This window comes from Facivitalis istanbulensis (assembly GCF_040560405.1).
Lineage (GTDB): Bacteria > Pseudomonadota > Alphaproteobacteria > Sphingomonadales > Sphingomonadaceae > Sphingomonas > Sphingomonas istanbulensis.
Genome location: NZ_JAVSCQ010000014.1, coordinates 1 through 89,636, shown reverse-complemented (window position 1 = coordinate 89,636; position 89,636 = coordinate 1). Strand labels below are relative to the sequence as shown.

The 89,636-nt window shown below is 67.0% G+C and carries 79 protein-coding genes and 5 pseudogenes; 54 read left to right on the top strand and 30 right to left on the bottom strand.

Translation table 11 applies throughout. The features are described 5' to 3' along the window. The 5 genes and pseudogenes from RN629_RS10470 to RN629_RS10450 form a co-directional block, all read left to right on the top strand. A pseudogene (locus RN629_RS10470) lies at positions 1-212 on the top strand (biotin synthase BioB); the annotation flags it as partial. Positions 213-392: 180 nt separating this feature from the next. Then, entirely contained in the window at positions 393-1,868 is a 1,476-nt protein-coding gene (locus tag RN629_RS10465; RefSeq protein ID WP_407035186.1) for an efflux transporter outer membrane subunit, read from the top strand. Further along, positions 1,868-3,238 carry an efflux RND transporter periplasmic adaptor subunit gene (locus RN629_RS10460; RefSeq protein WP_407035185.1) on the top strand — a complete coding sequence of 457 codons (1,371 nt, stop codon included), beginning with the start codon at positions 1,868-1,870 and terminating at the stop codon, positions 3,236-3,238. The genes RN629_RS10465 and RN629_RS10460 overlap by 1 nt, the downstream gene beginning before the upstream one ends. Before the next feature lie 15 nt (positions 3,239-3,253). After that, positions 3,254-3,997: an ABC transporter ATP-binding protein gene (locus RN629_RS10455; protein ID WP_407035191.1), complete on the top strand. Its 744-nt coding sequence runs from the start codon at positions 3,254-3,256 to the stop codon at positions 3,995-3,997. Then, positions 3,997-5,202 (top strand): ABC transporter permease, encoded by a 1,206-nt coding sequence (locus RN629_RS10450; protein ID WP_407035184.1) that lies wholly within the window; start codon positions 3,997-3,999, stop codon positions 5,200-5,202. Before RN629_RS10455 ends, RN629_RS10450 begins: the two co-directional genes overlap by 1 nt. On the opposite strand, the gene RN629_RS10445 is transcribed toward RN629_RS10450, so the two are convergent. After that, positions 5,171-5,794, bottom strand: a complete 624-nt coding sequence (locus RN629_RS10445) for a nucleotidyltransferase family protein (RefSeq protein WP_407035183.1) — start codon at positions 5,792-5,794, stop codon at positions 5,171-5,173. The genes RN629_RS10450 and RN629_RS10445 overlap by 32 nt on opposite strands. A gap of 333 nt (positions 5,795-6,127) precedes the next feature. Here RN629_RS10445 and RN629_RS10440 point away from each other — a divergent pair, with 333 nt between their 5' ends. Both RN629_RS10440 and RN629_RS10435 read left to right on the top strand, forming a co-directional pair. Continuing rightward, positions 6,128-7,126 carry a glycerophosphodiester phosphodiesterase gene (locus RN629_RS10440; protein WP_407035182.1) on the top strand — a complete coding sequence of 333 codons (999 nt, stop codon included), beginning with the start codon at positions 6,128-6,130 and terminating at the stop codon, positions 7,124-7,126. A gap of 14 nt (positions 7,127-7,140) precedes the next feature. After that, positions 7,141-7,473, top strand: a complete 333-nt coding sequence (locus tag RN629_RS10435) for a hypothetical protein (protein ID WP_407035181.1) — start codon at positions 7,141-7,143, stop codon at positions 7,471-7,473. A 55-nt stretch (positions 7,474-7,528) separates the two neighbouring features. Here RN629_RS10435 and RN629_RS10430 read toward each other — a convergent pair whose 3' ends face one another. Together RN629_RS10430 and RN629_RS10425 are read right to left on the bottom strand one after the other, a co-directional pair. Further along, positions 7,529-8,284 (bottom strand): esterase/lipase family protein, encoded by a 756-nt coding sequence (locus tag RN629_RS10430; protein ID WP_407035180.1) that lies wholly within the window; start codon positions 8,282-8,284, stop codon positions 7,529-7,531. Then, on the bottom strand, positions 8,275-8,970 hold the full coding sequence (locus tag RN629_RS10425; RefSeq protein WP_407035179.1) for a TIGR02117 family protein: 696 nt from the start codon (positions 8,968-8,970) through the stop codon (positions 8,275-8,277). Before RN629_RS10425 ends, RN629_RS10430 begins: the two co-directional genes overlap by 10 nt. 14 nt (positions 8,971-8,984) lie before the next feature. Between RN629_RS10425 and phhA the strand changes: the two genes are divergently transcribed. The 10 genes from phhA to lpdA all read left to right on the top strand — a co-directional run bounded on the left by phhA (position 8,985) and on the right by lpdA (position 20,960). After that, a complete protein-coding gene (gene phhA, locus RN629_RS10420) occupies positions 8,985-9,854 on the top strand; it encodes a phenylalanine 4-monooxygenase (protein WP_407035178.1) in 870 nt (289 codons plus the stop codon). Between the two features lie 88 nt (positions 9,855-9,942). Beyond that, positions 9,943-10,518, top strand: coding sequence for a ClpP family protease (locus RN629_RS10415; RefSeq protein WP_407035177.1), 576 nt, complete (start codon positions 9,943-9,945; stop codon positions 10,516-10,518). 110 nt (positions 10,519-10,628) lie between these two features. Continuing rightward, on the top strand, positions 10,629-11,408 hold the full coding sequence (locus RN629_RS10410) for a succinate dehydrogenase iron-sulfur subunit (RefSeq protein ID WP_407035176.1): 780 nt from the start codon (positions 10,629-10,631) through the stop codon (positions 11,406-11,408). Positions 11,409-11,516: 108 nt separating this feature from the next. Beyond that, the gene (gene zapE, locus RN629_RS10405; RefSeq protein ID WP_407035175.1) at positions 11,517-12,641 is read left to right on the top strand and encodes a cell division protein ZapE; all 1,125 of its coding nucleotides are present in this window, start codon (positions 11,517-11,519) and stop codon (positions 12,639-12,641) included. A 121-nt stretch (positions 12,642-12,762) separates the two neighbouring features. Further along, on the top strand, positions 12,763-13,725 hold the full coding sequence (gene mdh, locus RN629_RS10400; protein WP_407035174.1) for a malate dehydrogenase: 963 nt from the start codon (positions 12,763-12,765) through the stop codon (positions 13,723-13,725). A gap of 59 nt (positions 13,726-13,784) precedes the next feature. Continuing rightward, complete coding sequence (locus tag RN629_RS10395; protein WP_407035173.1) at positions 13,785-14,081, top strand: GIY-YIG nuclease family protein; 297 nt, start codon at positions 13,785-13,787, stop codon at positions 14,079-14,081. A gap of 53 nt (positions 14,082-14,134) precedes the next feature. Next, a complete protein-coding gene (gene sucD, locus RN629_RS10390; RefSeq protein WP_042484035.1) occupies positions 14,135-15,019 on the top strand; it encodes a succinate--CoA ligase subunit alpha in 885 nt (294 codons plus the stop codon). A gap of 131 nt (positions 15,020-15,150) precedes the next feature. Then, a complete protein-coding gene (locus tag RN629_RS10385; protein WP_407035172.1) occupies positions 15,151-18,129 on the top strand; it encodes a 2-oxoglutarate dehydrogenase E1 component in 2,979 nt (992 codons plus the stop codon). A gap of 114 nt (positions 18,130-18,243) precedes the next feature. Further along, entirely contained in the window at positions 18,244-19,455 is a 1,212-nt protein-coding gene (gene odhB / locus RN629_RS10380) for a 2-oxoglutarate dehydrogenase complex dihydrolipoyllysine-residue succinyltransferase (protein WP_407035171.1), read from the top strand. A gap of 110 nt (positions 19,456-19,565) precedes the next feature. Beyond that, a complete protein-coding gene (gene lpdA, locus RN629_RS10375) occupies positions 19,566-20,960 on the top strand; it encodes a dihydrolipoyl dehydrogenase (protein ID WP_407035170.1) in 1,395 nt (464 codons plus the stop codon). A gap of 92 nt (positions 20,961-21,052) precedes the next feature. Here the strand turns inward: lpdA and RN629_RS10370 are convergent, their stop codons facing one another. After that, positions 21,053-21,232, bottom strand: a complete 180-nt coding sequence (locus tag RN629_RS10370) for a hypothetical protein (protein WP_407035169.1) — start codon at positions 21,230-21,232, stop codon at positions 21,053-21,055. An 8-nt stretch (positions 21,233-21,240) separates the two neighbouring features. Continuing rightward, the gene (locus RN629_RS10365) at positions 21,241-21,717 is read right to left on the bottom strand and encodes a YaiI/YqxD family protein (RefSeq protein ID WP_407035190.1); all 477 of its coding nucleotides are present in this window, start codon (positions 21,715-21,717) and stop codon (positions 21,241-21,243) included. 217 nt (positions 21,718-21,934) lie between these two features. Between RN629_RS10365 and RN629_RS10360 the strand changes: the two genes are divergently transcribed. Then, positions 21,935-23,185 (top strand): arsenic transporter, encoded by a 1,251-nt coding sequence (locus RN629_RS10360; protein ID WP_407035168.1) that lies wholly within the window; start codon positions 21,935-21,937, stop codon positions 23,183-23,185. 33 nt (positions 23,186-23,218) lie between these two features. Here RN629_RS10360 and RN629_RS10355 read toward each other — a convergent pair whose 3' ends face one another. Further along, a complete protein-coding gene (locus RN629_RS10355) occupies positions 23,219-24,442 on the bottom strand; it encodes a threonine synthase (RefSeq protein WP_407035167.1) in 1,224 nt (407 codons plus the stop codon). A 72-nt stretch (positions 24,443-24,514) separates the two neighbouring features. Next, positions 24,515-25,150 (bottom strand): DUF2238 domain-containing protein, encoded by a 636-nt coding sequence (locus tag RN629_RS10350; RefSeq protein WP_407035166.1) that lies wholly within the window; start codon positions 25,148-25,150, stop codon positions 24,515-24,517. Between the two features lie 120 nt (positions 25,151-25,270). Here RN629_RS10350 and RN629_RS10345 point away from each other — a divergent pair, with 120 nt between their 5' ends. The 4 genes from RN629_RS10345 (at position 25,271) to RN629_RS10330 (ending at position 28,570) form a co-directional block, all read left to right on the top strand. Further along, positions 25,271-26,014, top strand: a complete 744-nt coding sequence (locus RN629_RS10345) for a dienelactone hydrolase family protein (RefSeq protein WP_407035165.1) — start codon at positions 25,271-25,273, stop codon at positions 26,012-26,014. A gap of 119 nt (positions 26,015-26,133) precedes the next feature. Next, a complete protein-coding gene (locus RN629_RS10340; protein WP_407035164.1) occupies positions 26,134-26,691 on the top strand; it encodes a TadE/TadG family type IV pilus assembly protein in 558 nt (185 codons plus the stop codon). Then, positions 26,691-27,245 carry a TadE/TadG family type IV pilus assembly protein gene (locus tag RN629_RS10335; RefSeq protein WP_407035163.1) on the top strand — a complete coding sequence of 185 codons (555 nt, stop codon included), beginning with the start codon at positions 26,691-26,693 and terminating at the stop codon, positions 27,243-27,245. Before RN629_RS10340 ends, RN629_RS10335 begins: the two co-directional genes overlap by 1 nt. Next, positions 27,245-28,570 carry a TadE/TadG family type IV pilus assembly protein gene (locus RN629_RS10330; protein WP_407035162.1) on the top strand — a complete coding sequence of 442 codons (1,326 nt, stop codon included), beginning with the start codon at positions 27,245-27,247 and terminating at the stop codon, positions 28,568-28,570. The genes RN629_RS10335 and RN629_RS10330 overlap by 1 nt, the downstream gene beginning before the upstream one ends. Positions 28,571-28,598: 28 nt before the next feature. Here the strand turns inward: RN629_RS10330 and RN629_RS10325 are convergent, their stop codons facing one another. Further along, positions 28,599-30,380 carry an ABC-F family ATP-binding cassette domain-containing protein gene (locus tag RN629_RS10325; protein ID WP_407035161.1) on the bottom strand — a complete coding sequence of 594 codons (1,782 nt, stop codon included), beginning with the start codon at positions 30,378-30,380 and terminating at the stop codon, positions 28,599-28,601. A 119-nt stretch (positions 30,381-30,499) separates the two neighbouring features. On the opposite strand from RN629_RS10325, the gene RN629_RS10320 reads away from it, so the two are divergent. The 3 genes from RN629_RS10320 to RN629_RS10310 are packed head-to-tail and all read left to right on the top strand — an operon-like array spanning position 30,500 to position 32,917. Continuing rightward, positions 30,500-30,799 carry a hypothetical protein gene (locus tag RN629_RS10320; protein ID WP_407035160.1) on the top strand — a complete coding sequence of 100 codons (300 nt, stop codon included), beginning with the start codon at positions 30,500-30,502 and terminating at the stop codon, positions 30,797-30,799. Between the two features lie 46 nt (positions 30,800-30,845). Beyond that, positions 30,846-31,523: a response regulator transcription factor gene (locus RN629_RS10315; protein ID WP_407035159.1), complete on the top strand. Its 678-nt coding sequence runs from the start codon at positions 30,846-30,848 to the stop codon at positions 31,521-31,523. 23 nt (positions 31,524-31,546) lie between these two features. Continuing rightward, entirely contained in the window at positions 31,547-32,917 is a 1,371-nt protein-coding gene (locus tag RN629_RS10310; RefSeq protein ID WP_407035158.1) for a sensor histidine kinase, read from the top strand. Positions 32,918-32,941: 24 nt separating this feature from the next. Here RN629_RS10310 and RN629_RS10305 read toward each other — a convergent pair whose 3' ends face one another. Beyond that, positions 32,942-33,943 carry an LLM class flavin-dependent oxidoreductase gene (locus tag RN629_RS10305; RefSeq protein ID WP_407035189.1) on the bottom strand — a complete coding sequence of 334 codons (1,002 nt, stop codon included), beginning with the start codon at positions 33,941-33,943 and terminating at the stop codon, positions 32,942-32,944. Between the two features lie 49 nt (positions 33,944-33,992). Next, positions 33,993-36,308, bottom strand: a complete 2,316-nt coding sequence (locus RN629_RS10300) for a S8 family peptidase (RefSeq protein ID WP_407035157.1) — start codon at positions 36,306-36,308, stop codon at positions 33,993-33,995. Between the two features lie 108 nt (positions 36,309-36,416). On the opposite strand from RN629_RS10300, the gene RN629_RS10295 reads away from it, so the two are divergent. Next, positions 36,417-37,079: a pyrimidine 5'-nucleotidase gene (locus tag RN629_RS10295; protein WP_407035156.1), complete on the top strand. Its 663-nt coding sequence runs from the start codon at positions 36,417-36,419 to the stop codon at positions 37,077-37,079. A gap of 2 nt (positions 37,080-37,081) precedes the next feature. Next, positions 37,082-37,909, top strand: coding sequence for a 2,3,4,5-tetrahydropyridine-2,6-dicarboxylate N-succinyltransferase (gene dapD / locus RN629_RS10290; RefSeq protein WP_407035155.1), 828 nt, complete (start codon positions 37,082-37,084; stop codon positions 37,907-37,909). A 42-nt stretch (positions 37,910-37,951) separates the two neighbouring features. Here the strand turns inward: dapD and RN629_RS10285 are convergent, their stop codons facing one another. Then, on the bottom strand, positions 37,952-39,493 hold the full coding sequence (locus RN629_RS10285) for an ABC transporter permease/substrate-binding protein (protein ID WP_407035154.1): 1,542 nt from the start codon (positions 39,491-39,493) through the stop codon (positions 37,952-37,954). Continuing rightward, positions 39,490-40,266, bottom strand: coding sequence for an ATP-binding cassette domain-containing protein (locus tag RN629_RS10280; RefSeq protein ID WP_407035153.1), 777 nt, complete (start codon positions 40,264-40,266; stop codon positions 39,490-39,492). The genes RN629_RS10285 and RN629_RS10280 overlap by 4 nt, the downstream gene beginning before the upstream one ends. Before the next feature lie 134 nt (positions 40,267-40,400). On the opposite strand from RN629_RS10280, the gene glpX reads away from it, so the two are divergent. After that, positions 40,401-41,363 carry a class II fructose-bisphosphatase gene (gene glpX, locus RN629_RS10275; protein WP_407035152.1) on the top strand — a complete coding sequence of 321 codons (963 nt, stop codon included), beginning with the start codon at positions 40,401-40,403 and terminating at the stop codon, positions 41,361-41,363. Further along, positions 41,360-42,088, top strand: coding sequence for a CPBP family intramembrane glutamic endopeptidase (locus RN629_RS10270; protein WP_407035151.1), 729 nt, complete (start codon positions 41,360-41,362; stop codon positions 42,086-42,088). Before glpX ends, RN629_RS10270 begins: the two co-directional genes overlap by 4 nt. Before the next feature lie 41 nt (positions 42,089-42,129). On the opposite strand, the gene RN629_RS10265 is transcribed toward RN629_RS10270, so the two are convergent. The 5 genes from RN629_RS10265 to RN629_RS10245 all read right to left on the bottom strand — a co-directional run bounded on the left by RN629_RS10265 (position 42,130) and on the right by RN629_RS10245 (position 46,904). Beyond that, positions 42,130-42,891 carry an ABC transporter permease gene (locus RN629_RS10265; protein WP_407035150.1) on the bottom strand — a complete coding sequence of 254 codons (762 nt, stop codon included), beginning with the start codon at positions 42,889-42,891 and terminating at the stop codon, positions 42,130-42,132. Continuing rightward, a complete protein-coding gene (locus tag RN629_RS10260) occupies positions 42,888-43,820 on the bottom strand; it encodes an ABC transporter ATP-binding protein (protein ID WP_407035149.1) in 933 nt (310 codons plus the stop codon). The genes RN629_RS10265 and RN629_RS10260 overlap by 4 nt, the downstream gene beginning before the upstream one ends. A 34-nt stretch (positions 43,821-43,854) precedes the next feature. Then, positions 43,855-44,562, bottom strand: coding sequence for a DsbA family protein (locus RN629_RS10255; protein ID WP_407035148.1), 708 nt, complete (start codon positions 44,560-44,562; stop codon positions 43,855-43,857). Next, a complete protein-coding gene (locus RN629_RS10250; RefSeq protein WP_407035147.1) occupies positions 44,559-45,908 on the bottom strand; it encodes a M48 family metalloprotease in 1,350 nt (449 codons plus the stop codon). The genes RN629_RS10255 and RN629_RS10250 overlap by 4 nt, the downstream gene beginning before the upstream one ends. 354 nt (positions 45,909-46,262) lie before the next feature. After that, a complete protein-coding gene (locus tag RN629_RS10245) occupies positions 46,263-46,904 on the bottom strand; it encodes a TetR family transcriptional regulator (protein WP_407035146.1) in 642 nt (213 codons plus the stop codon). 261 nt (positions 46,905-47,165) lie between these two features. On the opposite strand from RN629_RS10245, the gene RN629_RS10240 reads away from it, so the two are divergent. Continuing rightward, positions 47,166-48,359 carry an FAD-dependent monooxygenase gene (locus RN629_RS10240; RefSeq protein WP_407035145.1) on the top strand — a complete coding sequence of 398 codons (1,194 nt, stop codon included), beginning with the start codon at positions 47,166-47,168 and terminating at the stop codon, positions 48,357-48,359. Positions 48,360-48,417: 58 nt separating this feature from the next. Here RN629_RS10240 and RN629_RS10235 read toward each other — a convergent pair. Beyond that, a pseudogene (locus tag RN629_RS10235) lies at positions 48,418-48,558 on the bottom strand (IS481 family transposase); the annotation flags it as partial. A gap of 160 nt (positions 48,559-48,718) precedes the next feature. Continuing rightward, positions 48,719-50,974: a glycoside hydrolase family 3 N-terminal domain-containing protein gene (locus RN629_RS10230; RefSeq protein ID WP_407035144.1), complete on the bottom strand. Its 2,256-nt coding sequence runs from the start codon at positions 50,972-50,974 to the stop codon at positions 48,719-48,721. Between the two features lie 246 nt (positions 50,975-51,220). Between RN629_RS10230 and RN629_RS10225 the strand changes: the two genes are divergently transcribed. From RN629_RS10225 to RN629_RS10215, 3 genes are all read left to right on the top strand, one after another. Continuing rightward, a complete protein-coding gene (locus RN629_RS10225) occupies positions 51,221-52,285 on the top strand; it encodes a LacI family DNA-binding transcriptional regulator (RefSeq protein WP_407035143.1) in 1,065 nt (354 codons plus the stop codon). Positions 52,286-52,289: 4 nt separating this feature from the next. Further along, complete coding sequence (locus RN629_RS10220; RefSeq protein ID WP_407035142.1) at positions 52,290-55,373, top strand: TonB-dependent receptor; 3,084 nt, start codon at positions 52,290-52,292, stop codon at positions 55,371-55,373. A gap of 90 nt (positions 55,374-55,463) precedes the next feature. Next, positions 55,464-56,939 (top strand): glucoamylase family protein, encoded by a 1,476-nt coding sequence (locus RN629_RS10215; protein WP_407035141.1) that lies wholly within the window; start codon positions 55,464-55,466, stop codon positions 56,937-56,939. Between the two features lie 186 nt (positions 56,940-57,125). On the opposite strand, the gene RN629_RS10210 is transcribed toward RN629_RS10215, so the two are convergent. Further along, on the bottom strand, positions 57,126-58,589 hold the full coding sequence (locus RN629_RS10210; RefSeq protein ID WP_407035140.1) for a helicase HerA domain-containing protein: 1,464 nt from the start codon (positions 58,587-58,589) through the stop codon (positions 57,126-57,128). A gap of 71 nt (positions 58,590-58,660) precedes the next feature. On the opposite strand from RN629_RS10210, the gene RN629_RS10205 reads away from it, so the two are divergent. The 4 genes from RN629_RS10205 (at position 58,661) to ruvA (ending at position 61,285) form a co-directional block, all read left to right on the top strand. After that, positions 58,661-59,200: a DUF1003 domain-containing protein gene (locus RN629_RS10205; protein WP_407035139.1), complete on the top strand. Its 540-nt coding sequence runs from the start codon at positions 58,661-58,663 to the stop codon at positions 59,198-59,200. Positions 59,201-59,227: 27 nt separating this feature from the next. Then, positions 59,228-59,971, top strand: a complete 744-nt coding sequence (locus RN629_RS10200; RefSeq protein ID WP_407035138.1) for a YebC/PmpR family DNA-binding transcriptional regulator — start codon at positions 59,228-59,230, stop codon at positions 59,969-59,971. Positions 59,972-60,072: 101 nt separating this feature from the next. Next, positions 60,073-60,591: a crossover junction endodeoxyribonuclease RuvC gene (gene ruvC, locus RN629_RS10195; RefSeq protein WP_407035137.1), complete on the top strand. Its 519-nt coding sequence runs from the start codon at positions 60,073-60,075 to the stop codon at positions 60,589-60,591. 94 nt (positions 60,592-60,685) lie between these two features. Further along, positions 60,686-61,285, top strand: coding sequence for a Holliday junction branch migration protein RuvA (ruvA, locus tag RN629_RS10190; protein ID WP_407035136.1), 600 nt, complete (start codon positions 60,686-60,688; stop codon positions 61,283-61,285). Between the two features lie 27 nt (positions 61,286-61,312). On the opposite strand, the gene RN629_RS10185 is transcribed toward ruvA, so the two are convergent. Continuing rightward, positions 61,313-62,206, bottom strand: coding sequence for a 2-hydroxyacid dehydrogenase (locus RN629_RS10185; RefSeq protein WP_407035135.1), 894 nt, complete (start codon positions 62,204-62,206; stop codon positions 61,313-61,315). A gap of 189 nt (positions 62,207-62,395) precedes the next feature. Between RN629_RS10185 and ruvB the strand changes: the two genes are divergently transcribed. The 7 genes from ruvB to RN629_RS10150 all read left to right on the top strand — a co-directional run bounded on the left by ruvB (position 62,396) and on the right by RN629_RS10150 (position 70,288). After that, a complete protein-coding gene (ruvB, locus tag RN629_RS10180; RefSeq protein ID WP_407035134.1) occupies positions 62,396-63,421 on the top strand; it encodes a Holliday junction branch migration DNA helicase RuvB in 1,026 nt (341 codons plus the stop codon). A 75-nt stretch (positions 63,422-63,496) separates the two neighbouring features. After that, a complete protein-coding gene (gene trhO / locus RN629_RS10175; protein WP_407035133.1) occupies positions 63,497-64,462 on the top strand; it encodes an oxygen-dependent tRNA uridine(34) hydroxylase TrhO in 966 nt (321 codons plus the stop codon). Between the two features lie 65 nt (positions 64,463-64,527). After that, complete coding sequence (locus RN629_RS10170; RefSeq protein ID WP_407035132.1) at positions 64,528-67,029, top strand: penicillin-binding protein 1A; 2,502 nt, start codon at positions 64,528-64,530, stop codon at positions 67,027-67,029. Positions 67,030-67,096: 67 nt separating this feature from the next. Continuing rightward, entirely contained in the window at positions 67,097-68,224 is a 1,128-nt protein-coding gene (gene prfB, locus RN629_RS10165) for a peptide chain release factor 2 (RefSeq protein ID WP_407035131.1), read from the top strand. Next, a complete protein-coding gene (locus RN629_RS10160) occupies positions 68,214-68,975 on the top strand; it encodes a class I SAM-dependent methyltransferase (protein ID WP_407035130.1) in 762 nt (253 codons plus the stop codon). Before prfB ends, RN629_RS10160 begins: the two co-directional genes overlap by 11 nt. A gap of 117 nt (positions 68,976-69,092) precedes the next feature. Then, positions 69,093-69,539, top strand: a complete 447-nt coding sequence (locus RN629_RS10155; RefSeq protein WP_407035129.1) for a hypothetical protein — start codon at positions 69,093-69,095, stop codon at positions 69,537-69,539. A 29-nt stretch (positions 69,540-69,568) separates the two neighbouring features. After that, entirely contained in the window at positions 69,569-70,288 is a 720-nt protein-coding gene (locus RN629_RS10150) for a TorF family putative porin (protein ID WP_407035128.1), read from the top strand. Between the two features lie 48 nt (positions 70,289-70,336). On the opposite strand, the gene RN629_RS10145 is transcribed toward RN629_RS10150, so the two are convergent. Continuing rightward, positions 70,337-70,720, bottom strand: a complete 384-nt coding sequence (locus RN629_RS10145; protein WP_407035127.1) for a JAB domain-containing protein — start codon at positions 70,718-70,720, stop codon at positions 70,337-70,339. Between the two features lie 109 nt (positions 70,721-70,829). Here RN629_RS10145 and RN629_RS10140 point away from each other — a divergent pair, with 109 nt between their 5' ends. The 7 genes and pseudogenes from RN629_RS10140 to RN629_RS10110 all read left to right on the top strand — a co-directional run bounded on the left by RN629_RS10140 (position 70,830) and on the right by RN629_RS10110 (position 78,037). Next, the gene (locus tag RN629_RS10140) at positions 70,830-71,624 is read left to right on the top strand and encodes a thymidylate synthase (protein WP_407035188.1); all 795 of its coding nucleotides are present in this window, start codon (positions 70,830-70,832) and stop codon (positions 71,622-71,624) included. Beyond that, positions 71,621-72,091: pseudogene (locus tag RN629_RS10135) on the top strand (dihydrofolate reductase); the annotation flags it as partial. The gene RN629_RS10140 and the pseudogene RN629_RS10135, both read left to right, overlap by 4 nt. A gap of 175 nt (positions 72,092-72,266) precedes the next feature. Further along, positions 72,267-73,289, top strand: coding sequence for a GGDEF domain-containing protein (locus RN629_RS10130; RefSeq protein ID WP_407035126.1), 1,023 nt, complete (start codon positions 72,267-72,269; stop codon positions 73,287-73,289). Positions 73,290-73,320: 31 nt separating this feature from the next. Further along, positions 73,321-74,259: a bifunctional riboflavin kinase/FAD synthetase gene (locus tag RN629_RS10125; RefSeq protein WP_407035125.1), complete on the top strand. Its 939-nt coding sequence runs from the start codon at positions 73,321-73,323 to the stop codon at positions 74,257-74,259. A 35-nt stretch (positions 74,260-74,294) separates the two neighbouring features. Further along, positions 74,295-77,126 carry an isoleucine--tRNA ligase gene (gene ileS / locus RN629_RS10120; RefSeq protein ID WP_407035124.1) on the top strand — a complete coding sequence of 944 codons (2,832 nt, stop codon included), beginning with the start codon at positions 74,295-74,297 and terminating at the stop codon, positions 77,124-77,126. Then, positions 77,119-77,625: a signal peptidase II gene (lspA, locus tag RN629_RS10115; protein WP_407035123.1), complete on the top strand. Its 507-nt coding sequence runs from the start codon at positions 77,119-77,121 to the stop codon at positions 77,623-77,625. Before ileS ends, lspA begins: the two co-directional genes overlap by 8 nt. Further along, positions 77,618-78,037, top strand: coding sequence for a DUF3035 domain-containing protein (locus RN629_RS10110; protein WP_407035122.1), 420 nt, complete (start codon positions 77,618-77,620; stop codon positions 78,035-78,037). The genes lspA and RN629_RS10110 overlap by 8 nt, the downstream gene beginning before the upstream one ends. A gap of 149 nt (positions 78,038-78,186) precedes the next feature. Here RN629_RS10110 and RN629_RS10105 read toward each other — a convergent pair whose 3' ends face one another. The 5 genes from RN629_RS10105 to RN629_RS10085 all read right to left on the bottom strand — a co-directional run bounded on the left by RN629_RS10105 (position 78,187) and on the right by RN629_RS10085 (position 83,876). Continuing rightward, a complete protein-coding gene (locus tag RN629_RS10105; protein WP_407035121.1) occupies positions 78,187-79,323 on the bottom strand; it encodes a TonB family protein in 1,137 nt (378 codons plus the stop codon). 168 nt (positions 79,324-79,491) lie between these two features. Then, positions 79,492-80,328 carry a TorF family putative porin gene (locus RN629_RS10100; RefSeq protein WP_407035120.1) on the bottom strand — a complete coding sequence of 279 codons (837 nt, stop codon included), beginning with the start codon at positions 80,326-80,328 and terminating at the stop codon, positions 79,492-79,494. A 154-nt stretch (positions 80,329-80,482) separates the two neighbouring features. Next, positions 80,483-81,820: a mechanosensitive ion channel family protein gene (locus RN629_RS10095; protein WP_407035119.1), complete on the bottom strand. Its 1,338-nt coding sequence runs from the start codon at positions 81,818-81,820 to the stop codon at positions 80,483-80,485. Next, entirely contained in the window at positions 81,817-83,013 is a 1,197-nt protein-coding gene (gene metC / locus RN629_RS10090) for a cystathionine beta-lyase (RefSeq protein ID WP_407035187.1), read from the bottom strand. Before metC ends, RN629_RS10095 begins: the two co-directional genes overlap by 4 nt. Before the next feature lie 5 nt (positions 83,014-83,018). Next, positions 83,019-83,876 carry a sulfurtransferase gene (locus RN629_RS10085; protein WP_407035118.1) on the bottom strand — a complete coding sequence of 286 codons (858 nt, stop codon included), beginning with the start codon at positions 83,874-83,876 and terminating at the stop codon, positions 83,019-83,021. 201 nt (positions 83,877-84,077) lie between these two features. On the opposite strand from RN629_RS10085, the gene queF reads away from it, so the two are divergent. After that, positions 84,078-84,518 (top strand): preQ(1) synthase, encoded by a 441-nt coding sequence (gene queF / locus RN629_RS10080; protein ID WP_407035117.1) that lies wholly within the window; start codon positions 84,078-84,080, stop codon positions 84,516-84,518. A gap of 42 nt (positions 84,519-84,560) precedes the next feature. Here queF and RN629_RS10075 read toward each other — a convergent pair whose 3' ends face one another. Then, positions 84,561-85,124 carry a DUF1993 domain-containing protein gene (locus RN629_RS10075; protein ID WP_407035116.1) on the bottom strand — a complete coding sequence of 188 codons (564 nt, stop codon included), beginning with the start codon at positions 85,122-85,124 and terminating at the stop codon, positions 84,561-84,563. A 201-nt stretch (positions 85,125-85,325) separates the two neighbouring features. On the opposite strand from RN629_RS10075, the gene RN629_RS10070 reads away from it, so the two are divergent. Both RN629_RS10070 and RN629_RS10065 read left to right on the top strand, forming a co-directional pair. Further along, on the top strand, positions 85,326-87,596 hold the full coding sequence (locus RN629_RS10070; RefSeq protein ID WP_407035115.1) for a glycosyltransferase family 4 protein: 2,271 nt from the start codon (positions 85,326-85,328) through the stop codon (positions 87,594-87,596). Between the two features lie 64 nt (positions 87,597-87,660). After that, positions 87,661-87,903: pseudogene (locus RN629_RS10065) on the top strand (glycosidase); the annotation flags it as partial. Between the two features lie 59 nt (positions 87,904-87,962). Here the strand turns inward: RN629_RS10065 and RN629_RS10060 are convergent. Beyond that, positions 87,963-88,229 (bottom strand): annotated as a pseudogene (locus RN629_RS10060) (MerR family transcriptional regulator); the annotation flags it as partial. A 205-nt stretch (positions 88,230-88,434) separates the two neighbouring features. After that, positions 88,435-89,472 carry a zinc-dependent alcohol dehydrogenase family protein gene (locus tag RN629_RS10055; protein WP_113731489.1) on the bottom strand — a complete coding sequence of 346 codons (1,038 nt, stop codon included), beginning with the start codon at positions 89,470-89,472 and terminating at the stop codon, positions 88,435-88,437. Between the last annotated feature and the right edge of the window lie 164 nt (positions 89,473-89,636).

The window sequence follows — 89,636 nt, the reverse complement described above, 5'->3', positions numbered from 1 at the left end:
CGATGAGCATGGTCCGCCTGTCGGCGGGGCGCGAGAGCATGGCGGCGGCGACGCAGGCGCTGTGCTTCCTGGCGGGGGCGAACTCGATCTTCACCGGCGACAAGCTGCTGACGGCGGGCAATGCGGGGGAGGATGCCGATGCGGCGCTCTTCGCCAGGCTGGGCCTGAAGCCGATGGAGGGCGCCGAGCCCTTGCGCGTCGCCGCCGAATAAACCGGCGGCGACGCGGACCCGCGACGGCATCTCGGTGTTTCCGAAAGCCTTGACCGCCCGTTATGGCGAGATGGCGGGCCGAGTGCGTGCCGGGACGGGCGCGGCGTTCGGACTCTGCCATGCCGTGCCGCGACAGAAACAGGCTGGACGGGATCGCCCCCGCCGGGCAGGTTCGCGGCCATGAAGTCTCGCGCCCGCGTCCTTCTTCTGGGCCCAGCCGCCCTGGCCGGCTGTACGGTCGGCCCGGATTATCGTCCCGCCGCCCCGATCGCGCTGGGGGTGCCCCCGACATGGTCGGTGCCCGCCGCCAATGCGCAGGCACAGGATCTGGTGCGCTGGTGGCGGTCGTTCGATGATCCCTTGCTGGCCGAGTTGGTCGAGCAGGCGGTGGTCGCCAATACCGATGTCGCGCAGGCGGTCGCCCGGTTGCGCCAGGCGCGCGAAAGTCTGGTCCAGAGCCGGGCCGCGCTGCTGCCCACCGTGTCGGCTTCGCCCGGCTATCAGCGCAACGAGAATCTGCGCGGTGGCGGACGCAGCTTCACCCTGCCCGACGGCACCGTGGTCGATACCGGCGGGGGTGGCAGCAACAGCTTCACCGTCGGCCTGTCCGCAAGCTATCAGGCCGGGCTGTTCGGAGAGGTGCGCCGCACCGTCGAGGCGAGCCGGGCCACCTATGAAGGCGCGGGGTTCAGCTATGCCGCCACGCTGCTGACCGTCGAGAGCGAGCTGGCGCGCAATTATATGCTGGCCCGCGCCTATCAGGCACAACTCGCCAATGCGCGCGCCAGCCTGGCGTTGCAGGACGATAATCTGGAGATTGCGGGGTTCCGGGTGCGGGCGGGGCTGGTCTCCTCGCTCGACGTCGAACAGGCGCGCAGCCAGCGGGCCCAGACCGCAGCCAGCATCCCGACGATCGAACAGCAATATAACGCCGCCGTCTCGCGCCTGGGCGTCCTGACCGGGCAGGCGCCGGGCGCGCTCAAGACGCGGCTGGCGGCCGTGCGCCCGATCCCGCATGGCCCGGCGGTGATCGGCGTGGGCATTCCCGCCGACGTGCTGCGGCGTCGCCCCGATGTCCGCGCGGCCGAGCGCAACCTGGCCGCCGCGACCGCGCGGATCGGCGTGGCGCAGGCCGCGCTTTATCCCGCGCTGGCGATTTCGGGCAATATCAACACCGCCGCGACCAGCCTCGGTTCGCTGGGCGACGCGATCACCGGCAGTCTGTTCGCCGGGCTGACCCAGGCGATCTTCAACGGTGGCCGGCTCCGCTCCCAGGTGCGCAACGCGCGCGCGGTGGCCGAGCAGAGCTATGCCGCATATCAGGGCACGGTGCTGCTGGCGCTGGAGGATGTCGAGAATGCGATCGTCGCGCTCAACACCGCGCGCGAGCGGGCGCGGCAATTCACGATCCAGCTCGATGCCGCGCGCAACTCGGCGATCCTGGCGCGCAGCCAGTATCGGTCGGGCCTGACCGATTTCACCACCCTGTCGCAACACGAAGCCGCGTTGCTCAGCGCGCAGAACGGGTTGGTGCAGGCCCGGTCCGACGCGGCGACCGCGCAGGTGGCGCTGTTCGCCGCGCTGGGCGGCGGCTGGGACGCCGACACCATTCCGCAAGCCTCATCGCTTGGCCCCCCAACCCCGGACAAACGCTGATGGCCGACCAGACACTCGACGATTTCCTGGGCGTGAAGCCCCAGCCGCGCTGGCGCAAATGGGTGCAATGGGGCGTGGTGGCGGTCGGCGTGGTGGTGCTGCTGCTGCTGCTCAAAAGCTGTTTCGGCGGATCGGACAAGGCGGCCTATGCCACGGTGCCGGTGACGCGTGGCAATCTGACCGTGTCGGTGTCGGCGACGGGCAAGCTGGCCCCGACCAGCCAGGTCACGGTCGGCTCGCAATTGTCGGGGCTGGTGACCAAGGTGGTGGTCGATGTGAACGACCGGGTGACGGCGGGCCAGCCGCTGGCGCTGATCGACCCCGAACAGATTGACGACCAGATCCGCGCGGGTCAGGCGAGCTTGTCCGCCAGCGAGGCGCAAGTGACGCAGGCGCAGGCGACCGTGGCCGAAGCGCAGGCGCAGCTCGCGCGGCTGGAGGAAGTGCACAAGCTGTCGGGCGGCCGCGTACCCTCGGGCACCGAGCTTCAGACCGGACGCGCCAATGCCCAGCGCGCGGTCGCCGCCTTGCGCGTGGCCGAGGCCAATGTGGTTGCCGCGCGCGCGCAACTCGCCCAGTCGCAGACGCAGCGCCAGCGCGCGATCATCCGCTCGCCGGTTTCGGGCGTGGTGCTGGCGCGCCAGGTCGATCCGGGCCAGACGGTCGCGGCGTCGTTCAATACGCCGACGCTGTTCGTCATCGCCGAAGACCTGACCAAGATGAAGCTGGAGGTCGCGATCGACGAGGCCGATGTGGGCGAGGTGAAGGTGGGGCAGAAGGCGGACTTTACCGTCGATGCCTTTCCCGGCCGGACCTTTCCCGCGCGGATCACCCGGGTCGATCTGGGGTCGAACCTGACGGTCAGTGCGGCGACGGCGTCGTCCTCCTCGTCGGCCAGCGCGGCGTCGACCACCGGGCAGGTGGTCAGCTATGCCGCCGATCTGACGGTCGCCAATCCCGACCTGCAACTGCGCCCCGGCATGACCGCGACCGCCGATATCGTGACCTCGGACAAGCGGAATGTCCTGCTGATCCCCAACGCGGCGCTGCGCTTCAAGCCGTCGGACGGGGCGCAGGCAAATGGCGGCGGTATCACGGGATCGCTGACCTTCCGCCCGCGTCGCGGTGCGACCCGCACCGCGACGGTGCAGCGCGGCGCGACCCAGACCGTTTATGTGCGCGGTGAGGATGGGCAGCCCCGGCCGGTGCAGATCGTGACCGGCGACACCAACGGATCAATGACCGAAGTCCTGTCGGGCGGCCTGAAGCCTGGGATGCAGGTCATCACCGGCCAGTTGGCGGCGGGGCAGAGCGCGCCTGCGGGCGATGGAGCGCGTCGCGGCCAGGGGCGTCCCCAGGGGGGGCAGTAAGTGGTGGGCGAGCGGATGGGGGCGGACATCCCGGCGGACGCCCCCCTCATCCAGTTGCGGGGTGTCACCAAGACCTATGGGGCCGGCGCGACGCTGTTTCAGGCGCTGAAGGGCGTCGATCTGGACATTGCGGCGGGCGACTTCGTCGCGGTGATGGGCCCTTCGGGGTCTGGCAAGTCGACGACGATGAACATCCTGGGCTGTCTCGACGTGCCCAGCGTCGGCCATTTCCTGTTCCGGGGCCATCCTGTCGAGACGCTGGACCGGGACCAGCGCGCGATGCTGCGGCGGCGCTATCTGGGCTTCGTCTTCCAGGGGTTCAACCTGCTGTCGCGCACCACCGCGCTGGAGAATGTCGAACTGCCGCTTCTCTATCGCGGCGAGGATAAACGGACGCGGCGCGAACTGGGCATGGCGGCGCTGGAGAAAGTGGGGCTCGATGAATGGTGGGACCACACCCCCGCCGAATTGTCGGGCGGGCAGCAGCAGCGCGTGGCGATCGCGCGCGCCATCGTCACCAGCCCCGACGTGCTGCTGGCCGACGAGCCGACGGGCAATCTCGATTCCGAACGCTCGGTGGAGATCATGGAATTGCTGACCGGGCTGAACCGCGACAGCGGCATCACCGTGCTGATGGTCACGCATGAGCCCGACATGGCGGCGTTCGCGCGCACCGTGATCCATTTCAGGGACGGGCTGGTCGAACGGATCGAGGCGCAGCATCGCCCCGGCGCGATGCCCGCGATGGACCCGCACTGATGTTCGGCACCACGCTGCTCCTCGCGATCCGCTCGATCCGGCGACACCTGTTGCGGTCGTTCCTGACGACGCTGGGCATCGTGATCGGCGTCGGCGCGGTGGTGACGATGGTGACGCTGGGCAAGGCGACGACCGCCGCCGTGCAGCAGTCCATCTCGTCTCTGGGCACCAATATCCTCCAGGTCCGCCCGGGCCAGGGCTTCGGGCGCGGCGGCGGCGGTCCGCGCCCCCCCGATTTCAAGCCCAAGGATGTCGACGCCATCGCCGACCAGATCGCGGGCGTGACCGCGGTCGCCCCGCAGGCGCAGACCAGCGCGACCGCCATTTATGAGGGGGCGAACTGGTCCACGACCGTGACCGGCACCACGACGGCCTACTTTACCGTCCAGCCCTGGCCGCTCGCGTCGGGCCGGCTCTGGACGCCCGCCGAGGAAGCGGCGGGCAAGGCGGTGTGCATCATCGGCAATACCGTCCGCCAGAACCTGTTCCGCACCACCGATGCGGTCGGCAAGCGGTTCCGCATCGGCGCGATCAGCTGCGACGTGATCGGTGTGCTGACGACGCGCGGGCAGGGCGGGTTCGGCGATCAGGACGATGTGGTGCTGATGCCGATCAAGGCGGTCCAGCGGCGCTTCACCGGCAGCCGCGACATCCGCCTGATGCTGGTCGGCGTCGATCAGGCCTATCAGACGAGCACGGTCCAGTCCTCGTTGACCGACCTGCTACGCGAACGGCGCAATATCACGGGGGCGAAGGACGATGATTTCAATATCTTCGACACCAAGCAGATCAGCGACACGCTGACCAGCACGACCACCATGCTGACCCGTATCGTCGCGGCGGTGGCGGCGATCAGCCTGGTCGTGGGCGGGATCGGCATCATGAACATCATGCTGGTGTCGGTGACCGAGCGCACCCGCGAGATCGGCATCCGCCTGGCCATCGGCGCGGTCGCGCGCGAGGTGCTGATGCAGTTCCTGGTCGAGGCGGTGGTGCTGTCCTGCCTGGGCGGAATCGTCGGGCTGGTCCTGGCGCAGGCGATCATCGCGGCGCTCGTCCCCGTGATGCAGGTGCCGTGGACCTTCGATCTTCAGATCAACGTCATCGCCTTTGCGATCTCGGCGGTGATCGGCGTGGTGTTCGGGTATTTCCCGGCGCGCAGGGCGGCCGCGCTCAATCCGATCGACGCGCTTCGGCACGAGTGATCCTGCGCTCGGGCGCGCGGACGAGCTGGCGCAGCCGTTCCAGATCCTCGGGCGTGTCGATGTCGATCAACTCGGCGGGTGCCGTCACGACATGCCGACCGCCCGCGACCATATCGCGCGCGGCGCCGTCCCCCGCCAGCGCCAGCAGATCGTCGAAGCGCGCCGATCCGAACACGCCCGGCGGGGTCGGATGCTCGCCATTGCTCGACACCACCACCGATTTCTCGTCCTCATAGGCGTCGAACAGGCGATAGATATGGGCCGCCGTCACGCGCGGCATGTCGGCCATCGCGACAAGCACCGCCTGTGGGCGCGCCTTCATCGCCTCCCGCACGCCCAGATGCACCGAATGCGACAGGCCCTGGCCGATATCGGTGTTGTGGAGGACGGTGTAGCCGCGCGATGCGAAATCGAGCTGGCACCCGTCGGTCACCACGATCCGGTCCGCAAAGGGAATGCTTTCCAGCGCGGTGGTGACGTGAAACCCCACCGGCTTGCCGAGAAATTCGGCTTCCAGCTTGTTCTGCATGCCGAAACGGCTCGACTGACCCGCCGCCAGCAGGATCAGGATCACATGGTCAGCGTCGATCATGAAAGGCTCCTGTCATTGCCGCCGGTTCGCCACCGCGATCCCCGGCGGGCGATCGCACCGAAGTCCAGGCGGCGGGGGCCGCCGCTTCGATCGATCGCCCGCTGGTCAACGCCCGTCGCGACCAGACGCTCCCGCCGTCCGTCGATCGCACCATGGTGCGGGTGGCGCGGGGCCCTCCCTCCCGATGTCATGCAATTGACCATTGATTGTGAAATGCAGCGCGCCATCCCCCTTGGGACTATAGTTGGATGAACGAACGTCATGTTTCTCTCGCGCTTCCCGTTGCGATCTGTCCTGATTGCCGTCTCGCTCCTGGTCGGACACAGTGCCGCCATGTCCGCTGATCTCTCCAGGCCGCTCTCCCCGCCCATCGTCATCGCGCATCGCGGCGCGAGCGGCGAGCGGCCCGAACATACGTTGGCCGCCTATGACCTGGCGATCCACGAAGGGGCCGATGTGATCGAGCCCGATCTGGTTCCGACCAAGGACGGCCATCTGGTCGCGCGGCACGAGAATGAGATTTCTGGGACCACCGATGTGGCCGCGCATCCCGAATTCGCCGACCGCCGCACGACCAAGACGATCGACGGGCAGACCGAGACTGGATGGTTCACCGAGGATTTCACGCTCGCCGAGCTGAAGACACTGCGCGCGCGCGAACGCCTGCCGCAACTGCGCACCACCGATTATGACGGGCAATATCCGATCCCGACGCTGGAAGAGATCATCGCGCTCGCCAAGCAACGGTCGCGGGAAACTGGGCGGACCATCTCCATCTATCCCGAGACCAAGCACCCGACCTATTTCGCATCGATCGGGCTGGGCACCGATGCGCCGCTGGTCGCCGCGCTCGACAAGGCGGGATGGAAGACGGCGGACGCCCCGGTCTTCATCCAGTCGTTCGAGGTCAACAACCTCAAGCATCTGAAGACGATGACGGGGATTCGCCTGATCCAGCTGGTGGCCGGGGAGCAGGGCCCGGCGGACAAGGCCGCGCCCAGCTATGCCGCGATGATGACGCCCGACGGGCTGAAGCAGGTCGCGACCTATGCCTGGGGCATCGGGCCGGACAAGGCGATGCTGTGGAATGGCGATGCGCCGACGCCGCTGGTCGCGGATGCGCACCGTGCGGGGCTGCGCGTGCATCCCTGGACGTTCCGGGCGGAGAATTACTTCGTGCGCCCGGCCTTCCGCCGCGGCGCTGATCCCAAGGCGCATGGCGATGTGCGCGGTGAGATCGCGGCGGCGCTGCACCAGGGCATCGACGGATTCTTCACCGATTTCCCGCAAATTGGCGTAGAAACGCGCAACGCCGTCGTGCGCGCCCGCTGAAAGTCCTGGAATATATGCGTAACCTCGTCCTGAAACTCGCCGTCCTGACCGTGCCGCTCGCGACCGGGGGCTGTGTGAAGACCGTCACCGGCGTGGTGAAGGCTCCGTTTCAGGCTGCGGGGCAGGTCGTCGACTGGACGACGACCAGCCAGGACGAGGCGGACCGCAATTACGGTCGCAAGATGCGCAAGCGCGAGGCGCGCGAAGGGCGCGAGCGTGCGGCCTATGAAAAACAGTGCCGCCGCCATCCCGAAGAGTGCCAGCCCGGATCGGCGCCGTACGGATCGGCTCAGGCAGGACAGGGCCAGCCCCAGGGCTATGACGGCTATCGCGCGGGCAATGAATGAGCTGAAGCGGTAGCGGCGGCGCCGTGCACAGGCCGGGCACAGGCCCGGCGGAGCGTCATCCGCGCAATGCCATGGTCGGTGATGGCGCGGCCTGTTGCTGGCCCTGATCCGAACGGGGCATGGGCCATCCGGCCAGGATGGTTGCCACCGCCGCCAGCACTTGCGGGCGGTGCTGGACCCATAAATGGCTGGACCGGACCTCGATCGCCTGGGCCGCGTCATCGCGGCAGATGGTGCCGGCGACCAGCCCGTCGCTTCGGCTCCAGATCGCGGCGGTGCGACAGGGCAGCGGCCCGGCGATTGCGGCCGATCGGGCGATGATAGCGGGATCGTCGATCCGTTCGCCGGTCAGCCGCTCGAACACGCGCCAGACATTCGTCGCGCGCGCCGGGCCCGCATAGGGCGAGGCAATGGTGACGACGCCGGCGACCAGATCGGGACGGGCCTGCGCCACCATGCGCGCCATGATCCCGCCCAGGCTGACACCGACCAGCGTCACGGGGCCGTGGCTGGCGAGCGACTCGATCCGCGCGATGAGGCGCTCGGCGGCGGTCCCGACGCTGCGCACGCCAAGATTGCGCCCCTGCCCCCAGCCATGAACACGGTAGCCCTTGGCGGTCAGATAGCGGCGCAGCAGGATGTTCGACCGATCGCCGTTGAACAGGCCGGGCAGCAGCTTGACGGTTCGGCCGTCCCCCGATGGCGCGGCGGCCAAGGCTGCCCGGTGTCGCCACCATGTCGCCCCCATCCACAGCGCGCGGGGAAGCTCGGCGGCCCAGAGCGCCTTGGACGGCGGCGGGATCACAGCCATGCCATCACCGTCCAGGGAAAGGGCGTCCACCACCCCATCCGCACCCCCGCCGCGGCCAGCGCGTCGCCAGTCCAGCTGTTGCAGGTGTACAGCGCGCTATACCGTCCCGTCGCGTCGTAAAAGGCGTCATATCCGGCATAGCCCGGATCGCGCTGTCCGCCCGCGCGCCGACTCTGCCGGATGAAGGCGACCAGATCGCGATAGGCCGCAGGCGAGAGGCGAAGCGCGCGGACATCGTCGCGATTGGCGGCGGGGCGGGGCAGGTGATCGACATGGATCAGCGTTCGGTCGCTGCCTAGCACGGCGTGCAGGATCGGTCCCGGTCGCGCGTCGCGCCAGGTCGGCGTCTCGCGGAAGAAACGCGCCTCGCCCCAGCCGATGGCGAGATAGCGATGGCCCGCATAGCGCGGATCGCGCAGATCCTCCGGCGGTGCCCAGTCGCGCCAGTCCACTCCGGCGGCCTGTTTGGGCAGGATGATCGCGCTGTGGATCGCGCTCGACTCGACATAGATGGTGACCGCGTCCGCGCCGGGTGGGGAATGGGCGATGGTCGGCCGCGCGATCAGGCCCAGCGCGCTTCCCGCGATCAGATAGGCGAGCAGGATCAACGCGATCCCGGCCGCCATTCCCCTTGCAACCCGGCCGAGCCGTTGCCACGATATGGTTTCAACTGACACCATCTTCATGATAGGCTCCGCGCATGGCACAGGAAACCCATGTTCTCGCCGCGCCGCCCGAAGGGGCGGGGACGGACTGGACCATCCCGCAGGGGTGGGAGCATTATACCGCCGAAGACCATGCGACCTGGGATACGCTGTTCGCGCGCCAGTCCGCATTGCTGCCGGGCCGGGCGTCGGCGGCCTATCTGCGGGGTCTCGACGTGCTCAAGCTGTCGCGCCCGGGCATTCCCGATTTCGCGGAATTGTCGGAGCGTCTGATGGCGCTGACCGGATGGCAGGTGGTGGCCGTGCCGGGGCTGGTGCCCGATGATGTCTTTTTCGACCATATGGCCAATCGCCGCTTCGTCGCGGGCAATTTCATCCGGCGGCCCGACCAGCTCGATTATCTGCAGGAGCCGGACGTGTTTCACGACGTGTTCGGCCATGTACCGATGCTCGCCGATCCGGTGTTCGCCGATTATCTCGCCGCCTATGGCCGTGGCGGGCAGCGGGCGCTGGGCATGGATGCGCTGCAATATCTCGGGCGGCTCTACTGGTACACGGTCGAGTTCGGGCTCGTGCGCGAGGACGGCGATTTGCGCATTTACGGCGCGGGCATCGTGTCGAGCTATTCGGAAAGCCGTTTCGCGCTGGAGGATCCGAGCCCCAACCGGATCGGCTTCGACCTGAAGCGGGTCATGCGCACCCAATACCGGATCGATGATTTTCAGCAGAATTATTTCGTGATCCCAAGCTACGAGGCGCTGCTCAGGACGACGCTGGAAACCGATTTCGCGCCGCTCTACGCGGAGATCCGCGCGCTGCCCGATATCCCTGTGGCGGAGATTGTGGCGGGGGATGCGGTGATGACCCATGGCACCCAGGATTATGCGCGGAGGAAGGCGGGATAGGCTTTCTTCCATAGGGCGCCGATCCTGACCGGTTCGGACTCAGGAGACGTGACGCGGAACCTTCCGCCGGGCGCCCGGTTCGCCGGTCATGCCCGATACGCCCAATAATGCGGTGAATTACCCGCTGCTCGCCCGCCCGCATATCCAGCTTTACGGGCCGGTGAACGAGGCGATGTATGCCGCGTTCAAGGACCAGCTGGCTGCGGCACCCCCCGATGGGCCGCTGGTCCTGTCGATCACCACTCTGGGCGGCGATCCCGAAATGGCGCGGGCGATGGGCGACTCGATCCGGCTGCTGCGCAACTATACCGGACGCGCGGCGCTGTTCCTGGGCAAGGTCGCGGTCTATTCGGCGGGGGCGACGCTGATGTCGGCCTTTCCGGTCAAGCATCGTTTCCTGACACGCGGTACAAGGTTGATGCTTCACGAGCGACAGATGGATTCGACGCTCGACCTTTCCGGCCCGCTGACCGGCCTTTCGGTCCTTCTGAAGGCCAAGCTGCACGAGGTCGAGCATTCGATCCGCATCCAGGAAGAGGGATTCCGCGCCATCGTCGCGGAGTCGCGGGTGTCGTTCGACACGCTGTGCGAGAAGGCGCGCAGCAACTGGTATATCGATGCGGACGAGGCGCGGGACCTGGGCCTCGTCCTCGACGTGATCTGAGCGCGTCGGAAATTTCCCCCAAGACATTTGCGGCAAGCGCCCCTGTCATGTATCGGCTCGCCTGATCCTTTGCCGACATGCCTGTCGGCGCATCCAGCGGGTTTGTGACCATGGCCGAATTTGCCCTGCCGAAGAACAGCGTCATCAAGAAGGGCGAAACGCACAAGGCGACCACGTCGGGCCGCATCAAGAAGTTCAAGGTCTATCGCTACGATCCCGATTCGGGCGCCAACCCGCGCTACGACACGTTCGAGGTCGACCTGGACGAATGCGGTCCGATGGTGCTCGACGCGCTCATCAAGATGAAGGCGGAGCAGGACAGCTCGCTGACCTTCCGTCGCTCGTGCCGCGAGGGCATTTGCGGATCGTGCGCGATGAACATCGATGGCCGCAACGGTCTGGCCTGCACCACCGCGATCGAGGATGTGAAGGGCGAGATCCGCATCACCCCGCTGCCGCATATGGACGTGGTCAAGGATCTGGTCCCCGACTTCACCCATTTCTATGCGCAATATGCCTCGATCAAGCCGTGGCTGCAGACCGTGTCGCCCGCCCCCTCGGGCAAGGAGCGGCTCCAGTCGCCTGACGACCGCGCCAAGCTCGATGGTCTGTACGAGTGCATCCTGTGCGCCTGCTGCTCGACTTCGTGCCCCAGCTATTGGTGGAACAGCGACAAGTTCCTCGGCCCGGCGATCCTGCTCCAGGCCTATCGCTGGCTGGCCGACAGCCGTGACGAGATGACCGGCGAGCGTCTGGACGCGCTGGAAGATCCCTTCCGCCTGTATCGCTGCCACACGATCATGAATTGCGCCAATGTCTGCCCCAAGGGGCTGAATCCGGCCAAGGCGATCGCCGAAATCAAGAAGATGGAGGCCGAACGGGTCATCTGACCCGGCGGTTCTCGCCTTTGACGAACACGGGGAAGGGGGCTGGCGACGGCCCCCTTTTCCGCATCCGGGGTTGACGGACACGGATGCGAGGCAGACATCGCCCCGGCAATGCCCGATATCCTGAACGCCTATCGCCGCCTGGTCGAGGCCGGAGAGCTTCGCCCCGATCCCGAACAGGCCGCCGCCGCCGCACGACTCGAGGACCTGGCCACCGCGCTCGAATCGCCGCCCAGGGCCGGCTTGTTCGCGCGCCTGACAGGCAAGGGCAATCCGGCGCCCAGGGGGGTGTATCTCTGGGGCGATGTCGGGCGTGGCAAGTCGATGCTGATGGACCTGTTCTTTACCCAAGTTGCGGTCGAGGCCAAGCGTCGCGTTCATTTCGCCGAGTTCATGCTGGAGGTGCATGGCCGAATCGCCACAGAGCGCGCCAAACAGGCGGGCGACCCGATCGCGCCTGTCGCCGCCGCGCTGGCCGGGGAGACCCGGCTGCTGGCCTTTGACGAGATGATGGTGACGAACAGTCCCGACGCGATGATCCTGTCGCGGCTGTTTACCGCGCTGATCGAGGCGGGGGTGACGATCGTCACCACCTCCAACCGTCCGCCCAGGGACCTCTACAAGAACGGATTGAACCGCGAGCATTTCCTGCCGTTCATCGCGCTGATCGAGGCGCGTCTGGACGTACTGGCGCTCAACGGGCCGACCGATTACCGGCGTGATCGGCTGGGGCGGCTCGACACCTGGCTGGTGCCCAATGGGCCGAAGGCGACGATGACGCTGTCGGCGGCCTTCTTCCGGCTGACGGACTATCCGGTCGAGGACGCCGCGCATGTCCCTTCCGAGGACCTGAAGGTCGGCGGCCGGACGCTGCACGTCCCCAAGGCGCTGAAGGGCGTCGCGGTCTTCTCGTTCAAGCGCTTGTGCGGCGAGGCGCGGGGGGCGGCGGACTATCTGGCGATCGCACGGCGATTCCACACCGTCATCCTGGTCGGCATTCCCCGGCTGGGGCCGGAGAATCGTAACGAGGCGGCGCGCTTCGTCCAGCTCATCGACGCGCTCTACGAACACAAGGTCAAGCTGCTCGCCGCAGCGGATGCGCAGCCCGCCGAACTCTATGAAACGGGTGATGGCCGGTTCGAGTTCGAGCGCACGATCAGCCGGTTGGACGAGATGCGATCCGAAGACTATCTGACCCGGGGGCACGGGGCGGATGAGGTCTTGAACGATGCTTAATGCATTTGAGAAACATTATCATTTAAAATCTTAAACTCTGTGGATTAGCGGTTGCCCCGTCGCGCCGATAGGCGTAGTTCGCGTGACCAATCACGCACGTCCACTACGGAGTAGGATTGGAATGGCCCGCAAGAAGATTGCACTGATCGGCGCAGGGAATATCGGCGGCACGCTCGCCCACCTCGCCGCGCTCAAGGGGCTGGGCGATATCGTCCTGTTCGACGTCGTCGAGGGTGTGCCGCAGGGCAAGGCGCTCGACCTGTCGCAGTGCGGCCCGGTCGAAGGCTTCGATGCGAACATCAAGGGTTCCAACGATTACGCCGACATCGCGGGCGCCGATGTCATCATCGTCACCGCCGGCGTCGCGCGCAAGCCCGGCATGAGCCGTGACGACCTGCTCGGCATCAACCTGAAGGTGATGAAGGCGGTCGGCGAGGGCATCAGGAACAACGCCCCCGACGCGTTCGTCATCTGCATCACCAACCCGCTCGACGCGATGGTCTGGGCGCTGCGCGAATTCTCGGGGCTGCCGGCGAACAAGGTCGTCGGCATGGCCGGCGTGCTCGACTCGGCGCGCTTCTCGCACTTCCTCGCCGAGGAGTTCGGCGTGTCGGTGAAGGACGTGAACACCTTCGTGCTCGGCGGCCACGGCGACACGATGGTCCCGGTCCTCGAATATTCGACCGTCAGCGGCATTCCGGTCAGCGACCTGATCGAAATGGGCTTCTCGACCCGGGAAAAGGTCGATGAGATCATCAAGCGCACCCGTGGTGGCGGCGGCGAGATCGTCGCGCTGCTCAAGACCGGCTCGGCCTTCTACGCGCCCGCGACCAGCGGCATCGCGATGGCCGAGGCGTATCTCTACGACCAGAAGCGCATCCTGCCGGCCGCCGCGCACCTGTCGGGTGAATATGGCATCGACAATCTCTATGTCGGCGTCCCCGTCGTGATCGGGGCCGGTGGCGTCGAGAAGGTGGTCGAGGTCAAGCTGTCGGACGAGGCGAAGGCCAACCTCCAGGTCTCGGTCGACGCGGTCAAGGAACTGCTCGTCGCCTGCAAGGGCATCGACGAGACGCTGGCGTAATTCTGGCGTGAGCTACCACCCCGGCGAAGGCCGGGGCCCAGTGTGGGGTGCCCTGCGCGATGGATGGTTCGGCCTATGTGTACATCATGGCCAGCCGCCGGAACGGGACGATCTATATCGGGTCGACGATCAATCTGCCGAAGCGTGCCTGGGAGCATCGCAACGGCGTCGTCGAGGGGTTCACCAAACGATATGGCTGTCATCTGCTCGTCTGGTACGAGGCGCATGACAGTTGGGAATGTGCACGGCAGCGCGAGCTGCGAATGAAAGAATGGAGACGCAACTGGAAGTTGCAGAAGATCGAGAAGCTCAATCCCCGCTGGGATGACCTTTACGATCGGATCGCGCTTCCATGACCGTCTTCCCAACTGGACCCCGGCGTTCGCCGGGGTGGAAGGGCGATTAGCGAATGAGCATCCTCGTCAACAAGAACACCAAGGTCATCACCCAGGGCATGACGGGTGAGACCGGCACGTTCCACACCCAGCAGGCGCTGGCGTACGGCACGCAGATGGTCGGCGGCGTGACGCCGGGCAAGGGCGGCACCGAGCATATCGGCCTGCCGGTCTTCAACACCGTTGCCGAAGCCAAGTCGAAGACGGGCGCCGATGCGTCGGTCATCTATGTCCCGCCGCCCTTCGCGGCCGACTCGATCCTGGAAGCGATCGACGCGGAGATCCCGCTGATCGTCGCGATCACCGAGGGCATTCCGGTGCTCGACATGGTCAAGGTCAAGCGCGCTTTGTCGGGCTCCAAGTCGCGGCTGATCGGCCCGAACTGCCCGGGCGTGCTGACGCCGGGCGAGTGCAAGATCGGCATCATGCCCGGTTCGATCTTCAAGAAGGGTTCGGTCGGCGTCGTGTCGCGCTCGGGCACGCTGACCTATGAGGCGGTGTTCCAGACCTCGAACGCTGGCCTGGGTCAGACGACCGCGGTCGGCATCGGCGGCGACCCCGTCAACGGCACCAACTTCATCGACGTGCTGGAGCTGTTCCTGGCCGACGACGAGACTCAGTCGATCATCATGATCGGCGAGATCGGCGGCTCGGCGGAAGAAGAAGCCGCGCAGTTCCTGCGCGACGAAGCCAAGCGCGGTCGTTCGAAGCCGATGGCGGGCTTCATTGCGGGCCGCACCGCGCCTCCGGGTCGTCGCATGGGCCATGCCGGTGCGATCGTCTCGGGCGGCCAGGGCGGCGCCGAGGACAAGATCGCGGCGATGGAAGCGGCCGGGATCAAGGTCGCGGCCAGCCCGTCGGAACTCGGCTCGACGCTGTTGTCGGTGCTGAACAAGTAAGGCGTATCGCGTCACCCCGGCACACCCGCCGGGGTCCGTGGCGGCAGGCGGGCCGCTCGCGGCTGCGGACCCCAGGCGGATGTGCCGGGGTGGCGATGAGTTGATAAGACGGGCGGTCGAGGAAGCGTCTCATGGGCTACGAAGGCCAGGAATTCAGCGACATCGCGGCGGGCGTCAGCCCAGCCTTCATCGAAACGCTCTATGCCAAGTACCAGGCCGACCCGTCGTCGGTCGATGCCGGCTGGCGGACCTTTTTCGATGGTCTGGAGCAGGGTGTCAGCGCGCCGAGCTGGCAGAACAAGCGCTGGCCGCTGACCTCGACCGACGATCTGACGGCGGGTCTCGACCCGACCCAGATGGAACCCGCGCCGAAGCCCGCCAAGGGTGGCAAGCCGGCCGCCGGTGCTCCGGCCGCCGCGCCCTCGACCGCCGAGATCGTCAAGGCGGCGGGCGACGCGATCCGCGCGCAGATGCTGATCCGCACCTATCGTGTGCGCGGCCATCTTGCCGCCAATCTCGATCCGCTGGGCCTGTCGGGCCTGCGTGAACTGCCGGAAGATCTGAAGACCGAGTATCACGGCTTCACCGATGCCGATCTCGACCGCAAGGTGTATCTGGGCGGCTCGATGGGTTTTGAATGGGCAACCATTCGCGAGTTGGTCGAGACGCTGCGCAAGAATTACTGCGGCAATATCGGCCTGGAATATATGCACATCGCCGATGTCGAGGAGCGTCGCTTCCTCCAGGACCGGATGGAAGGCCAGGACAAGGCGATCGACTTCACCGTCGATGGCAAGAAGGCCATCCTGAACAAGGTCATCGAAGCCGAGCAGTGGGAAAAATTCCTCGGCAAGAAATATGTCGGCACCAAGCGCTTCGGCCTGGACGGTGGCGAGTCGATGATCCCCGCGCTCGAATCGGTCATCAAATATGGTGGCCAGATGGGCGTGCGCGAGATCGTGTTCGGCATGGCGCATCGCGGCCGCCTGAACGTGCTGGCCAATGTCATGGCCAAGCCGCTGCGCGTGATCTTCCACGAGTTCGCGGGCGGTTCGGCCAACCCCGATGACATCGGCGGTTCGGGCGACGTGAAATACCATCTCGGCACCTCGACCGATCGCGAGTTTGACGGCCAGAGGGTCCATATGTCGCTGGTCGCCAACCCCTCGCACCTGGAGGCGGTAAACCCCGTCGTGCTGGGCAAGACCCGCGCGATCCAGACGATCGCGGGCGATCTGGAGGACCACACGGCCTCGGTGCCGGTGCTGATCCATGGCGACGCGGCGTTCGCCGGCCAGGGCATCGTCTGGGAGTGCCTCGGCTTCTCGGGCATCCGTGGCTATAACACGGGCGGCTGCGTCCACTTCATCATCAACAACCAGGTGGGCTTCACCACCTCGCCGCAGTTCGCGCGGTCCTCGCCCTATCCGTCGGATGTGGCCAAGGGCGTTCAGGCGCCGGTCTTCCACGTCAATGGCGACGATCCCGAAGCGGTGACCTTCGCCACCAAGATGGCGATCGAGTTCCGCCAGAAGTTCCATCGCGACATCGTGATCGACATGTGGTGCTATCGCCGCTTCGGTCATAACGAGGGCGACGAGCCGGGCTTTACCCAGCCGCTGATGTACAACAAGATCCGCTCGCACCCCGGTGTCAGCGAAATCTATTCGAAGCGCCTCGTCGCCGAGGGTGTGGTCGACCAGGCCTGGGTCGACGAGAATATCAAGCAGTACACGACGCGCTGCGAGGGCGAGTTCGAGGCGGGGCAGGGCTACAAGCCCAACAAGGCCGACTGGTTCGCTGGTCGCTGGTCGGGCCTGTCCGCGCCGAAGGAAACCGATCAGGGTCGCCGTAACGTGGAGACCGGCCTCGACAAGAAGCTGTTCGACGCGATCGGCCGCACGCTGACCACCATCCCCGAGGGGTTGCAGGTCCACAAGACGCTGAACCGCGTGCTCGACGCCAAGCGCCAGATGTTCACGACCGGCGAGAATTTCGACTGGGCGACCGGCGAGGCTTTGGCTTTCGGTTCGCTGTTGTCGGAAGGCTATGGCGTCCGCCTGTCGGGTCAGGATTCGGGTCGCGGCACCTTCTCGCAGCGTCACGCGGTCTGGGTCGACCAGACCGATGAGCACAAGTACGTGCCGCTCAAGACCGTCGAGCATGGCAGCTTCGAGGTGCTGGACAGCCCGCTGTCCGAATATGGCGTGCTGGGCTTCGAATATGGCTATGCGCTCGCCGATCCGAAGACGCTGGTGCTGTGGGAGGCGCAGTTCGGCGATTTCGTCAACGGCGCGCAGATCATGATCGACCAGTTCATCACGTCGGGCGAGTCCAAGTGGCTGCGGGCCAACGGCCTCGTGATGCTGCTGCCGCACGGTTATGAAGGGCAGGGACCCGAGCACAGCTCGGCGCGTCCCGAACGCTTCCTCCAGTCCTGCGCGGGCGACAATATCCAGGTCGCGAACTGCACCACCCCGGCCAATTATTTCCACCTGTTGCGCCGCCAGATGCACCGCAATTTCCGCAAGCCTTTGGTCATCTTCACGCCCAAGTCGCTGCTGCGCCACAAGCTGGCGGTGTCGAAGGCCGAGGATTTCCAGGGCGAAAGCCACTTCCGCCGTCTGCTCTCGGATACCAACGGCGCGGCCGATGCGGACACGACGCGTCTGGTCCTGTGCACCGGCAAGGTCGCCTATGACCTGATCGAGGCGCGCGATGCGGCGGGCGACACCACGACCCAGATCGTGCGCGTCGAGCAGCTCTATCCGTTCCCGGGCGACGCGCTCGCCCAGCGGATCGCGCGGATGCCGAACTTGCAGGACGTTGTCTGGGCGCAGGAAGAGCCGAAGAACAACGGCTATTGGTTCTTCGTCGAGCCGTTGATCGAAGAGTCGCTGGCGGCCGCCGGGGCTTCGGTGAACCGCGCCCGCTATGCCGGGCGTGCGGCGGCGGCATCGCCCGCCACCGGCCTGATGAAGCGCCATACCGCCGAGCAGGGGGCGCTGGTCGCCGACGCGCTGGGCCACAATGTCCGCGAGGAAATCCGCCGGACGCGCGCCGAGGGCAGCAACACCACCGCCAAGCCGACCACGGCCGCAGCGGACTGATATACCGACGAGTGCCCCGGCTCTTTAGGGTCCGGGGCGGGATGAAATCTGGCGCGGGCGTTTTGCCCGCCCGCGTAAGAGCCCCGGCTGAGAGGCCGGGCGGAGGAAATGGGAATGGCGACTGAAGTTCTGGTGCCGGTGCTGGGCGAATCGATCTCCGAGGCGACGCTGGGCGAATGGCTGAAGCAGCCGGGTGACGCGGTGGCGGTCGACGAGCCGATCGCGAGCCTGGAGACCGACAAGGTCTCGGTCGAAGTGCCCTCGCCAGTGGCGGGCGTCATGGGCGAGCATGCCGTCAAGGTCGGCGACACGGTGCAGGTTGGCGCGCTGCTCGCGACCGTTAACGCCGGTGGTTCGGCCCCGGCGAAGACCGAGACGGCGGCCCCCGCCCCGGCGGCCCCTGCCGCTGCTTCGGCGACCGCTGACGAGCCGAGCGACTCGCCTGCCGCGCTGTCGCCGTCGGTTCGCCGTGCGGTTCTCGAGCATGGCCTCGATCCCGCGACGATCAAAGGTACCGGCAAGGACGGCCGCATCACCAAGGAAGACGTCGCTGCCGCCGCCGCCAGCAAGTCGAGCGCCCCGGCTCCGGCCGCCGCGCCGGCCGCTGCCGCGCCGGCCGGGTCGGCGCGCAAGGAAGAGCGCGTGAAGATGACGCGCCTGCGTCAGACGATCGCCAAGCGCCTGAAGGAAGCGCAGAACACCGCCGCGATGTTGACGACCTTCAACGACGTCGACATGAGCGCGGTGATCGAGGCGCGCGCCAAATATAAGGACCTGTTCGAGAAGAAGCACGGCGTCCGCCTGGGCTTCATGGGCTTCTTCGTGAAGGCCGCGACGATGGCGCTGAAGGATATTCCCGCCGTCAACGCCTCGCTCGAGGGCGATGAGATCATCTATCACGATTATGCCGATATCTCGGTCGCCGTCTCGGCCCCGAACGGTCTGGTCGTGCCGGTCATCCGCGATGCGCAGGACCTGTCGGTCGCGGGCATCGAGAAGACGATCGGCGATTTCGGCCGCCGCGCCAAGGATGGCACGCTCAAGATGGACGAGATGAAGGGCGGCACCTTCACCATCTCCAACGGCGGCGTGTTCGGTTCGCTGATGTCGACCCCGATCATCAACCCGCCCCAGTCGGCGGTGCTGGGCCTCCACCGTATCGAGGAGCGTCCGGTGGTGGTCAACGGCCAGGTCGTCGTCCGTCCGATGATGTACCTCGCGCTGTCCTATGACCATCGGATCATCGACGGTCGCGAGGCGGTGACCTTCCTCGTCGCGCTGAAGAACGCGATCGAGGATCCGACCCGTATCCTGATCGACCTCTGATCGTTGCGTGACCCCTGCGGACCCTTGCATCGGCAAGGGTCCGTTCGTGCTGTATCAAGGCGGGTGTGCCCGCAGGCTGGACCCCGAATGGCGGGGAACGGGAGAGACAAATGGCTGAGTATGACTATGACGTCCTGGTGATCGGCGCTGGCCCTGGCGGCTATGTCGCGGCGATCCGCGCGGCGCAACTGGGCCTGAAGACCGCGTGCGCCGAAGCGCGCGAGACGCTGGGCGGCACCTGCCTCAATGTCGGCTGCATCCCGTCAAAGGCGTTGCTCCACGCCTCCGAACTGTTCGAGGAAACCAGCCACGGCGCGTTCGCCAAGTTCGGCGTCGAGATCGCGGGTGCGACGCTCAACCTCGACCAGATGCATGCCGAGAAGGTCAAGGCGGTCGGCGAACTGACCGGCGGCATCGAATATCTGTTCAAGAAGAACAAGGTCACCTGGCTGAAGGGCAAGGCCGTGTTCCAGGACGCTGGCACCGTGAAGGTCGGCGATCAGACCGTCACCGCGCGCGACATCGTGATCGCGACCGGCTCGGTCGTCACGCCCTTGCCGGGTGTCACCATCGACCAGAAGGTGGTGGTCGACTCGACCGGCGCGCTGGCGCTGCCCAAGGTGCCGGAGCATCTGGTCGTCATCGGCGGCGGTGTGATCGGGCTGGAGCTGGGTTCGGTCTGGCGGCGTCTGGGCGCCAAGGTGACGGTCGTCGAGTATCTCGACCAGATCCTGCCGGGCTTCGATGGCGAGGTCCGCAAGGAATCGGCCAAGCTGTTCAAGAAGCAGGGCATGGAGCTGAAGACCTCGACCAAGGTGACCGGCGTCACCGTCGAGGGCGATCGCGCGACCGTAACGGTCGAACCGGCAGCAGGCGGTGCGGCGGAAACGCTGTCGGCCGATGCCGTGCTGGTCGCGATCGGCCGCAAGCCCAACACCGACGGGCTGAACCTGGACGCGGCGGGCGTGACGCTGAACCAGCGTGGCCAGATCGAGATCGATCATGACTTCGCGACCAATGTCGATGGCATCTGGGCGATCGGCGACGTGGTCCCCGGCCCGATGCTGGCGCACAAGGCCGAGGACGAAGGCGTCGCGGTGGCGGAGAATATCGCGGGCCAGACCGGCATCGTGAACCATGATGTCATTCCCAGCGTCGTCTACACCATGCCCGAGATCGCGGGTGTCGGCCTGTCGGAAGAAGCGGCGAAGGAAAAGGGCGAGATCAAGGTCGGCAAGTTCCCCTTCATGGCGAACAGCCGCGCCAAGACCAACCGCGATACCGACGGCTTCGTGAAGGTCATCGCCGACGCCAAGACCGATCGCGTGCTGGGCGTGTGGATCATCTCGTCGCTGGCCGGCACGATGATCGCGCAGGCCGCGCAGGCGATGGAGTTCGGCGCGACGTCGGAAGACATCGCCTATACCTGCCACGCGCACCCGACTCATTCGGAAGCGCTGAAGGAAGCCGCCATGGCGGTGCAGGGCAAGCCGATCCATATCTGATCGGCGCTTCCGATCCGGAATGAAAGGGGGCGGGGCATCATCGGATGCCTCGCCCCTTTTTCATTGTCGGGCTGGACGGGGAACGATCGCCGTCAGTGCAGCTTCGCGATCGAAAGCCCGTCTTCCTTGGCGCGCGCCTTCACCGACTCCTCGCTACGGGTCAGCGCCTTGGCGATGGCCTTTAGCGGCATGCCCTTTTTGGCGAGCGTGTGCAGTTTCTGGATCTCGTCGGGTCGCCACGGCTGGCGATGTCGTTCAAAGCGTTCGGCCATGCCGCATCCTAGCCGTGCGGGCGGGGACTGGCCATGGCCTTGGTGCGGATCAGGCGCACCAGCGCGGTATCGAGGGCTTGCAGGAATTGCGAGCGATCGGTGCGCGAAAAGGGCGGCGGGCCGCCCAGTTGCTCGCCGCCCGCGCGCAGGTCCGCCATGATCGCGCGGGTGGCGATCGCGCCGCCGATCGAATTGGCGGTGAAGGGCCTGCCATTCGGGGCGATCACCGTCGCGCCCGCCTTCAGACAGCGATCGGCGAGCAGGATATCGGTGGTGACGACGATCGCGTCCGCATCGGCGCGCTCGGCGATCCAGTCATCGGCGGCGTCGAACCCGCTATCGACCGTCACGCGGGACAGCAGCGGATGGACGGGGATGCGCAGCCAGGCATTGCTGACGATCGTGACGGGGACCGCGTGGCGGATCGCGACCTTGTAGATTTCGTCCTTCACCGGGCAGGCATCGGCATCGACCAGAATTGCCATCGTCATCCCGCGTCCTTTCGCGCCATCCATTCGCGCCTGATCCGGCAAGGGGATCATGCATCGGCCGACAGACGGAAGGCGGGGGCGGGTGTCAATCCTTTTGGCGCGCGCCGGGGGACGGGGCCGGGCGCGCCATTGCCGGGTTGGGTCGCGAAGAAACCTCGCCTATCGGGGGAGATGAGCCGCATGGTGCGGGATCGGGCATGAGGGGATGTGGGTGACGCTGGCGATCGGAACGACCTGGGCCATTGCGGGGCTGGCGACCGCGGGGGTGATCGCGCGGCCGATGCGCTGGCCCGAATGGATATGGGCGGTGGCGGGGGCGGCGCTGCTGATCCTGCTCGGCCTGATGCCGCTGGGGGAGGCCGGGCATGCGGTGGGCAAGGGCCTCGACGTCTATCTCTTCCTCATCGGCATGATGCTGCTGAGCGAGACGGCGCGCGAACATGGCGCGTTCGACTGGATCGCCGCCACCGCCGTCAACGCCGCCGGGCGGTCGCGCGCGCGGCTGTTCACGCTGGTCTATGCGACTGGGGTGGTGGTGACGACCTTCATGTCCAACGACGCGACCGCCGTGGTGCTGACCCCGGCGGTGTTCGTCGCGGCGAAGAAGGCGAAGGCCGATCCGCTGCCGCTGCTCTTCGCCTGTGCCCTGATCGCCAATGCGGCCAGCTTCGTGCTGCCCATCTCCAACCCCGCCAACCTTGTCCTGTATGGCGGGCATATGCCGCCGCTGGGCGCGTGGATGGCGGCCTTTGCGCTACCGTCGCTGGCGTCGATCCTCGTCACCTTCCTGGTGCTGCGCTGGGTCGAGCGCGCGCGGATCACGGGGGAATGCGAAAGCGGCGTGGTGCGCGAAACCCTGTCGGCGGGCGGCAGGCTGGCGATCGCGGGGATCGTGCTGACCGCGATCCTGTTGCTCGTGATCTCGGCGCGCGACCAGCCGCTCGGGCTGCCCACCGCGATCGCCGGGATCGCGACGGGGCTGATCGTGTCGCTGCTCGCGCGGCGATCGCCGGTGGTGCTGGTGCGCAGCGTCTCCTGGGGCGTGCTGCCGCTCGTCGCCGGGCTGTTCGTGCTGGTCGAGGCGCTGGACCGGACGGGGGTGATCGCCTGGATCGCGCGGGGCCTGCGATCCATGCTGGCCGATCCGGTCTGGGCCGCCGGCGTCTCGGGCACGCTGCTCGCCATCCTTTCCAACCTGATGAACAACCTGCCGGCGGGCCTGATCGCCAGCAGCGCGATCGCGCAGGCGCACCCGCCGCAGATCGTGACCGACGCGTTGCTGATCGGGGTCGATCTCGGGCCCAACCTGTCGGTGACGGGATCGCTGGCGACGATCCTGTGGCTTCAGGCGATCCGGCGCGAGGGCGAGGATGTCGGCTTCCTGGCGTTCCTGAAGATCGGCGCGGTCGCGATGCCGCTGGCGCTGATCGCGGCGTTGGGCGTGCGGTTGGCGATCGGCTGAGGCCGGAGAGGAGCCCTCGACGATCGGGGAGGGCTATAGCGTCGCCAGATCGATCGGCGCGTCCTTGTCCAGCCACTGGTCGGCGGGCGGCATCGGATATTTCAGCCCCGTCGCGCAATTGAACAGCACGACGCGTTCCTCCTCGTCGACCAGATTGTCGCGCACCGCCTGGGTATAGGCGGCCAGCGTCGCGCCGCCCTCGGGACAGAGGAGCAGTCCGTCCCGGCGGGCGCAGTCGTCGACCGCCTTCAGGATCGCCGGGTCGCCGACCGCCAGGGCGCGCCCGCCGGATGCGCGTACCGCGCGCAGGATCAGGAAATCGCCGACCGCGCGGGGAACGCGGATGCCCGCCGCCACCGTCGCGGCGTCTTCCCAGCGTTCGGCATGGTCCTGGCCCGCCTCGAAGGCGCGGACGATGGGCGCGCAGCCCGATGCCTGCACGGCATACATGCGCGGCCGCTTCGAACCGATCCAGCCGAGCCGTTCGAGTTCGTCAAAGGCCTTCCACATGCCGATCAGGCCGGTGCCGCCGCCGGTCGGATAGAAGATCGCATCGGGCAAGTCCCAGCCGAACTGCGCGGCCAGTTCCAGCCCCATCGTCTTCTTGCCCTCGATCCGATAGGGCTCCTTCAGCGTCGAGAGATCGAACCAGCGTCCCTCCGCCGCGCCGCGGGCGACGATCGCGCCGCATTCGTCGATCTGGCCATTGACCCGCCATACCCGTGCGCCCTGTTGCGCGATCTCGCGGACGTTCACGTCCGGCGTTTCCTCGGGGCATAATATGACCGTCTCGATCCCGCAGCGCGCGGCATAGGCGGCCAGCGCCGCGCCCGCATTGCCGTTGGTCGGCATGGCGATCCGCGTCACGCCCAGCTCGCGCGCCATCGCGACCGCCATCACCAGCCCGCGCGCCTTGAACGACCCGGTGGGCAGGCGCCCCTCATCCTTGACCAGCACCGACGCGCCGCCCGAACGGGGGATGGGGATCAAGGGCGTCTCGATCTCTCCCAGCGACACGATGCTCTCGGTCCGGCGCACGGGCAGCCATTCGCGCCAGCGCCACAGATCGGTGGCGCGGGCGGCGATCGTTTCACGCGACACCGCCGCCCCCAGCGCCTCCAGGTCATAGCGGACCAGCAGCGGACGGCCCGCGCGGGACAGGCCGTGGAGCTGGTCGGCCTCGTACCGCTCGCCGGTCAGCGAGCATTCCAGATGGGTGACGAAAGTGGGGCGAGGCTCGGTCAGGTTGCGGTTCATGGACCACAGCCTATCGGCGGTGCCCGTGCGACACCATAGCCGCGCGGGCAGGGTCGCCCGGGCGGATCGCCGTTACGCCATCCGCAATTCCCGCAACTGTCGATCATGCTCCCGCGACAGCGCCAGCAGCGCGACGACCGCGCCGATCAGGCAGGTCAACATATCCCATTGCGTGTCCCATGGATCGCCCTGCGCGCCCAGAAAGGCATCCGCGCCCTGTCCCAGCGCCTGCGCGGCGGCGAACTCGATCAGTTCATAGGCCGCGCTGACCGCAAGGCAGCAGGCGAGCACCAGCATCGCCAGCGTCGGCCCGCGCGGCAACGCCACCCGCCGGATCAACCATTCGCGAATCACGATGGCGGGCACGAAGCCCTGCGCGAAATGGCCCAGCCGGTCATAGGGATTGCGCGCCAGATGCAGCCAGTCCTGCACCCAGAACCCGGCCGGCACCCGCGCATAGCTATAGGCGCCGCCCAGTATCAGGATCAGCCCGTGAACCGCGATCAGCGCGAGCACCAGCCCGGTCGCCTCGAACCGCCGTCGCCACGCCCAGAGCAGCGGCAGCACGATCAGCACCGGCGCGATCTCCATCCACCATGTCGCGCGGTCATGGGGATGCCAGCCCGACAGGATCAGCCCCACCGCCCACAGCAGGGTCAGCGGGATCAGCCGCCGGGTCATGTCCGGCCGGTGCGGAACCATGGTCATGACGGACAGGATAGCGCGATGGCGCGCCGGGGCAATCGCACCGGCCTGGCGCGTTGCCGACCCGGTCCGGGCATGGCAGGACCGCGAAGGATAGCGATACCGGAACGGGAACAGAGACGGATGATCCTGCGCAGCGACGAATATCAGGATGTCGAGGTGCCCGGCCGGGGCATGATGCGGATACATTTGTTTCGCCCCGCGATCGACGGCCAGTTTCCCGGTATCCTGTTCTTTTCCGAAATCTATCAGGTCACGGCACCCATCCGGCGGCTGGCGGCGATGCTGGCGGGGCTGGGCCATGTCGTCGCCGTGCCCGAGGTCTATCACGACTATGAACCGGCGGGCACGGTGCTGGCCTATGACAAGTCGGGCACGGATCGGGGCAACGCGCTGAAATTCGCCAAGCCGATCGCGGGCTATGACGCCGATGCGGCGGCGGCGCTGGGCGCGCTGGCGGCGCATCCGGCGTGCAACGGGCGGCTGGGCACGTTCGGCGTCTGTCTGGGCGGGCATCTCGCCTATCGCGCCGCGCTCGACCCGCGCGTGTCGGCGGCGGCGTGTTTCTATGCGACCGACATCCATTCGGGCACGCTGGGCGAAGGCCGTCAGGATGACAGCCTGGCGCGGATGGATGACCTCAGGGCCGAGACGCTGTTCGTCTGGGGGCGGCAGGACCCGCATGTCCCCTATGCCGGGCGCGAGCGGATTCGCGCGCGGCTGGAGGAGGCCGGGGCCACCTATGAATGGCATGAGGTGAACGGCCAGCATGCGTTCCTGCGCGACGAGGGGCCGCGCTACGACCCTGCCCTGTTCCTTCAGGCGATGGGCTGGATACAGGCGTTCTACGCCCGCACGCTGCGGTAAAGGACGGATCTTGGGGTCTGCGTTGGTGAAACTTTAAGGGTTCGGGACCATGGCGAGTTGGAAAGAGGTTCCGTTCGTCCATGCTCCCGTTTCCATGTCGCCACCATCGCAGGGCCGCCTTGCGCAGGCCCGCCCGGCATCCGGTCCTCGCGGACCGGCGCGGTGCGGCGCTGGTCGAGTTCGCGCTCGTCGCGGCGCCCTTCATCGCGCTGATGCTCGCGATCATCCAGACCAGCCTGACCTATTTCGTGCAGGAGGCGCTGGAAAGCGCGGTCGAGGCGGCGGCACGCGGAATCGTCACCGGGCGCACCCAGGCGGCGGACCTGAGCGCGCAGACTGGCGGCATGACCCAGGCCCAGCTGGCCGAGCGGTTCCGCAAATCGGGATGCGGGGCATTGCCCGCCTTCCTGTCCTGCGACCGGCTCTATGTCGATGTGCGCAGCGCCGCGACCGGAAGCGACCTGACCAACGCGGTGGGCGACCTGACCTTCGACAAGGCGGGCGCGCTCACCACCAAGCTGTCCTATGACTATGGTGGGCAGGGGGCGATCGTCATGGTTCGCTTCATCTATCTCTGGCCGTTCCAGATCGCACCGCTGGCGGGTCTGGGGCCGAATGGGTCGGGCCCGATGGTGTTGATGGCGACATCGGTCGCCAAGTCGGAAGCGTTCGGATGATGGGCGGGGTTCGTTGGCCGGATGGTGCGCGCGCGTGCCTGCGCGACCGGCGTGGCGTCGCGCTGGTGGAATTCGCGCTCAGCCTGCCGGTGATGCTGCTCCTGTATCTGGGCGGGGTCCAGTTGCAGGACGGGATCGCCTGCGACCGCAAGGTGACGATCGCCACCCGCGCCGCCGCGGACCTGATCGCGCAGAATATGAGCGGATCTATGAGCGCGAGCGAGATCCAGGACAATCTGGCCGCCGCCACCCAGGTGCTGCGCCCCTATGCCGCGGCCAATGCCCGGCTGCGCATCACCGGGATCGCGATCGATGCGCAGCAGCAGGCGACGGTCCAATGGAGTCGGGGGCTCAACACCACGGGCTACGAAAGAGGTCGTGTCATCGATATCCCCGCCGGGATGCGCACGCCGGGTACCTATTATCTGCTGTCCGAGCTGGTCTACGCCTATAGCCCGCCGGTATCGTTTGGCAGCATCGGTGCGATCAACCTGAGCGACAGCCTGTTCATGGTGCCGCGCAACACCGACCAGATCGATTGTCCGGACTGCTGATGCCATATCTCCACGCCGCCTTCCGCCAGATCGGATGTCTGCTGCGCCAGCGGCGGGGCAATGTCATCATGCTGTTCTCGCTGGCGTTGCCGGTCATGCTGTTCGCGATCGGCATGGGCATCGATTACGCCCGCGCGATGCAGGCGCAGACCAAGCTGAACGCGATCGCCGACTCGGCGGCGCTGACCGCGGTCAGCAAGACGGTCATGGGCGCGTCCGACGCCATGGCGATAAGCTATGCGACGAACGTGTTTCAGGCACAGGCGCAGGGCGTGACCGGCACCGGCAATGTCCATATCACGCAATTGGTCGTCCAGGCGCCGACCGACGCATCGGGGCGCCGCAACGCGACGGTCCGCTACACGGGCGTTTCGGACAATGTCTTCGCGCGGATCCTGGGGGTGGATTCGCTCAGCATCGGGGGAGGCTCGGCGACGACCAACAGCATCGCGCCCAATATCGATTTCTACATGGTGCTCGACGTTTCCGCCTCCATGGCACTGCCGACGACCAGTGCCGGGCTGGCCAAGGTCGCGCAGAGCAACTCGAAGGGCTGCAAATTCGCCTGTCATTCGGTCAATGACGAGAAGGGGCGCGATGCGAATGGCCGGATGACCGACCTTTATGGCGTCGCCAAATCCTATGGCCTGAAGTTGCGCATCGACGAGGAGGGCGCCGCGGTGCAGCGGCTGACGACGAACATCGCCGCGGCCTCGAGCAAGACCGGGGCGCAGTATCGCGTGGCGCTGGTGACGTTTCGCGGGCGTGGGGGGCTGACGCGCCTGGTCGACCGCACCACCGACATGACGCTCGTCAGGAACAAGGCGGGGCAGTTGAAACCCCCTCTTTATTACTCCAACTCCTGCCCGACACAGGCCTGCGCGCGCAGCGAGGTGGGCTGGGGCGACCGGGACAGTGCGATGAGCGATGCGACCGGATGGATGCGCGATAATATGGACGCGCCCGGAACCGGCGCGACCGGACAGACGCCACAGGGCGTGATGTTCCTGGTCACTGACGGCATGCGGGACGAACTGCGCAACAACGGCCAGCCGGAAGTCGCGATCGACACCTCGATCTGTGACGCGATCAAGGCCAGGAATATCCGCATCGCGGTGCTGTATACCGCCTATCTGCCCGAAGCGATGGACAATGACGGGTGGTCGCAGACCAACGTCGTGCCCTATCTCTACAAGGTTGAACCCGCGCTGCAACGGTGCGCGTCGCCGGGCCTGTATACCAAGGTGACGACCGACGACGATATTTCCGCCGCCATGGGGGCGCTGTTCCAGACGGTCGTGGCGACCGCACGCATCACCCGCTGACGAAAGGGGCGCGGCGTGCGGTTCGGGTTTATCCGGCCAGCGCCTCGACCTGTTCGGCCAGGTCCAGCCAGCGCATCTCGGCGGCGTCCTTCTCCTCGCGCGCCTTTTCGATCGCCTTCATCAGCCGGTCGAACCCGGCCGGATCCTTGGCATAGAGATCGGGATCGGCAAGCCGTTCCTCGTCGCGCGCGATACCCGCTTCCAGTTCCTCGATCCGCTTGGGCAGCAACTCATAGTCGCGCTGGTCCTTGTAGCTGAGCTTGGTCTTGGCCTGTGCGGGGGCGGGGGGCGTCGGTGCGGTCCTGGCCGGGGCCTTCTTCTCGGGCACCGCCTTGCGCTTGGCGACCCAGTCGGCATAGCCGCCCGCCACCACATCGACCGTCCCCGACCCGTCCAGCCCCAGCGTGACCGTCACGGTGCGGTCGAGGAAGTCGCGGTCGTGGCTGACGATCAGGACGGTGCCGTCATAATCGCCGATCACCTCCTGCAACAGGTCGAGCGTTTCCAGGTCGAGGTCGTTGGTGGGCTCGTCGAGCACCAGCAGGTTGGATTCGCGCGCGAACTCGCGGGCGAGCAGCAGGCGCGAGCGTTCGCCGCCCGACAGCGTCCCGATCTTCGCCTCGGCCAGCGAGGGGTCGAACAGGAACTCCTTGAGATAGCCATGGATATGCTTGCGCACGCCGCGCACATCGATCCAGTCGCCGCCGTCCGCCAGCACCTCGCGCACCCGCTTTTCGGGGGCCATCAGCTTGCGCTGCTGGTCGATGATGACGCCGTCCAGCGTCTTGGCGAGGAAGACGGTGCCCTCATCGGGTTCGATCTCGCCGGTCAGTAGCTTGAGCAAAGTCGTCTTGCCCGCGCCGTTCGCGCCGACCAGACCGATCCGGTCGCCGCGCGTCACCTTCAGGCTGAGGTCCTTGATGATCGTGCGGTCGCCGTAACGCTTGGTGACATGCTCGGCCTTGATGACCTCCTTGGTCTTCACATCGTCCGACGCGATGCCCAGCTTGGCGGCGCCCTGCGGCCCGATCATCGCGGCGCGGGTGGCGCGCATCTGGTGCAGCTTTTCGAGGCGGCCCTGGTTGCGCTTGCGCCGCGCGGTGACGCCGCGATGCAGCCAATGCTCCTCGATCTTGAGCTTGGCGTCGAGCTTCTCGGCGGCGCGCTGTTCCTCGGCATAGACCTGTTCGGTCCAGGCGTCGAAGCCGCCGAAGCCGACCTCGTTGCGGCGCATCTGCCCGCGATCCAGCCACAGTGTCGATTTCGTCAGCCGGGTCAGGAAGGTGCGGTCATGGCTGATGACCACGAACGCGCCGGTGAAGCGCTTCAGCCAGTCCTCCAGCCATTCGATCGCGGCGAGGTCGAGATGGTTGGTCGGCTCGTCGAGCAGCAGCACGTCGGGGTTCATCGCCAGCGCGCGGACGATCGCGGCGCGCCGCTTCTCGCCACCGCTGGCGGTCGCGGCGTCGCGGGTCAGGTCGATGCCGAGCTGTCCGGCGATCGCCTCCGCCTCGTAGCTTTCCGGCGCGCCCTCGCCCGACAGGACATAGTCCATCAGCGTGGCGCAGCCGGTCAGGTCAGGGTCCTGCTCCAGATAGACGACGTGCGTGCCCGGCACGATCATCCGCCGCCCCTCGTCCGAATCGATGATCCCGGCGATCAGTTTCAGCAGCGTCGACTTGCCCGCGCCGTTGCGCCCGATCAGCGCCAGCCGGTCGCGCGGACCGATATGGATGTCGAGATGCCGGAAGAGCCAGCCCGAGCCTTGCACAAGGCCCAGGTCTTCGTAGGAAAGAACGGGTGCTGCCATGATGGGGATGCAGTTAGGGATATGGCGGGAACCCGGCAAGCGCCCCATGCGCTGTCGCGCGGCGGCATGATCTATTCAGAGGCTGTTCAACGGTTGTTCGCTATGCCAATTCGATGATGATGACCGTCCTTCTGGCTCTGCTCACCGCACCCATGGGTCCGCCGCCGATGGTGGAGTTCGCTCCCGATCAACGGCGCGGGGACCAGATGCGCGCGCTTCAGGCCCGCAAGGAAGGGAATTTGTCGCTGCGCGAGATTGAGGCCCGGGTGGTGCCCATGATGCGCGACGCGCAATATATCGGTTTCGACTATGATGCCGGTGCGGCCATTTACACGCTCAAATTCCTGCGCAATGGCACGGTGATCTGGGTGGAGGTGGACGGTCGCAACGGCCGCGTCATCGGCCGGACCGACGGATGAAGAGGCGGTCCGCCGGCGGCCCGATCGCAGTACAGGGAGTTTTACGATGCGCGTTCTGATCGTCGAGGACGAGCCCCATCTCGGCCAGCAGCTCAAATCCACGCTGGAGGGCGCGGGCTATGCCATCGATCTCGCCACCGACGGCGAAGAGGGGCATTTCCTCGGCTCGACCGAAAGCTATGACGCGATCGTGCTCGACCTCGGCCTGCCCGAGATTGACGGGCTGACCGTGCTGGACCGCTGGCGCAAGGAGGGCAAGACGACCCCGGTGCTGGTGCTGACCGCGCGCGACAGCTGGTCGGACAAGGTGGCGGGGCTGGACGCGGGCGCCGACGATTATGTCGCCAAGCCGTTCCAGACCGAGGAGTTGATCGCCCGCCTGCGCGCGCTGATCCGCCGCGCGAGCGGCAACGCCTCGTCCGAACTGACCGCGGGCGATGTCCGCCTCGACACCCGTTCGGGCAAGGTCACCCGCGCGGGTGAGCCGGTGAAGCTGACGGCGCAGGAATATAAGCTGCTGTCCTACCTGCTCCACCACAAGGGCAAGGTGGTCAGCCGCACCGAGTTGATCGAACATATCTACGACCAGGATTTCGACCGGGATTCGAACACGATCGAAGTGTTCGTGACGCGGATCCGCAAGAAGCTGGGCCAGGATGTCATCACGACCATCCGGGGGCTCGGCTACAGCCTGGACGATCCGGCGGCGGGCGCGGCCGCCTGACCGCTCCGCGGACCGCCAGTCCGATGAAGGACGGAGTGATCCTGCGCCCGACCCTGCGCACGGGCTCGTTGTCGCGCCGCATGATCCTGATCGCCGCGGGGTGGATCATGGTCCTGCTGGCGGGCGGTGGCTTCGCGCTCGACCGGGTGCTGGTCTCGGCGGTCACGCAGAATTTCGACGACCGGCTCGCCTATGTGCTGCGCTCGCTGCTGGTCTCGGCGGAGATCGTGCAGGGCGAGGTGTGGTTCAGCCGCGAGCCCGCCGACCAGGCCTTTCTGGAGCCCGGATCGGGCGTCTATTGGCAGGTGTCGGCACCGGGGCTGGAGCCCTATCCCTCGCGCTCATTGTGGGACCGGCATCTGGCCTATGGCGCCCGGCGCAATGACGACGCGGTCCATACCTATAACAGCAACCAGTTTCCCGACGAGAAGCTGCGCATCGTCGAACGCGATGTGAAGCTGCCCGGCTCCAATGTCCGCTGGCGGTTCCAGGTGGCGCAGAGCCGGCAGGGGCTCGACGCGCAGATCGCCGCCTTGCGCCGGACGCTGGTGCGCAGCTTTGCTCTGCTGGGGCTGGGCCTCATCATGCTGGCCGCGTTGCAGACCTTTTACGGGCTGTGGCCGCTGCGCCGCGTGCGCGAGGAGATCGCGGCGATGCGCGCGGGCAAGTCCGACCGCGTGTCCGACGCCATGCCCGACGAGGTCGCGCCGATGGTCGAGGAGCTGAACGCGCTCATCGAGCATAACGAGAAACAGGCGGAGGAAGCGCGCCGCCATGCGGGCAATCTCGCCCATGCGCTCAAGACGCCGCTGACGGTTATCATGAACGCCGCGACCGCGCATGCCGACGACCTGGCCGACACCGTGATCCGCGAGGCGCGGACGATGCGGCGGCAGGTCGACCATCATCTGGCGCGCGCCCGCGCGGTCGGGCGGCGGGGCTCGGCGCACAGCCGCGCCGATGTCTGGCCCAGCCTGCAATCGGTCGAGCGCGCGGTCGGCCGCCTGTACCGCCATGTCCGCATCGACACCGACGGGCCGCCCAATCTGGCGGTGCATGTCGAGCGGCAGGATCTCGACGAGATGCTGGGCAATCTGGTCGAGAACGCGGCCAAATATGGCGGCGGCAGCGTCTTCGTGACGGTCGGCGCGCAGGCCGGGTTCGTCGAGTTTCTGGTCGAGGACGACGGCACCGGCATCCCTGAGAGCGAACGCGTCCGCATCTTCGATCGCGGCGTGCGGCTGGACACGGGCAAGCCCGGCACGGGCCTTGGCCTCGCCATCGTGCGCGACGTGGCGGAGATTTACGGCGGCACCGTCGCGCTGGAGGAGAGCGAGGATCTGGGCGGGCTGCTCGTCCGGCTCCGGCTGCCGGCGGCGGTCGCGGTCGCCTGATTCCGGGGCCTGATCCCGGCTGGCTCAGGCGGTCCTTGCCGCCAGAGCCCGCATCGCCTGCGCCGCGATCCCGATCGACCGCTTGCGCGCCGCATGATCGAAGATCGCACTGACCACCATCACCTCATCGACCCCGGTCCGCTCGACAAAGGTGTCGAGTTGGCGTTCCACCGTCGCGGGTGAACCGACCGCCGAGCAGGACAGGACATGGTCGAGGATCGCCGCCCCCTGCGCGCCCAGGCTGTCGCGATAGTCGGGGACGGGCGGGGGCAGTTTCCCCGGGCGACCGGTGCGCAGCGCGACGAACGCCTGTTGCTGTGAACTGGCGAGCAGGTCAGCCTCCGCATCGGTGTCCGCGGCGAAGACGTTGAAGCCCGCCATCGCATAGGGCTTGTCCAGCACCGCCGAGGGACGGAAATCGCGGCGATACATGGCCAGCGCGTCGTCGAGCGCGTCCGGCGCAAAGTGTGAGGCGAAGGCGTAGGGCAGGCCCAGCGCAGCGGCGAGCTGCGCCCCGTAGAGGCTCGATCCCAGAATCCACATCTGCGGTCGCGCGCCCGCGCCCGGCGTCGCGGTGATGCCGTTCTGGCCATCATCGGCGAAATAGCCCTGCAACTCCATCACGTCGCGCGGAAAGGCATTGGGATCGCTGTCCAGCGTCCGGCGCAGCGCGCGGGCGACGCGCTGGTCCGATCCCGGCGCCCGGCCCAGCCCCAGATCGACCCGGCCGGGGAACAGCGCGTCGAGCGTTCCGAACTGTTCGGCGATGGTCAGCGGAGCGTGGTTGGGCAGCATGATCCCGCCCGCACCGATGCGGATCGTCTTCGTCGCCTGTCCGACATGCGCCAGCACCACGGCGGTCGCGGCCGATGCGATGCCTGTCATGCCGTGATGCTCGGCGGTCCAGTATCGGTGGAAACCGGCCGCTTCGGCATGGGCGGCGAGGTCGGCGGCGTTGGCCAGCGCCTGCGCCACGGTGCCGCCCTCGATGACGGGCACCAGATCGAGCAAGGAGTAGCGTGTCATGACTAAGAGATGGGGGTCGCGCATCGCCATCGCCAGCACAGGTCGGGTTTCAAAAGGCCAAGCCATATTTCATTGCCAGCCCGCGCTCGTCGGGCAGCGTCGCGACGTGCCCCGGATCGCGGCGCCAGAAGAGATGCGTCGACCATTCGCCCGGCCCGAGCGCCAGCGCATGGCGCAGCTCGAACCGCGTCTCGCGTCCCGACGGGCTGAGCGCCAGCCGCTGCACCGACCAGCCATCGACCTGTTCGCCCACATAGTCCCAATGGCTCGGCAATCGCAGGTCGAGGCCACCGCCCGAGACGCGCAGCGGCTGGGACAGGCGCAGGTCGATCCGGTCGCCGCCGAACAGGCCGCGCTTGCCTGCTTCGACCGACCAGGCGTCGCTGCGCATCAGGCCGCCGCCCAGCCCGCCCGTCGCGCGGGTCCAGCCTTGGCGCCAGCGGGCGGCCATCGACCAGCCCGCTTCGCCCTGCCAGCGTGCGGCTCCTTCGACAAAGCGGCTGGTGGCATGGGGCTGCCCCAGCGTGCCGCCGAACCAGCCGCCCAGCACCGTGCGACGCTCGATCAACTGGGTCAGTGCGACGCTGGTCGCCACGCGGCCGATCGGGCGATCGACGCGGAGGGCCATCTGGTCATAGCGGGGGCCGGATCGGTCCGGGCCGGATCGGTCCGGGGCGGTGCGGTGCGGGTCGAACGATGCGAGGAAGCGGCCGCTTTCCATCGTCAGCGTGAGGCCGATCCCGCCGACCGCATGGCGCAAGGCGGCGGCGGCCTGCGGGACCTGATCGATCCCCAATCCCGCCTCGGCCAGCAGGAAGCCCGGCCCGGCCTGCCCCGTCCAGCCTGCGACCAGCGTGTCGCCGCTGCTGGCAAAGCCGAATCCGGCGGCCATGTCGGGCGTCAGCTGTTGCGTGATGGTCCCCGCGACGATCCGGCTGGACGCCGGTTGCGAAGGGTCGCCCGGGTTGATCGCGCGCATCCGGGCTTCCCCCGGCTGGACCATGCGACGGGTCAGCGTCACCGAGCGCACCCCGTCCGCCATCGCCACGCCCTCCATGGAACCGAGCAGCGCGGGGGCGAGCAGTGCGCGCGGCCCCGTGCGGGCGACGGTGGCGGACAGGTCGACGGCGAAGGCGCGGCGATAGGAGTCGAGCGCGACGAGGTTCAGCCCGACCGCGCGCGCATCGCCCATGGCGGGGGACAGCGTCGCATTGACGTCCAGCCCGACCGGCCTGTCGCTGCCCGCCACCCGCATCGCGCCCACCGGCTGGAACGCGGCGGTCAGGTCGAGCGTGCCGCGGCCATAGACATTGTCGGTCCCGCTCGCCCCCGCGTCGTGCGCGGTGCGCAGCAGCAGGTCGGCGATCTGCGCGCCGCTCAGATTGGGAAAGGCCTGGGCCAGCAACGCCGCCGCGCCGGTGATCTGCGGCGCGGCCAGCGAGGTGCCCGACCACAGCCGGCGCGTGCCGGTCGCATCGGGGGCGTCGACCTGTTCGCCCAGCGCGGCCAGATAATGCGCGGCGGACAGTCCGGCACGGTTGCTGAAACGGGAGATCAGGCCGTTCTGCGCCACCGATCCCGCGATGATGACCTGGCCGCGCGCGACGGCATCGTTGTTCGCGATCTGCGCCAGCGCGCTGGGGTCGGATTCGCCGTCATTACCCGCCGCGATCACCACCACCATCCCCGCCGCCGTGGCGCGGGCGATCGCCCTGCTGACATCGTCGGGCACGTCCCTGGCCCCCAGCGAGATGTTGACCACGCGCGCGCGCGCCGTCCGCGCCAGATCGATGCCGCGCGCGATCGCGTCTGAGGGGTAGGAACAGCTGGTGCCCGTGGTGCCGGTCCCGCCGCAACTGCCCGGCTGGTCGGCGCGCAGGACGACCAGCGTGGCGCCGAACGCGACCCCTTGCGGCTGGCTGGCCTCGCGGCCCCCGGCGGCGGTGAAGGCGACGGCGGTGCCGTGGCCGTCGCTGTCGGCGATGCCGCGCGTGCCGATCAGATCGGTCGAACTGGCCGCGATCCGCCCGGTGAACCGCGCATTGCCGGTGTCGATCCCGGAATCGAGAATGGCGAGCGAGACGCCGGCGCCGGTCGCGCCGCGCTGATAGGCGGCCAGCGCGTTCATCGCGACCGCGCCCGCCGTCGCGCGATAGCCCGGCGTATCGAAATCCTCCGACGGCGTGGGGGCAGGCGTCGGCGTGGGGGAGGGGGCCGGGGTGGGGGTCGGTGTGGGCGTCGGGTTGGCGGCGGGCGGGGTGGGCGTGGACTGGACCCCGCCGCCCCCGCCACAGGCGGCCAGCATCGCACAGGCCCCGAGGCCCAGGCCGATGCGGCGATGGGCGCGAATTCCCCCCGAACCCATGTCACTGCCCCCCGGCCCGGCTGGGCCGTCCTGATATGCTGTCCTGTCATCCCTCTTACGCGCCCCGCGGGTTGCGGCAAAGCGGTGTCGCGCCTACACGCTGCGGCCATGCTGCCCGCCCTTGCCCATATCGACGCATGGATCTTCGATCTGGACAATACGCTCTATCCGGCGAGCGCGAATCTGTTCGCGCATATCGACCGGCGGATGACGGCGTTCATCGGCGACATGCTGCATGTCGATGCGAGCGAGGCGCACCGGATCCAGAAGGCCTATTTCCACGCCCACGGCACCACGCTGGCCGGGCTGATGGCCGAGCATCAGGTCGATCCCGCGACCTTCCTTGCCTATGTCCACGATATCGAGATGGACATATTGGAAGAGGATGCGCCGCTCGCCGCCGCGATCGCCCGGCTGCCGGGGCGCAAGCTGGTCTTCACCAATGGCGACAAGCCCTATGCGCTCAAGGTGCTCGACCGGCTGGGGCTGGGCGAGCATTTCGAGGCGGTGCATGACATCCACGCCATGGGCCTGGTGCCCAAGCCGCAGCCCTCGGCCTATGCGGGGTTGTGCCAGGCATTCGCCATCGATCCGGCGCGGGCGATCTTCTTCGAGGATATGGCGCGCAACCTGGCGCCGGCCAAGGCGATCGGGATGACCACCGTCTGGGTGAACAACGGCTCCGAACAGGGGCCGGAGGCCGAGCGCGATCATATCGACTATACCGTCCACGCGCTGACGCCGTGGCTGACCAGCATATTGGAGGACTGACCATGGCCCATGATTTGGCCGCCACCATCGACGCCGCCTGGGACAATCGCGCCGAGCTGGGCTTCGCCACGCAGGGCGAGGCGCGGATCGCCGTCGACCGCGCGCTGGCGCTGCTCGACCGGGGCGAGGCGCGGGTGGCCGAGCCCGATGGCCAGGGAGGCTGGACCGTCAACCAGTGGCTGAAAAAGGCGGTGCTGCTGTCCTTCCGCCTGAACGACAATGTCCTGATCGACAATGGCCCCGGCGCGGGCCACTGGTTCGACAAGGTGCCGTCGAAGTTCAGCGGCTGGTCGGAAGCGGATTTCCGCGCCGCCGGCTTCCGCGCGGTGCCGGGTTCGGTCGTGCGGCGCGGCGCGCATGTCGCCAAGGGCGCGATCCTGATGCCCAGCTTCGTCAATATCGGCGCCTATGTCGGGGAGGGCACGATGGTCGACACCTGGGCGACCGTGGGCAGCTGCGCGCAGATCGGCAGGAACGTTCACCTGTCCGGCGGCGCGGGCATCGGCGGCGTGCTGGAGCCGCTCCAGGCCGGTCCCGTCATCATCGAGGATGGCGCGTTCATCGGCGCGCGGGCCGAAGTGGCCGAGGGCGTGCGCGTCGGCGAGGGCGCGGTGCTGTCGATGGGTGTCTATCTGGGCGCCTCGACCAAGATCATCGACCGAGAGACGGGCGAAGTCTTCCGGGGGGCGGTGCCGCCCTATGCGGTGGTCGTGCCGGGCACCACGCCGTCGGTCGACGGCAAGCCGGGCCTGTATTGCGCGGTGATCGTCAAGCGCGTCGATGCGCAGACGCGCTCGAAGACCAGCATCAACGACCTGCTGCGCGACTGACGTGGTCGCCCTGCCTCGTCCCAAAAAGGGGGAGGCAGGGCGTCACAGTCCCACCCGCCTGGCCAGCCACCGGGCGGCCGCTTCCGGGCTTTCCTTCGCCGCATCGTCGCGATCGACCCGGTAATTCGCCTCGCGCATCGCCTCGACCGGGATCCGGTCGAGCATCGGCCGCAGCGCCGCGACGAATTTCGCATCGTCCGTCCGCACCTTCGCGACCAGCAGCACCGCGTCATAGCCGGGGATCGCCCGCTTCGGATCGCTCAGCACCGCCAGCCGCTGTGCCGCGATCCGGCCATCGGAGGAAAAGGCGGAGATGACATCGGTGCGCCCGCTTTCCAGCGCGCGGTACATGAAGGTCGGGCTATAGGGCGTCATGCCGGCGAAGCGCAGCGAATAGGCATCGCGCACCTCCGCCCATTCGGGGCGGTCGAGAAATTCCAGATCGCTGCCCAGCGTCAGGCGTGGTGCCACCCGCGCCAGATCGGCCAGCGACCGCACGCCAAACCGCCGCGCATCCGCGTCCTTCAGCGCGAAGGCATAGGCATTCTCGAACCCCAGCGGCCCCAGCATCGCCACGTCGCGGGTCGCGGCCCAGTCCCTGAGCGCGGCCAGCATCGCCGTGCGTGGTGGTGAATCATGCCGGTGCATCGCAGTCGTCCACAGCGTCCCCGCATAATCGACATAGACGTCCACCCGGCCCGCCGCCGTCGCCTCGAACGCGACGGTCGAACCCAGCCCGTCGCGATAGCTGACCCGGTAGCCCGCACGGGTCAGCCGGTCGCCGATCAGCCGCGCCAGGATATATTGTTCAGAGAAATTCTTGGTCCCGACCACCACCATGCGCCGCTGGTCGCCGCCGCCGGGGCAGAGGGGCTGGGTGGCGAGCGCGCAGCCCAGTGCCAGTGCGACCAGTCCCCCGATCCACAGGCGCCGGTTGCGCCGCGCCAGTCCATGCTCGACCAGCCCGATCAGCGCATCCACCGTCAGCGCCAGCGCGGCGGCGGCGGCGCATCCGGCCAGCACCAGCGCCCAGGCCTGGGTCTGGAGCCCGGCGAAGATCAGGTCGCCCAGCGACGGCTGGCCCACCGTCGTTGCCAGCGTCGCCGCGCCGATCGTCCACACCGCCGCGGTGCGAATGCCCGCCGCCAGCACCGGCGCGACCAGCGGCACCTCGACCAGCCGCAGCTTCTGCCCGCGGGTCATCCCGACCGCATCGGCGGCCTGCAGCACCGCCGGATCGAGTCCGGTCAGCCCCGCTACCCCGTTTCGCAGGATCGGCAGCAGCGCATACAGCGTCAGCGCCAGTAGCGAGGGGAGGAAGCCCAAAGCGGGTATCCCGCCGCCGACCAGCCCCGACAGGGTGAGCAGCAGCGGATAGAAGAGCGCGAGCAACGCCAGCGCCGGGATCGTCTGGACCAGACTCGCCAGCGCCAGCGCGATCCGCGCCAGCCCCGGTCGCCGGGCACAGGCAAAGGCCAGCGGCACCGCGATCACCATGCCCAGCCCCAGCGCGGCCATGCTGACCAGCACATGCTGCGCCAGCAGCGGCGGCACGCGGGCGAGCGCGTCGAGAAAGCCGTTCATCGGGCGAGCGCCGCCAGCCGTTCGGCCTGGTGGCGCGGGACGGCCATCAGGCCTTGGGCCACCTCGCCGCCTTCGCCCGCGACCAGTTGCGCCGGGGTCGCGTCGGCGACGATCCGCCCCTTGTCCATGACCAGCACGCGGGTTGCGGTCAGCAGCGCCTCCGCCATGTCATGCGTCACCAACAGGGTGGTGAGGCCTAGCCGCTGATGCAGGGCGACCAGTCGGCCCGCCACCGAGTCGCGCGTGACGGGATCAAGCGCGCCCAGCGCCTCGTCGAGCAGCAGGATCGGCGGTTCGGTCGCCAGTGCGCGGGCGATGGCGACACGCTGGCGTTGCCCGCCGGACAGCGCATCGGGCATTCGCCCGGCGATCGCGCGCGGCAGTTCGACCAAATCGAGCATTTCGCCGACCCGGTCGCCGACCGGCCGTCCTTCCAGTCGCAGGCCGATCGCGATATTGGCCGCGACGCTCATGTGCGGGAACAGGCCATGCTGCTGGAAAACATAGCCGATCCGTCGGCGCAGGCGGTGCGGCGCCTCGTCGCTCACGGCCCGGCCGTCGATGGTCACCCGCCCCGAATCGGGCGTCTCCAGCCGGTTCATCATCCGCAGCAGCGTCGACTTGCCCGAACCGGACGCCCCGACCAGCGCGACGAACGCGCCGCGTGCGACCGTCATCGAGATATTGTCGACGGCCGCGACCGCGCCGTAATGGCGCGAGACCCGGTCCAGTGCGATCAGGGGAGCATCAGGCGGGGGAGGATCAGGATTCACCCCCGCCCAACGCCGGACGGGCGCATTCCGCCTCACATGGCGCTTTTTCAGGGCTATGCCTTGTCCGAGTGCCGCGATAAAGCGTGTAAAACATGTTCAACACGGCGGATGATTCCTGCCGCCAGGAGAGTAAGATGACCCAGACGGCCAGCCAGGTTCTCGACCGGATCCTCGTCCTCGAAATGGTCCGCGTGACCGAGGCGGCGGCGATCGCGGCATCGACGCTGGTCGGGCGCGGCGATGAAAAGGCGGCGGATGCGGCGGCGGTCGAGGCGATGCGCGCCGCGCTCAACGAACTCGACATGAACGGCACGGTCGTGATCGGCGAGGGCGAGCGTGACGAGGCGCCGATGCTGTTCATCGGCGAGAAGGTCGGGACCGGGCGCGGTCCGGAGATCGACATCGCGCTCGATCCGCTGGAGGGTACGACCATCTGCGCCAAGGCGGGGCCCAACAGTCTTGCCGTGCTGGCGATCGCGGAGCGGGGGCATCTGCTCAACGCGCCCGATGTCTATATGGACAAGATCGCGGTCGGCCCCGGCTATCCGGCGGGCATCATCGATCTCGATCGCAGCCCCAGCGAGAATATCCGTGCCATTGCCGAGGCCAAGGGCGTGCGGGCCAGCGACATCACCGTCTGCGTGCTCGACCGACCGCGTCACGGGGCGCTGATCGCCGAGCTGCGCGCGCTGGGGTGCGGCGTGATGCTGATCGGCGACGGGGACGTGGCGGGGGTGATCGCGACGACCGATCCGGAGACGACGATCGACGTCTATATGGGATCGGGCGGCGCGCCGGAGGGGGTGCTGGCCTGCGCCGCGCTGCGCTGCGTCGGCGGGCAGTTCAAGGGGCGGCTGGTGTTCCGCAACGAGGCCGAGCGGGCGCGGGCGCGCAAATGGGGCGTGACCGATCTCGACCGGCAATATGACCTGACCGAACTGGCGCAGGGCGATTGCATCTTCGCGGCGACCGGGGTGACCGACGGGTCGTTGCTGGCGGGTGTGAAGCGCCATGCCAAGGTGATGACGACCGAGAGCGTGGTCATGCGCGCTTCGTCGGGCACGGTCCGCTGGGTGAAGGGGCAGCATCGGCTGTGATCCCCCCGCCGTTGCTTGCGGCCCTGCTGCTGCTCGCCGCGCTGGCGGGCGTGGCGTGGTTCCAGAAGGGCGATCTGGGCGGGTATCGGCGGTTCAAGACGCGCAATGACGGTCCTGCGCGACGGATGCGGTTCCGGCTGCTGCTGGCCCGCGCGGCGCTGGTCTTTGGGCTGCCGGTCGTGGTCGGGCTGGTCCTGCTGGACCGTTGGCAGGCGCTGGTGATGATGCCGGCCGAGTTCGCCGGCGCGGCGGCGGCGATGCCCGCGATCGTCGATGATGGCGGCGCGACGCGGGGCATGCTGCTCGGCGGTGCGGTCGGCGGCCTGATCGCGGGCGCGGTGCTGGCCCGGTGGCGGGGGAGACGGACGCTGGGGGACGTGTCGGCGCTGCTGCCCCGCGAACCGCGCGAGCTGAAATATGCCGCCGCGCTCAGCGTCATGGCGGGGGTGAGCGAGGAAGCGTTTTTCCGCCTGTACCTGCCGCTTCTGATCGCGATGCTGACCGGACAGGCGTGGATCGGCTTTGCCGCCTCGCTCGTGTTGTTCGGGGCGATGCACCGTTACCAGGGCTGGGCCGGGATCGCGGCGACCACCGCGCTGGGGGCGGTGATGAGCGGCCTCTATCTGGCCACCGGGACTTTGTGGGTGGCGATGCTGGTCCACGCGCTGGTGGACATTAACGGGCTGGTGGTGACGCCATTGGTGCGCGGCGCCGTGCGGGAATGAGCGTCCCGCCCCCCGCGCGAAAGGCGGGGGCGGGTGCCGGTTCAGTTCTTCAGCCGCCAGCCGGTGCGGAAAATCCATCCGATCCAGGCCAGGCACGCCAGCAGGAACAGCCCGGTCACCGCCAGGCTGGCCCCGACCGTGACGTCCGACGTGCCGAAGAAGGTCCAGCGGAACCCGTTGATGAGGTACACGACCGGGTTGAACAGCGTCACCGTCCGCCACGGTTCGGGCAGGATCGTCACCGAGTAGAAGGCACCGCCGAGGAATGTCAGCGGGGTGACGATCAGCAGCGGGATCACCTGCAACTGCTCGAACCCGCGCGCCCAGATGCCGATGGCGAAGCCGAACAGCGAGAAGGTCGTCGCCACGAGCAACAGGTAGAGCAGCATCGCCACCGGATGCAGGATGCTGAGGTCGACGAACAGATAGGCGGTGGCGAGGATCACCAGCCCGATCACCATCGACTTGCTGGCCGCCGCGCCGACATAGCCCAGCACCGTTTCGATCGGCGACAGCGGCGCGGACAGGATCTCGTACATCGTCCCGTTGAACTTGGGCATGTAGATGCCCAGGCTGGCATTCAGGATGCTTTCCGAAAAGATCGACAGCAGCATGAGGCCGGGCACGATGAACGCGCCATAGGGCACGCCCGAGACCTGGTTCATCGCCGATCCGATCGCGGTGCCGAACACCACGAAATACAGCGTCGTGGTGATGACCGGGACCATCAGGCTGGTCCACACGGTTCGCCGGAACCGCGCCATTTCGAAGCGATAGATCGACCAGATGCCATGCAGGTTCATGCGCGCGTCCCCTCGACCAGATCGACGAAGATATCCTCCAGCGAGGATTTGTAGGTTTCCAGATCGACGAAGCCGATCTCCATGTCGCCCAGCCTGCGCAGCAGCGAGGGGATGCCGGTCCGCTCCGCCCGCGCGTCGAAGGTGTAGCGCAGCCTCTTGCCCTCATCCTCCAGCGACAGCGTCCATTCGGCCAGGCCGGCGGGGATCATCGTCAGCGGTTCGGCCAGCGTCAGCACCATTTCGCGCTTGCCGAGCTTCTTCATCATCTCGGCCTTTTCCTCGACCAGCAGCAGGCGACCCTTGGCGATCACGCCTACCCGGTCGGCCATTTCCTCGGCCTCCTCGATATAATGGGTGGTCAGGATGATGGTGACGCCGCGTTCGCGCAGGCGATGGACCAGCTTCCACATGTCGCGGCGCAGCTCGACATCGACGCCCGCCGTGGGCTCGTCGAGGAACAGCAGGTCGGGTTCGTGGCTCAGCGCCTTGGCGATCAGCACCCGGCGCTTCATCCCGCCCGACAGCTCCATCAGCTTGGCATGACGCTTGTCCCAGAGCGACAGGTCGCGCAGCACCTGTTCGACATAGGCCGGGTTGGGCGCGCGGCCGAACAGGCCCCGGCTGAAATTGACCGTGTCGATGACCCGCTCGAACATGTCGACCGACAATTCCTGCGGCACCAGCCCGATCTTGCGGCGCGCGCTCTTGTAGTCGCGCAGCGCGTCATGCCCGTCGACGCGGATCGTACCCGCCGACGGGGTCACGATGCCGCACACGATCGAGATGAGCGTGGTCTTGCCCGCGCCGTTGGGGCCGAGCAGCGCGAAGATCTCGCCCCGCCGGATGCTCAGCTCGACCGGCTGGAGCGCGGTGACGCCGCTCTTATAGGTCTTGGTCACGCCCTCGACGGACAGGATCGGGTCGGTCATGCGGCAGTCCCCGTTGCAAGAGATCAGGGCTTTATCAACCGTTTCGCGCGTCGGCGATGGCCTTTTGCAGTTGCTCGAGCGGAAGCGCGCCCGACAGGATGCGGCGCCCTACGATCCAGCTCGGCGTGCCGGTCAGGCCCAGCCGCCCGGCCGCCTCCATGTTGCGGGCGATCTCCGTATCGGCCTGGGGCTGGAAGGCCGCCATCCCGCTCATGTCGACGCCCGCCGTCGCGGCGGCGGCCGTGATCGTCGCATCGCTGACCGGACCACCGGCATAGAGCGCGTCGTGGAACGCCTGGAACCTGCCCTGCGCGGCGGCGAGCAGGCTGGCCCGCGCCGCCGCCTTGCTCGACGGCGCCAGGATCGGCAGCTCGCGATAGACGATCCGCAGTTTCGGGTCGGCCTGGGTCAACTGCTTGAGCAGCGGCAGGCTGGCCCGGCAATAGCCGCAATTATAGTCGTAAAATTCGACCAGCGTCACATCGCCCTGCGGGTTGCCGCTGAACGCGCTGCCATACGGCTTGGTCAGGTCGCCGCCGATCGCGGCCACCGCCTTGCCCTGTTCGCGATCCTGGAGGCGTTGCATCGCCTCGGGAATGACCTCGGGATGGTCGAGCAGATAGGCGCGCACCGCGTCGCCCGAAGGCCCCTGCGGGGCGGCCAGATGCTGGAGGCCGATCGCCGCCCCGCCACCGGCCAGGCCGCCGATCACCGCGATCGCGGCCCATGTCCTGATGCTCATCTGCGGCGTTTCTTCTTCGTGCTGGCGGCGGCGTCGGCAGAGGTCATGGCGATATCCTGCGCCCGAATCCATTCGGACGTGTTGGGGGTGAGATTGGCCATCGCATAGCGCGCGCTCTGGATCGCGGTGCGATTGTCGCCCATCATGCTGGCCCGCTCGGCGGTGGCGAGCGCGGCGCGCGGTTCGTCGCCCATCTGTTCATAGGCGGTGCCCAGCTGGATCCAGGCAAAGGGATTGTCGTCGTCGCGCTGCACCGCGACCTTCAGCACCTTCACCGCCTCGGGCAGGTTGCGCTTGTCCTCGGTCGCGATCAGCGCATGGCCGAAGGTGGTGGCGATCAGCGCGTTCTGGCCCGATCCCATGGTCGCGGCGCGCAAGGGGGCAAGCGCCTCCTTCGGCTTGCCCGCCTCCAGCAGGATCTGGCCCTGGATTTCGAGGAAATAGGGATCGTGCGGATCCTTGGCGATCAGCGCGCGCGCCTCGGCATCCGCTTTGTCGGGATAGCCGGCCTTGTGATAGGCATAGGCGCGGGCGTAATGCGCATAGACCGACTGGTCGCTCTCGGGATATTTGTTGAGCGTCGTCTCGGGCGAGCCGACATAGCCCAGCAGCTTGGCCTTCACGCGCAGGAACCGTTCCTGCAATTTCGGATCGATCGGCTTGTTCCAGGACGGCGACGCCTGGAGATCGGCGGTCAGCGTCTGGATACGCTGGCCCGACAGCGGGTGGGTCTGCGCGAACGGATCGATATTGGTGTAGCCGTAGCGATATTCCTGGTTCTGCAGCTTCTTGAAAAAGCTCAGCATCCCCTTGCCGGTAATCCCGGCGGTGGTCAGATACTTGACGCCCGCCGCATCCGCGGTCGATTCCTGCGTCCGGCTGAACGACAGCACCTTGCCCATCGCGGCCTGTTGTCCGGCGGCCATGATGCCCGCCCCGGCCTCGCCCCCGCCCGCCGCCATCGCGGCCAGGCCCAGCACCATCGACAACAGGTACATGCCCATGGCGGGCTTCATCGCGGCATCGCCCAGCACGACATGGCCGTCGGCGATATGGCCCAGTTCGTGTGCGACGACGCCCTGCACTTCGTTCACATTGTCGGCCGCCTGGATCAGCCCGGAATGGACATAGACCACCTGGCCGCCCGCGACGAAGGCGTTGATCGAATCATCGTTGATCAGGACGATCCGCACGTCGCGCGGGCTAAGCCCGGCGGCCTTGATGAGCGGGGCCGCCATGTCGGCGAACAGCGTCTCGGTTTCCGCATCGCGCAGGATCGACTGCGCGACGGCCGGCTGGGCCCAGAGGAGGATCGTGAGGGCGAAGGCGGCGATCAGGCGCTTCATGAAACCTCTATCGTCGGGTCCGCGTCCATACACAACCGGCTTTGCAAACTAATGATTCGATCGACCGGCTTTGGCATGCGGCGGCTGAACGCCTGGCGAACGAAGGGGGACGGTCAGTACGACTGCCGCCTCGGATCCGCTCATCAGTGCCGGAGAACGGCGTTGCCGTTGGGAACGTCCCGTCAAAAAGGGCGCGGTGTCCATCTTTAGCCCGGGAGTGGTGCCCCGCACTGGATCAACATAACGAATATACCTCGCTCGTTAAACTAATATAGGAACGCCGCACACCGGTACGTGCCGCCGGATCCCGCCGCTACTCGCGCTTGGTTCTACGGTGGAGACGGATAACCGAAGCTATGCTCGCGCTCTTGCGTTTATCTGTACGAGATACGCACAGAACATGTCAGCCATGGCATCGGCAAACTTTATAATTTCGGCCGGTTCACGCGGAGTTTCCGAATAGGATTCGCCAACGCTCCAAATAGTCGACTCGATGAGCCTGATGGCTAACGCTCGCTGGTCGTCGTTGGACTCTGGCAATGCCTCACACATGAAGGCGTGCATGACCGCAGCGCCTGCTTTCAAGGCTTCATGCGCCTCCGGCGCGCCGCGATAGAGTGGCGCAGTATCATCAAGCGCCGTGCGGACGTTCGCCTCCTCACATTCAGAGCGGATGAATGCGTGAACTGCCGTACGAAGCCGTTCGAGGGGCGGCGTATCCTGCTGCTCTAGAATCCCTCGCAACATATCCGTTGTGCGCTTCCACTCGTCACTTTGTAGCCGAAACAGGATCGACGCTTTGTTGGGGAAGTATTGGTAGAGCGAGCCGACGCTAACCCCAGCCCGTTCCGCAACGCGGGCCATTGTGAAACGCTGCGCGCCCTCGGCCGTCAAAACCTGAATAGCCGCGTCCAGCACGGACTCAACCAGCTCTATCGAGCGGGCCTGCTGCGGCTGCTTTCTCGAAGAAATTTGCGCTTGGCGGTGTTCGGCCATGACGGCTCCCGAATGCGATTAGCGAACCTGAATGTTTCGTCGTATTTTCAGCACCAAGCATGAACTCAAGCAATACCGGAGTCGCTTCATGACCTCGCGCGCCATGTCGCTCGCGGCGCACACTTCATCCTGACGGGCAAGGCGCAGTCGATTCAGAGGATAAGCCAGGCGCTGAAGAAGAGCGGCATGGGATCATCGAGCGTAAAGGCGAAAGCCCATTGGTCGCCAGGAAAAACAGGTCTCGATTAGGAAAGCGTCATCATGAACGAAAGCAGGAAAGTACTGATCTCCGGCGCGAGCATCGCTGGTCCTGCTCTGGCCTATTGGCTGAGCAGATTTGGTGACAAGGTGACGGTCATCGAGCGGTCGAAGAACTTTCAGTCGGGCGGCCAGAACGTCGACATCGAGGGGCCGGGTCAGCAGGTCATCAAGATGATGGGCCTCGAAGAGAAGATCGAGGCGAAGAACACGCGTGAGAAGGGCGTGGAGTTTGTAGGTGGCTCGGGCAAGCCGTATGCGCGGCTACTAAAGGGGGCGGTCGGTTCGCTGACAAGCGCCTATGAAATCCTGCGCGGCGACCTTGCACGCATCCTCTATGACGAGACCAAGGATGACTGCGACTATCGGCTTGGTACGAGCATCGCGGCGCTGAGCCAACAGGACGATGGCGTTTCCGTGACCTTCAACGACGGATCGATCGAGAGGTTCGATCTCGTGGTCAGCGCCGAGGGTATCGGCTCTTCGACACGGCGGCTCGTCATGGAAGACGATATCCGCTTCCGGTATCTGGGCGTTTACGCCTCCTACTTCAGAATTCCCAAGCGTCCCGAAGACAAGGACTGGTCGCAAATCTACCACGGCAAGCACGGCTGCTTCATGGTGGTACGCCCGGGCAATGACACCGACATAACCGTTCTCGTCACCTTCCCGCGCAAACAATTCGATGCGCGCGAGGTGGTTGGCGTCGCGCAAAAAGCGATGCTGCGCGATGCGCTACAGGGCGCGGGAGGTCCGGCTGATCGCATCTTGGCGAATCTCGATCACGATCCCGATTTTTACCTCGGCCCGATGAGCCAGGTGATCGGCTCCACCTGGTCGAAGGGCCGCTTCGTGCTCACTGGAGACGCAGCCTGGTGCCCCTCAGCCTATACAGGACAGGGCACGCCGCTTGCGCTTATCGGGGCCTATATTCTCGCTGGCGAACTCAAGAAGCAGCCGACACACACGGTGGCCTTCGAGTCCTACGAGAGGCTGATGCGGCCCTACTTGTCGAGTGGCCGGACGATCAGTCCCGGTCTCATTCGTCTACTACATCCGAAGTCGCGTCTCGGCATCGGGATGGTTCGGACGGCCGAGAGGGCCCTGGCGAGCGGGTTTGCGCAGTTCGTCTTCCGGCGCTTTAGTAGCGACGTAGACCAGCCGTTTAATCTTACTGCGTCACAAAATGTTGGTTGAGTCTTGTACAGCAAGGACATCGCATGAGGTGACGCAGTAAGACTAGAGCCTCAACCGTTGTCTGTTTTCCCCATTTCGCCACCGTCTTCGGGTTGATTCCCAGCTCCCGGCTCAACGTCGCGAGCGAAGCTTGCGATCGCTGTATTGCTGCTCTGACGGAGTGCGTGGTCGTGGCGCTCCCGTGACGAACTTGTCCTATACCGCCTCCTTCCATTCCGACGAAAGGATCGCACCATCAATCGCCGGGACCAAACATCCAGCCGCAAGCTCAACCAACAGCTTCCACGGCAGACGAAGGCTCGGCCGGACGTCCGGATTGAGCCGGCCCACGCAGCCCTCTGACTTGACTTCGCTGGCGGTCAGGTCAGAGTGAACGTGCCCGCAAGTCCTTCGGCCTCAGCCGATGGTGCGACCCAAAGGCGAAAGGCGCCGGGTTCCGTGGTCGGCGCCAGCCCGCGGTCGATGAAGGACAGATCCGCGCGGGTGAGGGCGAAGGTCACCTCCTGACGCGCGCCTGGCGCAAGGGTGACGCGGGTGAAAGCCTTCAGCACCCGCACCGGTTGGGTGACGCTGGCGACGACGTCGTGGATATAGAGCTGGACCACCTCGGTCGCCGTCATGCGGCCCGTATTGGTGATCGTCGCGCGGATCGTCAGCGGCGTGTCGGCCAGCGTCTTGCTGCTCAGGCGAAGGTCCGAATAGACCATGTTGCCATAGGTCAGGCCGTGCCCGAACGCAAACAATGCACTGTTCGGATAGTCGCGAAAATGTGCCTTATAGGGCTGAAGCGTCCCCGGCGGGTTGGGCCGGCCGGTGTTGCGGTGCGCATAATAATAGGGCACCTGCCCGCTGGCGCGCGGGAAGGACACCGGTAGTCGCGCGGAAGGTGACACTATGCCGAACAATATGTCGGCGATGGCCGGGCCGTCCTGCGAGCCGAGGAACCATGTCACCAACAAGGCGGGTGCCTTCGCCACCGCGCCGCTCAGCGCGAGCGCCCGCCCGGTGCGCAGCAGCACGACATAGGGTTTGCCGGTCGCGGCGATCGCCTCGGCGAGGGCCTGTTGCTCTGCGGGCACGACGATCTCGGTGCGCGACTGTGCCTCGCCCGACATATTCTGGGTTTCGCCGATCGCGAGCACGACGATATCGGCGGCGCGCGCTGCGGCGACCGCGCGCGCCAAATTGCTACCGTCGTCCATGGTGGTGTCGGGCACGGTTTCACGCACTGCAGTGACCAAGTCCACCGCCTCGCGATCGGTGCCATAGACATTCCATGGCCCGATCAGATCATGGCCGCCGCCCGCGAACGGCCCGATCAGCGCGATCCTCTTTCCGGAGCGGGGCAGGGGGAGCACCTCGCCCTCGTTGCGGAGCATGACGATGCTGCGCGCGCCCGCCTCGCGCGCCAGCGCCAGCGTCTCGGGGGGCCGCAATCGTGCTTTTTCGCGCGCCGGGTCGATGCGGCGGAAGGGATCGTCGAACAGCCCCAACGCAACCTTGAACGCCAGCACGCGTCGCACGGCCTCGTCGAGCCGCGCCAGTGGCACCTCGCCCTTCTCGACCAGATCGGGAAGATATTTGAGATAAAGCCCGCTTTGCATCGACATGTCCACGCCTGCGAGAAAGGCAAGACGCGCCGCGTCACGGCCGTCTTTGGCGAACCCATGCGCGATCAGTTCCTCGTCGCCCGTATAATCGGAAACGACCAGCCCGCCAAAGCCCCACTCCTTGCGAAGAATCGTGTCGAGGAGCCACGAGTTGGCCGTCGCGGGAATCCCCGACAGATCATTGAACGATGCCATCACGGTCGGTGCGCCCGCCGCGAAGGCTGCCTGAAAAGGCGGGAAATAGATGTCGCGTAGGGTCCGTTCCGACACATCGACGCTGTTATAGTCCAGCCCGGCCTCGCCCGCGCCATAGGCGACGAAGTGCTTGGCGCAGGCCGCGACGGCGTCCGGTGCGGCAAGCCCGCTACCCTGAAAACCCTCGACGCGAGCGGCCGCCATCAGGCGGCTGAGCAGCACATCCTCACCTGATCCCTCGACGCCCCGGCCCCAGCGCGCGTCGCGGGCGATGTCGACCATCGGCGCGAAGGTCCAGTCGATCCCCGAGGCCGAAGCCTCGACCGCCGCCGCGCGCGCAGTGCGGCGCGCCAGATCGGGGTCGAAGCTCGCCGCTTCGGCGAGCGGGACCGGAAAAACGGTGCGCAGGCCATGGATGACGTCGGCGGCGAACAGCAGCGGAATTTTGAGCCGCGAGCGGTGCACCGCCTCGGTCTGCATCCGCCGCGCCATCTCCGCACCATTGCCGTTGAAGACGCCGGTCAGCTCGCCCCGGCGGACCATGCGCAATTGCGCATCGAAGCTCGACGCCGCGCCCGCCGGGTTGAGCGAGATAGCGGCGCCCCCCGCCCAAGCAGCGGCCAAAAGATTGAGTTGCCCAGCCTTTTCGACAAGCGTCATTTGCGAGATCAGCGCCTCGACGGATGCGGGAAGCGGGCGTGCGTCCATGATGGCGAACAGCGCCCGTGCCGGACTAGCCGACCATGCCAGCGCCGCACCAGCGCCCGCCAGCCATGCACGCCGCGATATCCGCCGATCCTGACCGTTCATCCTCCTCCCTTTCGTCTTCATTGACGCGTTATCTACGTCGCGGCCGGGGACTCGATCCGGGTTCCTGCTTTCTCTCCACCTCGGTCGCTGAGGTCAGCAAATACAGGGCCTTGGATCACATTGCCGGCGACGGTCGGGATAGCGCCCAGCTGAACAGTCAGCCAATTGATTGTCATTCCTGGGTCATGTAAGCGGTTTCTGTAAGCGGTTACAAGCCCGCGAAACAGAGAGGATGCTTCGTCGACCATGTCGTCCGACCGAACCGACTTGGTTCCTGCCGCTGTACCGGCGGCGCGTGGCGCGCACGCGACGATCCATGACGTGGCGCGGGTGGCAGGTGTCTCGGTCGCGTCGGTGTCGAGGGTGTTCAATGGGCGCGATCATGTTCGCGCGGCGATGTGCGCGCGCGTCGAAGAGGCTGCGGCGCAGCTCGGCTATGTCCCCCACGCAGGTGCACGCAGCCTCAGCATGGCGCGGACCGGCGCGATCGGGGTGGTGCTGCCCGATCTGCATGGCGAATTCTACTCGGAACTGCTGCGTGGCATGGACCGTGAGGCGAGCATGCGCGGACTGGGGCTGTTGCTGACCGTGCTCCACGAGGGGCGCGGGGTCGATACCCTGGCGGGGCTTCGCGGGCAGGTCGACGGGCTGGTGGTGATGGCGCCGGAACTCGATCCGGCAGTCCTCGCCCGGCATATGCCGCGCGGGCCAGCGGCCGTGTTCCTGGCGTGCGCCCCGCAGGATGGCAGCCTGAATCTGCGTATCGATAATCACGGTGGGGCCGCAGCCGCGGTTGCGCATCTGGCGGCTGGAGGGGCGAAGCGGATCGTCCATATCTCCGGCCCCGGGAACAATTTCGACGCGCAGGAGCGCCGCGCTGGCGCCGAGGCGGCCGCCTCGGCGGCGGGGGTGGCGCTGAGCGTGATCGAGGGTGATTTTCACGAGGCCAGCGGGACCAAGGTCGGCGACCGCGTCGCGGCGAGAACGCTGCAGGCTGATGCGATCTTTGCGGCAAACGACATGATGGCGATCGGCGCGCTGATGGCGTTGAAGCGCCACGGTATCGCCGTGCCGGAGCAGGTGGCGGTCGCCGGGTTCGACGACATCCCGCTGGCGCGGCTTGTGAACCCGGCGCTGACCAGCGTCGCGATCGATATCGCGGCGATGGGCGCGCGCGCGGTGGCGCATCTTGCCGAGCAGATCGCAGCGAAGCGCGAACGGCCTTTGGAAGGCCGAGTTACCACGGCGGACGAGGTGATCGTGCCGCATCTGATGGTGCGTGAGACAACAAGAGAAACGGGCAGGGGATAGAGATATGAAGAGGAACGCTTTCAGGCTGGCGCTCGCGGGCGCGACGATTCTGGCGGGGCTGGGAACCGCGACGATGTGGAGCGTGCCCGCTGCGGCGCAGGCCGGACAGGCCGCGTTGCGCGGCGTGATCCGCAGTGCACCCGACAATCCCGTGCAGGACGTGACCTTGATCGAGGCCGATACCGGTTTTCGCCGCACCGTCGTGCCCGGCGCGGACGGCAGCTACAACTTCCCGTCTCTGCGAGCAGGCGCGTACCGGCTGGAGATACGCCTCAAGCAGGGCACGCGCAATTCCGATCAGTTCACGCTGCGTGTCGGGCAGAATGCCGGGCTGGACCTTGACCTGACGACCGCGCCGGCGCCTGCGCAGCCCGCGCCCGGCGACAACACCGCTGGCGAAACCGCGCCGCCGCCTGCCGAGGCGCAGCAAGGCGACATCATCGTCACTGGTAGCCGCATCCGCTCGCTGTCCGGCGGCCAGGTCGGCATCAACATCACTCCAAGGCTGATCGAGCAGTTGCCGCAGAACAGCCGCAACTTCCTGGCCTTCGCCGATCTCGCGCCGGGCGTGCGCTTCCTCGAAAGCGCCGACGGCAGCTCGCGCATCCAGGGCGGGGCGCAAGGGAGCAACTCGGTCAACGTCTTCATCGACGGCGTCAGCCAGAAGGATTATGTGCTGCGCGGCGGCCTGACGGGGCAGGACAGCTCGCCCGGCAACCCGTTCCCGCAGCTCGCGATCGGCGAGTATCAGGTGCTGTCGTCGAACTACAAGGCGGAACTGGACCAGGTCAGCTCGGTCGCGATCATCGCGGGCACCAAGTCGGGCACCAACGAATTCCATGGCGAAGGCTTTTTCGACTTCACCAACCAGAATCTGCGCGACCGTCGCCCGACCGAGATCTTCCCCACCAAGATCGCCAAGATCCCCTCGGAGGACAAGCAGTTCGGCGTCGCGCTGGGCGGGCCGATCGTCAAGGACGTCGCGCATTTCTTCGTCAGCTATGAGGGCAAGCGGCGGCAGGTGCCGATCGACATCCTGCCGACCAACGGCGTCGCGGTGTCCAGCCTGCCCGCGCAGTATCGCGACATCTTCGGCTCGTTCAACTCGACATTCCGCCAGGATCTGTATTTCGGCAAGCTCGACCTCGAGCCGACCGACAAGGACCTGATCGAGCTGACCGGCAAATATCGCAACGAGACGGGCGTGCAGATCGGCAACGGCAATGCCGCCTTCTCGACCCGCACCCTGAGCAAGGTGAACGAGAAGCGCGGTATGCTGCGCTGGCAGCACACCGAGGACCAGTGGATCAACGACGTGCGCGTCTCCTATGAGGATGTCGCCTGGTCGCCGCAGCCCGCCGAGAGCGGCATCGGGCAGCAGTTCCGCACCACGACGCGCAACGGCGCCAGCGTGTCGACCTTCAACCTGTTCCGCACGGGCGCCGGGCTCGGCTTCCAGGACAAGGGGCAGAAGGGCTGGACCGTCCAGGACGACTTTACCTGGACCGGGGTGGAGAACCACACGTTCAAGGTCGGCGCGAAGGCGAAATGGGTGACGCTCAACTCGCTCGAACAGAACCTGATCAACCCGCTCTATCTCTATGACACCACCCTGCCGTCGGCGAGCGGGTTCAACGACCAGACCCCCTACAGCCTGCAATTCGGCGCAAATGGCAGCCTGGGCGATCCGCGCATCCGCTCCAAGAACTTCCAGCTCGGCCTGTATGCGCAGGACGATTGGGACGTGACCGACCGGCTGACGCTGAACCTCGGCCTCCGCTGGGATTATGAGCGGACCCCGGCGTTCCTGAACTATGTGACCCCCGCCGAGAACGTCAACGCGGTGTCCCCGGCGAACTATCCCAACCTCGTCAACGCCGATTACAAGATCAGCGATTATATCTCGACCGGCAACAACCGGAAGGCGTTCAAGGGTGCGTGGCAGCCGCGCGTCGGCTTCACCTATCGCCTGGACGAGCAGGGCCGGTTCGCGGTGTTCGGCGGCTATGGCCGATCCTATGACCGAAACCAGTTCGACTTCCTGCAGCAGGAACTGGCCAATGGCCGTTTCCAACGTCGCGAGTTCCTGTTCCAGGGGGCCGACACGATCAATCCGTGTACACCGGGACCCAACTGCATTCCCTGGAACCCGGTCTATCTGACCGAGGCTGGCCGCCAGCAGCTGATCGGCAATGGCGGCCCGGGCGGGCGCGAGTTCCGCTTCATCAACAACGACTTGAAGGTCCCCTATTCGGACCAGTTCAGCCTGGGCGTTCGCGGGCGGTTCAATCCGGTCGAGCTTGAGGTCGGCTATACGCGGATCGTCAGCAAGGACGGCTTCGTCTATCTGCTCGGCACGCGCCGCCCCGACGGGTCGTTCTTCGCGCCGTCGCCGACCACCGGCGCGCCGCAGGGGCCGAACACCAGCTTCGCCCCGAGCGGTTACGGCGCGATCATCCTGGGCGACAACGGGCTGGAGACGCGCGCGGACTCGGCCTATGCCAAGCTGACCAAGGCCTATTCGGCCGCTTCGCCGTGGAGCATCGACGCCACCTATACCTTCACGGCGGCGGTCGATAACCGACCCAACAACGACCAGTCCTCCTACTTCCTGCTCGATTTCCCCAAGGCCTCGGACTATCCGATGCTGCGTTCGGGCGTGGTGCCGCGTCACCGCTTCGTCGTGGCGGGCAGCGTCGACACGCCGCTGGGCGTCACCATGTCGGCGAAGTTCCAGATCGAGAGCCCGACCTTCCAGCGCGCGCTGCTCGACACGTCCAACCCCTATCAGCGGACGCTGGTGGGTTCTGAAGTGTTCGGGCTGGGCGATCGCTGGGGCCGTCGCCAGCTCGACCTGGCGTTCACCAAATATGTGCCGCTCAAGTTCATCAGCGACGCGACGCGCGTTCGCTTCCGCGTCGACATCATCAACGCGATGAACGACCGCAATTACGTCGACTATAACAACGACCCGAGCGACACGACGCGCACGCCCGGCTCGCCGAGCATCTACCGGGAAGTGTCGACCTACAGCATTGGTGGCAATCCGCCGCGCACGGTGAAGCTGTCGGCCGGTTTCAACTTCTGATGGCGGATCGTCATCCCGGCCTTGTGCCGGGGTGACGGCCTGACTGGCCGCAGGGACGGTTGAAAATGACAGGAGAGGACGCCTGATCGCATGACGTTCGACCGACGCGATATCCTGCGCGCCGCCGCGCTCGGCGGGGCGGGGTGGCTGGCGGGATGTACCGCCGGGCCGCTCGCGCCAAAACGCGCGCCGCAGATGGCCTTCCCCGGGGTGCTGCCGAAGATCGGCACTACTCCGGCGAGCGCCAGCGACCCGCTGATGGACGATATCCAGCGGCGTACCGTCAGCTATTTCTGGAACACCACCGATCAGGTGACGGGGCTCGCGCCCGATCGCTGGCCGACGCCCAGTTTCGCCTCGATCGCGGCGGTCGGCTTTGCCCTGACCACCTATCCGATCGCGGCGACGCGTGGTTGGATCACGCGGGCGGCTGCGGCGCAGCGTACGCTGGCGACGTTGCGCTTCTTCGCGAACGCGCCGCAGGGCCCCGACAAGGAGGGAATGAGCGGCTATAAGGGCTTTTTCTATCATTTCCTGGGCGTCACCAAGGGGTATCGCTTCGCCAAGACCGAGCTGTCGACGATCGATACCGCATTGTTGCTGGGCGGCGTTCTCTTTGCGCAGACATGGTTCGACGATGAAACCGAGCCCGCAGAGCGGGAAATCCGGGTGCTGGCCGACCAACTCTACCGCGCGGTCGAATGGGATTGGATCACGCCGCGCAAGCCGTTCATCTCGATGGGATGGCACCCTGAGAGCGGGTTTATCGGCTCGGACTGGAATATCTATAACGAGAGTCTCATCCTCTACGTTCTTGCGCTCGGCTCGCCGACGCATGCGCTGCCGCCCACGACATGGGACGCATGGACCGCCAAGTTCGACCCGTCCTGGGACGAGAAATATGATGACCCGTTCACCGCTTTCCCGCCCTTGTTCGGGCATCAATATAGCCAGGTGTGGATCGACTTTCGTGGCCTCATGGACACCTACTCTAAACGGCGCGGGTTCGGGTATTTCGAGAACAGCCGCCGCGCGACCTATGCGCAGCGCCGCTATGCGATCAACAATCCTGGGCGTTGGCGCGGCTATGGCGAGAATGTCTGGGGACTGACCGCATGCGACGGGCCGGGCGACTTCGTCCGCGAAATCGACGGTCGCAATCGTGAATTCTTCTCCTACTCTGCGCGGGGCCCTGGCGACCGCGACGACGGGACGCTCGCGCCGACCGCTGCACTCGGATCGGTGGCATTCGCACCGGAAATCGTGCTGCCTGCAGTGCGTGCGATGTATTCGACCTATGGCACCGCGATCTACGACCGCTACGGCTTTCGCGACAGCTTCAATCCGACGCTGACGCTGAGAGACGTCAAGCTTCAGCATGGCAAGGTGGTGCCCTATATCGGTTGGGTCGCAGACGATTATCTCGGCATCGACCAAGGGCCGATCGCGTGCATGATCGAAAACTGGCGCAGCGGAATGATCTGGAAGACGATGCAGAAGAACCCGTATATCCGCACCGGGCTTATGCGCGCCGGGTTCAAGGGCGGCTGGCTTTCAGCCGCATAGGTGATTGGCCTTTATGGTGGATTTTGTGGAGTCGCCGCGAACGCCGCGAATGGTCTTCGATGGCATCGATTTCGCCATTGCACCCTCGCGGGGCATATGCCCGTTTCGGGCCGACACGGGCATCGCCTCGTCTTCGCATTCGTCGCTGACCCACTACCCGGTTGGCCTTTCGTCCCGGGTCACCTGTCATCCCATCTCCGCTGGCTGGGTCGTCCAGCCCAGCCGCGGAATCGTGATCGACCGCTTGCCCGTCAGGTCGGTGCGGCACACGAACAGGTCACGGCTCTCGATATAGGCGATCAGCCGCTTCACCCGGCCCAGCGAGCTGGTGCCATAGGTCTCGGCGATCTTGGTGTCCGGCGGGCAGGGCAGCCCCTCGCGTGCCGCGCGTGCGACCAGCAGGAAAGCGCCCAGCATGTCGTCGGGCAGCATGCCCGCCAGCGCCAGCGCCTCCTGCCAGTCAGGGTCGCTGATGTCGAAAATCCCGGCCCGTGCACAGGATAGCCGCCGGGCAAAGCCGTTCAGGTCGAGCGGCGGGCGCGCGAGACCGGCCATCCGGCACCGCACCTGAAAATCCTGGAACAGGACCGAGGCGGGGCGGAAGGTCGATTCGGGATCCTCGACGATCGCGCGGAGCACCTGTTCATACACGGCCTCGACCTCGGCCTCGTCCATGTCGGGCGCGGGCGGCGCGGCGGTGGTCGGCAGCGGCGGGCGGCCCAGATCCGCCATCAGTTCCTCGGCGGGCACCCGCCGCGGGCGCGGGTCGAAGGTCATCGGCAGGGTCGGTGCTTCCTCGACCGGGGCGAAGAGCAGTTCCTGCAGATCGGGCGGCGGCGCGTCGGGCAGCGGGGTCAGCTTGGGGCTGCCCGAGCGGGCCGAGGTTTCGACCGCGCCGATCTTCACCGTGATCGGCCGCCGGGACACCGCCGGCCCCAGCGCCAGGAAGGTGCCGCGCGCCAGGTCGCGGATCGAATCGGCCTGCCGCCGCTCCATGCCGAGCAGATCGGCCGCGCGCGCCATGTCGATGTCGAGGAAGGTGCGGCCCATCAGGAAGTTGGACGCCTCGGCCGCGACATTCTTGGCGAGCTTGGCGAGCCGCTGTGTCGCGATCACGCCCGCCAGCCCGCGCTTGCGTCCGCGACACATCAGGTTGGTCATCGCGGAGAGCGAGGCACGGCGGACCTCCTCGGTCACTTCGCCGCCGGTCGTGGGGGCGAAGAGCTGGGCCTCGTCCACCACCACCAGCGCGGGATACCAATGTTCGCGTGGCGCGTCGAACAGCGCGTTGAGGAAGGTCGCGGCGCAGCGCATCTGCCCCTCGATCTCCAGTCCTTCCAGACTCAGCACCACCGAGGCGCGGTGTTCGCGGATCCGCGCGCCGAACCGGCCGACCTCGCGCTCGGCATAGTCGCCCGCCTCGATCACGACATGGCCATAGGCCTTGGACAAGGTGACGAAATCGCCCTCGGGGTCGATCACCACCTGCTGCACCTGGCCCGCCGATTTCTCCAGCAGGCGGCGCAGCAGATGCGACTTTCCCGACCCGGAATTCCCCTGCACGAGCAGGCGGGTCGCCAGAAGCTCCTCAAGATCGATCGGCACCGGCGAGCCTCGCTCGTCGGTTCCCATATCCACGCGTACCGTCATGACTCTGGCGTTTGGCCGATCAACGCCCCAAGGAGCAAGGCATTTGATTCCTGCTGACGGAACCCTGCTTCATGGCCCTTTCCAGCCCTACCGAAACCGCCCGCCGCGCGCTGGGCAAACCCCTTGCCGACCTGGATGAAGAAGAACGGCAGGTCCTGATCGACATCGAGTCGGGCAGCATCAGCACGCGGGACGTGGCCGATGCCGCGGACGAAACCGCGACACTGGGCGAAAAACTGGCCGACCGGGTGGCGGCGGTGGGCGGAAGCTGGGGCTTCATCATCGGGTTTTCGGTGATCCTGCTGGGCTGGATGCTGCTCAATTCCGATGTGCTGGGCTATTTCGGGCTGGCCTTCGATCCCTATCCCTACATCTTCCTCAACCTGATGCTGTCCACGCTGGCGGCGATCCAGGCGCCGGTCATCATGATGAGCCAGAATCGGCAGGCGTCGAAGGACCGGCTGGCCGCCAGCCTGGACTATCCCACCAATTTGCGCGCCGAGATCGACATATTGCGGCTGCACCACAAGCTCGACGTGACGGTCATCGAACGACTCGATAGTCTGGAGGCGAAGATCGACGGGTTGGCAAAGACCCTTGCGCGGTCGTAGAGAGCGCGATCATTTCAAGAGGCACCGATGGCAGGCCACAGCAAATTCAAGAACATCATGCATCGCAAGGGCGCGCAGGATAAGAAGCGCTCCGCGGCATTCTCCAAGCTTTCGCGCGAAATCACCGTCGCGGCGAAGATGGGCACGCCCGACCCGGACATGAATCCGCGTCTGCGCGCCGCCGTCAACGCGGCCAAGGCGGCCTCGATGCCCAAGGACAATATCGCACGCGCCATCGACAAGGCGACGCGCGGCGATGGCGAGAATTACGAGGAAATCCGCTATGAGGGCTTCGGCCCGGGCGGTGTCAGCCTGATCATCGAGGCGCTGACCGACAATCGCAACCGCACCGCGACCAATGTCCGCACCGCCGTATCGAAGAATGGCGGCAATCTGGGCACGGCGGGTTCGGTCAGCCACGGCTTCGACCGGATGGGCCTGATCAACTATCCGGCCAGCGCGGGCGATGCCGAAAAGGTGTTCGAGGCGGCGCTGGAAGCCGGGGCGGAAGACGTGACCTCGTCGGAGGACGGGCACGAAATCTGGACCGCGCAGGCCGACCTGCACGAAGTCGCCAAGGCGCTGGAGCCCGTGCTGGGCGAGGCGGAGGGCGCCAAGCTCGCCTGGCGGCCGCAGACGATCGTGGCGGTCGATGAAGCGGCGGCGGCGACGCTGTTCAAGCTGATCGACACGCTGGACGATGACGACGACGTCCAGACCGTCTGGGGCAATTACGAAGTCTCCGACGAAATCATGGAAAAGCTGGCCTGAATTCCACTTCTCCCCGGGCCGCGTCCGGGGAGGGGGGGCCGCCGGGCATCGCCCGGTGGTGACGGGGCCGCGCCGCAGCATCGCCCCTCCGAAAGATCGACATGCCCCTTGCGCCCGCCATCATCCTCGGCCTCGATCCCGGTCTCGGCACCACCGGCTGGGGGGTGATCGCCGCGGAGGGCAATCGCCTTCGCCATGTCGCCAACGGCCAGATCAAGACCGAGCCGTCGATGCCGCTGCCGCGTCGCCTCGCGAACCTGCACGCCGCGCTCTACGACGTGATCCGCCAGCAGCAGCCCGACGGCGCGGCGGTGGAAGAGGTGCTGGGCAACAGCAATGCGCAATCCACGCTGAAGCTTGGCCAGGCGCGCGGCATCGTCCTGCTCGCGGCAGCGCAGGCGGGGCTGATCGTTGGCGAATATCATCCCAGCATCGTGAAGAAGGCGACGGTGGGCACCGGCGGCGCGGACAAGAAGCAGGTGCAGGCGATGGTCGGGCATCTGCTGCCCGGCGTGAAGCTGACCGGGCCCGATGCCGCGGATGCGCTGGCGGTGGCGATCACCCATGCGCATCATCTGGCCAGCGCGCGGGCGATGCAGCGGCGCGCTTCGGCGGTCTGAACGGGACGCGCCCCGGCCTCGGGGTGATATTGCAAGGCGCGGGCGTGGTGGTCGGGGGAGTGACGAAATCCCCGCTTTGTTCTAATCGAGGCGCATGATCGCGCATCTCAAGGGACGTTTGGAAGCCACGGGCATCGACCATGCGGTGATCGATGTCGGGGGAGTCGGCTATCTGGTCGGCGCGTCGGCGCGCACGCTGTCGGCGATCGGGCCGGTGGGCGAGGCGGCGATGCTGCATACCGAGATGCTGGTGTCCGAGGATTCGATCCGGCTGGTCGGGTTCGCCAGCGCCGATGAGCGCGACTGGTTCCGCCTGTTGACCGGCGTGCAGGGCGTCGGTGCCCGGGTGGCGCTCGCCATCCTCTCCGCGCTGGAGCCCGCCGACCTGATGCGCGCGATCGCCAGCGGCGACAAGGCGATGGTCGCGCGCGCCAATGGCGTCGGGCCGAAACTGGCCCAGCGGATCGTCATGGAGTTGAAGGACAAGGTTGGCGGCATCGTGCTGGCCCCCGGATCGGGCGGCGGCCCGGCCACCCCCGTCGGGGCCGGAGCGGATGCGGTGTCCGCGCTGCTCAACCTGGGTTTCCGCCCGGCCGAGGCGAGCGCGGCAGTCGCGGCGGCCGAAGAGGAACTGGGCGCGACGGCGACGCTTGACGCGCTGGTGCGCCTGGCGCTGCGCAAGGCCGCGAAATAGGGCCGCGAATCGGGCGGGGCCGCTGGCCTAGGCCAACAATCCGGGCGGCACGTCCCCGGTGAAATGCGCATGCAGATTGGCCAGGACCATGTCCGCCATCGCGGCACGCGCCTCCCGCGTCGCGCTCCCCTGATGGGGGGCGAGCACCACATGGTTCATCCGGCGTAGCGCGGGCGGCACATCGGGTTCGTCGGCGAAGACGTCCAGCCCGGCCCCGGCGATGCGATGATGGTCGAGCGCGGCGACCAGCGCCGGTTCGTCGACCAGGCTGCCCCGCGCGATATTGACCAGGACGCCCTGCGGGCCCAGCCGTTCGAGGATCGCGGCATCGACCGCCCGCCGCGTCGCCGCGCCACCGGGGGCAGCGAGGATCAGCACATCGCTTTCGGTCGCCAGTTGCGCCAGATCGGGGACGAAGCGCCATGGCACCGGCTTGGCCGAGCGCGCGGTGTACAGGATCTCGGCGGCGAAGGGTTCGGCCCGCCGCGCAATGGCCTGGCCGATCCGGCCCATGCCGAACAGCCCCATGCGTCGGCCGCTCGCCCGTCGCCCCAGTGGCACCGTCCAGCCGCCCATGCGCACCACGCGGTCATTGGCCGCGATCCGGCGCTCGACCGCCAGCCACAGCGCCATCGCCTGGTCCGCGACATCCTCCGACAGGATATGCGGGGTCAGCGCGATCCGGATGCCGCGCGCCGCCGCCGCCTCGCCGTCGATGCCGTCATGGCCGACGCCGTGCACCGCGATGATCTCCAGCGCGGGCAGTCGCGCGATCAGCGCGGCATCGACCCGCATCATCCCGCCGCCGACGATCGCGCGGGTCGAGGGTGGCGGGGTATCGCGGTGCAACGCATAGCGATCGGCCAGCGCGCCTTCGAGCGCGGGCGGGATCGCGGTGGCAAGGAAGATATCGGGCTTCATGGGTTTCATTCTACTGCGATTCGCCGTGCGAGTCCGATCGGGAATCCTCCGTGGTATCCGCGCGGCTGCGGAGCGCAATTCGCAACTGTCCCCGATGGCCGGGCGATGCTATGTTCGTGCAATGTTCGCCCTTGCCACGATTATCGCCGCGCTCGACATCCGCGTCGCCCAGCCGCTAGGGGCGGCGGCGTGACCGACCAAGATCGCCTGTTGTCCGCCAGCCGCCGTCCCGAGGATGTCGATGCCGCGCTTCGCCCCAAGAGCCTCGACGAATTTGTCGGGCAGCAGGCGGCGCGCGACAATCTGCGCGTCTTCATCCAGGCGGCGCGGGGGCGCGGCGATGCGCTCGATCATGTGCTGTTCTTCGGCCCGCCGGGACTGGGCAAGACGACGCTGGCGCAGATCATCGCGCGCGAGATGGGCGTCGGCTTCCGCGCGACCTCGGGCCCGGTCATCGCCAAGTCGGGCGACCTCGCCGCGCTGCTGACCAATTTGGAGGACGGCGATGTCCTGTTCATCGACGAGATCCACCGCCTGCAACCCGCGGTCGAGGAAGTGCTGTATCCCGCCATGGAGGACCGCGTCCTCGACCTGATGATCGGCGAGGGGCCGTCGGCGCGGTCGGTGCGGATCGACCTGCCGCGCTTCACCCTGGTGGGGGCGACCACGCGGCAGGGGCTGTTGACCACGCCGCTGCGCGATCGGTTCGGTATTCCCGTGCGCCTGCAATTCTACACGGTCGAGGAACTGACCCGCGTCGTCACCCGCGCCGCCTATCTGCTGGACCTGCCGATCGCCGAGGACGGCGCGATCGAGATCGCGCGCCGCTCCCGCGGTACCCCGCGCATCGCCGGACGCCTGCTGCGCCGGGTCCGCGATTTCGCCAGCGTGGCGGGGCATGAGATCGTCCATGCGGCGGCGGCGGACCAGGCGCTCAACCGGCTGGAGGTCGACGCGATGGGCCTGGACGCGATGGACCGGCGCTATCTGACGATGATCGCCGACGTCTATCGTGGTGGCCCGGTGGGGGTGGAGACGCTCGCGGCTGGCCTGTCCGAACCGCGCGACACGATCGAGGAAGTGATCGAGCCCTTTCTGATCCAGCTTGGCCTGCTGGCGCGGACCGCGCGCGGACGGATCCTGAACGCCGGGGGATGGAAGCATCTCGGGCTGAACCCGCCGGTCGGGACTCAGGACGGGTTGTTCGATGGGTGATCGGTAGAGGCGCGCCGTTCGCGGCATGGGCGACGCATCTGGCCCCATGCCCGGCATCGGCGTAAGGGCCCCGTCATGATCCGCGTTTGTGCCCTTTACCGTTTCGCCAGTTTCCCCGATCCCGCCGCGCTTCGCGGGCCATTGCTCGCCATTGCCGAGGCGAACGGCATTCGCGGCACGCTTCTTCTCGCGCGTGAAGGAATCAACGGCACGATCGCGGGGACGCAGGCCGGGATCGAGGCGGTGCTGGATCATATCCGCACATTGCCCGGCTGCGCCGATCTGGATTTCAAGGACTCGACCGCCGAGACGATGCCGTTCCACCGGATGAAGGTGCGGTTGAAGCGCGAGATCGTGTCCATGGGGGTCGAGGGGATCGATCCCCGGCGCGAGGTCGGAACCTATGTCGCGCCGGACCAGTGGAACGCGCTGATCGCCGATCCGCGCACCGTCCTGATCGACACGCGCAACGATTATGAGGTCGCGATCGGTACCTTCAACGGTGCGGTCGACCCGGGGACCAGGAGCTTTCGGGATTTTCCGCGCTGGTTCCGCGAGAATCGCGAGGAACTGCTGGCGGGCAAGACCCAGGTCGCGATGTTCTGCACCGGCGGCATACGCTGCGAAAAGGCGACCGCGTTCCTGAAGGCGGAAGGGGTGGAGGACGTCTTCCACCTCGATGGCGGCATCCTGAAATATCTGGAAACGATGCCCGTCGCGGAGAGTCGCTGGCAGGGCGAGTGTTTCGTCTTCGACGCGCGCGTGGCGGTGGGCCATGGGCTGGAGCAGGGCCGCCACGCGCTGTGCCATGGTTGCCGGATGCCGGTCAGCCCGGCGGATCGCGCCTCGCCGCTCTATGTCGAGGGGGTGAGCTGCCCCGCCTGTCACGGCACGCGCGACGCCGCGCGGCTGGCCGCCTATGCCGAGCGGCACCGGCAGGAGCGGTTGGCGGCGGCGCGCGGACAGGCGCATGTGGGCGCGCGGTTCCTGCCGCACGACGCGGCGCAGACCGCGCCACGCGACGAACTGCCGACGCCCTGACGCCCAAGTGAAGGCAAGCGGGTGGCAAGAAAGGGCGAACCTGCTACACGGGCGGCGATATCATCATGCCCGCTTCGTCCTCCCACCCGTCCGAATCCCCCGAAACCGCGCTGCCGCGTCGGCGGCTCTGGAGTCGTTGGTGGGTGAAGCTGCTCGCCGCGCTGGCGGTGCTGGCGGCGATCGGCGCGGGGGTGTTCTGGCTGTTGTTCATGCGCGACCTGCCCTCGGTCGATGCGCTCAAGGCCTATGAGCCGCCGCTCCCCACCCATGTGCGCGGCGCCGATGGCACGCCGATCCAGTCCTATGCGCGCGAACGCCGGGTCGAGCTGTCGTTCAATGAATATCCGCCGCTCCTCGTCCGCGCCTTCCTGGCGGCCGAGGACAAGAACTTTTTCGAACATGGCGGCGTCGACTATCCCGGCCTGGCGGGCGCGGTGCTGGACTATGCGAAGAAATGGGGCACGGGGCGGCGCGCGCGCGGCGGCTCGACCATCACGCAGCAGGTCGCCAAGAACCTGCTGATCGGCAACGCCTATTCCCCGACGCGCAAGGTGCGCGAGGCGATCCTGGCGTATAAGATCGAGGATACGCTGACCAAGCCGCAGATCCTGGAACTGTATCTCAACCAGATCGCGCTGGGACGGAATGCCTTTGGCGTCGAGGCGGCGGCCCATGCCTATTTCGACAAGGAACTGAACGAGCTGACGCTCGGCCAGATGGCCTATCTGGCGGTGCTGCCCAAGGGGCCGTCCAATTACGATCCGATCCGCCATGCCGATCGCGCGCTGGAGCGGCGCGGCTATGTGCTGGGCGAGATGCTGCGCAACAATTTCATCACCCGCGCACAATATGACGCGGCGATGGCCGAGCCGCTGGGCACGGTGCTGCGCCGTACCCCCAAATACGCGCAGGTCGGCGGCTATTTCGTCGAGGAGGTGCGCCGCCAACTGATCAAGCAATTCGGCGAGACGTCCGAATCGGGGCCGCACAGCGTCTATTCGGGCGGCCTGTGGGTCCGCACCTCGCTCGACACGCGGTTGCAGGATCTGGCGACCGAGGCGTTGCGCGACGGGCTGGTTCGGTTCGAGGGCGGGCGCGGCTGGCCGGGGCCGATCCGCCATGTCGATCTGGACGGCGACAATTGGCAGCAGGCGCTGCTCAACACCAATATCGCGCTCGACTATCGCGACTGGCGCGCGGCCATCATTGTCGCGAGGAACAGTGGTGAGGCGACGATCGGCTTTGCCAATGGCCGTACCGGCACGCTGCCGCGCTCGGGGGCGCTGATGCCGCGCCGGGGGACGGCGGCGACCGCGTTCAGCGCGCTCAACCCCGGCGACATCATCGCGGTCGCGCCGGAGGGGGCCGGCTTCGGCCTGCGCTCGATCCCGCGCATCTCGGGCGGCTTCGTGGTCGAGGAGCCCGCGACGGGCCGCGTGCTGGCGATGCAGGGTGGCTTCGACGCGCGGCTCGGCGCGTTCAACCGCGCGACCCAGGCGCAGCGCCAGCCGGGCTCGACGATCAAGCCGATCGTCTATTCGGCGGCGCTCGACCATGGCATGACCCCGGCCTCGATCATCGTCGACGGGCCGTTCTGCGTCGATCAGGGCGCCAATCTGGGCACCAAATGCTTCCGCAATTTCGGCAATTCGGCGGGGGCGGGGCCGCATACGATGCGCTGGGGCATCGAGCAGTCGCGCAACCTGATGACGGTGCGCGCCGCCGCCACGGTCGGCATGAAGAATGTCGTCGCCACGATCAAGCAGATGGGGATCGGCGATTTCCCGCCCTATCTCGCCTATGCGCTGGGCGCGGGCGAGACGACCGTGGCGCAGATGGTCAACGCCTATGCGATCCTGGCCAATAACGGCCGGGGTGGCGCGCCGTCGCTGATCGACTTCGTGCAGGACCGGCACGGCAAGGTGATCTGGCCGGAGAATTGGCGCGGCTGCGACCGGTGCAACATGGCCGATTATGACGGGAAGCCGATGCCGCGTCCCGTCTCGCACCAGCGCCAGGTGCTGGATGCGATGACCGCCTATCAGATGGTGCACATCACCGAGGGCGTGGTGCAGCGTGGCACGGCGACGGGCCTGCGCGATCTCGACCGGCCGATGTTCGGCAAGACCGGGACCAATAACGGCCCGACCGATGTGTGGTTCGTCGGCGGCACCCCGCAATTCGTCGGCGGCCTCTATATCGGATATGATCATCCGCGCTCGCTGGGCGGCTATGCGCAGGGCGGGACGATCGCCGTGCCGATCTTCCACCAGTTCGCGCAGAAGGCGTATGAGGGGCTCGACAAGCTGCCCTTCCGCGCCGCGCCGGGCATTCGCATGGTGCGGATCGACCGGGCGAGCGGACGGCCGGTCTACGGCACCTTTCCGACCGGCAACGATCCCAAGCCCGCGGTGATCTGGGAAGCGTTCAAGCCGGAAAGCGAGCCGCGCCGCCGCATCCGTCGCGCCGAACCCGCCGCGCCGGTGGCTCCGACGCCGACCGGCCCCGCCACGCCCGCGCCGCCGCGCGACAGCGATTTCTTGCAAAGAGAAGGCGGAATCTACTAGCCCGCTACCCATATTCGTCTTTCCCCGCCGGAGATGGCGGGGCGGATGACCGATTCGGAGAACACACATGCGCGCCGAAGCGCAGGCTCATGTCGACACCATCAATGACGCCCTGGCGCTGCTGCGCCGCTTCCTCGACTGGGACCGCGCGCTGCGCCGCCTGGACGAGCTGAACGCGCGCGTCGAGGACCAGGCGCTGTGGAACGATCCCAAGCAGGCGCAGGAGGTGATGCGCGAGCGGCGCCGCCTGGACGAGGCGATCACCGCCACGCGCGCGATCGAGAGCGAGCTGTCGGGCACGGTCGAACTGATCGAACTGGCCGAGCTGGAAGGTGACGAGGAACTGGAGAAGGAAGCCGTCACCAGCCTGGGCGAACTCGCCAGGCGTGCCGAGGCCGACAAGGTCAAGGCGCTGCTGGCCGGGGAGGCGGACGCCAACGACACCTATCTGGAAATCAACGCGGGCGCGGGCGGCACCGAGAGCCAGGACTGGGCCGAGATGCTCCAGCGCATGTATACGCGCTGGGCCGAGCGGCATGGCATGAAGGTCGAACTGGTCGATTATCATGCGGGCGAACAGGCGGGGATCAAGTCGGCCACGCTGCTGGTCAAGGGCGAGAATGCCTATGGCTATGCCAAGACCGAATCGGGCGTGCATCGTCTGGTGCGCATCAGCCCCTATGATTCGTCGGCGCGGCGGCACACCAGCTTTTCGTCGGTGTGGGTCTATCCGGTGATCGACGACAATATCGAGGTCGAGATCAACGAGAGCGAGCTGCGCATCGACACCTACCGCGCGTCGGGCGCGGGTGGGCAGCACATCAACACCACCGACTCGGCGGTGCGCATCACCCACCTGCCGACCGGGATCGTGGTGCAGTGCCAGAACCAGCGGTCGCAGCACAAGAACAAGGCCGAGGCGTATAACCAGCTTCGCGCCCGCCTGTACGAGCGCGAACTGGCCGAGCGCGAAGCCGCGGCCAATGCGCAGAATGCGAGCAAGACCGATATCGGCTGGGGCCACCAGATCCGCTCCTATGTCCTCCAGCCCTATCAGTTGGTGAAGGATCTGCGCACCGGTGTGACCTCGACCGCGCCCGGCGATGTGCTGGACGGCGATCTCGATGCCTTCATGGCGGCGGCGCTGTCGCAGCGCGTGACCGGCGAGGCGGTCGCGGTGGAGGATGTCGACTAAGATGCGCGGGCGGGGGACGGCCATCATCCTGGCGGCGGGGATCGCCATCGCGCTGGGGGGCGCGCTGGCGGGCTGCGACGGTTCCAAGCCGCTGATCCGGCAGGATGAGGGCGACAAGCCGGGTCCGTTTCCGACGCCCGATCGGCCGGTGGCGGACGTGGTATCCGCGCGCTGGTCGAGCGAGGACGCGCGCGATCGCCTGCGCGAGGCGGACAAGGTGATGGACCGGGCGGATATCCGTCCCGGCATGACCGTCGCCGATATCGGCGCGGGCGAGGGCTATTACACCGTCCGTCTGGCCCAGCGTGTCGGGATCGAAGGCCGCGTGCTCGCCGAGGATATCGTCGCGGCATGGCGCGACCGGCTGGCCGAGCGTGTCGCGCGCGAACGGCTGGAGAATGTCAGCGTCCGGCTGGGCGAGCCCGCCGACCCCAAATTGCCGCCGCGCAGCTTCGACCGGGTCCTCATGGTCCATATGTATCATGAGATCGACCAGCCCTATGAGTTTCTCTGGCGGCTCTTTCCCGCGCTGAAGCCCGATGGCCTGGTCGTCGTCGTCGATGCCGAACGGCCGACCCGGGCGCATGGCACGCCGCCCGCGCTGTTGAAATGCGAGTTCGAGGCGGTCGGCTTCACCCAGGTTTCGGTTCAGCCGATGCCCTCGGCCGGGGGCTATCTGGCCACCTTCCGCGCGACCGGTCCGCGCCCCGAACCCTCGGGGATCCGCCCCTGCCGCATGCGGCCCAGATAAGTCTCCGCGCCGCTTGCAACCCCCGCCGGGCCTCATGCATTGGTTCGATATCGGCCGCGATCGGTGCCGAACGGCTTGCCGGCCAGGATAAGCCGGGGCCAGCGCAAGGAGATGATGATGAACATGATCGGGATGGCCGGGCTGCTCGTCGGGGCGATGATCGCGTCCGGCGACGGGGCGATCGAGCATCGCACGCAGATGGATCACCATTCGGGGCCGGTCGCGGTCCATTATCGCGCCGATGTCGGCGTGACCCACAAACAGGTTGGCGCGGTCACCACGGGGGGCCGCCCCTCGACCCTGCGTTGCCTGTGGAGCGCCAATGTGACCGTGCATCGCCAAGCGCAGGCGGCGGGTGCGATGCTGACCCGCAGCGCGGCGCGCGACGGCGTGATCGAGGGCAGCCGTCCCGGCTGGTGCAGCACCAATCGCTCCGCCATTGCGCAGGAGGTGGCGCGGCGGCATGACGCGGTCCGCGATCATCTTCAGGCCGTGGCGCAGGAAGATCACGCGATCCTGCGGGCCGAGATGGACCGCCTTCACGCCGAGACACGGAGCGGATGATTTTGAACCACCGAATGGCGGGCCGGGCCATGGCCCTGTTCGCACCCATGATGCTGACCCAGCCGATCGCCGCGCAGGAGCGCCCGGCGATCGGCGTGGAAGTAAACAGCGATGAGAATCGTCGCGGCCTGAGCTGGAGCGAGGGCAAGGTATCGCCCTCCGCCGACATCTTCGTCACGAGGGGTGCGCTGGAGGCAAGCGGCCGGGTGGTCGGCCTGCGCGAATCGGACCGGCATGGCGGCGCGGGCGTGGTCGGCGACCTCACCCTGGGGGCCGGCACCTTTATCGGCCCGGTATCGGTCCGGGGCCGGGTGACCGGGCATCTGTTCGGCGGCGCGGGCTTCAACGCGGATTATTTCGAACTGGGCGGCTCGGCGGCCTATACGCTCGGCCCGGTGCAGGTCGATGCGGGGGCCGATTACGCCCCGTCGCAAAGCGCGATCGGTGGCGACAATCTCTATCTTCACGCGGGCGCGCGGGCCGGGTTGCCCGCCACGCCCTGGACGTTGCTCGCGGGCGTGGGGCATAGCTCGGGCAAGACCGACGACCCGTTCCGCGCGGCGCGGTTGCGGCCCGGCGGCGCCTATACCGACTGGCGGCTCGGCGTGGAGCGTATCACCGGGCCGGTGACGCTGGGGCTGGATTATGTCGGCACCGATGTATCGGAGCGGGCCGCCTCCGCCTTTCCGCTGGCCGATGCCGGCCACTCGGGCGACCGGATTGTCGGGCGGGTGCGCTTCAGCTTCTGAGGGGTATGCGACGGCTGCAATCCTGCCGTCAAAGGCGATGGCCCGGCCCTACATCATCCCCATGTCCCGCAGGCTCACCGTCCCGCCGGGCGCGAGGATCAGATGGTCGAGCACCACCATGTCCAGCATCGCCAGCCCCTGCGCCAGGCGCCGGGTCAGCGCCAGATCGGCGGCGCTGGGGCGGGGATCGCCATCGGGATGGTTGTGCGCGATCAGCAGGCTTCGGGCCGACAGCGCCAGTGCGTCCCGTACGATCCGCGTGACCGGGACGGCGGCCGAGTCGGCCCGGCCCATGGCATGGCGCAAGCCCAACAGGCTCCGATCCGGACCCAGATAGGCGATGCCGACCGCCTCCACCGCGCTCCGGTCGAGCGGCGCGAACAGGCGCAGCGCATCCTGGCGGGTGCCGATCCGAAGGACAGGGCGGGGCAAGCAGGACACATCCCGTCCTGCCGCGCGCGAAGCGGCGATGCAGCCGATGTTGCCGCCGCTCTCGATCCGATGGCTTGGCGCGCGCCCCGCGCGGCGCTACGCCGTTGCGATGCGCCAATATCTCGACCTCATGGACCGGGTGCTGACCCAGGGTGTGCAGCAGATGGACCGCACCGGCACGGGCACGCTGTCGGTCTTCGGCCATCAGATGCGGTTCGACCTGGCACGGGGCTTTCCCGTGCTGACCACCAAGAAGCTGCATCTGCGTTCGATCATCGTCGAACTGCTCTGGTTCCTGCGTGGCGACACCAATGTCCGCTGGCTGCAGGAGCGCAAGGTCAGTATCTGGGACGAATGGGCGGATGAAGCGGGCGATCTGGGCCCCGTCTATGGCAAGCAGTGGCGCGACTGGGCGACCGCCGACGGACGGCATGTCGACCAGATCGCCGAACTGGTGGGGCAGATCCGCACCCAGCCCGCCTCGCGTCGCCAGATCGTGTCGGCCTGGAACCCCGGCGACCTGCACGCGATGGCGCTGGCCCCCTGTCATTGCCTGTTCCAGACGCATGTCGCCAATGGCCGCCTGTCGCTGCAACTCTATCAGCGGTCGGCGGACATCTTCCTGGGGGTGCCGTTCAACATCGCATCCTATGCGCTGTTGACCCATATGCTGGCGCAGCAATGCGATCTGGAGGTGGGCGAGTTCATCTGGACGGGCGGCGACTGCCACCTGTACCTGAACCATCTGGACCAGGCACGGACGCAGCTTGCGCGTGCGCCGGGTGCGCTGCCGCGGCTTGAGATCCTGCGCCGCCCGGATGCGATCGACGGCTATGCGCCGGAGGATTTCGTGCTGCACGATTATGTCGCGCAACCGCATATCAAGGCCGCCGTCGCGGTATGATCACGCTGATCCTCGCCCGTGCGCGCAACGGGGTGATCGGCCGCGATGGCCAACTCCCCTGGCACCTGCCCGCCGATCTCAAGCGGTTCAAGGCGCTGACCATGGGACAGCCGATGATCATGGGCCGCAAGACCTTCGAGAGCTTCCCCGCGCCCCTGCCGGGGCGGCGTCACATCGTGCTGACCCGCGACCCGCACTGGTCGGCGCCGGGGGCCGAGGTGGCGCATGATGTCGACGCCGCGCTGGCGCTGGCAGGCGTGGGGGAGAATCCCGTTGCGGTGATCGGCGGGGCCGAGGTCTTCGCGCTGTTCCTGTCCCGTGCCGATCGCATCGAATTGACCGAAGTCGATCTCGCGCCGGATGGGGATGCGATCGTTCCCTCCTTTGACGGCTGGGAGGAAATACAGCGTCAGGATTGTCCTTCCGTCGATGGAAGGCCGGCTTATGCCTTTGTCTCGCTGCGTCGCCCGGCGGATTTGGCATCGGACCAGATTTGGTTAACCGCCATTAAGGACGATTCTTCGGAAAGAGTGATCCAGATTCCTTAAAGTCCTACTATAATCTGTCCGATGACATTCGACGTCACATCGCAGAACGTGAAAGGGGCGCGGCGATATCGTGGTTGAGCGTTTGCGAATGATCATGGACTGGGGAAGCCACGGGCGTGCGGCGCCGGTCGACCCCGACGGTTTCGATGCGGATCGCGAGGCGCTGAATTTCCTGGACGATCACCGGCTGGCGCGCTCGACCACCAGCTATCGGCTGGCGCTCCAGGCCATATTGCATCCCGACAGTCCGCTGGGGCGCGAGGTGGCCCGCCGCACCGATGGCGGCATCCGTCTGACCGAGGAGGATGTGAAGGCGCTGTGCCCGCTGGTCCGCGAGCAGGAGGGCGAGGGGCGGGGCGCGCTGGAGCGTGACCTGGATGTCCAGGCCGAAAAGCTGGAATCGCTGACCTCCGACGCACGTCAGATCACGAGTGACTTTTCCAGCGACATGGCCGCCCTGTCGCAGGCGCATCATGGTCAGGCCGAGGCCGCGCCCGACAGCCGGGCCATCGCCGCGCTGCTCGAACAACTGATCGCGCGGATTGCCAAGACCGAAAGCGACCTGGCCGAACTGTCGGGCAATATCGCCGCGTTGCGCTCGCGCATCGATCAGCGACCGGGCGATGCGGGGGGCGATGCGGGGATCGACTCGCTGACCGGCGTGATGAGCCCGCTGGGGGCGGAGGGCCTGATCGCCGAACTGCCCACCGCCCCGCATGGCTATGTGGTGGCGACGTGCGGGCTCGACGATCTCGACGGCATTGAGGATCGCTATGGCCGTTCGGTCGCGGACAATGTGCTGCGGGCTTTTGTCTCGACCCTGCGCCAGTCGTGCGACGAAGGCGATATCGTGCGGTGGCAGCCCAACATCTTCCTCGTCATCCTGCGCGGTCGTCCGCTGTCGCAGGCGGCAGCCATGATGGAACAGGCGCGCGCGGCGATGCTGGCGCGCACGCTGCGGCTGCGCGGGTCGGGCGAACCGATCGGCGCGGTCACCCTGTCGGCCGGGCTGGCGGCGGGGGTCGGCGAACCAATGGACGCGGTCTATCAGCGGGCCGAGGCGCTGCGCGCCATCGCCAGCGCCGGGCTGGGCAATCGCGTGGTGTCGCGCGCCTAGCCATATCGGTCGGTCCTGCTATACGCGCGCCATGCAGCGTCTCGATGGCGGCGCGCCGGTTCCGCCGCATCTGGCGGGCGGCATTGTCGCGCTGGGCAATTTCGACGGATTTCATCTCGGCCACCAGGCGGTGGTCGGAGCCGCCGTGGCGCGTGCCCGGTCCGAGGGGCGCCCGGTGCTGGTCGCGACCTTCGACCCGCATCCCATCCGCCATTTCAAGCCCGATGCCGCGCCCTTCCGCCTGACCACGCTCGACCAGCGCGAGCGGCTGTTCGCGGCGGCGGGCGTCGATGCCATGGTGGTGTTCGGCTTTGACGAGGTCCTCGCCGGGTTGAGCGCGGACGCCTTTGTCCAGGAGCGCCTGCTGGCCGGGTTGCGCATCGGCGGCGTCGTGACGGGCGAGGATTTCACCTTCGGGCGCGGGCGTGGCGGCAATGTCGATCGGCTGCGAGACCGGGGACGGACGCTGGGCTTTTCGACCGAGGCGGTCGCGCCGGTCCAGCTGGGCGGAGAAACCGTGTCCTCGAGTCGCATCCGCGCAAAGCTGGTCGCGGGCGACATGCACGCGGCGACGCGGCTGCTGACCCGGCCCTATGCGATCGAAGGCGTGGTCCAGCATGGCGACAAGCTGGGCCGTACCATCGGCTATCCCACCGCCAATCTCGACATGGGCGAATATCTGCGTCCTGCATATGGCATCTATGCCGTGCGGGGGCGGCTGGCGGACGGGCGGGTGCTGGACGGCGCGGCGAATCTGGGCGTTCGGCCCAGTTTCGATCCGCCCAAGGAACTGCTGGAACCCCATTTTTTCGACTTCAGCGGCAATCTGTACGGTCAGCCCTTGGCGGTCGAACTGATCGAGTATCTGCGGCCTGAGGCGAAGTTCGATTCGCTCGACGCGCTGGTCGCGCAGATGGATGCGGATTGCGCCCGCGCGCGGGACATCTTGTCGACGCACAAACCGGCATGACGTATTAACCCAAAGTCGTTAAGGGCGTGTCCCCTATGACCGACGCGCCCGATTATCGCGACACCGTCTTCCTGCCGAAGACCGATTTCCCCATGAAGGCGGGGCTTGCCGCCAAGGAACCGGCGATTCTGGATCGCTGGGCCCGGATGGGGCTGTACGACCGCCTGCGTCGTGAACGAGCGGGGCGCGAGCGGTTCATCCTGCACGACGGCCCGCCCTATGCGAATGGCGACATTCACATGGGCCATGCGCTCAACAAGGTGCTGAAGGACATCATCGTCCGGTCGCAGACCTTGCTGGGCAAGGATGCGCCCTATGTCCCCGGGTGGGACTGTCACGGCCTGCCCATCGAGTGGAAGGTGGAGGAGGCGTATCGCGCCAGGAAGCTGAACAAGGACGAGGTGCCCGTCGCGCAGTTCCGCGCCGAGTGCCGCGCCTATGCCGACACCTGGGTCGGCACGCAGAAGGCGCAGTTCGAGCGGCTGGGCGTGATGGGCGACTGGGCCAACCCCTATCTGACCATGACCTATGACGCCGAGGCGGTGATCGCGGGCGAGCTGCTCAAGTTCGCCGAATCGGGCCAGCTCTATCGCGGGGCCAAGCCGGTCATGTGGTCGCCGGTCGAAAAGACCGCGCTGGCCGAGGCCGAGGTCGAATATGAGGATGTCGTCTCCACCCAGATCGATGTCGGGTTCGAGGTCGCGTCCTGCCCCGACTATCCCGATCTGGTCGGTGCGCTGGCGGTCATCTGGACGACGACCCCCTGGACGATCCCGGTCAACCAGGCGCTGAGCTATGGCGAGGCCATCGACTATCTGCATTTCGAAAGCGCGGGGCGTCGCTACCTCGTGGCGGAGGCGCTGCTGGCCGCCTTCACAAAGCGGACCGGCATCGCGATGGAGCATCTCATCGGTCTGGTGAAGGGGCCGGTGCTGGAGGGGGCGACGGCGAAGCATCCGATGCATGCGCTGGGCGGCTTCTTCGCCCGTCCGCGCCCCTTCCTGGCCGGCGACTTCGTCACGACCGAGGCCGGGACCGGCCTTGTCCATATGGCACCCGATCATGGCGAGGACGACTTCCTGCTGTGCAAGGCGAACGGCCTCGACCCGGTCTTCGCGGTGCAGGGGGACGGCAGCTATCGCCCCGACTGGGCTTGGCTGGGTGGCCAGGGCAGTGTCATCAACAAGAAGTTCGTCTCGGCCGAGGGGCCGATCTGTTCGGACCTGCGCGCGGTCGGTGCGCTGCTGGCGGCGTCGGACGATTTCCAGCACAGCTATCCGCATAGCTGGCGGTCCAAGGCGAAGGTGATCTTCCGCGCGACGCCGCAATGGTTCATCCCGATGGATCGCGCCGACGCGACGCTGGACCCGGCGCTGGCGATGGCGGGCATCGACCCGATCGCGGGCGTGACGCCGCTGCTGACCTTGCCGCTGGGCAATGGCGCGACGCTGCGCCAGACCGCGCTCGACGCGATCGAGCGGACCCGCTGGGTGCCCGAGCGCAGCCGCAACCGCATCCGTTCGATGGTCGAGGGGCGGCCCGACTGGGTCATCAGCCGCCAGCGCGCCTGGGGCGTGCCGATCGCGCTCTATGTGCATCGCCAGACCGGCGAATATCTGAACGACAAGGCGGTCAATGCCCGCATCGTCGCTGCCTTCCGCGAGGGCGGGGCGGATGCGTGGTTCACCGCCGATCATCAGGTGCTTCTGGGCAGCGACTATGACCTCGCCGATTACGAGCCGGTCAACGACATCCTCGACGTGTGGTTCGACTCCGGTTCGACCCATGCCTTCGTGATCGAGGCGCGGTATGGCGAAGGCACGCGCGCCAACCTCTATCTCGAAGGGTCGGACCAGCATCGCGGCTGGTTCCAGTCGTCGCTGCTGGAGGCGTGCGGCACGCGTGGTCGCGCGCCATACGACGCGGTGCTGACCCACGGCTTCGCGCTCGACGGGCAGGGGCGCAAGATGTCCAAGTCGCTGGGCAATGTCGTCGATCCGCTCAAGATCATCGGCGAATCGGGTGCCGACATCCTGCGCATCTGGACCGCCTCGACCGATTATTTCGAGGATGTGCGGATCGGCAAGGAGGTGCTCGCCACCGCCTCGGACAGCTATCGCAAGCTGCGCAACACCTTCCGCTATCTGCTCGGCGCGCTCGACGGGTTCACCGAAGAGGAGCGCATCTCCTATGACGTGATGCCCGAGCTGGAACTCTACGTCCTCGCCCGCCTGACCCAGCTCGACACCGAGTTGCGCCGTGCGACCGAGGCCTATGAGTTCAACCGCTACTTACGCGCGCTGACCGATTTCGCGAACGAAGACCTGTCGGCCTTCTTCTTCGATATCCGCAAGGACTCGCTCTATTGCGACGCGGCGACCGATCCGAAGCGGCGCAGCTATCGCACCGTGCTCGACATCCTGTTCCACGCGCTGGTCCGCTATGCCGCGCCGATCCTGTGCTTCACCGCCGAGGAAGTGTGGCAGGCGCGCTATCCATCGGAGGATGGCTCGGTCCATCTGCTCGAATGGCCGGTCCTGCCGCAATTGGGCGAGGACGAGACGCTGATGGCGCGCTGGACCGAGATCCGGTCCTTGCGCGCGCAGGTGACCGAGGCGATCGAGCCGCTGCGCCGGGAAAAGACCGTGCGCTCGTCCAACGAGGCCGAGGTGACGGTGCCGTCGCTGCCACTGGAGCCGCACGCGCTGGCCGAGGCGTTCATCGTCGCCGAGGTGCGGATCGCCGATCAGGTCACGGTCACACGCACCGACCATCACAAATGCGGCCGCTGCTGGCGGCACCTGCCCGATGTGGCGGCGGATGGCGAATTGTGCGGGCGTTGCGCCGGGGTGGTCGCCCATGGCTAAGCTGCCGCGCCGGGGGCTGGCTACCGCCGCGATCCTTTTCGTCGTCGATCAGCTCGTCAAATGGGCGATCACCGGGCCGCTGGGGCTGCGCGCGCTGGGCGATGTGCGTGAGGTCGTGGGCATCTTCAACCTGCGCTTCGTGCCCAATTACGGCATCTCGCTGGGGCTGCTGACCGCCGACAGCAGCGCCTCGCGCTGGGCGCTGGTCGCGATGACCGGGGCGATCGCGCTGGCGGTCGGCTTCTGGATGACGCGCGAGCGCAATCCGGTCGACCAGGCCGCGCTGGGCTGCGTGCTGGGCGGGGCGCTGGGCAATATTCTCGATCGGGTGCGATTGGGTTATGTCGTCGACTTCGCCGATCTGCACTTCGGCGAGTGGCGTCCCTTTTTGGTCTTCAATGTCGCCGATGCAGCGATTACGATAGGCGTTCTGGTTTTGCTGGCCCGCGCGCTTCTCGTGCGCGACCGGCCCGCTCCCGTGGAGAAGAGCAATGCGTAAGTTGGTGCCCGTCATCGCAGGTCTGTCCTGCGCCGCGTTGCTGACGGGATGTGGGGCCGGTCGTGGCCTGGACCGGGCGCGCCCCGACGAATTCGCCGTCGCGCGGCAGCCCTCGCTGATCATCCCGCCCGATTTCGCGCTGATCCCGCCGCAGCCGGGCGCCGCGCCGACCCAGAGCCGTGGCGGCCAGCAGCAGACGCTTGACGCGCTGTTCGGCGGTCAGGCGGCGCGCAGCCAGGCCGAATATGGCCTGGTGCAGAATGCGGGCGGCGACAGCGCCGAGCCGGGCATCCGGTCCTCGGTCGGCGACCCTGCGACGAACGTGGTCGACAAGGGCGCGACCACCCGTGACATCGTCGCCGCGCCCGAAGGCGACGGGCAGGATGCGCGCGCCGCCGCCGGCACGCGCTGATCCGATCGACGTTTCGAGAATGAAGGGGCCGGGGCGCACGATGCGCTCCGGCCCCTTCTTCATGCGGTTCGAGATGGACGGCGTCGTCCCGGCCTGTCGGACGATTGGCGCGTCATCCTCGGCCAGCCAGTCCGTTTCCCCCTTCGCCCTCAATAGATCGGCGGCGGTGCGCCATCGCCATCGCCGTGCGGCATGGTCGCGGGCCCCATGTTGAAGCGGACACGGTCGACGCAGCCCGTATAGCCTTGCCCGCCCGCCGGGAAACGCGCGCTGCGCAGGACACTGATCGCCTGCTGCCCGAAATCGCTCGACGGCTGTGCGGCGATGACCTTCAGATTGCCCAGTTCGCCCCAGGGCGCGACGTCATAGCTGACGACCGCCCAGCCCTCGATCGAGCGGCGGCGATAGGCTTCGGGAAAGCGCAGCTGCGGCGTGGTCGCCCATGGGTGATGGTCGGGGCAATTGCCCTCGACCTTCGTGTCGCGGATCATCTCGGGCATGGCCGGCGCGGGCAGTTTGCCGGGGGCGCGGTGATAGGGATAAAGGCAACCGGTCCGCGCACCCTTGGTAAAGCGCGAGGCGCGGACGGCGGACAGCGACGCCTGGTCGAGCGCGGCGTTGCCCGTGCCGGTCAGGATTGCCGCGCCGGTCGGCTTGCCATGCCGGTCTAGGTCATAGCGGACCATCGACCAGTCCTGCACGCCGGGCGTCGCCGCGATCGCCTTGAAATCGGGGAAGTGCCGGATCAGCGGCTGGGGATAGGGTGTGTCGAGGCAATTGCTTTCCGCCGGGCGCAACCGATCCCATCCCGCCCTGGGCAGGACACCGGACAACGGATGCATCGTGTAGGACATGAGTTCGACCGGATCGGCCTCTGTCAGGGCGGATTCGCGGATGGCATAGGTGACGGTGCAGTCCTGATGCGGCGCCCCTGCGGCGAATCGGCTGGCGGCAAGGGCGGGCGCCACATCGTCGCTGAACGCGGCATAGGTGGTGTCCTGGCGCGTGATCGAGATCGCGCGGCCTTCGCTATCGATCGCGAAGCGCAGCGTGAGTCCGCTGCGCGTGTTGGTCGGGCCCCAGCCGAGGTAATTCCACGGGCGGCGGATCGCCTGTGCCGTGACCGCCGCGCCTTCGCACCGGACCTCGCCCGGCGTCCAGCCGATCAGCCAGCGTCCGCCCGGCGGCGGTGGCACGGTGGCGGCGACCGGCGGGGTCGGTGACAGGGGCGTGAGGGTCGCCAGCAGGGCGATGGTCAGGGCGGTCGGGCGTAACGGCTGGAACATGTGGCAGGCGCTCCCCTGGTCCCGGACACAGGCCGGGGCAGGAGTGGGAGCGTATGGGGCCAATGTGACAGTTGCCATAGGCATCGATGTCATCCTGCAGCGAAAAGGCGGCCCCGCGACCGGGACCGCCCTTCGCCTCCCGTTCAGGCCGGTATCACGAGGAGGCCATCAAAAGGCGGCGGTCAGCGAGAAGACCACCGTCGCGCCCGCGATCGAGTCGCCGCCGGGCACCTGCCCCTTCGAGAAATTGGGCTGGATATAGGCCGACTTCGCCGCCGTGATGTCGGTGTCGATATAGGCGACGCCCAGCGTGATGTTCTTGTACGCCGCGACGTCCGCGCCCAGCGACCAGTCCCAGTATTTCCCGGTCGGCGACAGGCTGGTGCCGTTGGGGCCCAGGCCCGGATTGCCCTTGGAATAGCCGATATGCGCCTTGGCGGTGATCGGGGTGTTGGGGATGCCGACCGTGCCGTCGCCGGTCAGGTAGAGATTGTCCCAGCGCTGACCCCGGCTATAGGATGTGTTGGAGTAATTGCCGAGCGAGGTCTGCTTGGGCGCATAATAGACCCCGGCGGTCAGGTTGGCGGGGCCCGCCGTGCCCGACAGGCGGCCGAACAGTTCGACCACGTCCGATTTCGATGCCCCGCCCGGATAGGTGTACCAGGTGACGCCGACATCGGCGGTCGCATTGCCATAACTGTGTTTGAAGCCGGCGATTCCGTCCAGTTCCATGTTCGCGCCGCCGAACGTGCCCCATCCCGCCAGGTTGGACGCGAAGGTGCCGATATAGAAGCCGCTTTCGTGGCTGATGGTCAGCGCGCCCTGGATGGCGGCGTTCTTGTTGGTCTGAGACACGCCGCGCAGGCGATAATCGGTCAGGATCGCCGCGCTGCCGCTGATCGTGATCGGCGAGGGCGGGGCGGTTTCCGAACCGCTGTCCTGTGCAAAGGCCGGGGTGGCGGCGACCAGCGAGAGGCCACCGAGTAGAATTGTGGAGAAGCGCATCGTTTCCCTTCCAAACCGAGAAAGTCGATGTTCTCACCTGCAACCTCGCGGCGATGCGGCCTCTATTGTGTCGGGTCGAACCCGGCGGACCATCTTCCGTCGCAAGGCGTATGAAACTGACAGCGCATGGTGCGCCGCACAAGCGTAATCTAAGCTATTGTGGATTTTGGCTGTCACGATGTTGCGTATCGGGCACAGGGGATGTCGCCAGATTCTCGTGGCGCGCGCCCATGGGCAGCGAGCGGATATGGATGTCGCGCTGGGGATAGGGCAGGCCGACGCCATGCTCCTTGAACAGCCACCATAGGCGGTTCAGCACGTCCGACCGGACATTGCCGACCCCGCTTTCAGGGTCGCTGATCCAAGCCAGTATCTCATGCTGCAACGCGTAATCGCCAAAGCTCATCAGCCAGACGCTGGGCTTCGGGCTTTTCAGGACGCGCGGCGATTCATTGGCGGCGCGCAGCATCAGTTCCTGGGCAAGGCGCAGGTCATTGTCATAGGCGATCGACACGGGGATGCGCACGCGCACGTTGCGATCGGAATAGGACCAGTTCTCGACCTCTTGAGTCATCAGATTCTCGTTGGGAATCAGATGCTCCTTGCCGTCGCGGGTGATGATGGACACCGCCCGCACGCCGATCTTGTTGACCCAGCCGATCTCGCTTTGCAGCGCGATCACGTCGCCCGGCTTGATCGAACGGTCCATCAGCAGGATGATGCCCGCGATCAGGTTGCCGATCGTCTTCTGCAACCCGAACCCGATCGCCAGGCCGAACCCGCCGGAAAACAGCGCCAGGCTCGTCAGGTCGATCTCAAGCAGGTCGGTGGCGAAGAAGAAGGCGATGACGACGATGCCGATGCTGGCGAGTTTTTGCGCCAGCAGCTTCTGGGTCGGGTCCAGCCCGCGGGCATGGCCGATCCATTGCTCGGTGATGCGCGTCGCCACCCGCGTGACGGCGAGGATGGCAACCACCGTGACCAGCATCGTGACCAGCAGCATCACCGAGAAGCGCCGCGATCCGACGGTGAAGCCGATCTGATCCGCAAGTCGCGTTACCGGCTCCAGCCCGCCGATCTCGCGGCTGAACAGCGCGATGAAACAGACGATGGCGAAGATCCGGGCCAGCCAGCGCGGCAGGCCCAGCCCGCGCAGCAACTGGAACCCCGCGCGCGCCACCGACGTGCCCAGCGCCAGCCCGATCGGCACGCCCGCCAACCTACCCCAGGGCCAGAGCGCGGCCAGCGTCATCAACAACAGGGCGGCGGCCAGATGCTGGGTGATGGCGCAGATCCGCGCTTGCAGCGCATCGCCCCGCGCGATGGCGAAACGCTGCACCAGCGCGGCGATGCGCGGCCCGATCCGGCGCCCCGCCACCACGCCCAGCGCCAGCATCGCCAGCGTCAGCGCGGTGGCGACCCCCGCTTCGATCGCCTCGCTCCGGCCGGGCAGCTCGACGCCGCTCGCCTGGAGCCATTCGATCAGGGTCATCCCCGCGCCGCCCGGAAGCGGGCCAGCCCCTGGTCGAGATCGGCGATCAGGTCGTCGGTGTCCTCCAGCCCGATCTGCAGGCGGATCAGCGGCCCGGCGAAATCGCGCCGGGTGACGCTGCGATAGCGATGCGGGTCGGCCGGGATGGCAAGGCTTTCATAGCCGCCCCAGCTGAACCCCAGGCCGAAATGGCGCAGCCCGTCGATCATCGCGGTGCGCGCGGCGTCGGTGCCGCCGTCGAGCACGAAGGCGAACAGCCCGCTCGACCCCAGGAAGTCGCGGACGAAGAGGTCATGCCCCGGGCAGGAAGGAAGGGCCGGGTGCAGGACCTGCGCCACGCCCGGCTGTTCGGACAGCCATGTCGCAATGGCCAGCGCGCTCTTCTGGTGGTGCGCCAGCCGCACGCCCATGGTGCGCAGCCCCCGGCTGCCCAGATAGGCGTCGTCGGGGCTGGCGACCTGCCCAAGCTGAAAACTGGTATCGCGAAGCGCCGCCCAGTGCGACGGCGCGGCGGTGACCGATCCCAGCATCGCGTCGGAATGGCCGACGACATATTTGGTGCAGGCCAGCACGGTCAGGTCGACGCCCTTTTCGATCGCCGGGAAGAAGAGCGGCGTCGCCCAGGTATTGTCGAGGATGGTGGTCACGCCCCGTGCCCTGGCGGCGGCGGTGATGGCGGGAACGTCCTGCACCTCGAAGCTGAGCGAGCCGGGGCTTTCGAGAAAGATCGCCCGGGTCGCCGGACCGATCAGCGCGGCGATGCCGGCCCCCACCAGCGGGTCGTAGAATCGCGTCGTGATCCCCATCCGCGCGAGCAGCCCGGTGGCGAGCCCGCGCGTCGGGTCATAGGCGCTGTCGACCAGCAGCAGCTCGTCGCCGGGCGACAGCACCGACAACAGGGCCGCCGCGATCGCCGCCACGCCCGAGGGGTAGAGGAAGGTCGCCTCCGCCCCCGGTTCCAGGCCGGTCAGCGCATCGGCCAGCGACCATTGGGTGGGCAGCCCCTTGCGCCCATAGAACAGCTTTTCGTGCAGGTCGCCCGCGCCGGTGGCGCGCATATGGGCGACATCGTCGTACAGCACGGTCGATCCGCGCCAGACGGGGACGTTGACCACGCCTTGCGTCCATTCGGCGCGACGGCCCGCCTGGACCAGACGGGTGGCGGCCCGGATCGGCTGGTCGTCGTCGCTCATGATGGTCATGCGTCTTTCGCTTTGGGAGTGCTGGGGTCGGAGCCCCATTCGGTCCAGCTGCCGTCATAGACCGGCATGGCGGCGGTACCGGCACCGTCGATCCGCTCCGCCCCGAAGGCGAGGACGCAGGCGGTGACGCCCGAGCCGCAGGAGGCGATCATCGGGCGGGTCGGATCGATCCCGGCGGCGGCAAAGGCGGCGGCGATCGCCTGCGGTGATTTCCAGCGGCCGTCGCTTTCGAACATCATGCCATAGGGCAGGTTGATCGCGCCGGGAATATGGCCGGGTTCGACGCCGGGCCGTGGTTCCGGCTCGCGTCCGGCGAAACGGCCGGGCGAGCGGGCGTCGACCAGTTGCGCGTCACCCGCCACGACATGGCCACGCATCTCGCGCAGCGTGCGGAGGCGGGACAGGTCGGCATCGGCCACGAACAGGCCGGGCGTCTCGCACGCGCCCGCCGGGCCGGTGGCAACCGGATATCCCGCCGCGCACCAGGCCTCGAGTCCGCCGTCGAGCAAGGCGACATGGCGTGCGCCGAACAGGCGCAGCATCCACCAGACCCGCGCCGAACTGTGCAGCGGCGATCGATCGTACAGCACGATCCGGTCCGCATGGCCGACGCCCACCGCGCTCATCGCATGGGCAAAGGCCTCTGCCTCGGGCAAGGTCATCGGCAGATCGGCTTTGGGATCGGCGAGGGTGGCGAGCGACAGGAAGCGCGCACCGGGCACATGCCCGTCCTCGAACCCGGCCAGCGCCCTTTCGCATCGGGGATCGTCGAGGAAATAGGTGACATCGAGGATGCGGACGTCCGCGTCGCCCGCGATCGCGGCGAGTTCGTCCGGGGTGATGAGTGGCGGCATGGGACTCCCCTTGGTCGAGTATTGCGTACCTAGGCGCGTTGGGGCGGCCGTCGCAACCCGCCCGGGCCTTGCGGCGAGGATGGCGGAATGGCCTTCGCCCCCGTTCCGCGCGGTCGTCTTCTGCCTGGGGGGAAGGGCGCCGTCAGGGGCTGCGGCGATCGGCATTGGCGATTCCGGCATGGCTGCCCTACATGGCTGGTCATGAAGCATCTCGGCCAGACCAGTTCGCTGCCCGCTTCGCCGGAAGAAGCGGTGCTTGATTATGTCCCCAATCCGCGTCCGGGGCGTTGCTATCTCGTCCGGTTCGCCGCGCCCGAATTCACCTCGCTCTGCCCGGTGACCGGCCAGCCCGACTTCGCGCATCTGGTGATCGACTATGTGCCCGGCGAGACGATCGTCGAGTCCAAGTCGCTCAAGCTGTTTCTCGGCAGCTTCCGCAACCATGCCGGTTTCCACGAGGATTGCACGGTCGGCATCGGCGAGCGCTTGTTCGAGGAAATGAAGCCGGTCTGGCTGCGCATCGGCGGCTATTGGTATCCGCGCGGCGGCATCCCGATCGACGTCTTCTGGCAGTCCGCCGCCCCGCCGGCCGATCTGTGGCTGCCCGATCAGGGTGTCGCGGGGTATCGCGGACGCGGGTGAGTGGTGGATCGGGCGTCGCCGCTCTGGCGTCGGGGCCACCCATCAGGCGGCCGGCGCGTCCCCCTTGCGCAAATAGGCGAACATGTGGGGCACATAATCCGCTTTTCCGAGACGGACGCCGTGATGGCGGAGGATCGCATAGGCGGTGACGACGTGGAAATAGAATTGCGGCAAGGCCCAGTCGCGAACATATTGTTCGCCAGTCAGGTCGAATGTCATGCCGTCCGGCAAGGTGATCGTGATGGGCCGGCTGGCCGCCGGATCGAGTGCATCACCGGGTAGAGTGGCGAGAAAGGACTGGGCATCCGCGATATATCGTCGGACCTGATCCCACGACCCTGCCGCCGATCGGGCTTCGTGACCCTCGGCTGCGATCATCGTCAGCCATTGGGGTATGGCTTCGTCGCGCAGACGAAACACGGCGTCTTGCGCCTGATAGACGGCGAACCGGATCTGTGACGACAGCGGGAGCATGTCGTCGTCCAGTCGCGCGTCGAGCAGGTTTCGGGTCTGTTTCGACCCGTGCTCCTCCGCCTTGCCAAGCAACCCGTCCAGGGTCTGGAGCATCTGGCGATAGGTGGGGATGAGTAGCCCGGTGAGAAGCATGGCCGGACTATTGCGCCCGTTTATGTCAGCGCGGTGACCGCGCCTCGCGGGTATTTCCGGCGATCAATGGCTCCCGCATCCGTTTGCGGTGCAGCAAATATGTAATACACCTTGCAACCTTCCTGCCAAATGCGGGTTGACCATGAATGCGTGGTGTGCGGCGGAATCGCCGCGACCGCCGCGTTTTCAAGGACATGCGACATGGCGGAAGCGAACGGACCCGTGATCGAACGACTGGCGCTGATCGGAAATTTTCTGCCCCGGCAATGTGGGCTCGCGACCTTCACCACCGATGTCTACACCGCATTGCGCGACCGTTTCCCCGAGGTGGCGGTCGATGTCTATGCGATGGACGATCATCCGGGGCGCTACGCCTATCCGCCCGCCGTCACCGCCGCGATTCCGCAGGATGAGCGCGCCGCCTATATCGCCATGGCCCGCCGGATCGAGGCAAGCGGCGCGCAGGCTATCTGGGTCCAGCACGAATATGGCATTTACGGCGGCGCGGCGGGCGAGCATCTGCTTGCGCTGCTCGACCGTACTACGCTGCCGGTGATCGCGACGCTGCACACGGTCCTCGAAAAGCCGTCGGCCGATGAGCGCCGGGTGATGGAGGGCCTGTTGCGCCGCTGCGCGCGCATCATCGTCATGGCCGACAAGGGCCGCGACATCCTCCAGCGCGTCTATGGCGCCGATCCGCGCCAGACCGCGATGATCCCCCACGGCGTGCCCGACCGCGAGCTGATGAATCCGGCGGCGCTCAAGCCGCGCTTCGGCTGGGAAGGGCGCAAGGTCGTGCTGACCTTCGGCCTGCTCGCGCCGAACAAGGGGATCGAGACGATCATCGAGGCGCTGCCGGCCATCGTCGCGCATCACCCCGAACTGCTCTATGTGGTGCTGGGCGCGACCCATCCCAACCTGATCGCGCATGAGGGCGAGGTCTATCGCGACCGGCTGAAGGCGCTGGCCGAGGCCCTGGGCGTGTCGGCCAATGTCGCGTTCGTCGATGCGTTTGTCGAGCATGACGAACTGCTCGACTATCTCCAGGCGGCGGATATCTACGCCACGCCCTATACCAACCCCGCGCAGATCACGAGCGGCACGTTGTCCTATGCGGTGGGCGTCGGCAAGGCGGTGGTCTCCACCCCCTATGTCCATGCCACCGAGATACTGGCCGAGGAGCACGGCGTGCTGGTGCCGTTCGGCGATGTCGGCGCCTTTGCGCGAGAGATCGACAGGCTGCTGACCGACGACGCCGCGCGCCAGCGTGTGTCGCAGCGAGCCTATAGCCGTGGCCGCACCATGATCTGGCCGCGCCTGGCCGAAGCCGCGCTGGACCAGATCGGCGCAGCCATCACCGCCCGCCCGCGTCGGCTCTCGGCGAGCTACAGCCCCGCGATCAAGCCGCTCGCCGCCGATCTTTCCGCCATCGAGCGGATGAGCGATTCGACCGGCATGTTGCAGCACGCCATCTATTCGGTGCCCGATCGCCGCCATGGCTATTGCATCGACGATAACGCCCGCGCGTTGATCCTGATGACGCAGGCGCCCGACATCGATCCGGCGACCCGCGACAAATGGACCACCATCTATGCCTCGTTCCTGCAATATGCGTGGAACCCCGAGGCGCGGCGCTATCGCAACTTCATGCGGTTCGACCGGAGCTGGTGCGAGGATGTGGGGTCGGAGGATTCCAACGGCCGCACCCTGTGGGCGCTGGGCGTGACCGCGCGCGACGCCCAGATGGCCAAGCATCGCGACTGGGCGCAGATGTGGTTCGACGCGACTGCCTCGCTGGCGCTCGACCTCGGCTCGCTGCGGGCGCAGGCCTTTGCGATGCTGGGGGCCGCCGCCATGCTGGAGGCGCGGCCGGGCCATCGGCTGGCGCGCGCGATCCTGGAGAAGATGCCCGACCTGCACCTCGCTCTGCTCGAAGAGGCGCGGCGGCCCGAATGGCAGTGGTTCGAGATCGTCCTGGCCTATGACAATGCCCGCGTGCCGCAGGCGCTGATCGAGGCGGGGCGCGCGCTGGGCCGTCAGGACCTGATCGATTGCGGCGTCGCGACGCTGGACTGGATTGTTTCCAAGCAGACCTCGCCCGAGGGGCGTTTTCGCGCGGTGGGCAGCGAAAGCTTCGGCCGTCCCTATGCCGAACCGTTGCAGTTCGATCAGCAGCCGCTGGAAGCGCAGGCGACGGTGGAGGCCTGCGCCTCCGCCTATGAAGCGACGCGCGACCCGCGCTGGATCCGGGAAGGCGAGCGCGCCTATGGGTGGTTCCTGGGGCTCAACGACCTCGACCTGCCGCTGGCGACCGCGCATGACGGCGGGTGTTTCGACGGGCTGATGCCCACCGGGCTCAACCGCAACCAGGGCGCGGAATCGATCCTGGCGCTGCAACTCGCCAATTGCGCCATCGCAAGTCTTTGCCAATCCGCCTCATCCGTGGCAGGAGCCGATCGTCACATCGCCTGATCGCGCCGATGGCGCGACGGGGGGCGGGGCAAGCGTTTTTGTAGAGTGGCGAGACGGTAGCGCGATGGATCTTTTCAACCACCGGCTGCGGCTTCATGCCGATCCTTCGCGCGTCGTCGTGCGGCCTTTCCATATCGCCTGGGGCGGCGGCAACGGCGCGCCACCCAGCCGGACCGAGCGTCTGGTCGGCGAAGTGCTGGCCATGTCGGCGGAGGAAGCGCGCGACCAGCTGGAAATCGTGCTGAAGGATTTCGAGGCGCGGCACTGGCAGACGCGGCGCGTGTTCATCCCGCATTTCTCAATGATTTGGGCCAACTCGTGATCAAGCGCTGATAGGTCGGCGATCTTGCGCTCAATTGCCTTACGGTGCTCACGGGCGATCGTCTCGACTGCGGTACATGACCAATCGCGATGGTCGGCTAACCCAAGTAGCTCCCGGACCCGATCAAGGCTGAACCCAAGGCCGCGCGAGCGGCGAATGAATGACAACCGGCGAAGGGTCCCCTTGTCATAGGTTCGGAAGTTGCCTTCGGTTCGCGCGGGCGGAGGCAGCAATCCGATCTCTTCGTAATAGCGAATCGTCTGCACCTTCGTGCCGGTCGCGTTCGCGAGGTCACCGATTTTTAGAGCCATGGCCCTTGACCCTACAGTTACTGGAGGGTGCATATGCGACGAGGACGAGGATCTTGTCGAGAAGCTAGACGACGTGCGTGTCGCTTCGGCGGAGCGGGAAAAAGGAAACGATGTGCCTACTGAACCCGAATGTCCCTGATGCAAGAACACCCCGCCGGATCGTCCAGACGGGGTGTTCATCCACAAATTTGAAGAAAATAGCGCCTCAGGCCTGGAGGATTACCTTCATCGCCTTTTCGCGTGCGGCATTCGCAAAGACGTCATAGGCGTTCAGGATCTCATCCAGCGGGAAGCGATGGGTCACCAGCTTGCCTGGATTGACCTTACCGGATCCCAAGGTCTTCAGCAGCATCGGCGTGGTGTTGGTGCAAACCAGCCCCATGGAGATGTTGATGTTCTTGATCCACAGTTCTTCGATGTGAAGCTGGACGGGTTTGCCGTGAACGCCGACATTGGCGATGTTGCCGCCTGCCGAAACGATCTTCTGGCAGATATCGAAGGTCGCCGGAATGCCGACCGCCTCGATAGCGACATCAACGCCTGCTCCGCCGGTGATCTCCAAAACGCGCGTAACAGCGTCTTCCGTTCCGACCTGGACCAGATCAGTGGCGCCGAACTGTTTCGCCAACTCCAGCCGCGCCGGATCCATGTCGATCATGATGATGCGGCCGGGCGAGTAGAACTGCGAGGTCAGCAGCACCGACATGCCCACCGGGCCGGCGCCGATAATGGCGATGGCGTCGCCCGGCTTCACCCGGCCGGCCTGGACGCCGATCTCAAGCCCGGTCGGCATGATGTCCGAAAGCATCACAAGCGCCTCTTCGTCAGCGCCCTCCGGGATCGGATAAAGCGAATTGTCGCCATAGGGGATGCGGACATATTCCGCCTGGGTGCCGTCGATCTTATGGCCGAGGATCCAGCCCCCGTCCGAGCAATGCGCGTAAAGCTGGCGCTTGCAATTCGGGCAGGTCCCGCAGGAGGTGACGCACGAAATCAGAACCGCGTCGCCCTTCTTGAGGTTGCGCACGGCTCCGCCGACTTCCTCCACCACGCCGACGCCTTCATGGCCCAGCGTCCGGCCTTCGGTCACCGCGGGCACATCCCCCTTCAGGATATGAAGATCGGTGCCGCAAATCGTGGTCTTGGTCACCCGCACGATCACGTCGGTGGGTTTTTCAATGACAGGTTTTGCCTTTTCGACCCAGTCTTTCTTGCCGGGTCCCTGATAGACGAGCGCTTTCATTCTCGTTTCCTCCTTGGCGCTGATTGTCCGATGTCTTCCGACATTCCCCAAGTGGCCTGCCGCTTGACTTCAAGATCGCCTGATTTTGCTCGCTGGGCAAGCGTTTTTCGCCCCGAGCGGTGTCTGTCGTCGCGCAAACGGCCGAAGTCGGGTGGATCAAGCCT

Coding starts and splice junctions, on each gene's coding strand:
- lpdA (WP_407035170.1), top strand. CDS start 19,566: ATGGCTGAGTATGACTATGACGTCCTGGTGATCGGCGCTGGCCCTGGC.
- RN629_RS10245 (WP_407035146.1), bottom strand. CDS start 46,904: ATGGCCGAACACCGCCAAGCGCAAATTTCTTCGAGAAAGCAGCCGCAG.
- RN629_RS10310 (WP_407035158.1), top strand. CDS start 31,547: ATGAAGGACGGAGTGATCCTGCGCCCGACCCTGCGCACGGGCTCGTTG.
- RN629_RS10425 (WP_407035179.1), bottom strand. CDS start 8,970: ATGAAGATGGTGTCAGTTGAAACCATATCGTGGCAACGGCTCGGCCGG.
- metC (WP_407035187.1), bottom strand. CDS start 83,013: ATGAGCGACGACGACCAGCCGATCCGGGCCGCCACCCGTCTGGTCCAG.
- RN629_RS10430 (WP_407035180.1), bottom strand. CDS start 8,284: ATGGCTGTGATCCCGCCGCCGTCCAAGGCGCTCTGGGCCGCCGAGCTT.
- RN629_RS10265 (WP_407035150.1), bottom strand. CDS start 42,891: ATGAACCTGCATGGCATCTGGTCGATCTATCGCTTCGAAATGGCGCGG.
- RN629_RS10335 (WP_407035163.1), top strand. CDS start 26,691: ATGGGCGGGGTTCGTTGGCCGGATGGTGCGCGCGCGTGCCTGCGCGAC.
- RN629_RS10240 (WP_407035145.1), top strand. CDS start 47,166: ATGAACGAAAGCAGGAAAGTACTGATCTCCGGCGCGAGCATCGCTGGT.
- ruvC (WP_407035137.1), top strand. CDS start 60,073: ATGCCCCTTGCGCCCGCCATCATCCTCGGCCTCGATCCCGGTCTCGGC.
- RN629_RS10255 (WP_407035148.1), bottom strand. CDS start 44,562: ATGAGCATCAGGACATGGGCCGCGATCGCGGTGATCGGCGGCCTGGCC.
- prfB (WP_407035131.1), top strand. CDS start 67,097: ATGCGCGCCGAAGCGCAGGCTCATGTCGACACCATCAATGACGCCCTG.
- RN629_RS10150 (WP_407035128.1), top strand. CDS start 69,569: ATGGCCCTGTTCGCACCCATGATGCTGACCCAGCCGATCGCCGCGCAG.
- RN629_RS10445 (WP_407035183.1), bottom strand. CDS start 5,794: ATGATCGACGCTGACCATGTGATCCTGATCCTGCTGGCGGCGGGTCAG.
- RN629_RS10210 (WP_407035140.1), bottom strand. CDS start 58,589: ATGACGGTACGCGTGGATATGGGAACCGACGAGCGAGGCTCGCCGGTG.
- RN629_RS10185 (WP_407035135.1), bottom strand. CDS start 62,206: ATGAAGCCCGATATCTTCCTTGCCACCGCGATCCCGCCCGCGCTCGAA.
- RN629_RS10460 (WP_407035185.1), top strand. CDS start 1,868: ATGGCCGACCAGACACTCGACGATTTCCTGGGCGTGAAGCCCCAGCCG.
- RN629_RS10325 (WP_407035161.1), bottom strand. CDS start 30,380: ATGGCAGCACCCGTTCTTTCCTACGAAGACCTGGGCCTTGTGCAAGGC.
- ileS (WP_407035124.1), top strand. CDS start 74,295: ATGACCGACGCGCCCGATTATCGCGACACCGTCTTCCTGCCGAAGACC.
- RN629_RS10160 (WP_407035130.1), top strand. CDS start 68,214: ATGTCGACTAAGATGCGCGGGCGGGGGACGGCCATCATCCTGGCGGCG.
- RN629_RS10330 (WP_407035162.1), top strand. CDS start 27,245: ATGCCATATCTCCACGCCGCCTTCCGCCAGATCGGATGTCTGCTGCGC.
- RN629_RS10155 (WP_407035129.1), top strand. CDS start 69,093: ATGAACATGATCGGGATGGCCGGGCTGCTCGTCGGGGCGATGATCGCG.
- queF (WP_407035117.1), top strand. CDS start 84,078: ATGAAGCATCTCGGCCAGACCAGTTCGCTGCCCGCTTCGCCGGAAGAA.
- odhB (WP_407035171.1), top strand. CDS start 18,244: ATGGCGACTGAAGTTCTGGTGCCGGTGCTGGGCGAATCGATCTCCGAG.
- RN629_RS10355 (WP_407035167.1), bottom strand. CDS start 24,442: ATGAACCGCAACCTGACCGAGCCTCGCCCCACTTTCGTCACCCATCTG.
- glpX (WP_407035152.1), top strand. CDS start 40,401: ATGACCCAGACGGCCAGCCAGGTTCTCGACCGGATCCTCGTCCTCGAA.
- RN629_RS10450 (WP_407035184.1), top strand. CDS start 3,997: ATGTTCGGCACCACGCTGCTCCTCGCGATCCGCTCGATCCGGCGACAC.
- RN629_RS10320 (WP_407035160.1), top strand. CDS start 30,500: ATGACCGTCCTTCTGGCTCTGCTCACCGCACCCATGGGTCCGCCGCCG.
- RN629_RS10435 (WP_407035181.1), top strand. CDS start 7,141: ATGCGTAACCTCGTCCTGAAACTCGCCGTCCTGACCGTGCCGCTCGCG.
- RN629_RS10095 (WP_407035119.1), bottom strand. CDS start 81,820: ATGACCCTGATCGAATGGCTCCAGGCGAGCGGCGTCGAGCTGCCCGGC.
- RN629_RS10305 (WP_407035189.1), bottom strand. CDS start 33,943: ATGACACGCTACTCCTTGCTCGATCTGGTGCCCGTCATCGAGGGCGGC.
- RN629_RS10250 (WP_407035147.1), bottom strand. CDS start 45,908: ATGAAGCGCCTGATCGCCGCCTTCGCCCTCACGATCCTCCTCTGGGCC.
- ruvA (WP_407035136.1), top strand. CDS start 60,686: ATGATCGCGCATCTCAAGGGACGTTTGGAAGCCACGGGCATCGACCAT.
- RN629_RS10230 (WP_407035144.1), bottom strand. CDS start 50,974: ATGAACGGTCAGGATCGGCGGATATCGCGGCGTGCATGGCTGGCGGGC.
- dapD (WP_407035155.1), top strand. CDS start 37,082: ATGGCCCATGATTTGGCCGCCACCATCGACGCCGCCTGGGACAATCGC.
- RN629_RS10170 (WP_407035132.1), top strand. CDS start 64,528: ATGCCCGCTTCGTCCTCCCACCCGTCCGAATCCCCCGAAACCGCGCTG.
- RN629_RS10285 (WP_407035154.1), bottom strand. CDS start 39,493: ATGAACGGCTTTCTCGACGCGCTCGCCCGCGTGCCGCCGCTGCTGGCG.
- RN629_RS10415 (WP_407035177.1), top strand. CDS start 9,943: ATGCCCGATACGCCCAATAATGCGGTGAATTACCCGCTGCTCGCCCGC.
- RN629_RS10110 (WP_407035122.1), top strand. CDS start 77,618: ATGCGTAAGTTGGTGCCCGTCATCGCAGGTCTGTCCTGCGCCGCGTTG.
- RN629_RS10085 (WP_407035118.1), bottom strand. CDS start 83,876: ATGCCGCCACTCATCACCCCGGACGAACTCGCCGCGATCGCGGGCGAC.
- RN629_RS10130 (WP_407035126.1), top strand. CDS start 72,267: ATGGACTGGGGAAGCCACGGGCGTGCGGCGCCGGTCGACCCCGACGGT.
- RN629_RS10345 (WP_407035165.1), top strand. CDS start 25,271: ATGATCCTGCGCAGCGACGAATATCAGGATGTCGAGGTGCCCGGCCGG.
- sucD (WP_042484035.1), top strand. CDS start 14,135: ATGAGCATCCTCGTCAACAAGAACACCAAGGTCATCACCCAGGGCATG.
- RN629_RS10300 (WP_407035157.1), bottom strand. CDS start 36,308: ATGGGTTCGGGGGGAATTCGCGCCCATCGCCGCATCGGCCTGGGCCTC.
- RN629_RS10295 (WP_407035156.1), top strand. CDS start 36,417: ATGCTGCCCGCCCTTGCCCATATCGACGCATGGATCTTCGATCTGGAC.
- RN629_RS10105 (WP_407035121.1), bottom strand. CDS start 79,323: ATGTTCCAGCCGTTACGCCCGACCGCCCTGACCATCGCCCTGCTGGCG.
- RN629_RS10385 (WP_407035172.1), top strand. CDS start 15,151: ATGGGCTACGAAGGCCAGGAATTCAGCGACATCGCGGCGGGCGTCAGC.
- mdh (WP_407035174.1), top strand. CDS start 12,763: ATGGCCCGCAAGAAGATTGCACTGATCGGCGCAGGGAATATCGGCGGC.
- lspA (WP_407035123.1), top strand. CDS start 77,119: ATGGCTAAGCTGCCGCGCCGGGGGCTGGCTACCGCCGCGATCCTTTTC.
- RN629_RS10440 (WP_407035182.1), top strand. CDS start 6,128: ATGTCCGCTGATCTCTCCAGGCCGCTCTCCCCGCCCATCGTCATCGCG.
- RN629_RS10070 (WP_407035115.1), top strand. CDS start 85,326: ATGGCGGAAGCGAACGGACCCGTGATCGAACGACTGGCGCTGATCGGA.
- RN629_RS10465 (WP_407035186.1), top strand. CDS start 393: ATGAAGTCTCGCGCCCGCGTCCTTCTTCTGGGCCCAGCCGCCCTGGCC.
- RN629_RS10220 (WP_407035142.1), top strand. CDS start 52,290: ATGAAGAGGAACGCTTTCAGGCTGGCGCTCGCGGGCGCGACGATTCTG.
- RN629_RS10055 (WP_113731489.1), bottom strand. CDS start 89,472: ATGAAAGCGCTCGTCTATCAGGGACCCGGCAAGAAAGACTGGGTCGAA.
- RN629_RS10215 (WP_407035141.1), top strand. CDS start 55,464: ATGACGTTCGACCGACGCGATATCCTGCGCGCCGCCGCGCTCGGCGGG.
- RN629_RS10410 (WP_407035176.1), top strand. CDS start 10,629: ATGGCCGAATTTGCCCTGCCGAAGAACAGCGTCATCAAGAAGGGCGAA.
- trhO (WP_407035133.1), top strand. CDS start 63,497: ATGATCCGCGTTTGTGCCCTTTACCGTTTCGCCAGTTTCCCCGATCCC.
- phhA (WP_407035178.1), top strand. CDS start 8,985: ATGGCACAGGAAACCCATGTTCTCGCCGCGCCGCCCGAAGGGGCGGGG.
- RN629_RS10365 (WP_407035190.1), bottom strand. CDS start 21,717: ATGGCAATTCTGGTCGATGCCGATGCCTGCCCGGTGAAGGACGAAATC.
- RN629_RS10140 (WP_407035188.1), top strand. CDS start 70,830: ATGCGCCAATATCTCGACCTCATGGACCGGGTGCTGACCCAGGGTGTG.
- RN629_RS10260 (WP_407035149.1), bottom strand. CDS start 43,820: ATGACCGACCCGATCCTGTCCGTCGAGGGCGTGACCAAGACCTATAAG.
- RN629_RS10225 (WP_407035143.1), top strand. CDS start 51,221: ATGTCGTCCGACCGAACCGACTTGGTTCCTGCCGCTGTACCGGCGGCG.
- RN629_RS10350 (WP_407035166.1), bottom strand. CDS start 25,150: ATGACCATGGTTCCGCACCGGCCGGACATGACCCGGCGGCTGATCCCG.
- zapE (WP_407035175.1), top strand. CDS start 11,517: ATGCCCGATATCCTGAACGCCTATCGCCGCCTGGTCGAGGCCGGAGAG.
- RN629_RS10200 (WP_407035138.1), top strand. CDS start 59,228: ATGGCAGGCCACAGCAAATTCAAGAACATCATGCATCGCAAGGGCGCG.
- RN629_RS10205 (WP_407035139.1), top strand. CDS start 58,661: ATGGCCCTTTCCAGCCCTACCGAAACCGCCCGCCGCGCGCTGGGCAAA.
- RN629_RS10075 (WP_407035116.1), bottom strand. CDS start 85,124: ATGCTTCTCACCGGGCTACTCATCCCCACCTATCGCCAGATGCTCCAG.
- RN629_RS10315 (WP_407035159.1), top strand. CDS start 30,846: ATGCGCGTTCTGATCGTCGAGGACGAGCCCCATCTCGGCCAGCAGCTC.
- RN629_RS10455 (WP_407035191.1), top strand. CDS start 3,254: ATGGGGGCGGACATCCCGGCGGACGCCCCCCTCATCCAGTTGCGGGGT.
- RN629_RS10100 (WP_407035120.1), bottom strand. CDS start 80,328: ATGCGCTTCTCCACAATTCTACTCGGTGGCCTCTCGCTGGTCGCCGCC.
- RN629_RS10395 (WP_407035173.1), top strand. CDS start 13,785: ATGGATGGTTCGGCCTATGTGTACATCATGGCCAGCCGCCGGAACGGG.
- RN629_RS10370 (WP_407035169.1), bottom strand. CDS start 21,232: ATGGCCGAACGCTTTGAACGACATCGCCAGCCGTGGCGACCCGACGAG.
- RN629_RS10125 (WP_407035125.1), top strand. CDS start 73,321: ATGCAGCGTCTCGATGGCGGCGCGCCGGTTCCGCCGCATCTGGCGGGC.